This window comes from Microbacterium sp. NPDC077184 (genome assembly GCF_040687055.1).
Classification (GTDB): domain Bacteria; phylum Actinomycetota; class Actinomycetes; order Actinomycetales; family Microbacteriaceae; genus Microbacterium.
In genome coordinates this window covers 851,692-963,884 of the sequence record NZ_JBFBMM010000001.1, presented here as the reverse complement: position 1 = coordinate 963,884, position 112,193 = coordinate 851,692, and the positions used below count along the sequence as shown (strand labels likewise).

Below are 112,193 nucleotides of genomic sequence, written 5' to 3'. Positions count from 1 at the left end.
GCCCTGCCGCCGAACATGCTCATCGCTCCATCCTCCCACGGGCCCGGGGCTACGCTGGGACGTGTGAGCACGCAAAGGGTCTTCGTCGCGCGTCTCGCGGGCTGCGCGGTCTTCGATCCCGCCGGAGACCGTCTCGGGAAGGTCCGCGACGTCGTCGTCATCTACCGCAAGGACGATCCCCCGCGCGTGGTCGGGCTCGTGGTGGAGATCCCCGGTCGACGGCACGTGTTCGTCTCGATCGGCCGCGTGACCTCGATCGCCACCGGTCAGGTCATCACGACCGGTCTCATCAACGTCCGTCGCTTCCAGCAGCGCGGCGGAGAGGTCCGGGTGATGGCGGAGATGCTCGGCCGCACGGTGTACCTCCGAGACGGATCGAGTCGCGCCGTCATCGAAGACGTCGCCATCGAGCGCAGTCGCCTGGGCGAGTGGGATGTCGGCCAGCTCTTCCTGCGCCGTCCGCGCACGAGCGCCTCCCCCTTCGCCAAGGGGCCCACCACGTTCGCGTCCTGGGCAGAAGTCCGTGAAGAGCAGACCCCGGGGCAGGCGCAGTCGGCGGAACAGCTCGTCGCCACGTTCTCCGACCTCAAGGCGGCGGATCTGGCGAACACGCTGCTCGACCTCCCCGAGGAGCGGCTGCTCGAAGTCGCCGAAGAGCTGCCCGACGATCGACTCGCCGACGCGCTCGAGGAGATGCCGGAGGATGAGCAGGTGCACATCCTCGAAGCCCTCGGCGACGAACGCGCCGCCGACATCCTGGATCAGATGGAGCCGGATGACGCCGCCGACCTTCTCGGGCAGCTCCCCGAGGCGCGCTCCGAGGAGCTCCTCGACCTGATGGAACCCGAGGAGGCGGAGGACGTGCGCGCCCTGCTGAAGTACGGCCCCGACACGGCCGGGGGCCTGATGACGAGCGAGCCAATCGTCCTCTCCGCCGACGCGACGGTCGCGGAAGCGCTCGCACTCATCCGCCGACACGAGCTGCATCCGGCGCTGGCCGCTGCGGTCTTCGTCACCCTGCCGCCGTACGAGACGCCGACCGGACGCTTCCTGGGCACCGTCCACTTCCAACGGATGCTGAGATATCCCCCGCACGAACGGCTCGGCGCGATCATCGACGACACGCTGGAGCCGATCTCGGCCATCGCCAGCGCCGCCGAGGTCGCACGCATGCTCGCCAGCTACAACCTCGTCTCCGTACCGGTGATCGATCAGGCCCGACGCCTGGTCGGAGCGGTGAGCATCGACGACGTGCTGGATCACCTGCTTCCCGATGACTGGCGCTCCAGCGACATCCCCGAGCCTGCGCGCGCCCCGTCGACGGCGGCCGTGCCGATCACTCCGAGGCGGCGATGATGGCCCGTTCCACGAAGCGACCGTCCCTGGACGCCCCTCGCGGTCGCGGAGGGATGCTCGCGCGCACCCCGCAGCCTTCCCGGGATCGATTCGGTCGGTTCACCGAGTGGATCGCGCGGAACATGGGGACGCCGGTCTTCCTCCTGGCCCTCACGCTCTTCTGCGTGGGATGGATCCTGTGGAACACCACGATGCCGGAGCCGTGGCGTTTCGACGACGCGGCGCTCGGCTTCACCGCCCTCACCCTCGTCCTCTCGCTCCAGGCGTCGTACGCCGCACCGTTGATCCTGCTGGCGCAGAACCGACAGGACGACCGCGATCGGGTGCAGATCGAGCAGGACCGCCAGAGGGCCGAGCGCAACCTCGCCGATACGGAGTACCTCGCTCGGGAGATCGTCGCGCTGCGGATGGCGCTGACCGACATCTCCGGAGACGTCGTGACCCGCGACGTCCTGCGCGCCGAGCTTCGAGCGATCCTCGACCGTCTCGACGGTGTGGCCCCCGACTCCGAGGAAGAGCGTCGATGACCTCGAGCACCGTCGCCGCGGTCACCGCCGCCGTCGGCGCCGTGATGGATCCCGAACTGCGGCGCCCGCTCTCCGAGCTCGACATGCTCCGCACCATCAGCGTCGACGACGGCATCGCCCACGTCGAGATCGCCCTCACCATCGTCGGATGTCCGGCATCCGACCGCATCAGAGCGGATGTCGAGCACGCTGCGTCAACCGTGGCCGGCGTCTCGGGCACCGACGTCTCGCTCACGGTCATGACGCCCGACGAACGCCGCGCCCTCACGGATCGGCTTCGCGGTGGACGCGCCGCCCGCACGATGCCCTTCGGCGCCGACTCCCTGACCAGGGTCGTCGCGGTGACCAGCGGCAAGGGCGGCGTCGGGAAGTCCACGCTCACGGCGAACCTCGCCGTCGCCCTCGCCCAGCGCGGGTTGTCCGTGGGCCTCATCGACGCGGACGTGCACGGCTTCTCCATCCCCGCTCTGCTGGGACTCGTCGACGAACGCGGCCGAGCGCCCTCCCCCACCCGGATCGACGACGTGATGCTGCCGCCGGTGGCGCACGGCGTGAAGGTGATCTCGATCGGGATGTTCCTGCGCCGCGAGGGCGAGGAGGGCGCGCTCCCCGCCGTCGCCTGGCGTGGCCCGATGTTGCACCGCACGGTGTCGCAGTTCCTGACCGATGTCCACTTCGGCGACCTCGACGTGCTCCTGCTCGACATGCCACCGGGAACGGGCGACGTGGCCATCTCCGTCGGCCAGCTGCTCCCCCACGCCGAGGTGCTGGTCGTGACGACGCCGCAGACGAGCGCCTCCGATGTGGCGGTCCGCAGCGGACTCGTCGCCCGGCAGACCGGCCAACGGGTGATCGGTGTCGTGGAGAACATGGCGGCGATGACGCTGCCGGACGGCTCGGTCATGGAGGTCTTCGGCTCCGGCGGCGGCGACGCCGTGGCCGCGGCGCTGTCGGTCGATCAGACCTCCGACGTTCCCCTTCTGGCGTCGGTGCCGCTCAGTCCCGCGCTCCGCGCGACCTCGGACGCCGGTTCCCCCGTCGTGCTCGCCGCCCCGGACGAGCCCGCCGCCCGGGCGATCGCGGCGCTCGCGGACGAGCTCGCCGGCGCTCGGCGCGGTCTGGCCGGTCGTTCCCTCCCGCTGCGGACGCGCTGACGCGGGGCCATCCGGGAGCCGCTCAGGTGGCCTCGTCGTCGAAAGGCGCCGTCTCACCCGCCAGCAGCCGCGACGGTGCGGCGCGTTCCTCGCGATGCGCCTCGCCGGCAGCCCCCATGGCGGCGACCGCTCCGGCTGCCGCGGCCGCCTTCACCGTCGGGACCGGGGTGTCATCCAGCAGAGCCTCGCGGATGATGCGACGAGGGTCGTACTGACGCGGATCGAGCGTCCGCCAGTCGACGTCCTGGAAATCCTCACCCATCTCGTCGCGCACGCGCGTCTTGGCCGTGTTCATCCAGTTCTTCACCTGCCGGGTCAGGCGCCCGAGACCCTCCGCGTAGCGGGGAAGCCGTTCGGGACCGATGACGAAGGCCGCGATCACACCGATCAGCAGAAGCTTCTCGATCGTGAGCCCGAAGAACATGCCTTCACATTACCGTCGCGCCTGCAGGCTGACGCCCGGGAGCGCCCCTAGGGTTGAACCGGAGGAACACCCATGGCAGGTCATGACGCGAACCAGAGGTTCGCCGACGAATCGACGCTCGAACCCGAGCACATCGCGCGTGCCCGCGCACACGCCCTCGAACTCGGGGCCGCGCCGATCAGCGCCCCCGTCGGGGCTCAGTGCGCCGTGATCGCGGCGGCGTCGCAGGCGCTGAACATCGTCGAGATCGGAACGGGCGCCGGTGTATCCGGACTGTGGCTTCTCCACGGTTCTCCTCGAGCGACACTGACCACCATCGACAAAGAGCCGGAGCACCTCGGCGCCGCACGTCAGGCATTCTCCGAGGCCCGCATCCCAGCCGCGCGTGCACGGTTCATCACGGGTCGCGCGGCGGAAGTGCTTCCCCGCATGAACGAGGCGTCTTATGACATCGTCCTCGTCGACGCGGACCCGGACGGCGTCATCGAGTACGTCGAGCACGGGCTCCGCCTCGTCCGCGCGGGCGGCACGGTCCTGGTGCCGCGCGTGCTCGGCCACGGTGCGGTCGCGGATCCGGTGCGTCGCGACCCCGTCACGAGCGCCTACCGCTCGCTGATCCAGGAGACGCAGAGCTCCCCCGCCGTCATCGGGGCGCTCTCCATCGTCGGCGAGGGTCTCCTTCAGCTCACCACGGTTCCCACAGCCTGATCAGCAGGAAAGATGAACGGCCGGTCCCATGACCGGCCGTTCATCTTTCCTGCTGATCAGGCTGCGCTGACGACGCCCCCCAGGACGTCATGAAGCTCCTTGGCCTCAGCGTCGTTCACGGAGACGACGAGTCGCCCACCCCCCTCGAGCGGCACGCGCACGATGATGAGGCGACCCTCCTTCACGGCCTCCATCGGCCCGTCTCCGGTTCTCGGCTTCATGGCTGCCATTGCGGCTCCTTTTCATCGATGTTCTGCGAAGCCAAGTTTATCCCTGAGCGGAGCCCGTGCCCGAACCCCGTCCACAGAACGTGACATCGCGTGCCAGTCACGGGACCTGCCAGGTCATGTTCCCGAGGCCGTACATGTTGTAGATCCACCACCACTGCCCGACGAGACAGGCGGCCAGGACGCTCCAGCGCCACGTGCGCGATCGCGGAACAGCGAACGCTCCCCACAGGGGCGAGAGCGGAACGAGAAGGCGGAAGATGCTGGACTGTGGGAAGAAGACGAGCAGCAGGTACACGATGTAGCCGACCGACCACAGCCGGACCTCGACCCCGAGTGCGCGCACCGGCTTCGCCCACAGCAGCACCGCGGCGATGGCGGCCACGAGCGCGACGAGGAGGACGTATCCCACGAGGGGATCGACCCGCCACATCCGGCCGAACCAGAACTCCACCGCCTCGAGGAAGCCGTGGAGAGGGACGAAGTCCGCTTCCCCCGGCATCCAGATCCTGCGCCATGCGAGTTCTGTGGCGAGGTACGCGTCCGATCGTCCCGTCACGACGGCGGCGACGACCTGCCAAGCGAACCCGACGGCGGCTGCCAGGAGGCCCGTGGCGATGATGTGGACGATCTCGCGAACCGAGAGCGGGTCCCTCTCGCGCTGCACCCACCGCCAGACCCCGTAGAGGGCGAGCATCAGCGAGAAGGCGAGGATGCCGGGTCGTGTGAAGCCCATGAGAGGGATGAGGGCGTACAGCCATCCCCACCGCCGGCGGATGAGCGCCCAGAGCGCGAGGAACAGCCACAGGAGGTTCAGTGTCTCGGCGTACCCGACCTGGAACAGCGCGGCGAGCGGTCCGCAGGCGAAGAAGGCCACCCCCCAGGTGGCGGCGATGACGCTCAGGCGGGTGCGCAGCAGGCGATAGAGGACGTAGCACGCCGCGTAGCCGGCGATCAACGAGACGAGCAACGCCCCCGCGACCCAGGGACCGAACGGCAGGCTCACCGCCCGCGCCAGGAAGGGGTACACGGGCAGGAACGCCCACGCATTCTCCGCCACCAGCCCGTCCTCCGTCAGCGGCAACGTGGTCGGGTACCCGACGACGGCGATGATCCAGTACCACCGCGCGTCCCACCCCAGGACGAGATCGCCGAGCGCAGGAGCGTCGCCGAAGCGCGATGACGGGGTCGACAGGGACGCCGCGAGGATGAGGAAGACGGTCGTGACCGCTCGCGCCGCGAGATAGAGGACGCCGATCCACAGCGCCGGCTGCACCGCGACGCGCGCGGCAAGAGCCCCCGGGCGCACCGTCAGCCGGCGCTCAGCCAGGCGCGCAGTCCGCGTTCGACCGACTCGATCTGCGCGATGGGCACCCGCTCCTCGTCGTGATGAGCCAGGTGCGGGTCCCCCGGACCGTAGTTGACCGCCGGCACGCCGAGAGCGCTGAACCGCGCGACGTCCGTCCAGCCGTACTTCGGGCGCGGTTCGGCGCCGACGGCTCGGACGAAGTCCTGGGCCAGCTCGGCGTCGAGTCCCGGGCGCGCCCCTTCGGCGAGATCGACGATCTCGACGTCGAACCCGGAGAAGACATCCCGCACCACGCGTTCCGCCTCCGCGGCGTCGCGGCTCGGGGCGAAGCGAAAGTTGACCTCGACGCGACACTCGTCCGGGATCACGTTGCCGGCGATCCCGCCGGAGATCCGCACGGCGTTGAGCCCCTCGCGGTACACTAGCCCGTCGACGGTCACCTCCCGCGCACGGTGCTCAGCGAGCCGGGTGAGGATGGGCGCGGCCGCATGGATCGCGTTCTCTCCGACCCAGGACCGGGCGCTGTGCGCGCGCACACCCTTCGTGGTCACGAGCGCCCGCAGGTTTCCGTTGCACCCGCCCTCCACCTCGCCGTTGGAGGGCTCGCCCAAGATCGCGAAGTCCGCTGCGAAGAGATCGGGGCGCGTCCGGGAGAGCCGGGTCAACCCGTTGAGCTCGGCATCCACCTCTTCGTGGTCGTACCACATCCAGGTGATGTCCACCGTCGGATCGGTCAGTTCGGCCGCGAGCACCAGCTGGACGGCGACGCCGGCCTTCATGTCGACCGTCCCCCGCCCCCAGAGGACCTGCTGGCCGTCCACGACGCGATCCTGCGTCGGCACGTTGTCGTTGATCGGAACGGTGTCGATGTGCCCGGCGATCGCGACGCGCCGGTCCCGCCCGAGGTGGGTGCGGGCGACGATGGTGTCGCCGTCGCGATACACCTCCAGGTGCTCGAGCGCCGACACGGCCTCATGGATGAGATCGGCGAGCGTGGTCTCCTCACCGGACACGCTGGGGATGTCGCAGATGACGCGCGTGAGGTCGACGGAGGATTGCGTGAGATCGAGCGCGGGCATTGTCGAAGTCTACCGAGGGCGCGACGGGGATCTCCGAGGACCGGTCCCGACCGCTACCGTGGAGGCATGAGCGATGCGCGGTACATCTGGGGATGCGGTCTGGTCACGACGTCCGAGGACGGGACCGTCCTCGACACGTGGTACCCGCAGCCCGCGCAGGGCCGCATGCCCCGCGGCGGGCAGCCCGGACTCGCCTCGGGCGACCTCGAGCGGCACGCCGTTCCGGACCCGCGACGCGCAGTGGAGCTTGACGTGCGTGTCGTCGAGATCGATCTGGACGCGCCCCCTGCCTCGACGCCGGACGCCTACCTGCGCCTGCATGCCCTCTCGCATCGCCTGGTGGCTCCGAACGCGCTGAACCTCGACGGAATCTTCGCCCACCTGCCGATCGTGGCGTGGACGACGGCGGGTCCCATGCACCCCGATGACGCCACGCGCCTGCGCCCCTTCCTCCTCCGCGAAGGCATCCAGGTGCAGAGCCTGGACAAGTTCCCCCGCCTGCTCGACTACGTCACCCCGGTGGGCGTCCGCATCGCCGACGCGTCGCGGGTGCGACTGGGGGCCTACCTCTCCCCCGGAACCACGGTGATGCACGAGGGCTTCGTGAACTTCAACGCCGGAACGCTCGGGGCCAGCATGGTCGAGGGCCGCATCTCCCAGGGTGTGGTCGTGGGCGACGGCAGCGACATCGGTGGCGGCGCCTCCATCATGGGCACCCTCTCCGGCGGCGGCGCGCACGTCGTCTCCGTCGGTGCGCGCACGCTCCTCGGCGCCAACGCAGGCATCGGCATCTCCCTCGGCGACGACTGCGTCGTCGAAGCCGGACTGTATGTGACCGCGGGATCCAAGATCGTCCTCGCGGACGAGGCCCCCGACGAGGACGGTCGCCGTCCGAGCGTCAAGGGTGCCGCGCTGTCCGGCCGGAACGGGATCCTCTTCCGACGCAACTCCCTCACGGGTGCGGTCGAGGCCGTCCGGCGCGCCGGCGCCGGGGTGACGCTGAACGAAGCCCTCCACGCCTGATCGGCGTCCGATCGAAGGAGATCCCATGTCGGCGCGACTGTCGAAGAAGACGTACGAAGCCGAACTCGCGCGACTGCAGGCGCGCCTCGTCGACATGCAGGCCTGGGTGCAGCACACCGGCGCCCGGATCGTGGTCATCTTCGAGGGACGGGACGCCGCAGGCAAGGGCTCGACGATCAAGCGCGTGGCCGAGTACCTCAACCCGCGCGTGACGCGGGTCGTGGCCCTGCCGACGCCGAGCGAGCGCGACCGGACGCGGTGGTACTTCCAGCGGTACGTGCCGCACCTGCCCGCCGCCGGTGAGATCGTGCTGATGGACCGCTCCTGGTACAACCGTGCCGGGGTCGAGCACGTCATGGGCTACTGCACGCAGGCCGAGTATCACCGGTTCCTCCACCAGGCGCCCATCTTCGAGCGGATGCTGGTGGAAGACGGCATCGTGCTGCTGAAGTACTGGTTCAGCGTGTCGGATGTCGAGCAGGAGGCCAGATTCCGTTCGCGCGCGGAGGACCCGATGCGCCGGTGGAAGCTCAGTCCCAACGACGTCCTGTCCATCACCAAGTGGGAGGACTACTCCCGCGCGAAGGACACGATGTTCATCCACACGGACATCCCCGAGGCACCCTGGTTCGAGGTCGACAACGAGGACAAGAGGCGCGGACGGATCAACATGATCCACCACCTGCTGTCACGGATCCCCTACCGGGAGGTCGAGCGGCCGGCGATCGAGATCCCGCCACGACCGGCATCCGGCGGGTACGAGCGGCCGCCGCGCGACGACGCCGGACAGGTGCCCGACTACGCCGCGACCCTCGGCTGACACCGCCGGAACGCGGGATCAGCCCAGGCCGGGGTAGTTCCGGGCCGGTGAGCCGGTGTACAGCTGCTGAGGGCGGCCGATCTTGGTCTGCGGGTCGGTGACCGCCTCGCGCCACTGCGCCAGCCATCCGGGCAGCCGGCCGATGGCGAACAGCACCGTGAACATGCGCGTGGGGAATCCCATGGCCTTGTAGATCACGCCCGTGTAGAAGTCCACGTTCGGATACAGTCGGCGCTCGCGGAAGTAGTCGTCGCTCAGGGCGATCTCCTCGAGCTGCTTCGCGAGGTCCAGGAGCGGGTCGTTCACGCCCAGGGCCTCGAGGACCTCGTCCGCGGACTCCTTGACGAGCTTCGCCCTCGGGTCGTAATTCTTGTACACCCGGTGCCCGAAACCCATGAGCTTCACGCCGTCTTCCTTGTTCTTCACCCGCTCGACGAACCGCTCGACGCTTTCGCCCGAGTCGCGGATACGGCCGAGCATCTCCAGGACGGCTTCGTTCGCGCCGCCGTGAAGAGGTCCGTAGAGGGCGTTGATCCCGGCCGAGATCGACGAGAACTGATTGGCGCCGGTGGAGCCGACCAGCCGGACCGTCGAGGTCGACGCGTTCTGTTCGTGGTCCTCGTGGAGGATGAGCAGCCGCTCGAGGGCCCGCGACATCACCGGGTTGATCTCGTAGATCTCGCTCAGCACGCCGAAGTTCAACTTGAGGAAGTTGTCGACGAACCCGAGGGAGTTGTCCGGGTAGAGGAAGGCTTGACCGATGCTCTTCTTGTGCGCGTAGGCCGCGATCACCGGAAGCTTCGCCAGCATCCGGATGGTGTTCAGCTCGACGTGCTCGGGGTTGTGGGGGTCGGACTCGCCCTCGTAGTACGTCGAGAGCGCCGCCGTCGCCGCCGACAGCACCGACATCGGGTGCGCGTTGTGCGGAAGCGCAGAGAAGAAGCGCTTCAGGTCTTCGTGCAGAAGCGTGTGACGACGGATCCGACCGTCGAACTCCGCCAGCTGGTCTTCGGTCGGCAACTCGCCGTAGATCAGCAGCCACGCGACTTCGAGGTACGTGCTGTTCTTCGCCAGCTGCTCGATCGGATACCCGCGATAACGCAGGATGCCCTCGTCGCCGTCGATGTAGGTGATCGCCGACTTCGTCGCCGCCGTGTTGACGAATCCGTAGTCGAGCGTCGTGTGGCCGGTCTGACGGGTGAACGTGGAGATGTCCACGCTGGGGATGCCGTCGGTACCGTGCAGGACGGGGAATTCCGCCGTGCGGTCGCCAATCGTGAGAGTGGCCTTGTCCTGTGTGGTGCCCGCTTCGCTCACGGCGCCTCCTCGCGATTGGTGATCGTGCCGGGGGTTCGCATACAGCCTAGTAGCCACGCGCGCCTACTCCGGACATCGCCAACGCGCCGCCGGATCCGATGGAGGAACCCTCACAGATCGGCGTGCGCCACGTGGCGAAGCCGTTCCGCCGCCGCCGCGATGCGCTCGTCGGAGGCTGTCAGGGACACGCGGACGTGCTCAGGGAAGTGCGATCCGTAGAAGTGCCCCGGCCCGGCGAGGATGCCGAGTTCGGCCAGCCGCGCCAGCGAGTCCCATGCATCGCGTCCCTCGGTCGCCCACAGATACAGACCCGCCTCGCTCCGATCCACGCGGAATCCGGCGCCCTGCAGTGCTGGCAGGAGCAACGCACGGCGCCGTCCGTACAGGTCCTTCTGGATCCGCACATGCTCGTCGTCCCCGAGCGCTGCGGTCATCGCCGCCTGCACGGGCGCGGGCACCATGAGGCCGAGGTGCTTGCGCGCCGCGGTCAGACGCGACACGACCGTCCGGTCGCCCGCGAGGAACGCCGCCCGGTACCCCGCGAGATTGGACTGCTTGCTGAGGGAATACACCGACAGCAGTCCCGAGAACGAGCCGTCGCGCACCCGGTCATCCAGCACGGACGGGATCGGCGCGCGATCCCAGGGCGCCTCCCACCCGAGTTCGGCGTAGCACTCGTCGGCGACGAGGAGCGCGCCGAGCTCGCGCGCCCGCGCGACCGCCGCGCGGAGCTCGGGGACGTCCCAGACCCGGCCGTCGGGATTGCCCGGGGAGTTGATCCAGATGATCGCCGCATTCTCGGGCCACGCGGCCGGATCGTCGACGGCCATCGCCGTCGCGCCGCACACCGTCGCGCCGACCTCGTAGGTCGGGTATGCCGCGCGGGGATGGACGACGATCTCACCCGGCCCGACGCCGAGAAGCAGAGGCAGAAGGGCCACCAGCTCCTTCGAGCCGATCGTCGGCAGAACATCCTCGGCTGCGAGCCCGGACACGCCGCGCCGCCGCCGATACCACTCCGCGACGGCCTCCCGCAGCACAGGGGTGCCGATCGTCTGCGGGTAGGCATGGGCGTCCGTCGCACGCTTCAGAGCCGCGGCGACCACGTCCGGCGTCGGATCCACCGGCGACCCGATGGAGAGGTCGACCATGCCGCCGGGGTGCTCCTTCGCGCGCCGAGCGTACGGCGCGACGGCATCCCACGGGTAGTCCGCGAGCTCGGTGACTCCCATCAGCGGCTCCGTCGTCGGATCAGTGGTCCTGCGGCGGCAGCGCCGAGATCACGGGGTGATCCTTGGCGATGACGCCCACCTTCGCCGCACCCCCGGGAGAACCGATGTCATCGAAGAACTCGACGTTCGCCTTGTAGTAGTCCTGCCACTCGCCCGGCAGATCGTCCTCGTAGTAGATCGCCTCGACCGGGCACACCGGCTCACAGGCGCCGCAGTCCACGCATTCGTCGGGGTGGATGTAGAGCGAGCGCTCCCCCTCGTAGATGCAGTCGACGGGGCACTCGTCGATGCACGCGCGGTCTTTGACATCCACACAGGGCAGGGCGATCACGTACGTCACGGGTCGAGTCTAGTCCGGGCGGGCTCGACCGGGATCCGCTCCGAAGCGCGCCGGCCACCCGATGACCACCGCGACCATGAGCGGGAGCGCGAGAGTCCAGACGGTACCGAGGATGCTCTGCGGAACGATCACCGACCCGCCAGGGCCCGCGCCGGAGAAGACCAGTGCCGCCGTCATCATCCCGAGCCCCGCCGCCAGGGCGGCCCATCGGTCTCCCGTCAGCAACCGGATCGAGGCGAGCAGGGCCGCGCACCCCAGAAGGGCGAGGACGAGTCCGAGCGGGACGGGGCCGAGCACGAACGCGTGCGCGATAGTCCCCGCCGAGCCGTAGACCATCCCGACGGCGGCCGCGATGAGCCAGCTGCCGAGGCGCGACCACGAGAATTCCACCGGGCAAGTGTACGGGCGTCAGGCCATCAGTCCCGCCCACCGCAGAAGGGCCGCCGTCGCCGCCGCCGCCACGACCACCACGAGGAACGGCGCGCGGAGCAGGAGGAGCGCGGCGGCGACCAGCAGCGCGGGGATGCGCGCGTCGACGACGATCGCCTGACCTGCCCCGACGGCCTGGACGCCGACGAGGGCGGCGAGGAGGGCCACGGTCAGGAGATCCGCCGTCCGCGAGGCGCGGGGTCCCTCCATCCACGATGTCGGAACGAGGTACCCCAGGAGTTTCAGGAGGACGCAGCCGATCGCGGCGAGAAGGATCGCATTCCACAGGGTCACGGGAGCCCCTCCCGTTCGGGGACGTCCTCAGGTTCCGTGTCGAGGGCCGCACGTTCGCCGAGAAGATTCGTGAGTCCGACGACGACGGCGACCGACGCCGCGACGAGCACCGGAATGCCCGGCATCAGGACGGGGGTCAGCACGGTGGCGACGATCGCCGCCGCGCACCCCACCGCGATCGCCTGCCGCCGTCGCAGTCGCGGCCACAGCAGCGCGAGGAACGCCGCCGCCGCGGCGGCATCCAATCCGTAGGCGCGGGGGTCCCCGAGGACATCGCCCAGGAGCGCGCCGGCCAGGGTCGACACGTTCCATCCGATCCAGATCCCCACCCCGGTCACCCAGAACGCCACGCGACGAGCGCGTGGGTCGTCCTGCGCGAGGGCGACCGCGGTCGATTCGTCGATGGTGAACTGCGCGGCGGCGGCTCGGCGCAACGCACCCCCACCCACGACCGGCGCCATCCGCACGCCGTACGCGACGTTTCGGACCCCGAGGAGGACGGACGACGCGATCGCCGCAGGCGCCGCAGCGATCCCTCCCGCGCCTACGACGCCCACGAACGCGAACTGGGAGCCTCCGGTGAACATCACCAGACTCAGGATGCAGGTCTGCCAGACGTCCAGGCCCGCCGCCACGGCCAGGGCGCCGAAAGAGACCCCGTAGGCGCTGGTCGCCAGGGCGACGCCGAGCGCCTCTCGCCACGCGCGACGGACAGCATGCCCCTCGACCGACTCATCGGAGGATCGCGACAGTGAACGCACGTTCACTATTCTGAACGCATGGATCAAGGGGGTCAAGGCGGCGACGTTTGCCAGAATGAACGGGTGAGCACCATGGGGGGACGCATCGCTGAAGCCGTCCGTCGGGAACGGGCACGTGCGGGCCTTTCGGCCGCGGAGGTCGCGCGGCGTGCCGGCGTGTCGAAGGCGACGCTCTCGCAACTGGAGTCGGGCTCGTCCAACCCGGGCGTCGAGACGTTGTGGGCGGTCGCCACCGCCCTCGGCGTCTCCTTCGCCACCCTCGTCGACGCGCCCGCGACCGGCCCGACCCTCATCCGCGCGCGGCAGGAGGGCGGCATCCGCGCGGCGGAAGCGCCCTACGAGGCACTGCTCCTCTCCGCGGCGGGGCCCGGGACGCGACGGGACCTCTACATCATCCGCGCCGAGCCCGGCAGCCCGCGGCTGTCCGACCCCCACCCGTCCGGCACCACCGAGCATCTGGTGCTCCTCGCCGGGCGGGCGCGCGTAGGCCCGCCCGATGCGCCGTACGATCTCGCACCCGGCGACTATCTCCGCTACCCCGGGGACGCGCCCCATGTGTTCGAAGCACTGGAGCCGGCGACATCCGCCGTCCTCGTCTCGGAGATGCGCTGACGGGTCAGACCGCGGCGTCCTGGCGCTTCATCCGCGAAGCCGCGCGCCCGCGCTCGGTGGCGTCGAGGACCACTTTGCGGATGCGCACCTTCTCGGGGGTGACCTCGACGCATTCGTCGTCCCGTGCGAACTCGAGGCTCTCCTCGAGCGTCAGGGTGCGCGGGGGCGTCATCGACTCGAAGGAGTCCGAGGTCGACGAGCGCATGTTCGTCAGCTTCTTCTCCTTGGTGATGTTGACGTCCATGTCGTCGGCGCGCGAGTTCTCACCGATGACCATGCCCTCGTAGACCTCTTCGGTCGGCTGGACGAAGAAGCTCATGCGTTCCTGCAGGGCGATCATCGCGAACGGAGTCACCACACCCATGCGGTCGGCGACGATCGATCCGTTCTGACGGGTCGTGATGGACCCCGCCCAGTCGTCGTAGCCGTGCGAGATCGCGTTGGCGATGCCGGTGCCGCGCGTGATGGTGAGGAACTCACTGCGGAAGCCGATGAGGCCTCGCGACGGCACGATGAACTCCATGCGCACCCAGCCGGTGCCGTGGTTGGTCATGCTGTCCATACGCCCCTTGCGGGCGGCCATCAGCTGCGTGATCGCACCGAGGTACTCCTCGGGGGCATCCACCGTCAGGTGCTCGAACGGCTCCTTGAGCTTGCCGTCCTCGCCGCGCCGGGTCACGACCTGCGGCTTTCCGACGGTCAGCTCGAAGCCCTCCCGCCGCATGTTCTCGACCAGGATCGCCAGAGCCAGCTCACCGCGGCCCTGGACCTCCCACGCGTCGGGACGCCCGATGTCGACCACCTTGAGCGAGACGTTGCCGATCAGCTCGCGGTCGAGGCGGTCCTTCACCATCCGCGCGGTCAGCTTGTGGCCCTTGACCTTCCCCATGAGGGGCGAGGTGTTGGTGCCGATCGTCATGGAGATGGCGGGGTCGTCGACCGTGATCGCCGGCAGCGGGCGCACGTCGTCCGGGTCGGCGATCGTCTCGCCGATGGTGATGTCGGGGAATCCGGCGATGGCGACGATGTCGCCGGGGCCGGCGTCGTCCGCCGGGTAGCGCTCCAGCGCCCGGGTCTTCAGTAGCTCGGTGATGCGGGCGTTGCTCGTGGTGCCGTCCGCGCGCACCCAGGCCACCGTCTGCCCCTTCTTCAGGGTGCCGTTGAAGACGCGCAGGAGCGCGAGCCGACCGAGGAACGGGCTGGAGTCGAGGTTGGTCACCCACGCCTGCAGCGGCGCCTCGTCGTCGTAGGCCGGCGCCGGAACGTGCTCGAGGATCGCGCCGAAGAGCGGCTCGAGGTCATCGTTGTCCGGCAGCGCGCCGTTCTCGGGCCGCGTGAGGGATGCCGCGCCGGCGCGGCCGGAGGCGTAAACGACCGGCACGTCGAGGAGGGCGTCGACATCGAGGTCGGGGACGTCGTCGACGAGATCGGACGCGAGACCCAGGAGGAGATCATGCGCCTCTTCCTCGACCTCGGCGATCCGGGCATCCGGACGGTCGGTCTTGTTCACCAGCAGGATCACGGGGAGCTTGGCCTCGAGCGCCTTGCGGAGGACGAAGCGGGTCTGCGGCAGCGGGCCTTCGCTCGCGTCGACGAGCAGCACGACACCGTCGACCATCGACAGGCCGCGCTCGACCTCGCCACCGAAGTCGGCGTGGCCCGGGGTGTCGATGACGTTGATCGTCACGGGCACGTCGGTGTGGGTGCCGTTGTACGTGATCGCGGTGTTCTTCGCGAGGATCGTGATCCCCTTCTCACGCTCGAGGTCGTTCGAGTCCATCGCGCGCTCTTCGACGTGCGCGTGCTCACCGAAGGACCCCGTCTGACGCAGCATCGCGTCGACGAGGGTCGTCTTCCCGTGATCGACGTGCGCGACGATCGCGACGTTTCGGAGATCGGGACGGAGGGCGCGCGCCATGAGGGAATCCTTGATGAGTGAGGGGTGCACCCGGAACCGGGTGCACCCCATTCTACGCTCAGGCTGCGCGAAGCACGTTTCCGCCCTCCGGCGGCTCGGATCAGCTCGCTTCGCGGGAGGCCATCGCCGCGCGCGCTTCCCGGCGCAGGCGCTGCTCCTCCGGGTCCGGGACCGGCACGGCGGAGATCAGACGCTGCGTGTACGGATCCTTCGCCCCGCGCAGGATCTGATCGCGCGTCCCGGTCTCGACGATCTTCCCGTGGTGCATCACGCTGATGCGGTGCGCGAGGATGTCGACGACGGCGAGGTCGTGGCTGACGAACAGGCACGCGAACTGCAGCTGCTGCTGCAGCTCCTGCAGGAGATCGAGGAAACGGGCCTGGACCGACACATCCAACGCGGAGGTCGGCTCGTCGGCGACGAGGAGCTCCGGCGCGAGCGCGAGCGCACGCGCGATGCCGACGCGCTGGCGCTGACCTCCGGAGAGCTCGTGCGGGAAACGGTTGCGGTAGGAGGCGGGGAGCTCCACCTGGCTGAGGAGCTCCTCGACGCGACGATCGAGATCCTTCCCCTTCGCGACCCCCGCGAGGAGGATCGGCTCGCCGATGGACTGGCCGATCGGCATTCGGGGATTGAGGGAGGACGCCGGGTCCTGGAACACGATGCCGGTCCGACGGCGGATCGCGAACAGGTCCTTCTGCGTGGCATCCGAGATGTCGGTGCCGACGGTTGTCAGACGCCCCTCCGCGATCGGGATCAGGCCGATGGCGGCCCGTCCGATGGTGGTCTTGCCCGAGCCGGACTCGCCGACGAGCCCCATGATCTCGCCGGGGTAGATCTCCAGATCGATGTGCTCCGCAGCGCGGAACGCCGGGATGCGGCCCCGCTTCGGGTACTCGATCGCGACGTCCTCGAACGACAGCACCGGTGTGCGGGTCTCGGCAAGACCGCCCGCGTCGCTCGCGCGTTCACGGATCGCCGAGATGGTCGGAACGGCGGACGTGTCGGAGACGACCTCTTCGGGCGCGTCGGCGTCGACGGGCTCGAGCACGCCGAGACCGAGATGCGGGACCGACGCCAGCAGCTGCTGCGTGTAGGGGTGCTTCGGCGCATGGAAGATCTCCTCCACACCGCCGGCCTCCACGACGACGCCGTTCTTCATCACCATGATGCGGTCTGCCAGGTCGGCCACGACACCCATGTCGTGCGTGATCAGGATGATCGCCGAATCGAGCCGCTTGTGCAGGTTGCGCAGCAGATCGAGGATCTCGGCCTGCACCGTGACATCGAGCGCGGTGGTCGGTTCGTCGGCGATGAGCAGCAGCGGGTCGCACGAGATCGACTGGGCGATCATCGCGCGCTGCCGCTGCCCGCCCGAGAGCTGATGGGGGTACTTGTGGAACGACTGCTCGGGGTTGGGCATCTCCACGAGACGCAGCAGCTCGATCGCGCGCTCCTTGGCGGCCGACGGAGCGAGCGCGCGGTCGTGTGATCGCAGCGCCTCGGTGATCTGGAATCCGATCGTGTAGACCGGGTTCAGCGCCGTCATCGGCTCCTGGAAGATCACCGCGATCTCACCGCCGCGCAGCGCCCGGATCGTCGCGGGGTCCGCACCGCGGAGCTCACGGTCGAGGAGCTTCACCGAACCGGTGACGCGTGCGTTCTCGGGCAGCAGGCCGAGGAGGGACATCGAGCTCGTGCTCTTACCCGACCCGGACTCGCCGACGATCGCGAGGACCTCGCCGCGGCGAACGGTGTAGTTCATGTCGACGGCGGCGGGGTAGAACTCGCCCTCGACCCAGAAGTCGACGTTCAAACCCTTGACCTCGAGGATCGTCTCGGGGAGGGCCTCGTGCGAAGGGCGACCGCCGGTGGCGGCATCCGTGGTGTCAGTCATGCGTGTGCATCCGATCTGGAAAGCTGGAGGTCATGTCGTTCCAAGAGGTCCACTATCGTCCGGCCTTCGGCCGTGTCCTCTCCGTCGTGACCGTGGTGTTGTGTGCCGCGGCGATCGGCGCCCTCATCTGGGACGATCCGCTCAGCGCGCTGCGATACGCGTGGCCGCTGGTGTTCGTGGCGATCCTGGCGTGGGCGCTCTTCTGGCGTCCGGAGCTGCACGTCGAACCGCACGGTGTGACGGTCGTGAACGTGCTGCGCACCCACTTCCTGCCCTGGCCCGCGGTGCAGTCGATCGACACGCGGTTCGCGCTGACCCTGCAGACGCGGACGCAGCGCGTCCCCGTCTGGGCGACGCCCGCACCCGGTCGCCACCGCGCCCTCGGCCTTGCGAGCAAGGACTTCGACGGCGTCGGCGCCTCCGCGCGCGGACCGCTCGGAGAACTGCGTCCGAGCGACGCGGTGTCGACGCCGAGCGGGAACCTCGCCCAGACCATCCGCGGCCAGTGGGAAGAGCTCCGCGACGCCGGCCTTCTCGCCGCCGGGGAGGAACCCGGCGGCGAAAAGACGACGTGGCATGTCGGCACGATCATCGCCCTGGTACTCACCGCGGCGGCCACGGGGCTGGGCCTCGCGCTCTGAAGGACTCATCCTCAGCGCTCCGGATCGAGCCGTCCGTGCCCGGCGTCACCGGGCTCTTCGGGACGCGGGTCGTGGTAGTTCTCCACGTCGCCGGTGTAGACCGCCTCACCGGCGACGGTCACGGATGCCGGCGCGTCGGCACCGGCTCCGGAGACCGGACCGGCCGGTGTCGGGGAGGAACCCGCCCGCGCCATCGCGCGCTCGCTCGGCATCTTCTTCTGGCGGGGATCGAACGCATCGCGCAGACCGTCGCCGATGAAGTTGACGCACAGGGCGATCGTGATGATGAAGATGCCGGGCCACCAGAACAGCCACGGGCGGGTGGAGAACGCCGCCTGGTTGTCGGAGACGATCTTCCCCAGTGACGTGTCCGGCGACACCACGCCGAAGCCGAGGAAGCTCAGGGCCGACTCGAGGAGGATCGCGCCCGCCATGAGCAGCGTCGCGTTCACGACGATCACGCCGACGGCGTTGGGCAGGATGTGGCGGAAGATGATCCGCCGGTCCCGAGCACCCGAGACGCGTGCGGCATCCACGAACTCCCGCTCGCGGAGGGTCAGGAACTCCCCCCGCACGAGACGCGCGAGGGTCGTCCAGGCGAACAGTCCGATCACCACGCCCAAGACGGCGGCGCCGAGGTTGCCGAGCGCGCTTCCGAGCACCGCGCCGATCACGATGAGCGGGATGGTGATGATGATGTCGGTGAAGCGCATCAGGACGGCGTCGGCCGCTTTGCGGTAGTACCCGGCGACGGCACCGACGACGACCCCGATGGCCGTGGCGACGACACCGGCGATGACCATGACCATGAGCGACTGCTGGGCGCCGCGCATGACGACCGCGAACGTGTCCCGGCCGACCTCGTCTTGACCGAACGGGTGGTTCCCGAACGCCAGGCCCGCACCGCCGAGGAACTCGGGGATGAGAGACAGGGTGGGCACCCCGCGGTTCTCGATCGGCGGGATCTGCCGCCAGTCGTACTGCCACCACCCGGGGATCCGGATCCCCCACAGGTCGATGCCGACCGAGGTGAAGGACAAGACGACGATGAAGGCGAGCACGATCATCGACACGACCGCGCCGCGGTGCCGGAAGAAGCGGCGTCGGACGATCTGCCCCTGACTGAGGCCCTCCGTCTCGCGCTGCTCGATGGAGATCTCGGCCGTTGCCGAGGCCTCCCGGTTGTCGGTTTCTTCGGGAGCGTTATTCACTCAGCTCACCTTGATTCTCGGGTCGAGGGCGGCGTAGATGAGGTCCGCGATGAGGTTGAACAGGACGGCGAGCGTGCCGGTGACGACGAAGAACGCCATGATCGGGTTCGGGTCCGCCACGCGCAGCGCATCGACGAAGAGCCGGCCCATGCCGGTCCAGCCGAAGACCGTCTCGGTGACCACCGCCCCGCCGACGACGGCACCCACGTCGAACGCGATGATGGTCGTGATCGGGATGAGGGCGTTGCGGAAGGCATGGCGCACGACCACGGTGCGCTCCGTCAGCCCCTTCGCCCGTGCCGTGCGGATGTAGTCCTGGTTCATGACCTCCAGCAGGCTCGCACGCGAGTACCGCGTGTACGACGCGAAGGAGATCAGGATGATGGCGATGGTCGGAAGGAGGAGGTGGGTGTAGAGGTCGATGCCCTGCACCCAGAAGTTCCCGCCGAGGCCCGGCGTGGACGCGCCGACGGTCGCGATCGGCCGGCCACGGATGCGGCTGGAGTTGGCGTAGACCTCCCAGTACGACATGTACTTGTCGAGGGCGATCAGACCTGCCGTCAGGATGCCGGTCAGGATGGCGGTGCGGATCACGGGGCCGCGGTCGGGCTTGCCGAAGAACCAGCCGATGACGCCCGTGACGACGATCGTGAGGACGATGAGGAGGACGAAGAGTCCGAGAGTCATCCCGTTGAGGATGGAGTTCATCATCGGGAAGTACAGCGCGATGCCGAGGACCGCCACCGTCAGCGCCGCGTACAGCGACTTGCGGTTCCGCAGGCCTGTGGACACGGCCGTCACACCGAAGGCGATGCCGATGGCGAGGGCGGCGTAGACGACGATCCCGATGCTCGGGTCGGCGAACCACTCGGTGATCGACAGGTAGGTCAGCACCGCTGCCGTCGCCACGGCCGCAACCGCGAGGACGAGGAGTCGCCGCTTCCATCTGCCGCCGATGAGCGACATCCACAGGACTCCCGCGATGAGGGAGATCGCGATGATCGCCGGGACCGCGATCGTCGGATTCGCCAGCCAGCTGTTGAGCTGGATGGCGCCGTACTGCTTCAGCAGCACCGCGACCCAGAAGATCGGGAGGGAGAAGAAGAGGAAGGAGATGAGGGTGACGGTGTAGTCGAAGCCGCTGTACTGACGCAGTGCGGAGACGATACCCACCGAGATGCCCAGCACGATCGCCACGACCGTCGCCGTCGTCACCAGCGTCAGCGTCGACGTCAGTGCGTTGGCCAGGAGGGCGTTGACCGGCTGGTTCTGGATGCTGATGCCGAAGTCTCCGCGGAAGAGTCCGCCGAGCCAGAGGAAGTACCGCAGCGGTGCGGGGACATCCAGGTTCAGAAGCCGCGTACGGGCTTCCATGAGCTCCGCCTTGTTCGGAGCGTTGGACTGTGCCAGCTCTTCCAGGGGGTCACCTGAGAGCGAGACCAGGATGTACATCAAGAAGGTCGCGGCGAAGAGCACGAACACAGACGCGATCAGTCGCCGGATGATGAATGAAGCCATGGTGTGGCTGCCTGCCAATCGATGAATCGGCCGGGCGCGCGGGAGCCGTTCGGTTCCGGCTCCGTCGCGCGGCCGCCGCGGAGTGAAGTCTAACGTGCGAGGGGTGCAGGTCCCCGTAAGGGACCTGCACCCCTTTGACCGTGGCGCGTGTCGGGATCAGACCCGACTCAGGCTGTGGTCGAGACGATCACTCAGCGGCGGCGTCCGTCACTTCCCAGTCCCACGCGTTCCAGAAGATGGTCGGCGCGAGGATCGACGGGTCGATGTTGGTCACACGGTCGCTGAACGCGGTGACCTCGGGGAACTGGTAGATGGTGACGCCGTAGAAGTCCTCCCACAGCAGACGGTCCATCTCCACCTGGAGCTCGATCTGAGCATCTGCGTCGAACGTGGTGTTCAGCTCGGAGATGATCGAGTCGACCTCCGGGTTCGAGTAGAAGTTCAGGTTGTTGATGCCACCCGTGACGAACGTCGGCAGCGAGTTGGTCACACCGAGGCTCGTGGACTGCCAGCCGAACAGCGAGGCGTCGTACGCGCCGGGTGTGCCGAGCAGGCCGCCCCACTCTTCCGAGCCGCAGTCGGTGACGTTGAAGCCGGCCTCGTTCGCCGACTGCTGGATGAGGGCGAACTCGTTGACGCGACGCGGGTTGTTCGACGCGTACAGGACGCAGACCTCGGTGTTGGTGACACCCGACTCCTCCAGGAGCGCCGCGGCGCCCTCGATGTCGACCGATGCGTAGTCGGCGGAGGTGTTGCTGGCCGCGGACTCGTCGTATCCGGCGGCGCCGGGGACGAAGAGCTGCGAGTCACGGAGGATCGCGTCGTCACCGATGATCGGCTTGATCAGGGTGTCGACGATCTCCTGGCGCGGGATGGTCTTCATGAACGCCTCACGGACGAGGGGGTTCGAGAAGATGTTCTCCGGGTTGCGCCCGTTGTCGAACTGCAGGTCGACGTGCTCGTAGGTGCCGCCGAGACCGGTGGTCACCGTGATGCCGTCGATGCCCTCGAGCGCCGTGGTGATGTCGGCGGTGGCCTGCGGCTGGATGATGTCGACCTCACCGTTCTCCAGAGCCTGGACCGCGGCGAGCGGGTCCGGGATGAAGCGGATGGTGATCTCCTCGATGTTCGCGGTGTTGTCACCGGCGTACTCGGGGTTGGCCGTCAGGGTGATGAACTGGTCAGCCTGGAAGTCGCTGATCATGTACGGTCCGCTGGCGGTGACGAGCTCGAGGTCGTCGGGCATCGAGGTGAAGTTGAACCCCGAGTTCCAGAACGACGCCATCGGCGCCAGGGCAGCGGCGTCGTTGCCCTCGATCGCGTCGAGGACGGCCTGCTTGGCCTCGGCGTTGTCCTCGATGCCGAGGGCCTTCTTGGCCACGATGTGGGCGGGCAGCGGCGCGGCGAACACGAGGTCCCAGTCCACGAAGGGCTCGTCGAAGGTCATGGTGATCGATCGACCGTCTTCGCCGATCTCGGGCGTCTCGGAGACGAGACCCATGCCCGACTCGGGGGTCGCACCGGAGTCGAAGTAGACGACGTCCGTGGGGAACGCGTCGGTGAACTCACCGGTCTCGGGGTCGGTGAAGTCGGCCGGGTCGAAGTCCGGGGTGTCCAGCGCGCGCGAGAGCGCTGCCCAGTTGAGCATGAGGTCGGCGGCGTCGATGGGCTCGCCGTCGGACCACACCGCGTTCTCGTTGACCGTGTAGGTCACCGTGAGCGGGTCCTCGTTGACGAGCTCGTACGTGCCGAACGAGGTGTTCTCCACCAGCTCCGGGACGTTGTTGTAGTAGTTGAAGCCGTCGAGCACCAAGTAGTTGATGTTGTTGTTCGCGGTGGCGTTACCGAACGACGTGTTGCCGTTCATCGAGTAGAACGCCTGGTTCCACGCGGCCGTGATCGAGGAGCCTTCGACGAGACCGGAGTCGTCGCCGCCGTCCTCTGCCGGGGTGCACCCCGAAATCACGAGTGCGCCGACAGCGGCGAGTCCCACCGCGGTCGAGATGCGCTTCATTCTCACTGTTCCTCCTGTGCAGGTCGTGCGTGCACGCCCAGCAGAGCAGGACGGCGCGCGGATACCGAAACCCTAAGCGGGGGGTCTGGGATGGTCAAAACAGTGGCCCAAAACGTTACAGAGCCTTAACTCAAGGTCGCCGGGATGTGACAATCTGACAAGGTGACCTCAAGAGAGCACCCGATCGATGAGAGGAATCCCACGGGCATTCCACGCGCTCGCCTGTGGTGGGAGATCGGGATCGTCCTCGCTCTCTCGGTCGGCCAGTCGGCGCTCTACAGCGTCCTGTCCTTCGTGCGCACCGTGCAGCGCGCCCTCGCCGAGAACGCCGCGATCGGTGATCAGAGCACGCAGTTGAATCCCTCGCGCGACTCCGCCGCCCTGTGGGATCTCACGTATCAGCTGCTGGGCATCTTCTTTTCGCTCTGCCTCGTGGCGCTCGTGGTGTACCTCCTGTGGGAACCCGGTTCGAATGCGCTGCGGCGGATCGGCCTGGACTTCCGTCGCTTCGGCGGAGACCTGGGTCGCGGCATCCTGCTCGTGATCGTGATCGGTGTGCCGGGTCTGGCGCTGTATCTCGTCGGACGCGCCCTCGGGATCACGGTGGAGGTCGTGCCCTCGCCGCTCGACGCCGCATGGTTCACCGTGCCGGTGCTGCTGTTGGCTGCGGTGCGGGCGGGGCTCCTCGAGGAGGTGATCCTCCTCGGGTACCTCTTCGACCGTCTCCGTCGGCTCGGCTGGTCGTGGTGGAGCATCATCGTCGCCACCGCCCTCCTGCGTGCGGCGTACCACGCCTACCAGGGCGTCGGTGCGATCATCGGGAACTTCGTCATGGGCCTGGTGTTCGGGTGGTGCTACCGCCGGTGGGGCCGGGTCATGCCGCTCGTGATCGCGCACACCCTGATCGACGTCGTCGCCTTCGTCGGCTACCCCCTCGCCGTCGGCCTCTGGCCCGCCCTCTTCGGCGCCTCCTGACCCCCTCCCCTGACCGCGAGACTGCATCCTCCGGTCGAGACTGCGTGCGACGCGTGCAGTCTCGACCGGAAGATGCAGTCTCGGCGTCAGAGAGCGGACGAGACGAGGGTCCTCCACAGGGGGCGGAGGGTAGGGCCGGGCGCGGAGATGTCCACAGGATGCCGAGGGGGCGGCATCCGCGCGGCACGAGGGGGCCACGCTCGGGCGATGGAACCCGTCCTCGCCCTCCCCTCACCTCCGATCGCGTTGCACCGAGCCGCCGACCTGCACCGGCCGGCGGACGGGGCCGCGCGCGGGCGACTCCACCGCGTGCGGGAGGGCGTCTACGCGGATGCCGAGGAGTGGGCGGCACTTCCCCCCTGGCTCCGCTATCTCGCCCGCGTGCACGCGGTCGCGATGACCCGTCCCGACGCGGTGTTCTGCCTCGAGTCCGCCAGCGCTCTCCTCGGCCTTCCGGTCTTCGCCGACCCCGTCACCGTGCACACCCTCGGCGGCACGGCAGCCACGGGACGGGAGTGCGGAGGCGTCCGCGTCCACGCGGGGTGCGGCGACCGGCGGCTCGTCTCCGCCGGTGGGCTCAGCGTGACGTCCATCGCCGACACCGCGGTCGACCTCGCACGCCATCGGCATCCCGCCGTGGGCGTCGCCACCGCGGATGCCGCGCTCCGGCTCGACGCGACGCTGAGTACCGACATCCTGACCGCGATCAACGAGCAGCGCGTGAGCAGCCGCGGACGCCGACGCGCTCGGGAGCCGCTGCGGGAGGCTGATGCGGCGGCGGAGTCGCCGCTCGAGTCAGTGAGCCGCTGCGTGATCCGCTGGCTGGGTTTCGCGGCGCCGATCCTCCAGAAGGTGTTCCGCACCGACGACGTCCTCGACCGCGGCGACTTCTGGTGGCCGGAGGCGTCGGTGCTCGGAGAGGCGGACGGCGACCTGAAGTACGACGGGACGTTCGGGGATCCGCTGTCCGCTCTTCGATCGCGTCGGGAACGCGACATCCGGCTCTCCGGTCATGTCCGCGCCGTCACCCACTGGGGGTGGACGGAGACGACGGCCGTCACCCCGCTGCGCGGCATCCTCCTCGGGCAGGGGATCCCCCTGGTCGCGGGCGAGGACACCGCCACTCTGCTCACTCTGCGCCGCGCGCTCGCCTCCCACTGACATCGCGCGGCCCCTCCCCTCACTCACCGAGACTGCATCCTCCGGTCGAAACTGCGCGCGGCACGTGCAGTCTCGACCGGAGGATGCAGTCTCGCGGTCAGGAGGGGGGACGGGGTCAGGCGAAGGCCTCCAGGGGAGGGCAGGCGCAGACGAGGTTCCGGTCGCCGTAGGCCTGGTCGATCCGGCGCACCGGAGGCCAGTACTTCGTGCGCACCAGGTCGCGCACGGGATACACCGCCACCTCGCGCGGGTACGCGTGGGTCCACTCCCCCTCGATGACGGATGCCGCGGTGTGGGGCGCGTTCACCAGCGGGTTGTCCTCCGCCGGCCACTCCCCCGCGGCGACCCGTTCCGCTTCCGCGCGGATCGCGATCATCGCGTCGACGAATCGCTCGATCTCCGCCAGATCTTCGCTCTCGGTGGGCTCGACCATGAGCGTCCCGGCGACCGGGAACGACATCGTCGGTGCGTGGAAGCCGTAGTCGATCAGCCGCTTGGCGACATCGTCGACGGTGACGCCGGTCTGCTCACGAAGCGGCCGGAGGTCGAGGATGCACTCGTGGGCGACCAGCCCGCCGTCCCCCGCGTAGAGGACGGGATAGTGGTCCTTCAGCCGCGTCGCGACGTAGTTCGCCGCGAGCACCGCCGCCCCCGTCGCCCGACGGAGACCCTGGGCGCCCATCATCCGCACGTACGCCCACGAGATCGGCAGGATGCCGGCCGACCCGGAGGGCGCCGCCGACACCGGACCGCCCGCGAAGACGGCTCCTCCCGCATGAACCTCCGCCTGCGCGAACGGATGCCCGGGGAGGAAGGACGCGAGATGCGCCTTCGCCGCGACCGGCCCCACCCCGGGTCCGCCGCCCCCGTGCGGGATCGCGAAGGTCTTGTGCAGGTTGAGGTGCGACACGTCGCCGCCCAGGTCGCCGAAGCGCGCGTAGCCGAGGAGCGCGTTGAGGTTCGCTCCGTCGACGTAGACCTGGCCTCCGGCGGCGTGGACGGCATCCGTGATCTCCACCACGTCGTGCTCGTACACACCGTGCGTGGAGGGGTAGGTGATCATGAGCGCGGCGAGGTCATCGGCGTGCGCGGCGGTCTTCGCGCGCAGATCGTCGAGATCGACGTTGCCGGCCTCGTCGCACGCCACGACGACCACGCGCATGCCCGCCAGCACCGCCGAAGCGGCGTTCGTGCCGTGCGCGGACGAGGGGATGAGGCAGACGGTGCGCCCCTCGTCCCCGCGCGAGCGGTGGTAGCCGCGGATCGCCAGAAGCCCGGCGAGCTCGCCCTGCGAGCCGGCGTTCGGCTGCAGCGAGACCGCGTCGTAGCCGGTCATCTCCGCCAGCCACTCCTCGAGCTGGTCGATCAGGTCGAGGTAGCCGCGGACATCGTCGGCGGGTGCGAAGGGATGGACGCGCGCGAACTCGGGCCACGACACCGCGGCCATCTCGGTCGCCGCATTGAGCTTCATCGTGCAGGACCCGAGCGGGATCATGCCGCGATCGAGGGCGTAGTCGCGGTCCGCAAGCCGTTTGAGGAAGCGCATCATCGCCGTCTCGGAATGGTGGGAGCGGAAGACGGGGTGCGTGAGGATCTCGTCGTCCCGATGCATCCCGGCCGCCACGCCCGCGAGCGCCGGGGCCTCCTCCCAGGCCAGGCCGACCCCGAGTCCGTCGCCGTCCATGCGACCCGCGATCGCCGCCGCGACCGCCGCCAGATCCCGTGCGTCCGTGGTCTCGTCGACGGAGACCGCGACCGTCACCGCATCCGCCGCCCAGAGCTGGTAGCCCCGTACGCGGGCACGCTCGACGACCGCCGCCGCGTCGTCCACCCGGACACGCACCGTGTCGAAGAAGGCATCCCCCACCACGTCGACGCCGGCGTCCCGGAGCGCCGACGCAAGCGTCTCGGCCTTCCGCGCCACCGCCGATGCGATCCCGCGGAGACCGTCCGGACCGTGGTAGACCGCGTACATCGCCGACATGACGGCCAGGAGCACCTGGGCGGTGCAGATGTTCGACGTCGCCTTCTCGCGTCGGATGTGCTGCTCGCGGGTCTGCAGCGACAGGCGGTACGCGGGCTGCCCGGCGGCATCCTGCGAGACGCCGACGAGGCGTCCCGGAAGCTGGCGTTCGAGCCCTGCCCGCACGGCCATGTATCCGGCGTGCGGACCGCCGAAACCGAGCGGCACCCCGAAGCGCTGCGTCGTGCCGACGGCGATGTCGGCGCCGAGCGACCCCGGCGAACGCAGCAGAGTCAGCGCGAGCAGATCCGCGGCGACGACACCGAGCCCGCCGGCCAGATGAGCAGCCTCGAGCACACCGGACGGATCCCACACCCGCCCGGAGCCGCCCGGGTACTGGATGAACACCCCGAAGAGCTCGTCGGGCAGCGTCTCACCCGCCGCGAAGGCGCGCTCGAGGATGCGGATGCCGAGGGGCTCGGCACGCGCCTCGAGGAGCGCCCGCGTCTGCGGGAGGGCGTCGGCGTCGACGACGAAGACGTCACTGGGGACACGGGAGGCCCGTCGGGCGACCAGCATCCCCTCGACGACGGCCGTGGACTCGTCGAGCATCGACGCGTTCGCCGTCGTGAGCCCGGTGAGGTCGGCGACCATCGTCTGGAAGGTGATCAGCGCCTCCAGGCGCCCCTGGGAGATCTCCGGCTGGTACGGGGTGTACGCGGTGTACCAGGACGGGTTCTCCAGCACGTTCCGCGAGATGACCGACGGCGTGATCGTGTCGTAGTAGCCCAGGCCGATCATCGGCCGCGCAGACCGGTTGCGTCCGGCGAGCGCGCGCAGTTCGGCGAGGGCCTCGCTTTCGGATGCCGCCGACGGAATGCCCGAGTCCGCGGTAGCGCGCTGTCGGATGGCGGCGGGCACCGCGCGGTCGACGAGCGCGTCGATGCTGTCGTAGCCGACCGCGTCGAGCATCGCACGCTGAGCGGCGGCATCCGTTCCGATGTGACGGTCGACGAAGGATGCCGGTGCCAACGACGCGGAACGGTCGCTCACGCGTCACCACCGGTCAGGGCGACGTAGGCGTCCCGGTCCATCAGGTCCGCCACGGTCGCGGGTTCCACGCGAAGCCGCAGCAGCCACCCCTCCCCGAACGGGGCGGAGTTCACCAGCGACGGATCGTCCACCACCGCGTCGTTCACCTCGAGCACCTCCCCGTCGAGGGGCGCGTAGAGCTCGCCGACGGACTTCGTCGATTCGATTTCGCCGCAGACCGCGCCCGCGGTCACGGGCGACGCGACGGCGGGGAGCTCGACGAAGACCACATCGCCGAGCTTGTCGGCGGCGTAGTCGGTGATGCCGATCGTGGCGACGTCGCCCTCGAGGGCGACCCACTCGTGCTCGGCGGTGTACATGAGGGCGGCGATGTCGGTCATTTCTTCCTCCGGTAGAAGGGCAGGGCGGTCACAGTCGCGGGGATGCGCGTCCCACGGACGTCGATGGTCAGGGGCGTGCCGGGCGCACTCCGCTCCGGCGAGACGTAGGCCATCGCGATCGGATGCCCGAGGGTCGGGCTGAGGGCGCCGCTGGTGATCTCACCGACGCGCTCCTCGCCGTCGAAGACGGCGTACCCGGCGCGACCGGCTCGGCGTCCCGCCGACACGAGGGCGACCAGGACGGGCAGATCGTCGGATGCCGCCTCCAGCGCTTCGCGACCGACGAAGTGGTCCTTGTCCGTCGCGACGGTGCGCCGGAGCCCTGCCTGAGTGGGGAGGATGTCCTCGGTGAGCTCGTGTCCGTGCAGGGGCATCCCCGCTTCGAGGCGCAAGGTGTCCCGCGCCGCGAGGCCGGCAGGAACGAGCCCGAACGGTGCACCGGCGAGCGCCAGCGCGTCCCACAGGCCCCCGGCATCCTCGTTCGCCACGAGGAGTTCGAATCCATCCTCACCCGTGTATCCCGTGCGGGCGACGAAGAGGGGGCTTCCCTGGAACGCCGCCGTGGAGAAGGCGTAGGACGGAACATCCGCGAGCGCAGGACTCATCTGCTCGATCCCCCGCGTCGCCCCGACGATCTCCGCGGCAGCGGGCCCTTGCACCGCGATGAGGCTCACCGTGTCGCTGATGTCGTCGATGAAGACCTCCGAGGACGACGGCACACGCGCGGGGAGCGCCTCCGCGACGGCCGCGCGGTTCCCGGCATTGGAGATCACCAGGAAGTGATCCTCCGCCAGGCGGTACACGATCACGTCGTCGACGATCCCTCCCCGTGGGTTCAGCAGGAGCGAATACTTCGCCTTCCCGATAGGCATCGTTGAGAGTCGACCCGCGAACGCGACGTCGAGGAATGCGCCGGCATCCGCTCCGGTGATGCGGGACTCGGCCATGTGCGAGATGTCGAACAGGCCCGCGGCGGTGCGGACGGCGTGGTGCTCGGCGAGGTCGGAGCTGTAGCGAACGGGCATCGACCAGCCGCCGAAGTCGGTGAAGGTCGCGCCGAGCGCGACGTGGCGGTCGTAGAGGGCGGTGCGCAGATCGGACATGAGTTCTCCCGGCGTCGGGCGGGCCGACGTCGGATGACGTCGTCGAACTCCCCCTCTGTCATGAACCTGAGAGTTTCGCGCGACCCGCTCGAGGCGGGACCGTGCTTTCACCGTCGGCGGGCCCCGCATGCGGGGTCGCTTTTCAGAGTCGGCCGACCGGGACGGTACGCGTACCTGAGAGATTGGCGGGGAGGCTTGCTCCTTCGGTGCCTGGCCGAAGCCAGGGCTCTCCCGTCCGGGTCGTGGGCCGGATGTGCAGTTGTGCGGCCAGCATAGCGCTCAGGTCGTGCAGCGTCCGGACGAAACGGCATCCGCGAGCCCCGGCGCCGCGTCGATCACGGGCGCGAGCTCGGTCATGGTCACCGCGTATCCGCGTTCGGCGTCGTCCTCTCCGCGGGCGAACACCACACCGGCGACCTGTCCCTGCGCGTCGAGGAGCGGCCCGCCCGAGTTCCCGGGACGCACCGCCGACTGCAGCGAGTAGATGTCCCGGGGCGCGGAGCTGTCGCCGTAGATGTCGGGCACCGGGACGGTTCCCACCGACAGGACACCCGCGCTGATCATGGTGAAGGGCCCGCCGAGCGGGTAGCCCTGCACGACCGCCGCCGTTCCCGGGCTCAACGTGTCGACCGTCGGCAGCGGCGCCACCCCGAGGTCTTCGACGGCGATGACGGCGAGATCGTCGACGGGGTCGAACCACACGACACGTCCCTCCCGCGCGGCGATGCCGGGAAGCTCCACCACCGGCGCGTCGACGCCGGCCACGACATGCGCGTTCGTGATGACCCGATCGGGCGCGATGACGAACCCGGTGCCGGTCGAGCTCGTGCCGCAGGCGTACGCGGTGCCCGATACCCGCGCGACGGATGCCGCGGCCCGGGCGAGCTCGGGATCGTCGAGGTCCACCGGGGGCACGCTCGGCGGCGCCGTGACCTCCAGGAGTTCACCGAGCCGCGGGAGGCCCTCGTCCACGACGAGTCCGCGGATCTCCGCCATCGCCGCCGACACGGGCTGCGGAGTGAGGCGGTCGATGGTCCGCAGCACGGCGGAGGACGAGACGGCGGAGGAGACCACCGGCATGCCCGTGGCCGCGATCGTTCCGCCCGCGAGGGACAGCGCGAGCGCACCCACGAGCACGCCGGTGGCGGCGCCGAGGAGCCGATCGATCGCTCGCAGCGGGGTCCGGTCGACGCCGCGTCGGACGAAGGCGCCGAGGGCGCCGCCGATGCTCGCGCCGAGGACCAGCACGAGCACGGTGCTCACGATGACGACGAGCGAGCGCCACTCCTGCCAGGGCCAGATGTCGTTGACCAGCGGGACCAGCCAGTACGCGCCCACTCCTCCGGCGGTGAGTCCGAGAAGCACGCCGACGCTGCCGGAGAGGCCGCGGGCCGCGCCGCCGACCAGGGCGGCGATCAGCAGCGCGATGAGGACGACGTCGACGACGATCATGGTCTCCTCCTGCACGCCGACGGAGAGCCCAGGGTACGCACGGAACCTGGGACGTTGCCGCACCGTCGCCCGCGTTTGTCCTTCTGGTCACGACGACACTAAGATGATCGAGAAGATAGGGTCAACATGACAAGAACTACAGTCGAAGACACGCCCGCTGTGGATGCCACCGCGAGCGATGCGACGCGCGTCGCCGTGTCGACGGTCATCTTCGCACTGCGCCCGGTCGAGCCCGACGGCCCGCTGACCGTCGCGCTCCCCCTCGTCCGGCGGACCCGCGATCCGCACGAGGGGCAGTGGGCGCTCCCCGGCGGATGGCTCGACATCCGCGAGAGCCTCGGCGCCGCCGCGTCGCGCACCCTCGCCGAGACCACGGGCCTCGCCCCGAGCTACCTGGAACAGCTCTACGCCTTCGGCGCCGTCGACCGGTCCCCCACCCGTGTCGTGTCCATCGTCTACTGGGCCCTCATCCGCCCCGACGAGATCGTCGAGGACGGAATCGAGAACGTCGGCTGGTTCGGCGCGGAGGACCTGCCGCCGCTCGCCTTCGACCACAACGAGATCGTCGACTACGCGCTGTGGCGGCTGCGGAACAAGGTCGGCTACAGCCGCATCGCGCACGGCCTGCTCGGTGATGAGTTCACCCTCGCCGAACTGCGCGAGGTCTACCAGACGATCCTCGACCGCAAGCTCGACCCCGCGAACTTCCGACGCCAGGTGGAGAACTCCGGAACCCTCATCCCGACCGACCGCTACCGCACGGGGAGCCACCGCCCCGCACGGCTCTACCGCTACAACCAGGACGTCGAACTGGCCGATCGCGGCCCCCTGTCGACCCCGCACTGAAAAGAGCACGACATGCCCGCCGTCAACATCGCCCTGACGCCCCCGCCCACCCCGCAACCCTCCGTCGATCACCTCATCCAGGCGATCGTGTCGGGGGAATCCCTCGATCAGACGTGCACCACCGATCTGGCCGCCGCACCGTGGGATTTCGACGCGCGACCCGGCTACGGCCCGGGCTCGTCGATGGGGGACGTCGTCCCCACGGGTGCACCGCGCCAGGGAGAGCTCCCGGTCTCCTACCGCGAGGCGTCCGAGGAGGAACTCGACGAGCGGATCCGCGCCGCCAAGGAGACCCTCGGCGACCGGGTCGTCGTGCTCGGGCACTTCTACCAGCGCCAGGAGGTCGTGCGGCACGCGGATTACGTGGGCGATTCCTTCCAGCTCGCCAACGCCGCTCTGGAGCACCCGGACGCCGAGGCGATCGTCTTCTGCGGCGTGCACTTCATGGCCGAGACGGCGGACCTCCTCTCCCGACCCGACCAAGCGGTGATCCTCCCGAACCTCGCCGCGGGCTGCTCGATGGCCGACATGGCCGACATCGACCAGGTCGAGGAGTGCTGGGAGCAGCTGGAAGAGGTCTACGGCGGCCTCGAGGCCGTCGACGCGACCGGACGCGTCCCGGTGATCCCCGTGACCTACATGAACTCCTCCGCCGCCATCAAGGGGTTCGTCGGTCGGCACGGCGGCATCGTGTGCACCTCCTCCAACGCGCGCACGGTCCTGGAGTGGGCCTTCGCCCGCGGCCGGCGCGTGCTGTTCTTCCCCGACCAGCACCTCGGCCGCAACACCGCGAAGGCGATGGGCGTGCCCCTTGAGCAGATGCCGCTGTGGAACCCGCGCCGTCCGTTCGGCGGGTCCGACGCACAGACCCTGGAGGATGCCCGCGTGATCCTCTGGCACGGGTTCTGCTCGGTGCACCGTCGATTCTCGGTCGAACAGATCGCCGCGGCGCGGCGCGACCACCCGGGCGTGCGCGTCATCGTCCACCCGGAATGCCCGATGGATGTCGTCGACGCCGCCGACGAGGCCGGCTCCACCGATCACATCCGCCGCGCCATCGCCGCCGCCACGGAGCCGACGACCTTCGCCATCGGCACCGAGGTCAACCTGGTCCAGCGCCTGGCCGCCGACCACCCCCAGCACACGATCTTCTGCCTGGACCCCGTCGTCTGCCCGTGCTCGACGATGTACCGCATCCACCCGGGTTACCTCGCGTGGGTGCTCGAGGGCCTCGTCGCCGGGGAGGTGCGCAATCGGATCACCGTGACCGGCGAGGTGGCCGAGCCCGCACGGGTCGCCCTCGAGCGGATGCTCGCCGCCAAGCCCGCGACGGCGTCGCCGGAGGTCGCCGCGGGGTGGGAGAACGCGTCGTGACCTCCGGACGGGCTCCGGTGCGCGTGGTCGTCGTCGGGTCCGGAATCGCGGGGCTGACGGTGGCCCTCCACGCCGCCGACGCCGGATGCCGGGTGACCCTTGTGACCAAGGACGTGCTCGAGCACGCCAACACCCGCTACGCCCAGGGCGGGATCGCCGGGGTGATGTTCCCCGACGACCGCGCCGATGCGCACCTGCAGGACACTCTGACCGCCGCAGCCGGCCTCGGGGACCCGGCGGCCGTGCGCGTCCTCGTCGAGGAGGGGCCTGCGCGCATCCGTGAGCTCATCGCGCTCGGGGTCGCCTTCGATCGCGCCGCCGACGGGACGCTCGTCAAAGGCCTCGAGGCGGCGCACTCGTACCCGCGGATCCTGCACGCGGGTGGCGACGCCACCGGTACCGCGATCGAGCGGGCGTTGGTCGCAGCCCTCCGCGCGGCCGACGTCGACGTCCTCGAGCACGCCTTCCTCGTCGACCTGGTCTGCGACGGTGCCCGCGCGGTCGGCATCGATCTCCTGCTCGGGGAGACGGATGCCGCCGAGGGTCGACGTGTGCGGCTCGACGCCGACGCCGTCGTCCTCGCGACCGGCGGGGCGGGTGAGCTCTACGCCCACTCGACCAACCCCGACGTGGCGACCGCCGACGGGATCGCAGCGGCTCTCCGCGCCGGCGCCGCCGTCGCGGACCTGGAATTCGTCCAGTTCCACCCGACGACCATCGCGGTCGGCACCCCGTTCCTGGTCTCCGAGGCGGTCCGCGGCGAGGGCGCGACCCTGATCGACGACGACGGCCGCCGGTTCGTCTTCGACGCGCACCCGGACGGCGAGCTCGCCCCGCGCGATGTCGTCGCCCGCGCGATCGCTCGCCGGATGGCGGAACAGGACGGCAGGCCCGTCCGCCTCGACGCCACCCCGGTGCATCCCGGCGACGCCGCCGTTCGCGCGGCGCACCTCGCACGGCGCTTCCCCACGATCGACGCGGCGATCCGCGAGCGCGGACTCGACTGGGCGCGGGAGCCGATCCCGGTCACCCCGGCGGCGCACTACCTGATGGGGGGTGTCGCAACCGATCTCCACGGCCGCACGAGCGTGCCGGGGCTCTACGCCGTCGGGGAGACCGCGCGCACCGGCGTCCACGGAGCCAACCGGCTCGCGTCCAACTCGCTCCTCGAGGGTGCCGTCTTCGGCGCCCGCGCCGGCGACGTGATCCGCACCGATGCCGTCACCGGCACGTGGGTCGGACCCGCCGTCGAGGCGGGGATCTCCGCAGCCGCGACCGCCGACGTCCCCGTGCCCACGCCGCGGGACCCCGTCCCGGTCTTCTCCCGCCGGCGACTCCAGGAGACGATGTGGCAGGGTGCGGGACTCATCCGCGACGAGGACGGCCTCTCACAGGCGGCGGCCCTCATCGCCGCGTGGCGCGCCCAGCCGAGGACGCCCCGCCGCGAGAAGGAGCACGAGGACGAGAACCTGCTCCTCGTCGCCGCGCACCTCGTCGCGGCGGCGGACGCGCGCACCATCTCGGTCGGCGCGCACTATCGTCGCGACACCGCGCCCGCCGCTCGACCGTCCGCACCGGACCTCGTCGCGAAAGGAGCCAGCTGATGCTCACCCGATCGGTCATCGACCGCGCCGTCGCCCTCGCCCTGGAGGAGGACGCCCCCTGGGGCGACATCACGAGTACGTCCCTGATCCCCGCCGACGCGACGGCGACAGCCGAGCTCGTCGCACGGGAAGCGGGCGTCTTCTCCGGTGGAGAGGTCTTCCGTGCCGCCTTCGCCCTGACCGATCCGCTCGTGACGGTCGATCTCCACGCCGCGGACGGCGAGGCGTTCGACGCCGGCGCGCGTGTGGCGACCGTGACCGGTCCCGCGCGCGGGATCCTCACCGCCGAGCGCGTCGCGCTCAACTTCACCCAGCGGATGAGCGGCATCGCCACCCTCACCGCGCAGTACGTCACCGAGACGGCGTTCACCGGCGCACGGATCGCCGACACCCGCAAGACCACGCCGGGCCTGCGGGCGTTCGAACGCCACGCGGTATCGTGCGGCGGCGGCCACAATCACCGGAGGACGCTCTCGGACGCGGTGATGGCCAAGGACAACCATCTCGCCGTCCTCCTCGCGGAGGGCCTGTCGGTCACCCAAGCGCTGCAGCAGATGATCGCGCGCCTGCCGCACACCACCCACGTGGAGGTGGAAGTGGACAGCCTGGATCAGATCGAGGCGGTGCTCGCCGCCGGGATCGGCACGATCATGCTCGACAACTTCTCCCTGGACGACCTCCGTCGCGGGGTCGAGATCGTCGGAGGGCGCGCGATCGTCGATGCGAGCGGCGGCGTGACCCTGGAGACGGTGCGGGCGATCGCCGAGACGGGCGTCGACGTGATCTCCGTGGGGGCGCTCACGCATTCCGCCCGCGCCCTCGACCTCGGGCTGGACATCCGGGTCGACCGCGCCGCGGAACCGGTCTGAGATGCTCTACCTCGACAACGCCGCGACGGCTCCCGTCCGCCGTGAGGTGCTCGAGGCGATGCTCCCCCACCTCGTCCACGGATTCGGGAACCCGTCCAGCCATCACACCGTCGGCGAGCGCGCCGCCGGTGTCCTCTCCGATGCCCGCGCGCGGGTCGCGGGGGTGCTGGGCGTGCGCGCCGGCGACATCGTGTTCAGCTCCGGCGGCACCGAGGCGAACAACCTCGCCGTGAAAGGGATCTCGCTCGCGGCCCTCGCCCACCGCGAGCGCCGCCACCTGATCACCACCGCGATCGAGCACGAGTCGGTGCTCGCCTCCGCGGACCATCTGCGACGCTTCCACGGATTCGACGTCACGTTCATCCCCGTGGACGCCGACGGTCGCGTGGATCCGGATGCCGTTCTCGCGGCCGTCCGCGCAGACACGGCGCTGGTGACCCTCGGGTACGCCAACAACGAGATTGGCACCGTGCAGGACATCCCGTCCGTGGCGTCGGCGTTGGCGGCGCACGGCATCCCCGTCCACGTGGACGCCGTGCAGGCTGCCGGATGGCTGCCGATCGACCGCCCGACGACCGGCGCGGACGCCCTGTCGCTGTCGGGCCACAAGATCGGCGCCCCCCAGGGGACCGGGGTCCTGGCGGTCCGCGGACGGATCCCGCTCGAGCCGGTGCTGCACGGCGGAGGCCAGGAGCGCGGACGCCGGAGCGGAACCGAGAACGTCGCCGGCGCCGTGGCGATCGCGACCGCCCTGGAGCTCGCCGAACGCGAGAGGGCGACGGATGCCGCGCGGGTGGGTGCGGCTCGCGACGCGCTCATCGCCGGCGTCCTCGACGCCGTACCGGGCGCGCTCCTCACCGGACACCCGCACCACCGTCTGCCGGGCACGGTGAGCTTCGTGTTCCCGGGGACGAGCGGGGAGGCGGTCCTCCTCGAACTGGAACGGCGCGGCATCGTCTCATCGAGCGGCTCGGCGTGCGCGGCCGGCAGCGACGAGCCTTCTCATGTCCTCACCGCGATCGGTGTGGACGCCGATGTCGCCCGCACGGCCGTCCGCATCACCCTGCCGCACGGCTTCGATGGCGCGATCCCCCCGATCGTGGCTGCCGTGGCGTTGTCGGTGGCAGCCGTACAATCGGGCGCGTGAGCGCCCCTCTCGTCACCGTCGTCGTCCCCGGATTCGACGTCGCCGACTTCGCCGCGGAGGCGGTGGCCTCCCTCGAAACCCAAGACATGACCGCCTGGCGTGCGATCCTGGTCGACGATGCCTCCCGCGACGCGACCGGGGCGATCTTCGATGAGGCCGCCGCGCGCGATGAACGGTTCACCGTGATCCGCCACGCGACGCGGCGGGGCCTGGGCGCCGCGCGCAACGCCGGGATCGATGCGGTGCGCACGCCCTTCCTCGCCTTCCTCGACGCCGACGACCGGATGACCCCGTCCGCCCTGCGCCGGTGGATCGAGACGCTCGAGCGCACCGGCAGCGATCTCGTCGCGGGAGCCTACGTGCGCCTGCGCCCCACCGCGGACGGCGGGTACGCGCCGGGCGAGGTGCAGCCGTGGGTCGCACGCTCGACCTCTCCCGCGCGCGAGGGCGTCAGCCTGCGCGAGCACCCGGACGTCTCGGGCAACATCGTCGCCTGGTCCAAAGCGACCCGCACGGAACTGTGGCACCGCACCGGCATCCGTTTCCCCGTCGGACGGGCGTATGAGGACCAGGTGGTCGCCCAGCAGCTCTACACCCGCGCGCGGGCGATCGATGCGATCCCCGACGTCGTGGTGGAGTGGCGCGAGCGCGCCGACGGGAGTTCCATCACTCAACGCAAGGACACCCTGCCGATCCTGCGCGACTACCTCGACGCCCTCGCAGGCGGACTCGACGTCCTCGGGTCCGCGGGACACACGGCGGCGATCCGCGCCCGCGTCGACCTGATCCGGGAGCTCGATCTGCCCCCGTTGATCGAGATCGCCCGCACCCACCCCGATGACGCCTATCGACGGCACCTCGGAGCGTTCGTCCGCGCGCTCGATGACCGGATGGCGGTCCCGCGGAGCACGGATGCCGCACACGAGCGCGCCCTCGACGCGGCGCGACTGTGGTGAGACGCCGACGCCGACGCCGACGGGACGCTCAGGCGCCGGGAACCGCCGGCGGAACCCACGCCGGCTCGGGAGCGTCCGCGGCGACCGCTTCCGTCGCCGGGCTCTCATCGGTCCGCCCCTCCGGAGGGCGGTCCGCACGACGGTCCGGATGATCCGCCGGGGCCTCCGCCTCCTCCGCTGCGAGGATGCGGGATGCGGCGAGCTGCTCCGCGGCGAGCTCGGCGTAGAGCCCTCCCGCCGCGATGAGCGATGCGTGCGTTCCCGACTCGACGATCCGGCCCGCCTCGACCACGTGGATCACGTCGGCACCGATCACGGTGGACAGCCGATGCGCGATCGACAGCGTCGTCCGACCGCGGGCGGCGGCGTCCAGCGCCTCCTGGACGACCCGCTCGCTCACCGTGTCCAGCGCCGAGGTGGCCTCGTCGAGAAGCAGCACCGGCGGATCCTTCAGCAGCACGCGCGCGATCGCGATCCGCTGCTTCTCGCCACCGGACAGCCGGTATCCGCGCTCGCCGACCACCGTGTCGTACCCGTCGGCGAAGCCCGAGATGACGTGATCGATGTTGGCCGCACGGCAGGCGCGGACAAGTTCGTCGTCGGTGGCGTCGGGCTTGGCGTACCGGAGGTTCTCGCGGATCGTGGCGTGGAAGAGGTACGTCTCCTGCGAGACGATGCCGACGCTGTCGATGATCGACTCCTGTCGCAGTGCACGCACGTCCGTCCCTGCGAAGAGGACCGCGCCCTCGGACGCCTCGTACATGCGCGGCGTGAGGTAGAGGATCGTGGTCTTGCCTGCGCCCGACGGGCCGACGAAGGCGACGTGCTGCCCCGGTTCGGCGACGAAGTCGATGCCCTGGAGGGTGGGGCGCGCGTCGGGAGCGGCATCCGGATAGCGGAAGACGACGTCGCGGAACTCGATGCGCCCCACCGGCCCCGGCGCCGCGACGACGTCACGGGCCCCCGGGGTGTCCCGGATCGCGGGGACGAGGTCGAGGTACTCGAAGATCCGGGCGAAGAGCGCGGCGGAGGTCTGCAGGTCCAGCGCCACCCGCATGAGGCCCATCAACGGCTGGAGCAGGCGGGCCTGCACGGTCGTGAAGGCCACGATCGTGCCCGCGGTGATCGTGTCGTCGGCGGAACCGGTGACGAGGTACCCGGCCACCAGGTAGACCACGGCCGGGACGCTCGCCATCAGCACCTGCACGACCGCGAAGAAGCCCTGACCGCTCATGGCGCGCCGCACCTGCAGGCGCACCTGGTTGCGGTTCTCCTCGGCGTAGCGCGCCGACTCGGTGCGCTGACGGTTGAAGGACTTCGAAAGCAGGATGCCGGACACGCTCAGCGTCTCCTGCGTGATCGCGGTCAGCTCCGACAGCGATTCCTGCGTCTCGGCGGCGATCCGTGCCCGCACCTGTCCGACACGACGCTGGACGATCACGAGGAAGGGCATCAGCACGACGGCGATGATCGTGAGTCGCCAGTCGATGATGAGCATCGCCACGAGGGAGGCGATCACGGTGACGACGTTGCCGAGGATGCTGGTGACGGTGTTGGTGAGGACGCCGGAGACTCCGCCGACGTCGTTCTGCAGGCGCGACTGGATCACCCCGGTCTTGGTGCGGGTGAAGAAGCCGAGCTCCATCGCCTGGAGATGCTCGAACAGCCGCACCCGCAAGTCACCGGTCACCCGGTTGCCCACGGTCGAGGTCAGCCAGGTCTGCAGGACGCCGAGCGCCGCCGACAGCAGGAACGTCCCGACCATGATCAGGACCAGTCGCCACAGCAGCGGCACATCCGGTCCGCCGCCGGCGACCGGGAAGAGGGCGTCGTCGAAGATCCGCTGCACGATGAGCGGCGGGACGACGGCGATCGCCGCGCCCACGATGACCAGCACGCCGGTGAACAGGATGCTCCACCGGTACGGGCGGAAGAGGGCCACCACGCGCCGTCCGAGGTCGGGAATCTTCGGCGCCTGCGCGTTCGCCCTGCGCTGCGCGTCCGTGTCGACCGGCCGGAATCCCGGCCCGCCGCCCCGCATACCCATACTCACGGCGTCAGCCTAGTCACCGCGGATTCACCCGAGGTCGAGGACGAGATTCACCACCGTTCCGATGATGACCGCGCCGAACATGTACGCCAGAAGCGCCTGCGGGATGACCAGTCGCCGGATCTCGTTCGTCCGGACACTCGTGTCCCCCACCTGGTAGCCCATCCCCACCCCCAGCGAGAAATAGGCGAAGTCCGAGTACGCGGGATCCTCGCTCTGGTTGAAGTCGATGCCACCCACCGGATCCGAGTAGTAGAGGTGGGCGACGCGGAGCATGTAGTCCGTCTGGATCAGCAGCCACGACGCCGCCACGCTCAGCAGCGCGATGGCCGCGAGGATCCATGAGGTCATCTCTCCCGCGCGATCGGTCTGCACCAGCACGACGGCGACCGCACCGAGACTGGCCACACTTCCCACAAGGGCGGCGACCCGGGCCACCGACCGACCGGGATCCTCGGTCGTCGCATGCGCGCGCGTCGCCGCGGCGTCCATCGGCCACACGACCAGCACGACCCAGACCACGGCGGTGGTCGCCAGCGCCGCCCACCCGGCGAGGAGAGCGGCGGCGATCCCCAGCACGGGGAGGAGGGCGAGCGTGATCAGGACGCCGATTGCCGCGGCGATCGACAGCCGGAGCACCACGGTGTAATGCAGGCGCAGATCGCTCATGGTTCGCATCGTTCCACGGATCCGGGAATGCCGTGTCCGAGCACGCCGTTATCCTGGGGGCTTGCCATCTCCGGGTGGCCCCACGACCGCGAGGAGTTCCGCGATGGCCGCACCGGCGACCGCCCCTGTCGTCACGCCCGCGTCGGGCGGGACGATCACCCGCGAAGAGTCGCGCGTCATCTGGCTTCTGCTGGCCGCGGCGTTCGTCGCGATCCTCAACGAGACCACGATGGGGGTGGCGATCCCCCACCTGATCGACGATTTCGGGATCACCGCCGTCGCCGCGCAGTGGCTCACGACCGCGTTCATGCTGACGATGGCGGTGATCATCCCCATCACGGGCTTCCTGCTGCGGCGTTTCCCCACCCGGGTGATGTTCATCGCGGCGATGAGCCTCTTCTCCCTCGGCACCCTCATCGCCTTCCTCGCGCCCGGCTTCCCGCTCCTGCTCATCGCGCGCGTCGTTCAGGCCTCGGGCACCGCGATCATGATGCCGCTGCTCATGACGACGATCATGAACGTCGTTCCCGCGCACTCCCGCGGCCGGATGATGGGGCGGGTCAGCATCGTGATCTCGCTGGCGCCCGCCATCGGTCCGACCATGGCGGGGCTCGTCCTCGACACCGTCGGATGGCGCTGGATCTTCGGCATCGTCCTGCCGATCGCCCTCGTGGCGCTGGCGGCCGGAGCGATGTGGATCCGGAACCTGGGCGAGACCACGCGCGTCGCCATCGACATCCCCTCCGTCATCCTCTCCGGCTTCGGCTTCGGCGGTCTCGTCTACGGCCTCAGCCTGCTCGGAGGAGGCGGACACGGCGGGGCGGAAACCGCCGAGAGCACCGCCGCAGACGCCACGACCGCGTCACTCACCCTCGCCGCCGCCCTCGGGATCGGCATCCTCTCGCTGGCCGCGTTCGCCTGGCGGCAGATCCGCCTGCAGCGGACCGACGATGCCCTGCTCGATCTACGGGTGTTCCGCTCGCTCAACTTCTCCCTGTCGATCACGCAGATGGCCATTATGTCCCTGGCCTTCTTCGGGGCGATCACCGTTCTGCCCCTCTACCTCCAGCGGGTCGTCGGCATCTCCGCCCTCGAGACCGGGCTCGTCGTGCTTCCCGGTGCCCTCGCCATGGGCCTCGCCGGGCCGATCATCGGGCGGATCTACGACCGCTTCGGCACGCGGATCCTGCTCGTGCCGGGGGCCGTCATCACGAGCGCCATGCTGTGGACCTACACGACCTACACCGAGGGCACCCCGGTGTGGTTCATCGCGGTCGCCCAGACGGTGCTGTCGCTGGGCCTCGCACTGTCGTTCACGCCGCTGTTCACCGCGTCTCTCGGCTCGCTGCCGCGACGGTTCTACTCCTACGGCTCGGCGGTCGTCGGCACCATCCAGCAGGTGGCGGGAGCCGCCGGAATCGCCCTCCTCATCGGGATCATGTCCGCCGTCACCGCCACCGGCGTGTCCGCCGGACTCGAGGAGGCGGCCGCAGGGGCCGCGGGAACGCGCGCGGCGTTCCTCGTGGCGGCGGTGCTCTCGCTTCCGCTTCTCGTCGGCGCCTTCCTCATCCGCAAGCCCGCGGACGAGATCGCCGAGGACGCCCCCGTCATCGCCACGCACTGAGCCGGTCGTCACCGGCCGAGCGGATCGCGCCGGCCGGTGCTCAATGGTGGATGATCGCCTTCAAGAGGATGATCACGCCGCCGAAGCCCGCTGTGATGGTCGCGCTCAGCAGACGCGTGTACCAGTGGTGGGTCCATATGGCCACGGCGAGCCATCCCAGGATGCCGAGGATCACGGCGCACATCACGAGTGCCGTCCAGATGGCGAAGGTGTCGTCGATCACTTCGGTGACGCCCAGCAGGAGCACCACGAGCGGTCCCGCGGATGCGACCAACATCCCCGCTGACTGTCGCGCCGCGGCTCGAAGGCTCCGACGCATGCCGGAACGTCCGTCGGTTACGGCGAGCCGTCCGAGCGTCCCCGCGTACACGTGCGCGATATAGAAGACGACGACCGTCACGGCGACGGTGAGAAAGGCGTTCACCGATGTCCCGATCACCGATCCGCTGACGACGATCATCCCGGAGACGAGGATCAGGCCATAGATGGCCTCCTCGGACATCAGAACGCGCGCGAGGCGCGGAGTGATCTGCAGCTGCGCGTCGGTCATCGCCGGAAGGCGCAGAAGATCAGTCGCCGCTGGTGCCGCAGGCGCTTCCGCCGCAGCATCCGCCGCCACCGGAGATGACGGCGAGGGGGGACTTCTCATCCGCGTCGGTCGACGGGACGGAGGCGGTGGGGGTGGTGTCAGCACGCATCCCGCCATGCTACCCGCGGTCCCTGCGGCGCGCATCGGGAGCATCGAGCGACGCGGCTCCCGATACGCGGAAGGTGTCAGCCCTGCCGCCCCTTGAACCGGGGATTCAGCTTGTTGATGACGAAGACGCGACCCCGGCGGCGCACGACCTGCGCCCCGGGCTGAGCCTTCAACGATTTCAAAGATGCGCGAACCTTCATGACACTCCTGCTCTCCACCGTCGGACTTATTGAGAAGGCTTCTCAGTAGCAAGGTAGGGTGGAATGCAAGGCGTCGTCAAACGGACGGCCCGACACGGGAGGCACGACGTATGTCACGGCAGACGATCACGGTGATCGGGGTGTGTGCTGCGCAGCGGCGCGCCTACGCGAGCGAGCTGGCCGCCGCGACGGCTCGACGAGCCGTGACGATCGAGACGCACGACGAAGCCGAGATCACACGCGCCGTCGACCGCGGCGAGGCGCTGGTCCTCGACCTCGAGACCGACGTGGACCCCGCACCGTTCCTCGACATCGCGGGCGACCGCGTGGTGTGCGTGGTCGACGCCCGTCACATGTTCGACGATCTCCGCGACCTCGCGCCCCTGTGCGAGGGCGCACTCCCCGGCGACCCTCGCGGGGACATCGGAGCGCGAGCCCGCCGCGCGGTGCACGCGCTCGAGTGCGCGCACGTGATCATCCTGGTCGAGTGGCAGCGATCCTCGACGACGGAGCTGTCGATGATGATGGCCCTGGCCTCGCACCTCAATCCCGGCGCTCGTATACGACTCTCGCGCGGAGCCCTGGCGGATCTCCGGGCGAGCGGCGTCGACGAACCCGTCGGACCGTGGCGCGATCGCGCCGGATGGGCGCTCGCCCTCAACGGCGAACACGATCCCTACATGACCGACCCGCGCGTGCGCACTCTGCGCTACGAGCAGCTGCGTCCGTTCCATCCGACGCGTCTCGTACACGCCCTGGACGATCTCGAGAGCGGCCGGCACGGCGTCCTCCTGCGATCCGCCGGGCTGTGCCGTCTCGCGACACGGCCAGGCGTCCTCGCACGCTGGGAGCAGGTCGGGTCGGCGATGTGGATCGACCCTCTCGATCAGGACGAGGGCTGGGTGACGACCGGACAGGAGCTCGCCCTCATCGGCGTCGACCTGCACGGCCCACGGATCTTCTCCGCACTGGATGACGCCGCACTCAGCGACGACGAACTGGCGGCAGGTCCGCGCGCGTGGGCGGGCTACGACGACCCGCTGCCGGTGTGGCCGGCCCGCATCGACGAGCGGTGATCCGACATGAGCCCAGGCCGCCGGGGAGACTCTAGGCTGAAGCCGGGCGCCGCCGGACGGGTGGCGCACGTTCCGATGACGGGAGAACGACGATGCGCGCAACGATGAACGGTGTCGTCCTGGCGGACGCACCCCAGGACCGGCTCCTCAAGATCGAGGGCAACTGGTACTTCCCGCCGGACACCGTGGATTTCTCCCTCCTCGCCGAGAGTCCGACGCCCTACACGTGCGCGTGGAAGGGCGAGTGTCAGTACTACTCGATCGTCCACGGCGACGACGTCCTCGCCGACAAGGCCTGGGCCTACCCGCATCCGTACCCGAGCGCGTTCGATCGCGTCGGAACCGACTTCTCCGGCTACGTCGCCTTCGACCGGAGCGTGTCCGTCTCCGAGTGAGTCATCCCGACGCGTCGTCGGCGGTGCCCGAGCGCACCTCGCCGTCGAGGTAGTACCAGCGGCCGGCCTCACGGACGAACCGCGAGCGCTCGTGGAGGACGCCGAGGCGCCCGGCCTCGAGATAGGTGGCGCGGAACTCCACAATGCCCTCGTGGTCGACCGCGCGCCCGCCGACCGTGTCGACGATCTGCAGGCCGCGCCACCGCGGATTGCCGTCGAGGTCGAGGGACGCGGGCCGCGTGGAGCGATGCCAGGTTTGCAGCAGCCAGGACGCATCGCCGGCGCGGAACGCGGCGAAGCGCGAGCGCATCAGCGCCTCCGCCGTTGCGGGCTCCTCCTCATCCACACTGCCACTCTCGCACGTTCGCCTTACACGTTCTGCCGCTCGGGCGCATCCCGTTGACCCTGCCGGATCAGGGTGGTGGTCTGGTCGAGACAGAGGCGTCCACGCGTGCGACGTCCGGAGAAGGAGCTTCCATGCCAGACCTGCCCCGCCCCGCGGACGACGAGACCGTGGCGACCGCCCCGTCCGCCGAAGCCGCCCTGGGTTCCACGACCGACACCGGTGCACCGGCGCCGAGTGACCGCAACAGCCTCACCGTCGGACCCGACGGCCCGATCGTCCTGCACGACGTCCACTTCCTCAACCAGATGGCGCACTTCAACCGCGAGCGCATCCCCGAGCGGAACGTCCACGCGAAGGGATCCGGCGCCTTCGGCACGTTCGAGACGACCGAGGACGTCAGCGCCTACACGAAGGCGGGGCTGTTCCAGCCGGGCGTGTCGACGGACATGCTCGCGCGCTTCTCCACCGTCGCCGGGGAGCAGGGCTCCCCCGACACCTGGCGCGACCCCCGGGGCTTCGCCCTGAAGTTCTACACCGACGAGGGCAACTACGACCTCGTCGGGAACAACACCCCGGTGTTCTTCATCCGCGACACGATGAAGTTCCCGCACTTCATCCGCTCGCAGAAGCGGCGCGGGGGCAGCGGCCTCCGCGACAACAACATGCAGTGGGATTTCTGGAGCCTCAACCCCGAGTCCGCACACCAGGTCACGTATCTGATGGGTGACCGCGGCATCCCCGCCTCCTACCGGCACATGAACGGGTACGGGTCGCACACCTACATGTGGGTGAACGCCTCGGGAGAGCGGTTCTGGGTCAAGTACCACTTCCACACCGCGCAGGGGGTGAAGGGGCTGACGGATGCCGATGCCACGAAGATCGCCGGAGAGGACGCCGACTTCCATCGCCGCGACCTGTTCGAGGCGATCGAACGGGGAGACTTCCCCTCCTGGCGTCTGTCCGTGCAGGTCATGCCGTACGAGGAGGCCGCCGGATACCGCATCAATCCCTTCGATCTGACCAAGGTCTGGCCGCACGCGGACTATCCCCTCATCCCCGTCGGCACGATGACGCTGAACCGCAACCCGGAGAACTTCTTCGCCCAGATCGAGCAGGCCGCCTTCGAGCCCTCGGCGCTCGTTCCGGGCATCGGCTTCTCCCCCGACAAGATGCTTCTCGGGCGCGCCTTCGCCTATGCCGACACCCACCGCCATCGCATCGGCGCGAACTATCTGCAGCTGCCTGTGAACCGGCCGCGCGTGGAGCTGAACTCCTACACGCAGGACGGCCCCATGGCCTACGCGCATCGCGGAGACGACCCGGTGTACGCGCCGAACTCGTTCGGCCGCGGGTACGCCGACAATGTCGGCGTGGTGGATCCGGGGTGGGAGTCCGACGGCCCGATGGTCCGGGCCGCGTACACGCCCCGCTCCGACGACGACGACTTCTCCCAGGCCGGCGCCCTCGTCCGCGACGTGTGGGACGACGCGCAGCGACAGATGTTCGTCCGGACGGTCGCGGGGCACCTCCTCGGCGGCGTGAAAGGCGACGTCCTCGAGCGGGCGTTCGCGTACTGGAAGGCCGTCGACGAGACGACGGGCGCCGAGATCGAACGCCTCGTGCGGGCGGATGCGGATCTGGGGGGTCCCGGCGGCCAGGACGACGCCGCGAAGGCGGATGCCTCGACCCCCGTTGTCGAGCACAAGACGTACGCGCGCGACTGACCGGAACGCGGCACTGCGCGCGGATCCGCCGTGAACGGTCCCCGGCGGGTCCGCGCGCGCCTACCATCGGGCTGTGGGCATCGACGCGCGGGACGAACTCGCGGCGCTCCGCGCGCGGGCGTACGGGCCGGATGCGGACATCGCAGACGACCCGGAGGCGCTCGCCCGGCTCCGCGAGCTCGAAGACTGTCGCATCGGCCCTGCGGCGCGATCGACCTCACCCGAGGACACATCCTCCGACCGGGAGCCCTCTCCGGATGCGGACACCCCGTGGCCGGAGGGGACGACCGACCACGACGACCTCCCCGAGCTCGCCCCGGGTGACCGTGCGATCCCCGAGGACGAACCCTCTACGGAGGAGCGTCACCCGCGCACGCGTCGGCGCCGCGTCGCCCTCATGTGGACGGCATCCGTCGTCGTGGCGGCGATGGTCTCCGCGGCCGTCGCCGTCTTCGCCACGAAGCAGTTCCAAGACGACACCGGCGGCGTCGCGACCCTCGGCGCGGACACCGAGTTCGTCTGGCCACGGGCGTTCGGCGGCCCCGAACGCGCCGGCGATGCGTACGAGGTGTTCCACGGCATCCGTCCGCTCACCACGGACGACGCACGTCGCACCGGCGCGAGCGACGAGTGCCTCTTCCTGCTGAGCGACGATCTGATCGACGACTCCGATTACTACTCCGGATCGATCTGGGGCTCGGGGTGCGGTGCGGGGGCCTTCCCCGCCGTCGTGGCCATGAAGGTCACCGCCGGCATGCCCGAGGAACTCCGAGCTCGATTCCCCATCGGCACGTCCCTGCAGTTCACCCTCGCCGACGGGGAGATCTCGGTGCAGCGGGCCTGGGGTCCGGTGTCCTACTTCGGCGACCCGGATCCCGCCGAGACGCGCTGAGCGGTCACCCGTTGCCCGACGACCCCGAGGAGGTGTCGGGCAGGTACGGCTCGATCGCCGCGGCGAGCTTCGCCGGCGTCATGGACTGCAACCACACGTGACCGGGACCGTGCAGCTGCGCGAGGAAGAGCGAGTCGCCGAAGAACTTGTTCTTGATCCCCTTCACCGAGGCGAACTCGAGGTTCATGTCGGCGCGGAAGAGGGCGAGATGTCCGGGGTGGATGAGGAGGGACTGCCCGGCCGCAAGCTCGTACTCGACGATCTCGCCGGCCAGCTGCACCCACGCGGTGCCGCCGCCGGACAGCTTCTGGAACACCACTCCGGCGCCCCCGAAGATCCCCGCGCCGAGCTTCTTCTGCAGACCGACCGACACCTCGACGTCCGGTGTGCTGGCGATGTAGGAGCCGGACTGCACCATGAACTGGTCCGCGGCGTCGACCCGGAGCTCGCGGATCGTGCCGGGCAGCTGTGCGGCGAATGCGACGAACCCGCCGCCCGCACCGGCGGTGTACTGCGTGAGGAAGAGCTGACCGCCGCCGACCATGCGCTTGAGCCCGCTCATGAATCCGCCTCGCCCCCCGGATCCGAATCCCGTCGAGGTCTCGATGTCGAGGCCGGGGGTGAGCCAGGCGACGTCGCCTCCCTCGGCGATGATGCGCTCCCCCGCATCCAGCGTGATCTCCAGCACCGGCATGGTCGTTCCCGCGATGACCGTCTTCATGCGGTCAGAGGAGAGGGTCGATCGTCCGCGCGTCCATGCCGGTCTGCGGACGAGATCATGACGGGTCCGGATCATCCCCTCGCGACCAGGCGATCGCGATCAGCCCGCGGAGGACGTCGAGGTCGATGTCGTCGAGTCGCCGGACGTACACGCACCCGACGCCCTCGGTGTATTCACCGAGGGACGGCAGGAGCCGCTCACCGTCCGGCAGATCCTTCAGCCCGTAGAGGGAGAGACTCGCCTTTCGGGGCGAGAACGCGACTTTCGGCCAGACTCCACGGGTGCGCGGGTTGACGGGCGAGCGATAGGCGAAACTCCCGAACCCGATCATCGACGGTCCCCACATCACCGGAGCGACGCCGGTCACCTCCGTGAAGACCTCCACGAGCTTCTCGCCGTCCTCGCGTCTGCGCACGGGGGTGACACGGCGGAGGAAGTCATCGACGGGTTCGTCGGTCGGTTGCGTCGGCATGCCTCGACAGTAGAGGCTCCGGCCGACACGCACCCTCCCTTCCGACTAGCCTGGGAGAGCCCGCCCGGGCGACCACGACGACGGCAGGACGGCATCCGTGAAGCTCACCGACCTTCGACGATTCGTCGCTGTCGCCGAGACGCTGCACTTCCCGCGGGCGGCCGAGAGTATCGGTGTCGGACTCCCCGCGGTCTACTCGGCCGTGGACCGGCTGGAGGAGGAGATCGGGCATCCGCTCTTCGATCGGAATGTCACGCCGACGCGGATGACGGCAGCCGGGGAAGCGCTGCTCCCGGAGGCGCGCGCCCGGATCGCCGCCGCGCCGACGGCTCCATCGACGCCCGCTCCCGCAGGCGGGAAGGCGAAAGCCTCGAAGGGCAAGGGGCGTGCGCCGATCGTCAAGGGCCAGCCGAAGCCCTACAAGAAGCGCCAGGGCCGCTGACGGATCGCTGCCTCGCGGAGCTCACTCAGTCCCAGTCGAGGTACTCCTCGATGATGACCGCCGTCTCGACGGGCTCCATCATCGGGAAGAGGTGTCCAGCACCCGGCAACGTCTTCACGCTGGCCCGCTCCGGCGCCGTGGCCTGCAGGGATTCGCCCGACGAGGGCGGCGTCACATCGTCGTCGGCACCCTGGATGATGAGGACCGGGATGACCGGCGCCAGCGCGACGTCGACGTCTTCGACGCCGAGGAGGAGGAGACCGTTGAGGCGATCGGAGTGCGCCGCCGCAATCCGGCGAGCCAGCGTCCCACCCGCCCCGTGACCGCCGATCCACGTGCGCTCCAGCCCCACGTGGTCGACGACCGCGAGGGTCGACGCCACGGCGTCGGGCGCTGCGGGGTCCACGCCGATGCGGACGATGTGGAAGCCCGCCTCCTCGGCGAGGTAGTGCGAGACCACACCGAGCGGGTTCCCGTCGAGTCCGCGCTCGGGGATGAGGACGAGCGAGACGGGGCCGTCGCCCTCGACGGCGAACGGGATCGCACGCCCCTCGGGATCGAAGATCTGGGTGTCGCTCACGGATGGTCCTCTCGGTGGGTGTGGATCTGGGCGGGAGAAGGCCGCGTCAGTTGTTGAAGCGGAACTCGACCACGTCGCCGTCCTGCATGACGTAGTCCTTGCCCTCGAGGCGCGCCTTGCCCTTCGCCCGGGCCTCGGCGACCGACCCCAGGGCAACGAGGTCGTCGAAGGAGATCACCTCGGCCTTGATGAAGCCCTTCTCGAAGTCGGTGTGGATGACGCCCGCCGCCTGCGGAGCCTTCCAGCCCTTGCCGATCGTCCACGCGCGGGATTCCTTCGGACCGGCCGTGAGGTAGGTCTGGAGGCCCAGCGTGTCGAAGCCGATGCGCGCGAGCTGGTCGATGCCCGACTCGGTCTGCCCGGTCGAGGCCAGCAGCTCCGCGGCGTCCTCGGGGTCGAGGCCGATCAGCTCGGATTCGATCTTGGCGTCGAGGAAGACGGCGCGGGCCGGCGCGACGAGGGCTTCCAGCTCGGCGAGGCGCGCAGCATCCGTCAGCACCGCTTCGTCGACGTTGAAGACGTAGATGTAGGGCTTCGCGGTCATGAGACCGAGCTCCTTGATGGGTGCCAGGTCGAGACCGGCCTGCGAGAGCAGGACGCCGCGCTCCAGCGCGCCCTTGGCCGCACCCGCGGCCTCGAGGACGGCCGGATCGGCCTTCTTCGTCTTGACCTCCTTCTCCAGGCGCGGGATCGCCTTCTCGAGGGTCTGGAGATCCGCGAGCATCAGTTCGGCGTTGATCGTCTCGAGGTCGTTCTTCGGGTTGACCGCGCCGTCGACGTGCACGACGTCGTCGTCGGAGAACCCTCGGACGACCTGCGCGATCGCGTCCGCCTCGCGGATGTTGGCGAGGAACTGATTCCCGAGCCCCTCCCCCTCGCTCGCGCCCCGGACGATGCCGGCGATGTCGACGAACGAGACGGTGGCCGGCAGGATGCGCTCGCTGCCGAAGATCTCGGCGAGCGTCGTCAGCCGCGGATCGGGCAGGCTCACGACCCCGACGTTCGGCTCGATCGTCGCGAACGGGTAGTTCGCCGCGAGCACGTCGTTCTTGGTCAGGGCGTTGAAGAGGGTGGACTTGCCGACGTTGGGCAGGCCGACGATGCCGATAGTGAGAGCCACGGGCGTCAAGTCTACGTGCGAGTGACGCTCGCCCCCGTGTCGGTCACGCGCGGATGCCGCGGAACGCCTCCGTCCGGTAAGGGAGGTCCACGACCTCGGTCCCCGCTTCGCGGCGGCACTGGGCGTCGAACAGGTCGCTGACGCGATCGAGGATCGCCGTGCGCTCCTCCACGGATGCCGCGACCACGCGGCTCCGGGAAGCGACCATGTCGAGGAGCGTCTCACGGGTGAGCGTGCGCTCCCACCGCCACGTGCGCCGCTCCCACGGGCCGATGGGCGCACCGGCGCGGACGTCGCCGGTCGCCAGCATCTCCTCCGCGTGACTCCCGCCCATCGCCGCGGTGAGGGCGGCGACCCAGGCCACGGCATCCTCTCGGATGTTCCAGACCAGCCCCAGGACCCCGCCGCTCCGCAGGACCCGTCCTACCTCCGCGGCGGCCGCCGCCGGATCGACCCAGTGCCATGCCTGGGCCATCACCACCGCGTCGACGGATGCGTCGGGCAGCGGCATCCGCTCGGCGGCGCCCTGGAACGTGGGGACCCCGGGCACGCGGACACGCAGCTCGGCGAGCATCGCCGCGTCCGGGTCGACCGCCACGACATCGGCGCCCGCCTCGCGCAGCACGCGGGTGAGCTTGCCCGTGCCGGCACCGAGATCGACCACCCGCGTCGTCCGCATCGCGCTCGCGACCGGCTCCAACAGCCACTGCGCGACCTCGAGCGGGTAGCCCGGGCGACCGGACTCGTAGACGCCCGCGACCGCGCCGAAGGAACGGGCGAGCGCATCGTCGGTCATGAGCCGAGCCTACGGGTGGTCCCCGGGACGGTTCGGCCCAGCACGGCGCGCCTGTCGGGGACGGGCCGTCCCTCCGGAGAGGGTGAGGATGTGCCCCTGGACTTCACCGCGATCGACTTCGAGACGGCGAACTCTTCGAATGCGTCCGCGTGCGCCGTCGGCCTCGTCCGCGTGCGGGACGGCGAGGTGGTCGCGCAGACGGGATGGCTGATCCAGCCCCCGCCGGGACATGAGCGGTTCTTCGAGCTGAACATCCGCATCCACGGAATCACTTCGGAAGACGTCGTCGACGCTCCGACGTGGAGCGCGCAGCTGCCGGCGCTCGCGTCCTTCATCGGCGACGACGTCGTCGTGGCCCACAACGCCGGATTCGACATGGCCGTCCTCCGCCGCGCGTGCGAGGCGACCGGAGACGACTGCCCGCCCCTGCGCTATGCGTGCAGCCTCCAAGTCGCCCGCAAGGTCTACCGGCTGGATTCCTACCGCCTGCCGTTCGTCGCCGCGGAGGCGGGATTCGCGGAGTTCGCGCACCACAACGCCACCGCCGACGCCCTCGCCTGCGCGCACGTCATGATCGATGTCGCCCGTCGCCTGGGAGCCGACGACGTCGAGGGACTCGCCGTCGGTGCCGGCGTGTCGTTCGGTCGGATCGACCCGGCCCCGCGCACTCCCGTTCTCGCCCCGGTCTGACCCGCGGATGTCGGACCCCCCGGCCACCCTGGAACCATGGATGCACTCCTGATCTCCGCGGCGATCCTGATCGCCGTCCTCGTCGGGGCCGCCGTGGGATGGGCGGCCGGCGCCGCGCGCGCCCGAGACACGCTGCGCACGCGCGTCGCGACGGCGGAGGCGGAAGGATCCGCCACCCGCGCACAGCTCGAGCATCAGACCCGGCTCTACCGGGACCTCCTCGCACAGGCCCGGACGGACCACGCGGCACGCGAGGAGCGCGAACGGCGCGAGCAGTCGGTCCTGCGGGCCCTCGCCCCCGTCCAGGACACCCTCACCAGCATGCAGGCCAAGGTCGACACGCTCGAACGCGACCGCCAGGAGCAGTTCGGTGCTCTCGCTGAGCAGCTGCGGCGCGCCCATGAGTCCGATGAGGCCCTGCGAGCCACGACGGAGTCGCTCGCCGGAGCGCTCCGCTCGGGCGCGACGCGCGGTGTCTGGGGCGAGACGCAGCTGCGGCGCGTGGTGGAGGCGGCGGGACTGACCAGGCACGTCGACTTCGATCTGCAGGCCGCGACGGACACGGATGCCGGAGCGGGACGTCCCGACATGATCATCCGGCTCCCGGGCGACAAGGCGATCACGGTGGACGCGAAGGTCCCGCTCGATGCGTTCCTCGAGGCCACCGCCCTCCCGGTGACCGCGACCGGCGAGCAGGCGGCACAGCGACGGCGCCTCATCGCCGCCCACGTACGCGCCGTCCGCGCGCACGTCGACGCGCTTTCGAAGAAGACGTACTGGGCGGGGGTGTCCTCCAGCCCGGAGTTCGTCGTGTGCTTCCTTCCCAGCGAGTCGCTTCTCGCCACCGCGCTGGACGAAGATCCGACCCTGCTGGAGTACGCCTTCCGCCGACGGGTCGCCCTGGCCTCCCCTGTGAACCTGTGGGCCGTGCTGAAGACCGTCGCCTATACGTGGACGCAACAGGATGTCTCGACCGAAGCGCGTGCGCTGTTCGATCTCGGCACCCAACTGCACGAGCGACTGGGTGCACTCGCCGGCCACAGCAACGACCTGCGCCGCGCCATCGAACGCACCGTCGACAGTTACAACCGATTCGTCGGTTCACTCGAATCGCGGGTGCTGGTGACCGCTCGGAAATTCCCCGGCATCGACGAGACCAGACTCGAGGCACTCCAGCCGCCGCACGTCGTCGATGCGTCACCGCGGCGCTTCACCGCGCCGGAGATGCTCGATGACGTGCCCTCTGCCGAGTCGACAGCGGCCGTCGCCGACCTCGGAGACCTCCGCAGCCGACTGGCCGTCGACGGGGAGTGATCCGGCGATCACGCCCCGGACGATGTCCTCAGGCGCCGCCGGGGACGAAGCTCAGGAGAGCGACGACGGCGAGCGAGACGCCGACGAAGGCACCCACCATCCACCACGGGCTGATTTCATGCCCCTCGTCGCGACGCACCCGCAGCAGGACATCAGGGCGACGCGCCGGATCGACGGCGTCGGCGATGACCGCGTGAGCGCCGGTCTGCGGCGCAGAACTCCCGGTCTGGATCGACATCGGCAACTCCCTCTGGGCTGTGAAAGATCGTTGCGTCCCCTTTGACACCGATCCCCATTGTTCCAGACGAGTCTGTGCGTCGCCGTCACGAAACAGTCACGACTGCGAGATCGCGATCAGAGCCACTTCGACACGAGGTGCTCCGACGAGATGCGGCGGAGGGTCCCGGAGGTCCCCCGCAGCACGACGCTCTCGGTGTAGACGTATCCGCCCTCGCGGCGGACGCCCTTGACCAGCTCGCCGTTGGTGACCCCGGTGGCCACGAAGATGGTGTTGTTGCCGGTGACGAGCTCGTCGGCTTCGTAGACGTGGTCGTCGAGCTTCAACCCGGCATCCCGCCCCTTCTGCTTCTCCTCGTCGTCGCGCGCCCAGAGGCGTCCCTGCATGTGACCGCCGAGGGCCTTGATCGCGCACGCGGTCACGATCCCCTCCGGGCTGCCGCCGATCCCGACGCACATGTCGGTCCGCGCGTTGTGGCGAGCGGCGTTGATGCCGCCCGCGACGTCGCCGTCGCTCATGAGTCGCGTCCCGGCGCCCGCGTCGCGGATGTCCTGGATGAGCTGTGCGTGGCGGGGGCGGTTCAGCACCGAGACGACGAGTTCGTCCACGGGCTTGCCGAGCGCCGCGGCCAGAAGACGGATGTTCTCTCCGATGGGAAGTCGGATGTCCACGACCCCCACGCCGGCCGGGCCGGTCACGAGCTTGTCCATGTAGAACACCGTGGAGGCGTCGAGCATCGTTCCGTGCTCCGAGACGGCGATGACCGACAGCGCGTTGTTGCGGCCCTCCGCGGTGAGGGTGGTGCCGTCGATCGGATCCACGGCGACATCCGCTCGGGGACCCGTGCCGTTGCCGACGCGCTCTCCGTTGTAGAGCATCGGAGCCTCGTCCTTCTCACCCTCGCCGATGACGATCCGTCCGTCGAAGTTGACGGTGGTGAAGAACGCGCGCATGGCGTCGACGGCGGCCTCGTCGGCGGACTCCTTCGCGCCGCGCCCGATGAACGGCACCGCGCGGATGGCGGCGGCCTCCGTCGCGCGCACGAGCTCCAGCGCGAGGTTGCGGTCGGGGTGCAGCGGGCTCATGTCAGCGGTCAGACTCACCATGGGTTCACCTTAGTCAGCGACATCCCCACGACATGGAGGATCGGCGCGTCGCGGGACGAAGGATTCGCGATTCTTCCGGCGACCGTAATTCGACGACCCTGACCAGCCGCACGCCTCGGCCTCGCGGTGGGGATCGCTACACTCGGGACCGTACCCTCACCCAGCCGCACCCTCGAAGGAGCCGCCATGCCCGTCGCCACCCCGGAGCAGTACGCCGAGATGCTCGATCGCGCGAAGTCCGGTGGCTTCGCCTACCCGGCCATCAACGCCGCGAGCTCCCAGTCCGTCAACGCCGTCCTCCAGGGCCTGACCGAAGCGGGCTCCGACGGCATCCTGCAGGTAACCACCGGCGGTGCCGACTACTTCGCAGGCCACACCGTCAAGGCCCGCGCCACCGGTGCGCTCGCCTTCGCCGCGTACGTCCACGAGGTCGCCAAGAGCTACCCGATCACCGTGGCCCTCCACACCGATCACTGCCCCAAGCCCGCCCTCGAGGACTTCGTCCTGCCGCTCATCAAGGCCTCCGAGTCGGTCGTCGCGGATGGGGGGAACCCGATCTTCCAGTCCCACATGTGGGACGGCTCGGCCGTGCCGCTGGATGAGAACATCGACATCGCCAAGGAGCTGCTGCCGCGCCTCAAGGCCATCAACGCCATCCTCGAGGTCGAGATCGGCGTCGTCGGCGGCGAAGAGGACGGCGTGAAGCACGAGGGCTCCAACGACGCCCTTTACACCACCACGGCCGACGTCGAGAAGGCGGTCGACGCCCTCGGCCTCGGCGACCAGGGCCGATGGATCGCCGCGCTCACCTTCGGCAACGTCCACGGCGTGTACAAGCCCGGCAACGTCAAGCTCCGCCCGGAGCTGCTCGGCGAGATCCAGGAGGGCATCGCCGCGAAATTCGGAACCGGCCCCAAGCCGCTCGACCTCGTCTTCCACGGCGGATCCGGCTCGACCGATGAGGAGATCGCCCTCGCCGTCTCCAACGGCGTCGTCAAGATGAACATCGACACCGACACGCAGTACGCCTTCACCCGCTCGGTCGCCGGTTTCATGTTCCAGAACTACGACGGCGTCCTCAAGGTCGACGGAGAGGTCGGGAACAAGAAGGCCTACGACCCCCGCGCGTGGGGCAAGATCGCGGAGTCCGCGATGGCCGCGCGCGTCGTCGAGGCCACCCAGCAGCTCGGCTCGGCCGGCAAGAGCCTCGCCGCCTGACCGTTTCCGACGACTGATCGACCCGCGGTGCGCTTCAGCGCCGCGGGTCGATCATCGTCAGCCCCGCGGGCCGCGCATCCGGCATCCGCGGAAGGAGCTGTGCCGCCTCCTCGAGACCGACTGTCCGCTCGATGAGGTCCTGCGGGCGCAGCCGACCGTCGCGGATGAGGGCGAGCATGCCCGGGTAGTCCGCAGCCGCCATCCCGTGGCTGCCCAACAGGTCGAGCTCCCAGGCGATCGCGCGCGCCATCGGCACCGCGGAAAGCCCGGATTCCGAAGGGAGCAGCCCGATCTGCACGTGCCGTCCGCGCCGGCGGAGACTGAGCACGGCGTCCGCGCACGTCCTCTCGCTCCCCACCGCGTCGATCGACACGTCCGCACCCTCGGGCACGAGGGCGCGCACCGCATCCGGGATGCTCCGCCCGTCGGCTCGCACCGTGTGTCGGGCCCCGAAGCGCGCGGCGGCGTCGAGCGCCTCCTCCGTGCGGTCCACGGCGATCACGTGCGCCCCGAGGGCTCGCGCGATCATCACCGCGCTGAGTCCGACGCCCCCGGCGCCGACCACGACCACCCACTCCCCCTCCGCGACGCACGCGCGTGCGGTGAGCGCGCGGTACGCGGTGGCGAAGCGGCATCCGAGCGCTGCGGCGGCCGCCATCGAGACATCCTCGGGCACCGCCACCAGGTTCGTGTCCGCGGCGTGCAGCACCACGCGCTCGGCGAAGGATCCCGCGTGGGTGAATCCCGGCTGCTCCTGATCGGGGCAGACCTGCGCCTCACCCGCCCGGCACCAGCGGCACCGACCGCACCCGCAGACGAACGGGACCGTCACCCGATGCCCCACGCGCCACATCCGCACCCCACCACCGACCGCGCTGATGACGCCGGCCAGCTCGTGACCGGGGACATGCGGGAACCGGATATCGTCGTGGCCCGCCCACGCATGCCAATCGCTGCGGCAGAGACCCGTCGCGTGCACGTCGACGACGACGCCGCCGATCGGCGGTGCGGGCTCTTCGATATCGCGCACGGCGGGGGCGACACGGACGTCGTCGACGACGACCGCCCTCACGGCGCGCGGTAGATGTCGAGCACCGTCGGCGCGCCCGCGGGCCGATCCAGGACGACGACCTCGTCGCCCGCTGTGATCGATCCCGTCCGTCGCACCCGAAGGTAGACGCCGAGTCGACGCTCGTCGGAGAAGCGTCGGACCCAGCCCCGCTCGTCGGCACCGCCCACCCAGCGGGCGAACGTCTGACACGGCGTGCGCGGCGACGTGACCTCCACCTCGACCCGGTCGCCGATGCGCCACCGCTCCCCCACGACACTGGCATTCACGTCGATCCCGCCGGTGCGGAGGTTCTCCCCGAAGAATCCGGGCGGGAGGTCCCGGCCCAGCGCATCCGCCCAGTAGGCGGCGTCCTCATCGGCGTACGCGTACAGCGCCTGGTCGAGGCCACCGTGATGCTTGCGGTCCACCTGCACATCCCCGCGCACCCCGTAGGAGCCGATCTTCACCGGACCGGGCTGAGCGGTCTTGTCGATGGCGGTGACCCCCATCGAGCCGGCATCGCGGCGGAGTTCACGGACGGCACAGACGGCGAGCAGACGCGGCATGCGCCCAGCCTACGATCAGGGACCGCCTGCGCCCACCAACGAGGACCAGAGGGCGGCGTCCGACAGGAGCGGGACCATGACGAGAGCACCGGCGGTGAGACTGAACACGACGCCGCCGACGAGCGGAATCCACCACGACAGGCGTCCTCGCCGCATGGTCGCCCACGTGACGGCCGCCGTCAGCAGCCATCCGCCGATGAGGACGACCGCCGCGGCGATCCCCCAGGGCCGACCGGCATCCGCGTCACCGATTTGGGCGCCCACTCCCATCAACTCGAACACCGACGTCATGTACGCGGCGTAGTCGACGAGGGCCGGTGCGGCCGAGATCACGTTGACGAGGCCGTAGGCCAGCAGCGCGAACGTCACGATCCGGTCGACGAGGCGTCCTCGCCCCGGCGGCGTCGCCGTCGCGCCGGCGATCGAGGCCGCCGGAGCGGCTGCATACGACTCGTCGCCCGCGGGAGCCACTCCCGCGTCGAGACGTTCGGTCACGTCGGGCTGGCGGATGCGCGCGCGCTGCTCCTCGGCGGACGCGTATTCGCCGAACTGCGGTCGGGGACGCTCGTCCGTCACGCGCGCGCCCGACCACCCAGGGCGCGCGGGTCGCGTTCGCCCTTCAGCGGGGTCCGGAGCTCCTTGGGAAGGGAGAACATGAGGTCCTCCTCCGCGGTGCGCACCTCCTCCACGTCGCCGTAGCCGGCCAGGGCCAGATCGCGCAGGACCTCCTGGACGAGCACCTCGGGGACCGAGGCGCCACTGGTCACTCCGACGGTCTCGACCCCGTCCAGCCACGCCTGCTCGATCTCGTCGGCGTAGTCGATGCGATAGGCCGCCTTCGCGCCGTACTCGAGGGCGACCTCGACCAGCCGGACGCTGTTGGAGGAGTTCGCAGAACCGACGACGATGACGAGGTCGGCATCCTTGGCGACCTTCTTGATCGCGACCTGACGGTTCTGGGTCGCATAGCAGATGTCGTCCGACGGCGGATCCTGCAGCTCGGGGAAACGCTCGCGGAGCCGGCGCACCGTCTCCATCGTCTCGTCGACCGAGAGTGTGGTCTGCGACAGCCACACCACCCGGGACGGGTCGCGCACCTCGACGGTGTCGGCTTCCTCAGGCGAGTTGACGACGGTGACGTGATCGGGCGCCTCACCGGCCGTCCCCTCGACCTCTTCGTGGCCCTCGTGGCCGACGAGGAGGATCTCGAAGTCGTCGCGGGCGAAGCGCACCGCCTCGCGGTGGACCTTGGTCACGAGGGGGCAGGTGGCATCGATCGCCTGCAGGTTCCGATCGGCCGCCCCCTGCACCACCGCGGGCGAGACGCCGTGGGCGCTGAAGACGACGTGCGCACCCTCGGGGACTTCGTCGACCTCCTCGACGAAGATCGCCCCCGCCTGCTCGAGCTCGGTCACCACGTGGATGTTGTGGACGATCTGCTTGCGGACGTACACCGGAGCCCCGTACCGCTCCAGCGCCTTCTCCACAGCGATGACCGCGCGGTCGACCCCGGCGCAGTATCCCCGAGGAGCGGCCAGGACGACACGTTTACGCCCGGGCACGGCGATATCCTGGAGCGGTTCCCGCCTCCGCGGTACGCGTGGGACGGGCATGCTCACAGGGCTGCGGCCGACGGTGCTGGTGCTCACCCCATGATTCTACGGGGACCGCGTCTGCACGGACCCCGAACGGATGCCGCACACCGGCGGAAGGACCCCATGACGAGCTTCCAGGCAGCCGACGCGGTGCGACCCCGCGACTCCTCGGCGGACACGCCCACTTCCGTCGCCCGCCTGAACGAGACGATCCGCGACTTCATCGCATCCTGGGGCTCGGTGTGGGTCGAAGGGGAGATCACGGCCTGGAACGTCCGTGGTGGCGCGGTGTTCGGTCGCCTGAAGGACCTCTCCGGCGACGCGCAGATCTCCTTCCGCATCTGGTCGTCCACGCGCGCCCGCCTGCCCGCGGATCTGAAGGTCGGCGATCACGTGGTGGCGTGCGTCAAGGCCGATTACTACCCCAAGGGCGGCGACCTCTCGTTCGGGGTGTCGGCCATGAGGCACATGGGGCTCGGCGATCAGCTCGAACGGCTGGAGCGCCTGCGCGCCACCCTGCGCGCGGAGGGACTGTTCGATGGCGCTCGCAAGCGGCCCCTTCCCTTCCTCCCGCATGTCGTGGGCCTCATCACCGGTGAGCGGTCGGATGCCGAGAAGGACGTGCACCGCAATGCCGAGCTCCGCTGGCCCCAGGTCCGCTTCCGCACGCGCCACGTGGCCGTCCAGGGAGATCGCTGCGTCCCCGAGACCATCGCAGCACTGGCGGCGCTGGATGCCGACCCGGAGGTGGATGTCATCATCATCGCGCGCGGCGGCGGTGACCCGCAGACGCTGCTCGGATTCAGTGACGAGCGTCTCGTGCGCGCGGTCGCCGCCGCGACGACCCCGGTGGTCAGCGCCATCGGACACGAGAACGACCGACCGCTCCTCGACGATGTCGCCGACCTCCGCGCCTCGACACCCACCGATGCGGCCAAGCGGGTGGTTCCCGATGTCACCGAACAGCGCGCTCTGGTCGGCCAGTTGCGCAGCCGCCTGACGTCGCGCCTCACCCAGCGCATCGGGCACGACATCGCCCAGCTGGAGCAGCTGCGCTCCCGTCCGGTGCTGCGCGATCCGGCGGGCATGCTCGCCGGACGGGCACACGACGTGGAACTCCAGGTCGCGCGCGGGCGCGAGCGGGTGCAGCGCGGCATCGACGTGCACGCACGGCGGATCGCGGAACTGCGGGCCACGTTGCGGGCCCTCTCGCCCGCGGCCACCCTGGCGCGCGGCTACGCCATCGCACATCGCGACGACGGCGTGATCATCCGCGACGCGGCGCAGGCTCCGAGCGGATCGACCATGGCCGTCACCGTCGCCCGCGGCACCCTTCGGGTGCGCTCGGAGGGGGAGGTCCCGGAGGCGTCGTCGGCGGACATGAGCGACCGGGAGCGGATTTAGGATGGACCCCATGACCGAGACCACCGTCGCCGACGTGGCCGAGCTCTCCTTCGAACAGGCTCGGGACGAGCTGGTCCGCGTGGTCGCAGAGCTCGAGCAGGGCGCGCCGACGCTCGAGAAGTCCCTCGCGCTGTGGGAGCGGGGCGAAGCCCTCGCGGCGCGCTGCGAAGAATGGCTGATCGGCGCGAAGCGCCGCCTGGACGCGGCGCGCGACGGCGCGGACGCGGAACGGACCGCGTGATGGCCGGACGCTCCAATCGCGTGGTCGCCGAGATCGGCCGCCCCGAGACCCCGCAGGAGACCGCGGACCGCAAAGCGGCGGCGTCGCGCACCTACCGCGCCAGTCAGACCACCCGGAATCTGATCGCCGCACTGCTGGTCACCCTGGCGGTGGTGGCGGTGATCATCTTCATCGTCCCCCGCGGGCAGGTCCCCGAGCGACCGCCGATCGACGTCTCCGCCGCCGCCGCGAGCGCGTCGGCGGCAGAGGAGCGGCCCGTGATCGCTCCCGTCACGCCGCAGGGCTGGCGGGTCAACGTCGCCGCCGTCGAGGGGAACCTCCCGCGCGCGTGGACGATCGTCTACGCCACCGAGACCGGCTTCGTCCGCGTCGAGCAGGGGTTCGACGCGGATCCGGCCTGGCCGTCCCGCGAGCTCGCCGGTTCCGCCGTGGACGGCACGGTCGACATCGGCGGCATCACGTGGGATCGCTACGTCATCCGCAACCCCGAGCGCGCGGGGAACATCACCTCCGCGATCTCGACCTCGGTGGGCGACGACGTCGTGATGGTGTTCGGCGCCGCCGACGACGAGACGATCCGCGTCGCGGCCGAGGCGGTCGCCCCCGAAATCCTCACCCTTGCCGAGGAGGCGCAGTGACCCAGATCGACCCGTCCCCCACCCCCCGGCAGGTGTGGCGGGAGATGACACGCGGAAACGCCCGGTTCGTCGCGGGCGAACCGCGGCACCCGCGACAGGACGTCGACCGCCGGCATGAGCTCGAAGGCGGACAGCGGCCGCGCGCAGCCCTGTTCGGCTGCTCCGACTCGCGCCTCGCCGCGGAGATCATCTTCGACAAGGGTCTCGGCGACCTGTTCGTCGTCCGCAACGCCGGTCAGGTGATCTCCGACTCGGTCGTGGGAAGCCTCGAGTACGCCGTGGCGGTCCTCGAGGTTCCGTTGATCGTCGTGCTCGGCCACGACGCGTGCGGCGCGGTGAACGCCGCGATCGAATCCACCGCAGCCGACGCGCCCGCGCTCCCCGCGCACATCTGGCGGCAGATCGCCCCGATCGTCCCCGCGGTGCGTCGCGTCATCCGCAGCAGCGCCGGCGATGCGCATCAACCGATCGCGATCGACGCGGAAGAGGTCGGACGCGAACACCTGAAGGACACGATCGGCGAGCTCCTGCACTCCTCCGAGTTGATCAGCCTCGCCGTGGCCGACGGTCGACTGGCCATCGTCGGCGCCAACTACCGACTCGGGGAAGGCACCGCCGTCCCCTCCGTCATCGTCGGCGATGCCGGCGACGACGAGTGACCCATCGACCATCGACCGACGACGACAGGAACAATGACGTGACCGACCTCGAGTACCGCATCGAGCACGACACCATGGGCGAGGTGCGCGTGCCCAAGAACGCGCTCTACGCCGCGCAGACCCAGCGCGCGGTGGAGAACTTCCCGATCTCCGGCGACAGCCTGGATCCCGCGCAGATCGGCGCGCTGGCCCGCATCAAGAAGGCCGCCGCGCTGGCGAACAAGGAGCTCGGAACCCTGGATGCCCCGATCGCCGATGCGATCGCCGCGGCCGCCGACGAGGTCATCAGCGGAGTCCACGCCGATCAGTTCCCGATCGACGTCTATCAGACCGGCTCGGGCACGTCCTCGAACATGAACATGAACGAGGTGCTCGCGACGCTCGCGTCGGCGCGCCTGGGGGCGCGCGTGCACCCCAACGACCACGTCAACGCCTCGCAGTCCTCCAACGACGTCTTCCCGACCTCGGTCCACGTCGCCGTCACGCAGGAGCTCATCGACGATCTCATCCCGTCGCTCGACCACCTCGCCGTCGCGCTCGAGGAGAAGGCGGAGCTGTGGAAGGGCGCGGTCAAGGCGGGTCGTACGCACCTCATGGATGCCACGCCCGTCACGCTCGGCCAGGAATTCGGCGGGTACGCCCGCCAGATCCGTCTCGGCATCGAGCGGGTGCAGTCGGTGATCCCTCGGGTCGCCGAGGTGCCGCTCGGCGGCACGGCCGTGGGCACGGGCATCAACACTCCGCCCGGGTTCCCGCAGAAGGTGCTGGAGATCCTGGTCGCCGAGACCGAGCTGCCGATCACCGAGGCGAGAGACCACTTCGAGGCTCAGGCGAACCGCGACGCCCTGGTCGAGGCATCCGGCGCCCTGCGCACGATCGCGGTGTCCTTGACGAAGATCAACAACGACCTGCGCTGGATGGGCTCCGGCCCCAACACGGGCCTCGGCGAGCTGCACATCCCCGACCTGCAGCCCGGGTCGTCGATCATGCCCGGCAAGGTGAACCCGGTCGTCCCCGAAGCGACACTCATGGTGTGCGCGCGCGTCATCGGGAACGACGCCACCATCGCCTGGTCCGGCGCCTCGGGAGCGTTCGAGCTGAACGTCGCCATCCCGGTCATGGGGACGGCGCTGCTGGAGTCCATTCGTCTGCTGTCCAACTCGATGCGCGTCCTCGCGGACAAGACCATCCGCGGCCTGGAGGCGAACCTCGAGCGCGCCGCCGCGTTCGCGGGGATGTCGCCGTCGATCGTCACCCCGTTGAACAAGCTGATCGGCTACGAGGCGGCTGCGGCGATCGCGAAGCACGCGGTCGCGCGCGGGATCACCGTACGCGAGGCCGTGATCGACCTCGGATACGTCGAGCGCGGTGAGCTCACGCTGGAGCAGCTGGACGAGAAGCTCGATCTGCTGTCGATGACGCATCCCGGGTGAGCCGCCCATAATCGGGACATGCGCCGCTCACGACGCCCGGTATCGGCCCGTGTCAGAATCCTCACCGCGATCCTGACCGTGGCCGGTGTCGGCCTCGCCCTCGTCGGCGGGGTGACCTTCGTCGTTCAGCGGCAGCAGGTCCTCGCCGAGGTCGACGACCGCCTCGGGAATCAGGTGGAACGGCTGCACACGATCGCCGACGACGGTGATCCGGACGCTCCCTCGGGCGCCGTATCGCTCACCGTCGACCGATATGCCGACGTCGATGCCTACCTGCAGGAGGTCGTCGCGCGTCTGGTTCCGGCCCGGAACGAGGCCTCGTTCGCCGTGGTGGCCGGAAGCGCACCGATCACATCATCCACGCTCTCCGGATTCGACGCCTCCGATGACGCCGCGTTCGTCGACCGTGTGCGGGAGGAGGCCGCGGACGGAGGTGTCCGACGTGGTACCGCCCGCACGGATGCGGGGACCCTGCGCTACATCGCCATCCCGGTCTCCGTCGAGGGGGAGACAGCCACGGGCGTCTATGTGCGCGCCGTCGACCTCGATGCATCCTTGGCGCCCGTCACCGCCGCCATGACGACCTACGTCGTGGCGGGCATCGTCGTCCTGGGAGCCATCGGGATCGTGGGCTGGTTCGTCACGAGCCGACTCCTCTCCCCCATCCGTCACCTCCGGGAGACGGCGGCGGCGATCTCCCTGGAGGACCTCTCCGCGCGCCTGCCCACCGCAGGCAACGACGACATCTCCGATCTGTCGCGCACCGTGAACTCGATGCTCGATCGCCTCGAGGGATCCGTCGACACCCAACGGCAGCTCCTGGACGACGTCCGCCACGAGCTGAAGACGCCGATCACCATCGTTCGCGGCCACCTCGAGCTCATGGATCCGCGGGATGAGGCCGACGCCGCCGCCGCCCGCGAGATCGGCATCGCCGAGCTCGACCGTCTCGCCCGGCTCGTGGAGGACATCGACCTCCTCGCCGCCGCGGAGGGGGAACAGTATGCGATGACAACCGTGAGGTTGGACCAACTGACCGCGCGGCTCGGCGAACTGATCGCCGTCATCCCCGATCACCGCTGGAGCCTCGCGCACGTGTCGCGGGGACGGATCATCGGGGACGCGGACCGTCTCCTGCAGGCGTGGCTGCAGTTGGCCGACAACGCCGCGAAGTACACGCCGCCCGGCTCGCCGATCGAGGTGGGCAGTGTCCTGGACGAGCGGGGCGCGCGCCTGTGGGTGCGTGACCATGGTCCCGGCATCCCCCGCGCCGCTCGGCATCGCATCTTCCGACGCTTCGATCGCGCCGACACCAAGCGCGCCGTGGGAGGCTCGGGGCTGGGCCTGGCGATCGTGGATGCGATCGCCAAGGGTCACGGGGGCTCGTGCAGCGTCGACGACACCCCCGGCGGCGGGGCGACGTTCACCATCCATCTGCCGCAGACAAGCGTCGACCTGCCCGCACCGGTGCGGGCAGGAGACGTCGTGATGCAGCGAGAGGCCACCGCATGACGAGGATCCTGATCATCGAGGACGAACCCCGTATCGCGGCGTTCGTCAGCCGTGGGCTCGCGAACGCCGGATACGAGACCACCATCATCGACGACGGCGTGGAGGGACTCGCGGCCGCACTCCGAGGCGACGGGGATCTGGTGCTCCTGGACGTCGGCCTCCCCGGCATCGACGGCTTCGAGGTGCTCCGCGAACTGCGCACGCGAGGCTCGCTCGTCCCCGTCATCATGCTCACGGCGCGCTCCAGCACCAGGGACACCGTCGACGGCCTCGACGCCGGCGCGAACGACTATGTCGCCAAACCCTTCACGTTCGAGGAGCTCCTCGCGCGCGTCCGCTCCCGCCTCCGCGAGGCCGCACCCACGACGGGGGTGTCCGTCGGACACGGCGACGTCCACCTCGACATCCTCGCCCGCCGAGCCACGGTCGCCGGACGGGAGATCGATCTCTCCGCCCGCGAGTTCGCCCTCGCGGAGCAGTTCCTGCGCAACCCGGGCCGCGTCCTCACGCGGGAGCACCTTCTCCGCAGCGTCTGGGCTCTGGACTTCGATCCGGGCTCGAACGTCGTCGACGTGTACGTCCGGTACCTCCGCGGCAAGCTCGGCAGCGCGCGCATCGTGACCGTGCGCGGCGCGGGCTACCGCTGGGAGTGAGCGCGCGCGCGAGCCGACGGGCGGGGGCGCGCCGGAGCGCGACCCCGCCCGTCCGGCCTCAGGCGAGCTCTCCCGCTTCGAGCAGGTCGGTGACGAGCGCGGCGATCGCCGAGCGCTCGGACCGGGTGAGGGTGACATGGCCGAACAGCGCGTGCCCCTTGAGCGTCTCGATGACCGACGCGATTCCGTCGTGGCGACCGACGCGCAGGTTGTCCCGCTGACCGACGTCATGCGTCAGCACCACGCGGGAGTTCTGGCCGATCCGGCTGAGCACCGTGAGGAGGACGTTGCGTTCCAGCGACTGTGCTTCGTCCACGATCACGAACGCATCGTGCAGCGAACGCCCACGGATATGGGTCAGCGGCATCACCTCGAGCAGGCCCCGCTCCACCACCTCTTCGAGGACGTTGGAGGACACCACCGAGCCGAGGGTGTCGAAGACCGCCTGCCCCCACGGGTTCATCTTCTCCTGCGCGTCACCGGGAAGATATCCGAGTTCCTGACCGCCGACGGCGTACAACGGCCGGAAGACGATGATCTTCCGCTGCTGCTGCCGCTCGAGCACCGCCTCCAGGCCGGCGCACAGGGCCAAGGCGGACTTACCCGTCCCCGCGCGGCCCCCGAGCGAGACGATCCCCACATCGGGGTCGAGCAGAAGATCGATCGCGATGCGCTGCTCCGCCGAGCGTCCGTGGAGGCCGAACACCTCGCGGTCGCCGCGCACGAGCCGGTACTCCCCCGGGCCGCTCACCCGACCGAGGGCCGAGCCACGCTCCGAATGGATGATGAGACCGGTGTTCACCGGGAGCCCGCGCACGTCGTCTCCCGTCGCCACCTCGCTCTCGTAGAGGTCGCTGATCTCGTCGCCGGACACGTCGACGGTCGCGATGCCGGTCCACCCGGAGTCGACCGCCTGCTCGGCGAGGTACTCCTCGGCGCTGATCCCGAGGGATGCGGCCTTCACGCGCATCGGGAGGTCCTTCGAGACGACCGTCACCTCCTGGCCGTCCGCGGCCAGGTGCAGTGCCACGGCGAGGATCCGCGAGTCGTTGTCCCCCAGCCGCATGCCGGCGGGGAGGACGGTGGGATCGGTGTTCCCCAGCTCGACGCGGAGCGTGCCGTCCTCGCCGACGGGGACGGGGAAATCGAGGCGTCCGTGCTCGACGCGCAGCTCGTCGAGGTGGCGCAGAGCCTGCCGGGCGAAGTACCCGATCTCTGGATCATGCCGCTTCCCCTCCAGCTCGGTGATCACGACGACGGGGATGACGACGCTGTGCTCGGCGAAGCGGAAGAACGCCCGCGGATCGCTCAGCAACACGGAGGTGTCCAGGACGTAGGTGCGCAGATCCTGCGCCTCGTCGATCTCGTGTGCGCTCTCGTGCTGCCTGTGTGGTGCTCGTGTGGTCACAACCGACTCCCGCCCCGGGTGGGTTCCCACCCGATTCTTCACGAGTCGACCGGAGGTCACGAGTCGCGATCCGAGAGGCCGACCCGATCGGGCGCCTTGCCCGATGCGATGAACGTACGACCTGCGGCCGCGTCCCTCCGCATCCGACACGCGGACGAATCGTTACGCGCAGATGAACTTCGTCGCGCCGGCCGCGTGGCGCCTCAGCTGCCGTAGCGGCGGTCGCGGCTCGCGTAGTCGCGGATGGCCCGCAGGAAGTCGACCTCTCGGAGGTCCGGTCCGAGCGCCTCGACGAAGTAGAACTCCGAGTGGGCGCTCTGCCACAGGAGGAAATCGCTCAGACGCTGCTCCCCCGAGGTGCGGATGACGAGATCCGGGTCGGGCTGCCCGCCGGTGTACAGATGCTCGCCGATCTGCTCCGGCGTAAGGCTCTCCGCGAGGTCCTCGAGGGAACCCCCGGAGGTGCCGTGCTGGGCGATGATGCTGCGGACCGCGTCGACGATCTCGCCCCGTCCACCGTACCCCACGGCGAGGTTGACGTGCAGACCCGCGTGGCCGCGGGTGCGCGCGGACGCGTCGGCCAGGACGCGGGCGAGATCGGGCGGGAGCCCATCGGCTCGTCCGACGTGCTGCACGCGCCAGTCACGCTCGAGCGAGAGCTCCTCGGCGAGCTCGGCGATGATGTCGATGAGGTCGGAAAGCTCGCCGGAGTCGCGTTTGCGCAGATTATCGGTGGAAAGAAGGTACAGCGAGACCACGCGGATGCCGACGTCGTCGCACCACCCGAGGAACTCCCGCATCTTCGCGGCGCCTGCCCGGTGTCCGTGGGCCGCCGAGTCATACCCCAGCTGCCGAGCCCACCGACGATTGCCGTCGATCATCATCGCGAGGTGATGCGGAACAGTCTCGGGATCCAACCGCCGTCTCAGACGGTTGATGTACAGCCGGTAGAGGGGACCTCTGCCCTCGTTCGACGGAGTACGCGTCACCCCCCTACGCTACCCCGAGCAGGCGGGCTCCGCCGAGTGGTACTCGATGCCACCGGCCCCGGAACCGCGTATGTACCGCCGGAGGAATGCGGGTGCGCCGTACCCTGTTCCCATGAGTCGTCGACCGCGCATTCCCGCCGCGCCCGAGGTTCCCGTCCTCCCCCTCATGGATGCCGCTGCCGTCGACGCGTGGTCGGAGGCGAAGCCCAGCTGGCGCGGCTGGATCCACGCCGGGACGTTCCCCGTCGCGATCGCCGCGGGGATCGTGCTGATCGCGCTCGCGCAGGGCCCTGCGGCCAAGTGGTCCTCGGCGGTGTTCATGGCCACCTCGCTCCTGCTCTTCGGCAACTCGGCTCTCTATCACCGCTTCTCGTGGGGTCCGAGGACCCGCGCGACCCTGAAGCGCATCGACCACGCCAACATCCTCCTGCTGATCGCAGGAACCTACACGCCCATCGCCGTGCTCGCGCTCCCCCCGGAGCAGGGGGTTCTGCTGCTCTCGCTCGTCTGGGGCGGCGCTCTGCTCGGAATCCTCTTCCGCGTCTTCTGGCTCCACGCCCCGCGCTGGCTGTACGTCGCGCTGTATCTGCTCCTCGGATGGGCCGCGGTGATGTACCTCGGAGATCTCTTCCGCGCCAATCCCGCGATGATGGTCCTCGTCGCCGTCGGGGGTCTCCTCTACACCGCAGGGGCCGTCGTGTACGCGCTCAAGCGTCCCAATCCGTGGCCGGGCCACTTCGGCTTCCACGAGATCTTCCACGTGTGCACCGTCCTGGCGTTCCTGTGCCATTGGACGGCATGCCTGCTGATCGCGCTGCAGCCGGCCTACAACACCTGATCGTCGCGATCTTCGCGCTCCCGCGCGCGCGCGTCCCGCTCTGCTTCCTCGGCGTCCAGTTCCTCCTGGATGTCGGCGCGCACGCGGCCGCGGCGAATCCGTCGGGTCATGTCCGCCGCGAGGAGGACGACCGCGACGGTGACGAACACGATGATGCCGAATCCCCAGGGACCGGGTGTGACCAGCTCCGGGTCGACGGTCGGCACGGGGATGGGGGTGACGGAGGTGCCCGCGAGGAGGGCGAGCGGGAGATGCATGAGAGTCCGTTTCCGTCCGGGCAGATGCTGTGCCGCGGACCCGGGTGCGCGGGAGCGCCTAATCTGGAAGTCCCAGCCTATTCTTCCGACGGACACCCATGACCACTCAGGAACAGCTTGATCGGCGCTACGGACGCCGACGCACGACGTCGGCTCGATGGGCGATCGGCGGTGCCGCCGCCGTCGGCGCGATCCTCGCGGGTCTGCTCGGATGGACGGTGGTGTCCGGCAGCATCGACGCGATCGACGTGCGCTCCACCGGCTTCGTCGTCGAGGACGACGGCCGGGTCACCATCGACTTCCAGCTCACCTCGCCCCCCGGCCGCTCGATCGCGTGCGCCCTGGAAGCGCAGGACGAGGAGCACGGCGTGGTCGGCTGGCGCATCGTGGAGTACGCCGCCGCCGCGGACCATGCGCGGGCTTTCCGTGAGAGTGTCCGGACGGTATCGGAGGCGACCACGGGTTTTGTCAACGACTGCTGGGTGACGTAGTCTGGCGGCGTTGTGCTCCACCCACGCCCCGGCCGGTCCGGGGCGTTTGACATATCGCACAGCCACCGCCTACCGAAGGAGTCAGACGTGTCCAGCGATGCCCCCGTGACCTTCCTCACGCAGGACGCCTACGACCGTCTCGTCGCCGAGCTCGAACACCTGTCGACGACCGGCCGCGAAGAGATCGCCAAGCGCATCGAGGCCGCCCGCGAGGAGGGCGACCTCAAGGAGAACGGCGGGTACCACGCCGCCAAGGACGAGCAGGGCAAGCAGGAGGCGCGCATCCGCACCCTCCAGTGGCTTCTGAAGAACGCCACGGTCGGCGATGCGCCGGAGAGCACCGGCACCGTCGAGCCCGGCACCGTGGTGACGGCCACGGTCGCGGGTGGCGAAGAGGTCTTCCTCCTCGGCAACCGCGAGATCGCCTCCGGGTCGGATCTCGACGTGTACAGCGAGGCGTCCCCGCTCGGGACCGCGATCCTCGGACTGAAGGAGGGCGACACGACCTCCTACACCGCGCCCAACGGCCGCGAGATCGCCGTCGAGATCGTCAAGGTGGAGACCTACACCGGCCAGTGAGCGGCAGGGCGGGGCGGGATCGTGCCGTCCGCGCTCAGTCCGGGACGACGATCGGATCGAAGCCGGCCTGACGCAACGTGTCCATGACGTGCGCCCGGTGCTCCTCGCCTCGTGTCTCCACGCTCAGCTGCAGGATGACCTCGCTGATCTGAAGCCCCTGACCGTGGCGCGTATGCAGCACCTCCGTCACGTTGGCGCCCGCGAGGGCGAGGAGCTCCGAAACCCGGGCGAGCTGTCCGGGGCGATCGGGCAGAGGGATGCGCAGGGTCATGTAGCGTCCGGAGGCCGCGAGCCCGTGGGCCACGACGCGCTGGAGGAGGAGCGGATCGATGTTCCCGCCCGAGAGCACGACGGCGGTGGGACCTGCGGCGCGGATCTTGCCCGCGAGGATCGCCGCGACCCCGGCCGCCCCGGCAGGCTCCACCACCTGCTTCGCCCGCTCCAGCAGCACGAGGAGAGCACGGGCGATGTCATCCTCCGAGACCGTGACCACCTCGTCGACGTGATCGCGGATGATCGAGAACGGCAGATCACCGGGACGGGCCACGGCGATCCCGTCGGCGATCGTCGGGCGGGTCTCCACATCGACCGGGTGGCCGGCGGCGAGTGAGGTCGGGTAGGCGGCCGAATTCTCGGCCTGCACACCGATGATGCGGATGCTGCGCCCCTCCGCCGCGGCACGCGCCTTCACTGCGGCGGCGACGCCGGCCACGAGGCCGCCTCCGCCGATGCTCATCACGATGGTGTCGAGATCGGGGAGGTCGTCCATGAGTTCCAGCCCGAGAGTCCCCTGCCCTGCGATGACGTCCGGGTGGTCGAAGGGGTGGATGAACACCGCGCCGGTGCGCTCGGCGAAGTCCGCGGCGAGCCGGAGCGGCGTCTCGACCGTCGCCCCCTCCAGGATGACGTCGGCGCCGTAGCCGCGAGTCGCCAGCAGCTTCGGCACCGGCACGCCGAGCGGCATGAAGATCGTGGCCGGGATGCCGAGAGCCTTGGCGGCGAGGGCGACGCCCTGAGCGTGGTTCCCCGCCGATGCGGCGACGACACCGCGGGCGCGCTCCTCGGCCGTGAGGCGTGACAGGCGATAGGTCGCTCCGCGGATCTTGAACGACCCGGTGCGCTGGAGGTTCTCGAGCTTCAGATGGACGGGCACGCCCAGGAGGTCGCTCAGGTGGAGGGACTCGTCGAGGGGGGTGCGGCTGATGACGCCGTCGAGGACGCGCGCGGCATCCGCGAAGTCGGCGAGCGACGGGATCGTGGCGTTCACGAACGGCCCTTCTTGGTTCGGGGGACGGTGCTCCAGATGAGATCACCCTGGGGCGCGTTCCCGGACTCCCAGGCGCGGGAGCCGAGATACACGGCCACGACGTTGACGAACGCGGCGAGGGGGACGGCGAACAGCGCGCCGGGGATGCCGGCGATCATCGCGCCGCCGGCGACCACGAGGACGACGGCCAGGGGGTGGACCTTCACGGCGGCACCCATGAGGATCGGCTGGAGGATGTGACTCTCCACCTGCTGCACGACCAGGACGACGACGAGCATCCACAGCGCGATCCACGGACCGTTGTAGACGAGGGCGATGAACACCGCGATCGCACCCGTGACGATCGCACCCACGAACGGGACGAACGCGCCGAGGAACACCAGGACCGCGATCGGGATCGCCAGCGGCACCCCGAGCAGGAACGCTCCGAGACCGATGCCGACCGCGTCGATCGTGGCCACCAGAAGCTGCGTACGCGCGTACATCACCACGGTCCGCCACCCCGCGCGTCCGGCACCGTCCACGGGACGGCGCGCGCGGCGCGGGAACAGGCGGAGCGTCCACTTCCAGATGCCGCCGCCGTCCGCGAGGAGAGTGATGAGGATGAACAGGGCCAGGAGCGCTCCGGCACCGACGTGCCCGATGGTCGTTCCGAATGCGAGCGCCCCCGACCAGACGACGGACGCCTGATCCTGCAGGAACTGCCATCCCTCTCCGAGGAGGTCGTCGATCTGCTGCGAGGTGAGGTGGAGAGGACCGTCGATCAGGTACTGCCGGAACCGCTCGAAGGCCTCCACGGTGCGCGTCTGAACCCGGGGAAGCTCTCGGCTGATCTGCCACACCACGAGCCACACCAGCGCGGAGACGACGGCCATGGTCGTCAGGAGCGAGATCACGATCGCGAGCCAGCGCGGGAAGCGGTGACGGAGCATGAGCGTGAAGAACGGCCACAGGAGCGCGCTCAACAGGATCGCGACGAGGAGGGGGATCACCAGAAGCTTCAACTGGATGACGAGCCAGATGCCGACGCCGATGGCGGCGGCGATCAGCAGGAAACGCCAGGCGTAGGCGGTCGCGATGCGGAGACCTCGCGGAATCGAATCGGTCAGATCCGTGGAGACCACCCGACGTCGATCCCGGAGGGCGTCGAACAGCGAACCGCGTCGCGGGTCCTCGGAGCCGTCCATCCGGCCAGTCTAGGCGCGCCGCATACCGGATCAGACATGCGCTCGTCCCTCGCGGTCGGTTGCTAGCGTGAAGCCGTGCCACGCAGATCCGTCGTCGCGCTCCTCGTGAGCGGCACCATCGCGCTCGCGATCATCGGAGCGATCCTCCTCGCCGTCCTGCCGCCGCGCGCGGACACGGCGGAGGACGCCGCGCAGTCGTTCGCGGAGGCGCTGACGGCCGCAGACGGAACCGCGGCCGTCGCGCTCCTCGCCGACCCCTCGGCGGCCGCCGTCGTCGCCGCCGAGGCGCTCGACGACGCCTCTGCCGTGGAGTCGGCCGAGGTCGTGCTCACCGAGCAGATGGCCGAACGGGCGATGTTCGACCTCACTGTCACCGTGGCCGGAGAGACCGCGACGTCCCGCTTGGTCCTCGTCGACGTCGGCGACGGGTGGCGGGTCGCCGACGGGATGTGGGGCACGCTCCGCGTGGAGACGACGCACGGAGACGCCGTGCGCGTGGGAGGAACGCGCGTCCCCGCCCCCGGTGAGGTGCTGCTCCTTCCCGGCCGATACCCGGTGACGGCGGACCCCGCCGACCTCTTGGACGGTGCGACCGAGACCACGGTGTTCCCGGGGACGGATCAGGACGTCACGATCGGGGCGATCCCGAACGAGGCTGCCCTCGAAGCCGCCCAGGGGGCGATCGCGGACTATGCGGCGGCGTGCACGGTCCCCGCCACGAGCACCCCCGCGAACTGCGGGATGCGCATCCCGTGGCCCGCCGACCTCGTCGCGCTCGAGGAGCTGCGGTTCCGCATCGACCGGATGCCGCGCGTGGAGGAGCTCGACGCCGACACGTTCGTCGCGTCGGGCGGGGTGCTCGTCGTCACCGCACGCGGGACGGATCGTGAGGGTGCTCCGCGGGACGTCACCTACCGCTCGGACACCTGGACACTCCGCGGCTCCTTCGCCGTCGGCCCGGACGGCATCACCCTCACCGTGTGGTGAGGCGCCGCCGACGGGTCGAGGTCTCGCCGACGGCTCAGAACTGCACGCGAGGCGGCTCGGAGATCGCCGCCCCGTCGACCACCTCGAAGAACTCCCGCTCGTGGAAGCCCAGGTTGCGGGCGAAGAGATTGTTCGGGAACACCTTGATCTTCGTGTTCAGTTCGCGCACGCCGCCGTTGTAGAAACGGCGCGACGCCTGGATCTTGTCTTCGGTGTCCACGATCGCCTGCTGGAGCTGGAGGAAGTTCTGGCTCGCCTGGAGTTGCGGATAGGCCTCCGCGACCGCGAACAGCGACTTCAGCGCCTGCTGCATATGCCCCTCGGCGACACCGGCATCCGCCGGCCCCGACGCGGACAGTGTCTCGGCGCGCGCTCGCGTGACGTTCTCGAAGACCGCCTTCTCGTGGGCGGCGTACCCCTTCACCGCCTCGATCAGATTCGGGAGGAGGTCGGCGCGGCGCTTCAGCTGGACCGTGATGTCACTCCACGCCTCGTCGACGCGCACGTTGAGCTGGACCAGCGAGTTGTAGGTCGCCCACAGGTAGATGCCGGCGATGACGACGAGCGCCACCACGATCAGCACGGGGATCAGCCATTCCCACATAGCGCGAGACTCCGTTCGAGGTTTCCCTTCATCCTAGCCAGGCGCTTCTCGGGGCCGAAGTGCGCGGCGCGCGACTCCCAGCCGTTACCCACCGAGGACGCGGTCGAGGTAGGGGTTGGCGAACACCCGGTGAGGATCCCACTGATCGCGCAGCGCGACGAAGTCGGCGAACCGCCGATACCGCGATGCCAGCACCGCCGCATCCTGCGCGTGCATCTTCCCCCAGTGCGGACGCCCACCCTCGGCGAGGAGGATCTCCTCGACCGCATCGAAGTAGGCGCCGGGATCCTCGCGCCAATACCGATGCACGGCGATATAGCCGCTCTCGCGCCCGTGCGAGGTGGACATCCACGCCAGATCCGCGGCGGCCGTGCGCACCTCGATGGGGAAGGAGATCCGCCATCCACGCCGCCGGATCAGATCGCGCACCGCTTCGAACGCGGGCACGAGCCGCTCGATCGGGACGGCGTATTCCATTTCCGCGAAGCGCACCGACCGACGGGTCGCGAACACCGCCGCGGAGGCGTCGGAGAAGTCCCTGCCGCCCCACACCCGCGTCGACACACGGTTGAGGGCGGGGACACTGGCGGGAAGCAGCGCTCCCGTCGCGCACGCCACCCGATGGAGCACCCCGCCGACCACGACGTCCTCGAGGAACCGTGCTCCGGCCGACAACGGGCGGGTGGGCGTGTCAGCGGGGTGCCGCTGCTGGGCCTTCGTCAGCGCGAGGTCGGTTCCCGGAAACCAGTAGAACTCGAAATGGTCGTCCCGCTCGGCGCGTGCGGCGAGGTCGTCGCAGACCTCCTGCAGGGGCTCGGGACGCTCGCGCGCGGCCAGCACGAATGCGGGGACGCATCGCAGCGTCACCTCGACGATGACACCGAGGGCGCCCAGCGAGACGGCGACCGCATCGAGCAGTTCGCCGTCCTCCTCCGTGACCGTGACCCGTTCCCCGTCGGCCGTGACGAGGGACATCCCGGCGACCTGGCTCCCCAGGCCGCCGAGTCGGATGCCGGTGCCGTGGGTGCCGGTGCTGATGGCGCCGGCGAGGCTCTGCCGATCGATGTCGCCGAGGTTCTCCATCGCGAGACCGTACGGCGCGAGGAGCGCCGGGATCCGGTGGAGGCGCGTGCCCGCGGCGAAGGTCGCCAGGCCCCGTTCTCGGTCCACATCGACGAGCCCCGAGAGCTCGTCGAGATCCAGCAGAATGTCGGGGGCGAGGGCGATCGCCGAGAAGCTGTGACCGGCGCCCACCGCCTTCACGCGCAGTCCGCGCCGGGCCGCGGCATCGACCGCGCGACGCACCGCGTCGACCGACGGTGGACGCTCGACGCGACGGGGGCGCACCTGCTCGGTGCGACCCCAGTTCTGCCATCGGCCGCCGGGACGCGTCATGCGAACGACCGTCCCTCTCCGCGGTAGGTCGGTACCTCGCCGACGACCCGGCCCTCCGAGACGACCTGCAGTCGTTCCGCGTGCTCGCACAGCTCTCCGCTCTTGGCGTGCCGGAACCACACGCGCGACCCGACGCGCAGGGATGCGGTCCCCCGCCCGGCGACGGGGGTCTGGACCTCCCCCGCGCCCTCCCGCGGGAGGAGATGGAGGCCGTGGGGCCACACCGGCGTCGGGAGCCGCGAGGCTCCCGCGGGCCCGGACGCCACCCATCCGCCACCGGACGCCGTGACGACGCCCGGCGTCGGCACCCGCACGACGTCGACGGCGAAGGCAGCGGCGGGCGCGGGACGGAAGCGGCGGTAGCCGTCGAAGAGGTGACCGGCGAGCAGTCCGCTGCCCGCGGTCACTTCGGTCACAGCGGTGTCGGCTGCCGAGGTCTCCAGCGATCCGGTGCCGCCGGCGTTGACGAACTCCAGCGGCACCCGCTCCGCGACCGCGGAGACCACCGCCGCGCGACGTTCCCGGAGCTCTGCGACGCTTCGACGCTGCATCCACCGGATCGCCGCCGAACCGGCATCCGCGACACCTGCCACCTGCGCCTCGTACATCATCACGCCGACGAGCCGGAACCCGGGCCGCGCGGCCACGGCCCGCGCCAACCGCGCCGCCTCGGCCGGCTCGTGGACGGGCGAGCGCCGCACGCCCACGTGGCCGAGCGCGGGCGCGCGCCACGAGGCGTCCACGTCGATCGAGAGACGGATCTCCGGGCGCGCAGTCGGTGACACCACCGCGTCGATCAGGTCGAGCTGTGCCTCGTCGTCGATCATCAGCGTGATCTTCGCCGCGGCGTCGGGGTCGCCCGCGAGCCGGGCGAGAGCCGTGCGATCCGCCGTCGGATACCCCAGCACGATGTCGTCGTGGGATTCGGCGAGCCACAGCGCTTCGGCCAGCGAGTACGCGAGGAGCCCGCGATACCCGGGGAGCGCGAGGACGGCGTCGAGGATGTCGCGGGAGCGGACCGACTTCGTCGCGACACGGACGGGCACCCCCGCCGCACGCACGACGAGGTCCAGCGCGTTGTGCCGGAGGGCGCCCAGGTGCACCGCCGCAACGGGGGCGGGAAGCGCCTCCACCGCACGGGTGAGGTCCGCCCAGTAGCGCGGGGCGTCCTCCCACACCGCACCGGCGGATGCCGCGGCGTCGAGGTCGAGTCTCATCGGACCCACCCTAGAGCCGCAGGCCTCCCGAGTGTGCCCCCGGTGGGACTCGAACCCACACTGCAGCGATTTTAAGTCGCCCGCCTCTGCCGATTGGGCTACGGGGGCGCCGGCACACCGACGCCGTCACGCTTTCCTCAGCGGCCCGCGGCGGCGGCCTTGTCGGCCTCGACCTTCTCCGGCTGGTCCGCGACCTTGCCGTGGTCGCGCGGCTCGGCCGGCGGCGTCACCGCGGGCTGGGCCGGACGGGGGCGGGCGGCGAACTCCTCGAAGACCTCGCGGGGGTTCTGCACCGCGGAGAGGTTGACGATGTCACGGCCGAGCCAGAAGTTATTCCACCAGCCCCAGAGCACGCGGAACTTCCGCTCCCAGGACGGCATCGCCAGGCCGTGGTAGCCGCGGTGCGCGAACCATGCCGGAAGGCCCTTGATCGCGATCTTGCCGGACTGGAACACGCCGATGCCGATGCCGAGGCCCGCCACCGCGCCGAGGTTCTTGTGCACGTATTCCTTCGGCTCCTCGCCACGCAGAACCGCGACCAGGTTCTTCGCGAGCAGCTTCGCCTGGCGGACCGCGTGCTGGGCGTTGGGGACGCAGAAGCCTCCCACCCCGCCGCCCGAGAGATCGGGGACGGCGGCGACGTCACCGGCGGCCCAGGCTCCCTCGACGGGCGCTTCGGCGGTGCCCACCCGCAGGTCGGCGCGGGCGCTGATGCGACCGCGCTCTTCGACGGGCAGGTCTCCGCCGCGGACGACGGTAGGGTTCGCCATCACGCCCGCGGTCCAGATGATCAGGTCGCTCGGGATCGTCTCCCCGGTGGAGAGCTCGACGTTGCCGTCGACGGCTCCCTTCACCTGGGTGTCGAGGTGGACCAGGGCACCGCGCTCGGCGAGGTTCTTCAGCACCCACTCGCTGGTCTTCAGCGACACCTCGGGCATGATGCGCCCCATCGCCTCGACGAGGTGGAAGTGCGTGTCCTCGAAGCGCAGCTCGGGGTACTTCTTCAGGAGAGCAGAGGCGTAGGACCGCAGCTCGGCGAAGACCTCGATTCCGGCGAAGCCTCCTCCGACCACCACGACGGTGAGGAGTCGATCGCGCTCCGGACCGGCGGGGACGAGCGCGGCCTTGTCGAAGTTCTCCGTCAGGCGATCGCGGATGGCGACGGCCTCCTCGATCGTCTTCAGCCCGATCGCGTTGTCGGCGATTCCCGGGATCGGGAACGTCCGCGAGACCGCACCGGCCGTCACGACGATCTGGTCGTACCGGACCTGGTACGGCTCCCCGACGGAGGGGGTGATCGTGGCGGCCTTGTCGGCGTGGGTGATGCCGGTCACCTTGCCCGCGATGACCTTCGTCCTCGACAGGTGGCGACGCAGCGACACGACCGAGTGCCGCGCCTCGATGGACCCGGCCGCCACCTCGGGGAGGAACGGCTGATAGGTCATGTAGGGCAGCGGGTCGACGATGGTGACCTCGGCTTCGCCCTTGCGCAGATGCTTCTCGAGCTTCCACGCCGTGTAGAAGCCCGCATATCCGCCGCCGACGATCAGGATCTTGGGCACGGTGTTCGTCACGGTGGGAAGTACTCCTCGGGTGTCAGCGGCTCGGCGTCCGGGACGCCAATCGGATGCGTCGGACAGCTGCAGTGACGCCGAGCGTGAACAGTATAGCGGTGGTGGTGAGAAGCGTCAGCGGGAGCGTTCCGTAGAGCACCGTCTCGCCGGTCGGCAGGAGCGGGGAAACCGCACGCTCCGCGGCATCCGCCGGGGGCAGCGGCTCGATCTCCACCGGCTCGCTGGGCACGCTCGGGGCCGGCCCGCTGTCGGCGCGTCGGTAGAGCCGGATCCACTCCGACAGGCTCCCCATCGGGTTCGCCGTCACCGCGGGGACGTCGGCCCGCACGGCGGCGGCGGCATCCACCAGACCTCGACCGTAGAGCGGGTCGACCGGCTGCTCGGCGCCGGCGACGGGACGGGCGGTCGAGACGATCCGGTTGATGACGTTCGCGGCGTCGAGGTCGGGGTGGGCGGCGCGGACGAGGGCCGCGACACCCGCCACGATCGGCGCGGCACCGCTGGTGCCGTCCCAGACGACCACGCGTCCGTCCGCGGAGACCCCGAGCAACCGTTCGCTGGGCGCCGCCACTCCGATCGTGATGCCCTGCGTCGATGCCTCCACGCTCGCCCGGCCCCGCGGGTCGACACCCCCGACGGTCAGCACGCCGGGGATGGTCGCGGGGGCGCCGACGGCCGTGGTGCCGCTCCCGCGGTTGCCGGCGGCCACGACGACCACGACGTCGTTCTCGAAGGCGTAGAGGAAGGCGTCGTCCCAACTCGGATCCCAGTCGGGGGTGTTCGTGGTGAGGGACATGTTGATCACGTCGGCCCCGTTGTCCACCGACCACCGGATCGCCTCGGCGATCTGCTCCACGAAGGGCACCGTCGCCGCCGACCCGAAGCCGACCGAGACCGCCATGAGCTCGGCCTCGGGGGCGACACCGATCATGCCTGTTCCGGGACCCGTGCCTCGCGCAGCCGCCAGGGAGGCCACCCAGCTGCCGTGGTTGCCGTCCACGGCGCCGATCGGCGTGCGCCCGTCGGCGGAGCCGATTCCGGACACATCCGTCCCGGCCACCACCGCCCCCTGGAACTCCACCGGTCCGCGACCGATGCCGGTGTCGATGACGGCGATGCGCACGCCGGCGCCGCGCGTCGTCCGCCACGCGTCCTCGATGCCGTAGTCGGCGAGCCAGTACTGCGCGTCGCGGACGGGGTCCACGGACGACGGAACGGGCGACGGGGAGGGATCGGTCGCTGCCGACGCCGGCGCGACGCCGAGCGTGACGGCGAGCGTGACCGCGGCCAGCCCGACGCCGATCCACCGCCCGAGCGCGATCATCCGCCCGGCCCCGGCTCTGCGCATACGCACACGTCCGGCGACCACGTGGACCGATCCAGGGCGAGATCGCCGATGGGGTTCACACCGGGGCCTGCGGCAAGCGCGTGGCCGGCGAGGGCATGCAGGCACTTCACCCGCGTGGGCATCCCTCCGGCGGACACGCCCTCGATCTCGGGGACGTCGCCGAAGAGGGTCCGGTCCTCCAGGTACGCGCGGTGCGCGGCCCGATAGGCCTCGGAGACGCTGTCGTCGCGGAGCATCTCGGCGAACTCCGGCATCACCTGGGTCGCCTCGAGGGTCGACATCGCAGCCGTCGCCGCGGGGTGGGTCAGATAGTAGAAGGTCGGGAAGGGCGTCCCGTCCGGGAGTCGGGGCGAGGTGGCCACGACCGTGGGATTCCCGCAGACGCAGCGCGCGGCGACGCCGACGACGCCGCGCGCCGGGCGTCCGAGCTGCGCGCGGAGGACGACGAGATCGCGGTCGCTCAGGGGTGCGAAGGGAGGCGTGGTCACGCCTTCGAGGGTAGCCGGGGGCGCCGGTGTCGACGAACCCCGACGCGTGTCACGGCCCGGTCGTCCCGGTCACCGTGCGCGAAAGACCCGCTTCTGTGATCGACCGCACCATCTGGCCCATCCAGTCGGTCCGGGTCGTCTGCACCTCGTCGCTGACGGCGGCGGGCTCCTGCGGCACGTCCTGCGGCGGGAGATCGTTGTCGATGAGGTAGACCACCTCGCCCGGCGCCACGAAATACAGCCGTTCCCGCGCCTGGGTGGTGATGTACGCCGGGTCGCTCCAGCGCTCCCGCTGCGCCTCGAGGTCCGCGACGCGCTCCTCGCCCACCTCGACGGCCGCCTCCAACGCCGCCACGCGCTGACGCTGATCGAGGTAGGTCCCGATGGTCGGGACCAGGACGAAGGCGGCGAGCACGACGAGTCCGAGCATGATGGCGGCGAAACCGGACGACCGGATGCCGGTGAGCCACGCCCGCACGTCCGGCGCCGATCGTCCCTCTCGCCGCGGACGTCGGGGAGAACGGGAAGGGGGAGCCGTCGTGTCCACCACGGCTCCCCCTCTCCTACGCTGTCCGGCGCGTATCAGCCCTTGAACCGGGGGAACGCTCCGCGCCCGGCGAAGACCGCCGCGTCGCCGAGTTCCTCTTCGATACGCAGAAGCTGATTGTATTTCGCCACGCGCTCGCTGCGTGCAGGCGCACCGGTCTTGATCTGTCCGCAGTTGACCGCGACGGCGAGGTCGGCGATCGTGGTGTCCTCGGTCTCGCCGGAACGGTGCGACAGCATGGAGCGGTACCCGTTCTGGGTCGCCACCGCGATCGCGTCGAGCGTCTCGGACAGGGTTCCGATCTGGTTGACCTTCACCAGCAGCGCGTTCGCGACCCCGAGGTCGATGCCGCGCTGCAGACGCTGCGGGTTGGTGACGAAGAGGTCGTCGCCGACGAGCTGGACCTTCGATCCGATCGCGTCGGTCAGGCCCTTCCACGCGTCCCAGTCGTCCTCGGCCAGGGCGTCCTCGATCGTGACGATCGGGTAGTTGGCGACGAGGTCGGCGAAGTAGTCGGTGAGCTTGTCGGCCGACCAGGCCTTGCCCTCGACGGTGTAGACACCCTCCGAGAAGAACTCGGTGGCGGCGACGTCGAGGCCGACGGCGATGTCGGTGCCCGGGGCGAACCCGGCCTTCTCGATCGCCTTCATGAGGAAGTCCAGGCCCTCGCGGTTGCTGGGCAGGTCCGGCGCGAAACCGCCCTCGTCGCCCAGCGCCGTGTTGAAGCCGGCCGCCTTCAGCTCGCTCTTGAGCACGTGGTAGATCTCCGTGCCCCACCGCAGGGACTCGGAGTAGGTCTCCGCGCCGATGGGGGCGAGGAAGTACTCCTGGAAGTCGATGCCGTTGTCGGCGTGCTCGCCGCCGTTGATGACGTTGAACAGCGGAACGGGGAGGACGTGGGCGTTGGGGCCGCCGAGGTAGCGGAACAACGGCAGGTCCGCGGCGTCCGCGGCGGCCTTGGCGACGGCGAGGGAGACGCCGAGGATGGCGTTGGCCCCGCAGCGCGACTTGTTCTCGGTGCCGTCGGTCTCGATGAGGATCTCGTCGACGACGCGCTGCTCGCTCGCCTCGACGCCCTCGATGGCGGGGCCGAGCTCGTCGATGACGGCCGCGACGGCCTTCAGCACGCCCTTGCCCGAGTACCGGCTCTTGTCGCCGTCCCGCAGCTCGTACGCCTCGAAGGCACCCGTGGATGCGCCCGAGGGCACCGCGGCACGCTGGACGACGCCGTCATCGAGGAGCACCTCCACTTCGACGGTCGGGTTTCCGCGCGAGTCGAGGATCTCGCGTGCGCCTACAGCCTCGATCAATGCCACTGGGTGACTCCTTGTGTCGTGGAGGGGTGATGTCCGGGGATGAGTGGATATCGGGAGCGTCGTCGGTCCGAGACCACTCTAGAGGCGCGGGGCCGTCGCCGCAGGAGGGTCACACCACCACGGCGACGGCGAAGCCGTCGTAGCCCTTCGCGTCGAGCGTCTGGAGGGCGGTGGCCTCGAAGCGCGGATCGCGGGCGAGGACTTCCAGGCCCTGCCGGGTCCCCACCACGTCGGGTCGGGAGTTCGTCGGATCGGCGACCGCGCCGCCGCGACCGATGTTGTCGACGATCACCACGGTGCCCGGGCGGCCCAGTCGCGCGGCCCAGTCCAGATAGGCGGCGTTGGACTCCTTGTCGGCGTCGATGAAGACGAGGTCGAACGGAGCCTCACCGGACAGGGTGGGGAGGACGTCGAGGGCGCGCCCCTCGCGGATCTCCACGCGCGCACCGACGCCGGCGCGATCGAGATTCGCCCGGGCGAGTCGCGCATTCGCGGGCTCGGCCTCGATCGAGATCACGAGACCGTCCGCGGGGAGCGCGCGGGCGAGCCAGATCGCCGAGTACCCCCCGAGCGTGCCGATCTCGAGGATCCGTCGGGCTCCGCAGATCCGCGCGATCAGATGCAGGAACTTCCCGTTGACCGGCGCGACCTCGATCGCGGGCAGGCCCGCCGCCCGCTGCGCCGCGACGGCGGCGTCGAGAGCCGGGTCCTCCCCCACGAGCAGCGCCGACAGGTAGGCGTCGACGCGGCGCCAGGTCGCGGAGTCGATATCGGATGCCATCGCCTCAGCCAACCGGCACCGGACGGTCCTCGTCAACCCGCCCGTCGTGGAGGGCTTCGATGACCGCCGGGATGAACGCCTCCGCGGTGCGCCGGTACCCCGCAGCCGAGGGGTGGAAGCGGTCCATCGCGAACATCTCCTCCGGGCGGGAGAGGAAGACGGGCCCGACCGTCGCGCGCAGGGACACCACCACGCCCCCGGCGCGGGCCGCCTCCCGCGCTTGGGCGGACGCCAGGCGACGCGACAACCGGCCCGCGAGCGTGCGGAGCGGCTGCGGGACGGGGCGCAGCGCCGCGAGATCAAGGCACGTGCCCACGATCACAGGGATGCCGCGCTCCCGCAGCGCCCGCACCGCCTCGGCGAGATGCGCCGCGGAGCGGGCGACCGGCCGTCGATGGGTGACGTCGTTGCCGCCGACGACGATCACCGCGGCATCCGGGCGGAGCCCGCGCGGCAGCCGGGCGAGCTGATCGGCGAGCGCGGAGGACTCCGACCCGACCTGCGCGAGGGTGTGCAGGTGAACCGGCCGATCCAGCGCGCGGGAGATGCCCTTCGCCAGACGACCGCCGAGAGTCTCCTTGGGCCGAGAGGCGCCCAGTCCCGCCGCGATCGAGTCTCCGAGCAGCACAAGATGCAGCGGCGCACCGCGGCGCCGTGCGCCCCAGACGCGGTCCGCATCGAGCGCGTCCTCCCCGAGAGGCTTCCCGATGCGTCGGCGGGCGACGGCCGCCTGGCGGGCGAGCATCGAGCGCGCGAGGAGGGTGAGGATCACCGCTCCCCCGGAGACCCGGATGAGCGTGCGGGTGCCCTGCATCCCCGAAGTGGACCCCATGCAGACGTCGCGCGGGTGAACGGCAGGCGACCACACGTGGGCGCCTGCCGGGGCTCAGCTCAGCGGCCGCTGCTCCACTGCGTCGACATCCTGATCCACCGAGAGGGTGACGAACGACCGATAGCCGTCGGCGGCGGCGCGCTCGAGAAGCGCCTTGAGGTTCTTCGGGCGCTGCTCCACCCGCACGCGCGCCCCGCCGTCGAGCAGTCGCGTCTTCGCCGCGAGGAGCTGCGCCAGCGGCACGTCGCGGTCGTGGATGAGCACGACCGCGGGCGCGTTGCTCCCCCCGTGTTCTTCGAGCAGGTCCACGATGCGTTCGAATCCGATCGAGAAGCCCACGGCCGGGACGTCCTGACCGAGGAACCGCCCGATCATGCCGTCGTACCGGCCGCCGCCGCCCAGCGAGTACGGGACGGCGGGATGGGCGAGCTCGAAGATCGTGCCGGTGTAGTAGCCCATCCCTCGCACGAGGAAGGGGTCGAAGACGACGGGGACCGTCTCGGTCCCGCGGGCGGCGGCGACGGCCGCGCCGATCCCGGCCACGTGCCGGATGATCTCGTCGTCGATGCCCTCGGGGAGCGCCGCCCGGATGCGCTCCTCGCCGAACGGGAGCTCCGTGGCGGGCGCCGGGTGGGTGAGGAAGGCGGCGAAGGCGGTCACCGCGTCCGCTCCCGCACCGCGCTCGAGGAGCTCGCGCTCGACGCCGTCGGGCCCGATCTTGTCGAGCTTGTCGATCGTGATCAGGACGCCGGGACGCTCGGCCTCGGCGAATCCGAAACGCTCGAGCATGGCGTCCAGGATGCGTCGATCGTTGATCCGGATCTCCGCCCCGGCGAGCCCCAGCGCGTCGAGGGTGTCCAGGGTCGCGACGGCGAGCTCCGCCTCGGCCCGCGCGGAGGGATCGCCGATGATGTCGATGTCGCACTGCACGAACTGGCGGTATCGCCCCTTCTGCGGACGTTCGGCCCGCCAGACCGGAGCGATCTGCACGGCCCGGAACACCGCGGGGAGCACGCCGCGGTGGGTGGCGTAGAAGCGGGCCAGCGGAACGGTCAGGTCGTAGCGCAGCCCGAGGTCGGTCAGCGACGCGGGATCCTCGGCCGCGGCACGCACCGCGTCGGCGTCGAGTCCGCGACGGAGGACGTTGTACGCGAGCTTCTCGTTGTCGCCGCCGATCCCCGCGTGCAGGCGTCCGTACTCCTCCATCACGGGAGTCTCGATCTCGTCGAAACCGTGTGCGCGATAGCGGTCGCGGATCGTGGCGAGCACGCGCTCGCGGCGGGCCTTGTCGGCGGGGAGGAAGTCGCGCATGCCGCGCGGGGCGTTCACGGAGGGCACCGGTCCATCTTCCCAGGTCGCGGCGCGCGACGCGCATCAGTCGATGTCCGCGTGGCCTTCCCGCGCGCGGATGTCATCCGTGAGGGACCGCAGACGGGTGCGGAGGGCGCGCTCGGCGTCCCAGCCCTCCGCGCGCGCGACGGCGACCAGGGCGAGAAGGGCCTCACCCAGCTCGTCCTCGCTCGCCGGAGCGCCCGTGTCGGTCGAGGGTACCGGGGTGCCGGGCACGGCGGCCGCCTTGCCGAGAAGCTTCTGCGCCAGCGAGAGCGACGGCATCCGCGCGCTGACGCCGTCCAGGACGCTCGTGCGCTCACTCTTCTCCGCGGCCTTCGCGGCGTTCCAGTGGACGAGCACCTCTTCGGGCGTCGTGGCGACCGCGTCGCCGAACACGTGGGGGTGACGCCGGATCATCTTCTCGGACAGCCCCCGCGCGACGTCGTCGATGTCGAATGCCTCACCCCGCTCGCCCGCGGCGATCTCGGCGTGGAAGAGCACCTGCCACAGCAGGTCGCCGAGCTCTTCGCGCATCTCGGCGGCATCCCCCGTCTCGATCGCCTCGATGAGCTCCGCGCTCTCCTCGATCAGATACGGCACGAGGTCCCGATGGGTGATGCGCCGGCTCCATGCGCACCGTTCCCGCACCAGGTGCATCGTCTCCACAGCCGCGCGCACGGCATCCGTCGGCTCGATCACCCGGGCACCTCGATCGCCTGACGACGGTGGTGCCGCGCGCGGAGGGAGACGAGCACTCCGGCCAGCAGGAGGGAGATCATCGACCCGCCGAGCACGCCGAGCGTCGCCTCATCGCGCAGGAGCGGCTCATCCGAGAACGCCAGCTCGGACAGCAGCAGCGAGACCGTGAAGCCGATCCCGCCGAGCGTGCCCGCCGCGAGGAGGTCGGCGAAGGACAGGTGCGGCGCGACGCCGCGGGTGCCGATCCGCAGAGACAGCCATCCGGCGACGCTGATCCCGACGATCTTGCCCGCGGGAAGGGCCAGGAGGACGCCCCAGAACGCCGGCGAGAGCTGCGTCGGCGTCACCTGCGGGATGACCACGAGCGCGGCCGAGAACGCGAACAGCGGCAGGATGAGGCCGTTCACCCACGGCTCGAGCGCGTGCCGGGCCCGGAGCGCCGGCTGCTGGGCCATCGCAAGGCCCAGAGCGACGCCGGCGAGGGTCGCGTGCACACCGGAGAGATACGTCAGGACCCAGGTCAGGATGCCGAGGGCGACCAGGACGCCGATGAGCAGCGGGCGTGCCGGGGTGTCCATCCGCCTGCTGAGCACACCGAAGATCACCACGGTCAGCGCCGCGAGGGCCAGCAGCCCCAGGTTCAGGTCGCTGGTGAAGAGCACGGCGATGAACACGATGCCCACGATGTCGTCGAGGATCGCCAGGGCGAGGAGGAAGATGCGGATGCCGGAGGGAAGCCCCCGACCGAACACGGCCAGTACGCCGAGGGCGAAGGCGATGTCTGTCGCGGTCGGGATCGGCCATCCCGGAGACGCGTCCGAGGATCCGGCCACGAGCAGGAACACCGCGATCGGTGTCACGACGCCTCCCGCCGCGGCGATCGCCGGCTGCAGCGCCTTGCGCGCGGAGTTCAGCTCCCCTGCGGTGAGCTCGAACTGCAGCTCGACGGCGACGACGAAGAAGAACACGGCCAGGAGCCCGTCCTGAACCCAGTGGCCGAGCGACATCTCGAAGACGCCGGGGATGCCGAAGGAGGTGTGTTCCGCGGCGTCGACGGCGGGCCCGACCGGCGAATTGGCCACGATCAGACCCAGGGCGGCTGCGGAGAGCAGCATGACGGCGGGAAAACGCGCCGAGCGCAGGAGCGACATCGCAAGCGAGTGTAGCCCCGTCGTCACACAGCGCCCGCCGTGACGAACGCGTCGCGCGGCGGCGCTAGCGTGGAACCCATGCGTGAACTGACCAACACCGAGGCGATCGATCTCGTGGGGCGCTTCGAAGCCGGTCAGGAGACACCCGAACGTATGCGCGCAGATGTGCGGATGCTGGGATCGCTCCTGGGCAAGGTGCTTCGCGAGAGCGGCTCCCCCGGCCTGTTCGAGGACGTGGAGCGCCTCCGCGCCGCGACGATCCAGGCGTACACCGACGAGACCCCGGAGGCGTTCGCGCGGGCCGCCGCGATCGCGGACTCGTTCAGCGTCGCGCGTGCCGACGAGGTGGCCCGTGCCTTCACCTGCTACTTCCACCTCGTCAACCTCGCCGAGGAGCACCAGCGCGTGCGCGTCCTGCGGGAGCGCGACGGCCGCCCCGAACGCGAGAACGCGTCCGACTCCGTCGCGGCGGCGTTCGTCCGCCTGTCCGCGGAGGTCGGCGACGAGACGGCACTCGAGCGGCTGCAGGCTCTGCGCTTCCACCCGGTCTTCACCGCGCACCCCACCGAGGCCCGTCGCCGGGCGGTGTCCTCCAGCATCCGGCGTCTGGCGACCCTGCTCGACGAGCACGAGACCTCCCGGCGCAACGGCGCCGACGAGCGTCGCGCCGAGCGGCGGATGCTGGAGGAGGTGGACACGCTGTGGCGTACGGCGCCGCTCCGCCCGGAGAAGCCGTCCCCGACCGACGAAGTGCGCGCGGTGATGGCGGTCTTCGACGAGACCCTGTACACGGCGATCCCGCACGTCTACCGCCGCGTCGACGACGCTTTGCAGGGTCCCGGCGCGGGAAACCGCGCGCCGGTCGTGAAGCCCTTCGTCCGCATCGGCTCCTGGGTCGGCGGCGATCGCGACGGGAATCCCTTCGTGACGGCGTCGGTCACCCGCAAGGCCGCGAAGATCGCGAGCGAGCACGTCCTCATCGGTCTCGAGCGGACCGCGGAGCGGATCGGGCGGGGCCTGACGCTGGATGCCGCCTCGACTCCGCCGAGCGAGGCGCTGCTCGCGCTCGGACGCCGTCTCGCCGCCGCGGACGAGGAGGCCGCCGGCGAGATCGCCCAGCGCTCGCCCAACGAGCCCTTCCGCCGCATCCTCCTCCTCATCGCCCGCAAGCTCGCCGCGACCCGGGCCCGCGATGCGGATCTCGCCTACCGCGATCCCGAGCAGCTGGTCGCCGATCTCCGGGTCATCCAAGACTCCCTGGTCCAGGCCGGCGCCGCGCGTCAGGCCTACGGACACCTGCAGCAGCTGCTGTGGCAGGTGGAGACGTATGGTTTCCACCTCGCCGAGCTGGAGGTCCGTCAGCACTCGGCGGTCCACGCCCGGGTCCTCGCGGAGCTCGAGGCGGGGAGCGAGCGCAGCGAGCTCGCCGACGAGGTCCTCGACGTCTTCCGCTCCGTGGCGTTCCTCCAGGAGCGCTACGGACCCCGCGCGGCCGGACGCTACATCGTGTCGTTCACGCAATCGGCCGAAGACCTCGCCGCCGTGCACCGCCTCGCGCGTTTCGCCGTCGGGCCCGAGGGGACACCCCCGGTGCTGGACGTCATCCCCCTGTTCGAGACGTTCGCCGACCTTCAGGCGGCTCCGGGGATCCTCGCCGAGATCGTCGAGCACCCCGAGTTCGCCTCCCGCCTGGAGGCGACGGGACGACGGCTGGAAGTCATGCTGGGGTACTCCGACTCCTCGAAGGACGTCGGCCCGGTCGCGGCGAATCTCGCGCTCTATCAAGCGCAGGCCGCGATCTCCGCGTGGGCGCGGGAGAGCGGCATCGAACTCACCCTCTTCCACGGCCGCGGTGGCGCGCTCGGACGCGGCGGCGGTCCCGCCAACTCCGCGATCCTCGCCCAGCCTCCGCATTCCGTGGACGGGCGGTTCAAGCTCACCGAGCAGGGCGAGGTCATCTTCGCCCGGTACGGCGACCCCGCGATCGCGATGCGGCACATCGACCAGGTCGCCGCGGCGATCCTGACCGCGTCCGCGCCGTCGAACGAGGAGCGCAACCGCGCCGCGGCCGACAAGTACGCCGAGGTCGCGGCGACCATGGACGTCGCCTCGCGCGAGCGCTTCTTCTCGCTTGTCAAGGCCCCGGGTTTCGCCCCGTGGTTCGCGCGCGTCACCCCCATGGAGGAGATCGGCCTGCTGGCCCTCGGCTCGCGCCCGGCCCGTCGCGGTCTGTCGGTGGAATCTCTCGCCGATCTGCGCGCCATCCCGTGGGTCTTCGCGTGGACGCAGGCGCGCATCAACCTGGCCGGATGGTTCGGGCTGGGCTCCGCCCTGGCCGCCGTGGGAGACGAGGGTCTTCTGCAGCGCGCCTATGCGGAGTGGCCCCTGTTCCGCACGATGGTCGACAACGTCGCGATGAGCCTGGCGAAGACGGATGACCGCATCGCGCGGCAGTATCTGGATCTCGGAGACCGCGACGATCTCGCCGAGCTCGTGCGCTCGGAGATGGCGCTGACGCGGGAATGGGTGATCCGGGTCACCGGCGGGACGGAGCTGCTGGCGGGTAAGCCCGTCCTTCAGCGCGCCGTGAAGATGCGCAGCCCCTACGTCGACGCCCTCTCGCTCCTCCAGCTGCGGGCCCTGCGGGCGCTGCGCGCCGCGGACGAGGAAGCTCCGGTGGATCCGGAGCAGCAGCGTCTGCTGCTCCTGTCCGTCTCCGGCGTCGCGGCGGGTCTGCAGAACACCGGCTGAGCCGGTCGCCCGTTCCGCGCCGGGTCAGCCGACCGGTCGGTCGTCGGCGTGGCGGGCGAGGCTCCGTCCGTAACGCTCGGTCAGCTGCACCATCAGATCCGGCGTCTGGCGATCCAGCCCGAACACGTAGCCCGGAAAGTCGAGCTCACGCTGAGCCGCCTCGATCTCCTCGTGACGCTCGGCGGGGAGGATCCGCATCGGCGCGCCGACGGCCACCCAGCCGATCGGCACCACGGTCTCGGGCGGGAGCGTGGTGCGCAGGTGCACGATCCCGCCGATGCGCACGTCACTGCGCGCCCCGATGTGCGCACCGTTGAAGACCCGCGTCCCGGTCGCGAGGAACACCTCGTCCTCGATCGTCGCCCCCGACACGCTCGCGAGCGGTCCGATCAGGACGTGGTCGCCGATGTGGACGGGGTTGGTCGCCGTGGAGCGGATCAGCGCGTTCTCCATCACGATCACGTGCGAGCCGAGGGTGAGCGCGCCGCCCTCCGCGGTGATGACCGCGCCGTGCAGGATCTGGCAGTCGGGTCCGATCACGACGTCGCCGCTGATGACGGCGGACGGTGCCACGACCGCGTCGGGATGGATGCGGGGCTCGGCCCCGAGGTGTGCGAACTGCATCGTCCCCTCCTCGTTCCCCGCCAGCGTACGCCTAGCCGGCGGTCTGCTCCGGCTCCGGCCACAGCTGATCGAGGAGCTGCGCCACCCATGCCACGAGCGCCGCGTCCGTGAGGATGGCGCCGTCCGCGGTCGGCAGGGGCACCACGAGCGCGTCTCCGCCGGCGAGGAGCTTCGCCTTCGGGTACAGGCGCTGCAGGCGCACGCGCATCGAATCGGGGAGGTTCGCGGGCGCGATCCGGAGGTTCGGCCCCATGGCCACGACGTCGGCGAGCTGGGCGCGCGCGGCCCGCCGACGCAGGTGGGCGATCGAGAAGAGCCCCTCGACTTCCTCCGGCGGTGCGCCGTACCGGTCGGCGAGCTCTTCGCGGACGAGGGCGATCGCGCCCTCCTTCGCGGTGACCGACGCCGCGGCCGAGAGCTTCTGGTACGCCTCGAGACGGAGCCGCTCGCTGTCGATGTACGAGTCGGGGATGCGCGCCTCGACGGGGAGCTCCAGGCGCAGCTCCGCGGGCCCCTCGGTCTCCTCGCCGCGGAAGGTGGCCACGGCTTCGCCGATCATGCGCAGGTAGAGGTCGAAGCCGACCCCCGCGATGTGGCCGGCCTGCTCGGCGCCGAGGAGGTTTCCCGCGCCGCGGATCTCGAGGTCCTTGAGCGCGACCTGCATTCCGGAACCGAGGTCGTTGTTGACGGCGATCGTCTCCAGCCGATCGGCCGCCGTTTCGGACAGCGGCTTCTGATCGTCGTAGAGGAAGTAGGCGTAGGCCCGTTCGCGCGCGCGCCCGACGCGGCCTCGGAGCTGGTGGAGCTGGCTGAGTCCGTACTTGTCGGCGCGGTCGATGATGATCGTGTTGGCGTTGGCGATGTCCAGACCCGTTTCGATGATGGTCGTCGAGACGAGGACGTCGGCCTTGCGCTCCCAGAAGTCGTCCACGACCTGCTCGAGCTGATGCTCGCCCATCTGCCCGTGCGCGACCGCGATGCGCGCCTCCGGCACGAGCTCGGCGAGGTCGGCGGCCACCCGCTGGATCGACTGGACGCGGTTGTGCACGTAGAACACCTGCCCTTCGCGCAGGAGCTCGCGGCGGATCGCCGCGGCGATCTGCTTGTCGTTGCGGGCCCCGACGTAGGACAGGATCGGATGCCGGTCCTCCGGAGGGGTTGCCAGCGTGGACATCTCCCGGATGCCGGTGACGGCCATCTCCAGGGTCCGGGGAATCGGCGTCGCGCTCATCGCGAGGATGTCGACGTTGGTCTTCAGCTTCTTCAAGGCGTCCTTGTGCTCGACGCCGAACCGCTGCTCCTCGTCGATGATCATCAGCCCGAGATCTTTGAAGACCACCTGCTCGGTGAGGATGCGGTGAGTGCCGATGACCATGTCGATCGTGCCGTCGGCCAGGCCCGCGACGATCTCGGCGGCCTGCTTGTCGGTCTGGAAGCGCGACAGCGCCCGGACCCTCACGGGGAATCCGGCGAAGCGCTCGGTGAAGGTCTCGGTGTGCTGCTTGACCAGGAGCGTGGTGGGCACGAGCATCGCGACCTGTTTGCCGTCCTGGATGGCCTTGAAGGCCGCGCGCACGGCCACCTCGGTCTTCCCGAACCCGACGTCGCCGGAGAGCAGACGGTCCATCGGGACCGGCTTCTCCATATCGGCCTTGATCTCGTCGATCGTCTGAAGCTGATCGGGGGTCTCGGCGAAGGGGAAGGCCTCCTCCAGCTCCCGCTGCCACGGCGTGTCGGGACCGAAGGCATGGCCCTTGGCCGACATCCGCGCGGAGTACAGCTTCACCAGCTCGACCGCGATGTCGCGGACGGCCCGGCGCGCCTTGCCCTTCGCGGCGGCCCAATCGCTGCCGCCCATCTTCGACAGGGTCGGCGTCTCGCCGCCGACGTAGCGCGAGAGGAGGTCCAGCTGGTCGGTGGGGACGAAGAGACGGTCTCCCGGATAGCCGCGCTTGGACGGCGCGTACTCCAGCACGAGGTACTCGCGCGTCGTCTTGACCGCATTGCGTCCTCCGGAGGAGACCTCGCGCTGGGTGAGCTCGATGAAGCGGCCGATGCCGTGCGTGGCGTGGACGACGATGTCGCCGGGCTTCAGCTGGAGCGGGTCGACGACGTTCTTCCGCCGCGATGCCAGCTTCTTCACCACCCGCTGGTCGCCGCCGATGGTCCGCCCGTAGAACTCCGACTCGGTGAGGACCGCCAGGCGCGCGTCGGCGACTTCGAAGCCGCGCTCGAGCTCGGTCACGACCGCGTGGACGACGCCCGGCTCCGGGAGCTCGGCGAGGTCGGACACCACGCGCGCGGCCGTGCCGTGCTCCGCGAGGACATCGCGGGCGCGCTCGACGAGCCCCGCGCCGGAGGCGGCCACCACGACCCGCCAGCCGTCGGCGAGGAGCCCCGCGACGTGCTCGATCGCACCGTCGACGTTGCCGTGGAACGACGGAACCGGAGCACCGGGCACACGGAGGGTCGCCGACCGCTCCAGCGCGACGTCGATGTCGATCAGGCCTTCCGCGAGGGCGTCCGCCGCACCGGAGTCGAAGGTGCTGAGCGTCCACCAGACGTCCCCGCGCTCCGCGGCGGCCGCACGGAGAGCGGGGAGGGAGAGGAAATCGCCCGCCCCGAGATCGACCGGCGTCTTGGCCCCTGCCGTCGCCGCGCTCCATGCCGCATCGAGGAACTCTCGGTTCGTGTCGCTGAGCGTGATCGCCCGGGTGATGGCGCGCTCCGGCTCGACCAGCACGACCGCGGCCCGCTCGGGCAGATAGTCCGCGAGGCTCACCAGTCGATCGGCGACTGCGGGCAGGAGCGATTCCATGCCCTCCACGGGAATGCCCTCGGACATCTTCTCCAGCATCGACCGCAGCCCCGGGAAGGACTCCGTCAGACCCGCCGCGCGCTCCCGCACGGCATCGGTGAGCAGCAACTCGCGGCTGGCGATGAGCGCGACCTCCGCGATCTCCCCGGGGAGGGAGCGCTGATCTGCCACGGAGAACGCGCGGATCTGATCAACCTCGTCGCCGAAGAACTCCACACGGAAGGGGTGGGCCGCCGTCGGCGGGAAGACGTCGAGGATTCCACCGCGCACGGCGAACTCGCCCCGGCGGGACACCATGTCCACGCGATGGTAGGCGAGGGTCACCAGCTCGCGCGCCACGTCGGCGAGATCCTGGGCGCGGCGCCCCGCCGTCAGCACGACGGGGCGGGTGTCGGTGAGCCCGGCGGCCAGCGGCTGGACCGCGGCCCGCACGGAGGCGGTGATCACCAGCGGAGTGGTCCCGGACCACTCCGCGATCCGCCCGAGGGTCTCCAGGCGCCGGCCCACGATCTCGGCACTCGGGCTCAGCCGCTCGTGCGGGAGGGTTTCCCACGCGGGGAAGTGGAGCATCTCCGCGCCGGGGGCGAGGGAGCGCAGCGCCGGACCGAAGGATTCCGCGCGGCGCCCGGTGGGCGCGATGACGAGGACGACGGGCGGGTGTCCCGCCGCACGTCGTCGTTCGAGGAGAGCGGCCACGAGGGGGGCGTCCAGACCTTCGACGAGCGAGAAATCGGCGTCGACGGATGCCGCGGCGACGGCATCCCGAAACGATTCGGCCTGTTCGAGGGCGCGGAGGATCCCGGGAACTGTCACCGCAGAAGTCTACGGGGCCGCGCCTAGGATGAGAGCCGTGAGCGACCAGATCCCCTCTCCCCCGCCCGGCCCGACGCCCGCCCCCTCGGGCTCGGACGCGGGGGGCGGGCGGTACGCACCGCCCCCCGGGTACGCGCTCGCCCCAGCACCGGTCGCGCCCTACGGAAATCCGCTGCGTCCGTCCGACTCCGCGTACGGCGTCCCCGCGTCCGCCGGCCCGTCGCCGGCGGCCTCCGCGACGTTCGGCATCATCGCCTTCGCGCTCTCCCTCGTCGCCGCCGTCGGGACCTCGATCGTGGCGGCCGTGGCCGCGTACCGGGTCGGACTCGGCACCGGACGCCGCCTCTTCGACGACGCGATGGTCGGCTCCTTCGACTGGTCTTTCCTGACCCCCGTGCGCGGGGACGTGCTGTGGGCGGAGATCGCCTTCTGGACCGGCACGGCGCTGGGCATCTGGGCCCTCGTGCAGGGCATCATCGCCATCGCGAAGCGGCGGGGACGGGGCTTCGGCATCGCCGCCGTCGTCATCGCCTGCCTCGGCCCCGTCGTCTTCGGAGTCGTCGTGCAGATCCTCCTCGCCGCGGGGCTGACCGCGGGCGCGGGTCTGACCAGCTGATCGGACCGCGGCGCGGCGTCGTCAGGGCCTCGGGGCGTGGTGCTTCTGCTGCGCGGCCACGAGACCGGCATCCACGATGTCCTCGACGGCGTCGGCGGCTTCGGAGATGTGCAGCGGCAGGTGCGCGCGCTCGGCGGCGGCGAACGGGTCCAACACCCAGTCGGCGGGATCCTGGCGTCCCGGCGGCCGGCCGATTCCGACGCGCACGCGGACGAAGTCGGGGCTGCTGAGCGCCTTCGCCACATCACGCACGCCGTTGTGTCCGCCGTGTCCGCCTCCGGTCTTGAGCTTGAGCGTGTCGAACGGGATGTCGAGCTCGTCGTGGACGACGATGGTCCGCGCCGGGTCCACGCCGTAGAAGCGGGCCAGCCCGGCGACGGGTCCACCCGAGACGTTCATGAAGCTGTTGGGCTTGCCGAGGATGAGCTTCGCCGCACCGGGACGCAGCCAGGTCTCCGCGACCCGGGCACCGGCCTTGTGCGCGCGGAACGCCACGCTGCGTCGCGCGGCGAGTTCATCGAGGACCATCTGACCCACGTTGTGCCGGGTCGCCTCGTACCGCGGACCGGGATTGCCCAGTCCGATGACCAGCCAGGTCTCCGCCATCACCCACTCCCTCTACGCGACGACCCGCCCGCGACGATGTCGGGGGCGGGTCGCTGCGTGATGAAAAGTCCTTACTCGGACGCGTCCTCGGCGTCTGCCTCTTCGGCCTGCTCGGCGGCGACCTCGGCGTCAGCCTCGGCGATCTCCTCTTCGGCGGCGAGGGTGTCGACCGGGATCGCGACGGCGACGATGAGCGTCTCGCCCTCGACGGCCAGGCTCGCGCCCTTCGGGAGCGTGAGGTCGGCCGCGGTGATGTGCGTGCCGTCCTCGAGACCCTCGACGTCGACCTCGACGTTCTGCGGGATGTGGGTGGCCTCGACCTCGAGCGCGATCGTGGCGGCGTCGAGGTTCGCGATGGTGCCGGGGAAGGGCTCGCCCACGACGACGACGGGGACGTCGACCTCGACCTTCTCGCCCTTCTTGACCACGAGCAGGTCGATGTGCTCGATGATCTGGTGCACGGGGTCCTTCTGCACGTCCTTGACGAGCGTGAGGTGCTGCGTGCCGTTGACGTCGAGCTCCAACAGGGCGTTCGCGCGACGGATCAGCAGCGACACCTGGTGCCCGGGGAGGGCCACGTGCACGGGGTCGGTGCCGTGACCGTAGATGACGGCGGGGATCTTGCCGGCGGCGCGGAGGCGGCGGGCGAAACCCTTTCCGAAGTTCTCGCGAAGCTCGGCGTGGACCTTGGGGTCGGTCTCAGTCGACATGTTCTCTCCTCACGGGCATGGCCCGTCTTGATCGAGGGCCCGCGCGTGCGGCCGGCCCAGGGGTCTGCGGGGATCTCTCGTCACTCGCACACGTGAGGCACGCCGACAGCCTGCGCCACCCGCGTCGATCACGGTGACCGCACCCGCACACGCGGGCACCGGTCTCCCTCGCCGAGGATCCAAGGGTCTACTCTACCAGCGCCGCCGGTAGCATGGAGGACGCCCCCTATCCTCCGGAGGAACACCCATGGAATACGGATTCGCCTCGCACCTCGTCCTGTGGTCGATCGTCACGCTCACCGCGGTGGGACTCGTGGCCACGCTGGGAGCAACGTGGGCGATGGTGAAGGGCGCGGCCTACAAGGACTGAGCGTCTGCGGCCGGGGTGCCCTCAGGCCAGACGGCGACGACGACCTTCCCCGAGCGCTCGGAATCGCGCGCGACGGCGAACGCACGCTCTGCGTCGTCGGCGGGGACGACGTGCGTGATCACCCGCTCGATCTCCGGACGCCGAGCGAGCAGGTCCACCGCCGCATCGATCTCCCCCGCGAAGCGGAACGTCCCGACGAACGTCGCCTCCTTCGAGATGAAGGGGGCGAGATTGACCGGTCGCGCCTCGTCGGGAACCATGCCGACCTGCACCACGACCCCGCGCGGACGCACCGCGGCGAGGGCGGCCGAGATGGACGGCGCGACGCCGGAGCATTCGAGCACCACGTCGTAGGAACCGGAATCCAACGGTTCGGCCGAGACGTCCACGACCCGGTCGGCGCCGAGGGCCGATGCCCGCGCAAGAGGCCCCGGGAGCACGTCGGTCGCGGTCACCGAGCCCGCACCCGCGTCGATCGCGGCGGCGACGGCCAGCAGGCCGATCGGGCCGGAGCCGGTGACGAGGACGCGCGCGCCCGAGACGTCCCCCGCACGGGACAGGGCGTGCAACGCCACCGCGAGCGGTTCCGCGAGGACCGCACGACGCACCGGCAGCGACCCCGGGAGGACGCGGATCATCGCGCGATCGACGACGAGGTGCTCGGCGAGACCGCCCTGGGTGTGCGGCCACGTGGACGCGCTCCCCAGGTAGGCCCCGTTGGGCCACAGGTGCGGGGCGTCCGGCAGGGACGGCGCCGGATCGCCGAAGGTCGCCGGGTGAACGGTGACGGGCGTTCCGGCGGGCCAACGACCGGAGGGATCCAGGTCGATGCGCCCCGACACCTCGTGACCGGGGATGAGGGGTTCCCGCACGACGTACGCGCCGTTCGCGCCCTCGAAGTAGTAGTGCAGGTCGGACCCGCAGATCCCGACGTAGTCGATCCGGACGCGCACCTGGTCGGGGGCGGGTTCGGGGGTGTCGACCTCGCGGACGACGAGGGTCTGCCGGGCGTCGATGAATGCGGCGCGCATGAGATTCCTTTCGGGATCAGACGACGGCGGTCATCCCGCCGTCGACGAAGAGGTTCTGCCCCGAGACGAAGCTGGAGGCGTCGGAGACGAGGAAGAGGAGGGCGCCGTCGAGTTCGGCGAAGTCGCCCCAGCGACGCGCGGGCGTCCGCTCGGTGAGCCACGCGGTGAACGCCTCGTCCTCGACGAGGGCCGCGTTCATCTCCGTGGCGAAGTAGCCCGGCGAAAGGGCGTTGACCTGGATGCCGTGGCGGGCGAGGTCCGCGGCCATGCCCTTCGTGAGCTGAGCCACGCCGCCCTTGGACGCGGAGTACGGGGCGATGGTCTGCCGGGCGAGGTGCGACTGGACGGACGCGACGTTGACGATCTTCCCCGAGCCGCGGGCGATCATCGCCGGAGCGACGAACCGGGAGACGTAGAACACTCCGGAGAGGTTGGCGGCGATCACATCGTCCCAGTCCGAGACGGCGAAGTCCTGGATGGGCGCGCGGCGCTGGACGCCGGCGTTGTTGACGAGGATGTCGGGGGTGCCGACCTCTTCGAGGAGCGCGGCGACGCCGCGCTCGACCGCCGCGGCATCCGTCACATCGAACGCCACCGCGTGCGCCGGCCGACCGGACAGCGCCTCCGCCTCGGCGCGCATGCGCTCGACCGCGGCCGCGTCGCGACCGTGGACGATCACGCGGGCTCCGGCGCGGGCGAGCGCGAGCGCGAGGGAACGGCCGAGACCCCGGGAGGATCCGGTGACCAGCGCGAGCCGGTCGGAGACATCGAAGAGCGAGGACATGGATTCTCCCGGGGTCGGAGGCGGTGGGTGCGGCGGCGCCGGATCAGAGCATCGAGCCGACGGCGAAGACGATGAGCACCAGCCCGAATGCGAAGACCGATTCGATCGCCTGCTGCACGGTCCAGGTCTTCAGGGTGGTCTTGACGTCCATCCCCATGAGGCGGCCGACCAGCCAGAAGCCGGAGTCGTTGACGTGACCGGCGAACACGGAACCGGCGGCGGTCGCAAGGGTGATCGCGGCGATCTGGACCGGGTTGAAGTCGCCGGCGATGACCGCCGGAGCCGCCAGTCCCGCAGCCGTCACGAGGGCGACGGTGGCGGAGCCCTGGGCGAGACGGATGACGACGGCGATGATGTAGGCCGCGACGATGATCGGCAGGCCGAGGTCCGCGAGCGAGTCGGCGAGCGCGTCGCCGATGCCGGACGCGCGGAGCACCGCACCGAACATGCCACCGGCTCCGGTGATGAGGATGACCGAGGCCACGGGGCCGAGGGCGGAGTCGACGATCTTCTCGAGCGCCGTGCCGTTCTCACCGCGGCGACGGCCGAGGACCACGATCGCCACGAGGACGGTGATGAGGAGGGCCACGGCGGAGTTGCCGAGCAGGACCAGCACCTGCACCCACGTGCTGTCGATGGAGACGAAGCCCGCCGAGGCGAGGGTCGTGAGGCCCGTGTTGAGGAAGATCAGGAACATCGGCAGCAGGAGCAGCAGGATGATCGTCCGCGGCTTGGGCGGGTTGGTCGGCTGGTCCTCGTCGAGCTCTCCGAAGAGGTTCGGCACGGGAAGCGGAATGCGCGTGGCGATGAACTTCCCCCACAGGTATCCCGAGACGTACCAGACCGGGAAGGCGATGACGAGGCCGACGAGCAGGACGATGCCGAGGTTCGCTCCGTAGAGCTCGGACGCCGTGACGGGCCCCGGGTGGGGCGGCAGGAAGACGTGCATCACCGAGAACGCGGCGGCAGCGGGGATGCCGAACAGCAGGACGTTGTTCTTCGACACCCGCCGGGCGATCGCGAAGATGATCGGCAGCATCATGACCAGGCCCGCGTCGAAGAACATCGGGAAACCGAGGATCAGCGAGGCGATGCCGAGGGCGAACGGCGCCCGCTTCTCGCCGAAGACCTCGACGAACTTGTCCGCGAGTGCCTTGGCCCCGCCGGAGTGCTCGATCAGCCTCCCGAGCATCGCGCCGAGCGCCACGAGGAGTGCCACAGTGCCGAGCGTGGCGCCGAACCCTCCGGTCAGGGTCGTCGCGATCGCACCGATCGGCACACCCGCGACGAGCGCGGTGAGCAGCGACACGATGATCAGCGTCAAGAAGGCGTGCACCTTGAAGACGATGATCATCACGAGGATGAGCGCGATCGCGCCGGCAGCGATGCCGAGCAGCGGCAGGGTCCCCAGGGTCTGGGTCCAATCTTCCATCGAGATCTCCGTTGATGAGAGGAATGGGAGCGCCCCAGGGGGGGGTCCGTGCTCCCGCGTTAGGATGCGAGCGGTGTCGGCGCGAACCGCGGGGCACGACGACGACCGTGAGCATCCTCACACAAAGATCGTATCTTTGGCAACATGTCGTCATACCTTTCGGAAGGAGCGGCGTGGCCCAGGCATCCCACGGACCGGTGCTCGACGCACTCGGCGTCCGCATCGCATCCGGCGCCCTCGCGCCGGGGTCCGTCCTGACCCTGGCGGGCCTCGAGACGGAGTACGGCGTGTCGCGCACCGTGATCCGCGAGGCCGTGCGCGTGCTCGAGGCGATGGGGATGCTCTCCTCCCGGCGCCGCGTGGGGATCACGGTGCGCCCCGTCGCGGAGTGGAGCGCGCTGGACACGCGGCTGATCGACTGGCAGCTGCGCGGACCCCGTCGGGATCAGCAGCTCATCGTCGTCACGGAGCTGCGGGCGGCGATCGAGCCCATCGCCGCCCGGCTGAGCGCGCAGCGCGCGTCCGACGTCCAGCGCGCCGAGATCGTGCGCCTCGCCGCGCGCCTGGAGGAGCTCGGCCACGCCGGCGAGGGGGCGTCGGAGGAGTATCTCGACGTCGACGTGGCCTTCCACGATCTCATCCTCGACGCCAGCGGCAACCTGATGCTCGCCGCGACGAAGGCGCCCATCGCCGCGGTCATCGCCGGGCGCTCGCACCTGGGCCTCACCCCCGGCGTTCCATACTCCGAAGCGCTGCACAACCACGTGGCGACCGCCGACGCGATCGCCCGAGGCGACGCCGACGGCGCCGAGCTGCACACACGTCGCTACGTCGAAGCGGTCCTCAGCGAGGTGCGCGGCGTGCGCTGACCAGCCCCTCCGGCTCGTCGCCTCGGACGAGTGCCATCACCGCCGCGACCGTTCCCTCGGCCATGCGGGTGACGGCCTCGGCGGTGTGCCCCGCACTGTGGGGAGTGGAGACGACCCGCGGATGCCCGATGAGAGGGGACGCCGAGGGCGGTTCGCTCTCGTAGACGTCCACGGCGACCGCGTGCAGCCGTCCGGCGTCGAGGGCGGCGCGAGCCGCCTCCTCGTCGAGGATCCCGCCGCGCGCGGTGTTGATCACGATGGCCCCCGGCGGGAGCATCGCGAGCCTCGTCGCGTCGAGGAGGTGCCGCGTCGTGGGGACCAGCGGCACGTGCACGCTGACGACGTCGCTGGTCGCGCACAGGTCGTCCAGGGCCCGCGGGGCGACACCGGCGGCGGCCATCTCCGCATCGGGCAGGAGCGGGTCCCACGCCGAGACGCGCATGCCGAGCCCTCGCGCGAGCGCCGCGACGTGACGGCCGATCGCCCCGAACCCCAGGACGCCGAACGACCGGCCGCCCAGCTCGATCCCGCGCCCCCGGGGCCACTCCCCCGCGCGCACACCGGCATCGAGGATCGGGATGCCGCGCGCCGCGGCGAAGGCGAGGGCGATCGCCATCTCGGCCACCGCGGCCGCGTTGGCACCGGCGGTGCGCGTCACCGCGACACCGCGGGCCTGCGCCGCGTCCAGGTCGACGTTGTCGACGCCCGCCCCGTAGCGCGCGATGAGGCGGAGGCGATCCGCGCCCGCGAGGGCGGCGGCGTCGAAGTCGTCGAGGCCCGCGATCACCGCATCCACGCCGATAAGGGCGCGCGCGACCTCGTCGGAGGTGAGGGGACGCCCGGCGTCGTTGAAGACCAGCTCGGCATCCAGATCGCGAAGCGGTGCCAGTGCCGGGTGGTCGCGGTCCGCGCTCAGCGAGGTCGGCGTCACCAGGACCCTCACGCCCGATCCTCCGCCCCGGGGAGGCTCCGGGTGTACTGCTCGAGGTAGCGGGCGAATCCGGCGTCGTACTGCGCGCGCCGCGCGGGATCGGGGTGGAGGATCTCCGGCTCGGCGCCGTCCAGCGCCGGGTGCGTCTGCGCGAGCCCCGACGCCCGAAGGCCCATCCGGACGGCGCCGGTGATGGAGCTGTGCTGGCGCGGGGAGACCTCCATCGGCACCCCGAAGACATCCACGGTCAGTCGTGTCCAGAACGGGGACGACAGCACCCCGCCCGACAGCACGATCCGGCGCGGAGCCCCGTTGAGCGCGGTGAGCTCCTTGAAGCAGTGGTGGAGCGAGAAGACGATCCCCTCCAGAACCCCCTGGTACATGTCCACCCGCGAATGCTGAGGGCGCAGCTCCACCAGTCCGCCGCGGCGCTGGTCCTGCCAGCCGGGGCTGCGTTCGCCGAACAGGAACGGGAGGAAGACGGGGAGATCCTCGCGGTCCGCGGAGAGCTGCGGCTCGATCTCCGCGTAGTCGGTCGATGCGCCGAAGAGACGCTCGCGCGCCCAGTCGACGCAGTTCCCGCAACCGGAGGTGGCCGCACCGCTGAGCGCACCGAGCGGTGAGCGGTACGACCAGGTGCTGAGGGTCGGCGACATCGACGGATGCCGCGTGGAGAAGCGCAGCGCCCCGCTCGTCCCCATCGAGAAGGTCATGTCCCCCGGCTCGGTGGCGAGGTCGCCGATCTGGCTGAGACCGCCGTCCGGCCCCGGGGTGAGGACGGGGATCCCGGGGCGGAGCCCCAACAGCACCGCCGCTTCCGCGGTGAGCGGGAAGGCCTCGTCCGGGGCGCAGAGCGGGGGAAGCTCCACGCCCGCGAGACCGAGGCGGTCGATGACCTCGCGATCCCAGTCGACGGTGTGGGCGTTCAGCAGCCCGGTGCCCGAGGCGAGGGAGGCGTTCATCCGCACCTCGCCGGTCAGTCGCGCGAACACGAGCGTGGGCTGGTCCAGCATCCGTCGGCCGGCGAGCGCCACTCCCGTCTCCGCGAGGTGGCGGAGCTTGAACGCGGGATAGACGGCGTTGACCATGCACCCGGTGCGCTCGTGGAACCACCAGGTGAAATCGGCATCCGCGCGGAGGCGCGCACAGAGGTCCTGCGCGCCCGTGTAGGGCCATTCCATCACCGGAGTGACCGGCGACAGATCCGCCTCGCGGAGCGTCAGGCCGTGCCAGGTGCCGCTGAGGACGATGAGATCGACGGGACGTCCGGATGCCGCCTGCCGACCGAGCGCCATGAGCTGCGTGTAGATCGCGTCGCCGTCGCGGACCGCGCTGTCGGGGCCGTCCACCTCGAACCGGCGGCTGCGGACGGAGGTCTCGCCGCTCTCGGTGTCGAAGAGCATCGTCTTGGCCGAGGTGGTGCTGGCCTCGAGGGCGAGAATGAGCATGGTGTCCTGATCCGTCGTCGGGAGGGCAAGGGCGGCGCATCGTCGCCGTGCGGCCAATGATATGATCATTTCGCCCTCCGCGCGAGACCTCTCGAGCGGACGAAGGAGATGATGTTGTCCCCCGTGTTCGCCGACCTCGCCCGTCACCGCGTCGTCCCCGTGGTCACCGCCCGCACCGCCGAGGAGGGGCTCCGCATCGCCGACGCCCTCGCCGCGGGAGGGCTTCCGGTCGCGGAGATCACGTTCCGCACCGCCGCCGCGGCGGACGCGATCGCCGCGGTCGCCCGGGAGGGCGGCGTCCTCGTCGGCGCAGGCACGGTGCTGCGCGCCGCCCAGGTCGATGAGGCCGTCGACGCCGGCGCCCGTTTCGTCGTGTCGCCGGGAACGAGCGCCGCGGTCATCGAGCGCTGCCGACATCACGGGATCCCGGTCCTCCCCGGAGCGGTCACCGCCACCGAGGTCCAGGCGGCGCTCGCCCTCGGCGTCGAAGCCGTGAAGTTCTTCCCCGCCGCGACCTCCGGCGGCGCCCCCGCCCTCCGCGCCCTCGGCGCTCCCTTCTCCGGCCTCGGATTCGTCCCCACCGGCGGCATCGACGACGCGACCGCCCCCGAGTACCTCGCGGTGCCCTCGGTCCTCGCCGTCGGCGGATCGTGGATGCTGCCCGCCGACGCGATCGACGCCGGCGACTGGGACCGCATCGCAGACCTCACCCGCCGGGCCGTCACACGCATCCGGCGCTCCGAGGACACCCCACTACGCTAGGACCGGTCCCGGGAGCAGCCCCTGACGCTGCGGATGCCCGGTCGGCACGCACGAGGAGAGGTATGAACACCACCAGCACGAGCAACGACCACGACGAGGCGCCGGGTTCGGCCGATCTCCACGAGGGCGCGCCGGCGCCGGAGGACGTCCCCCGTTCCGCGCCCGAGCCGACCGGAACCGATCACCCCGCCGAGGCGCGCGCGAACATCGGCGTGGTGGGTCTTGCGGTCATGGGATCCAACCTAGCCCGGAACCTCGCGTCGCGCGAGGGGAACGTCGTGGCGGTCTACAACCGTTCCCGCGCGAAGACCGACGAGCTCGTCGGCGATCACCCGGAGGCCGGGTTCGTCCCCGCCTTCTCGTACGACGAGTTCGCCGCGAACCTGGTCAAGCCCCGTACCGCCGTGATCATGGTCAAGGCCGGCGGTGCCACCGACGCGGTCATCGACGCGCTCGTGGAGGTCTTCGAGCCGGGCGACATCATCGTCGACGGCGGCAACGCCCTGTTCAGCGACACCATCCGTCGCGAGAAGGCGGTCCGCGAGACCGGCATCAACTTCGTCGGCATGGGCGTTTCCGGCGGCGAGGAGGGCGCGCTGCTCGGCCCGTCCCTCATGCCCGGCGGGTCGGACGAGTCCTGGGTCACGCTCGGGCCGATCCTGCGCTCCATCGCCGCCGTCGCCGAGGGCGAGCCGTGCGTGACCCACATCGGGCACGACGGCGCCGGCCACTTCGTGAAGATGGTGCACAACGGCATCGAGTACGCCGACATGCAGCTGATCGCCGAGGCCTACGACCTCATCCGCCGCGGCACCGGCAAGAGCCCGTCCGAGATCGCGGACGTCTTCGCCGAGTGGAACCGCGGCGAGCTGGAGTCCTACCTGATCGAGATCACCGCCGAGGTCCTCCGCCAGGTCGACGCCGAGACGCAGAAGCCGCTCGTGGACGTCATCCTCGACCAGGCGGGCGCCAAGGGCACCGGCGCGTGGACCGTGCAGACCGCGCTCTCGCTCGGCGTTCCGGTCTCCGGCATCGCCGAGGCCACCTTCGCCCGCTCCCTCTCCAGCCACCCCGAGCAGCGCTCCGTCTCGCGCGATCTCCCCGGCCCGGCCGACGCGCTCGACGTCGCCGACGCGGACGCGTTCATCGAGGAGGTCCGCCTGGCCCTCTACGCCTCGAAGATCGTCGCGTACTCCCAGGGGTTCGACGAGATCCGCGCGGGAGCTGCGGAATACGGCTGGGACATCGACCTCGGTGCGGTGTCGAAGATCTGGCGCGGCGGATGCATCATCCGCGCGCAGTTCCTCAACCGCATCGCCGACGCCTACGCCGCAACCCCGGACCTGCCGGTGCTGCTGACCGCGCCGTACTTCGTCGAGGCCCTCGGCCGCGGCCAGGACGCGTGGCGCCGCATCGTGCAGACCGCCGCCGGGGCCGGCATCCCCGCGCCCGCGTTCTCGTCCTCGCTGGCGTACTACGACGGGCTCCGCGCCGAGCGACTGCCGGCCGCACTGATCCAGGGTCAGCGCGACTTCTTCGGCGCGCACACCTACAAGCGCATCGACAAGGAGGGCACCTTCCACACCCTGTGGTCCGGTGACCGCACCGAGATCGAGGCCGAAGACACCCACTGAGCCGTCCCCCGGCTTCCTCGACGCCCGCCTCCGCCCCGCGCGAGGCGGGCGTCGCGTTAGGGTCGGACGATGGCGAGCATCCTCTTCATCGGCGGGACCGGGATCATCAGTGCGGCGTGCGTGCGGGCCGCAGTGTCCGCGGGACACCGCGTGAGCGTCCTCAATCGCGGGCTCGGCAGCCGCACCATCCCGGCGGACGTCGAGCGCCTGGACGCCGACGTCCGTGACCGCGACGCCGTCCGCGCGGCCGTGGCGGGGCGTCGTTTCGACGTCGTCGCCCAATTCCTTGCCTTCACCCCGGACCAGGTGCGCGCCGACGTGGAGCTGTTCGAGGGTCGGTGCGACCAGTACCTCTTCGTCAGCTCCGCCTCGGCCTATCAGACGCCGCCCTCGCGGCTTCCGGTCACCGAGTCCACTCCGCTGCGGAACCCCTTCTGGCAGTACTCCCGCGACAAGATCGCCTGCGAGGACCTGCTGGTGGCGGCGTACCGCGAGCGCGGGTTCCCGGTGACGATCATCCGCCCGTCTCACACGTACGACGAGCGCGCACTGCCGACCCTCGGCGGCTGGACCGACATCGCGCGGATGCGCGAAGGGCGACCCGTCCTCGTCCACGGGGACGGCACGAGCCTGTGGACGATCACCCACAGCGACGACGTCGCGGTCGCCGTCACCGGCCTGCTCCACCATCCCGCCGCGCTCGGCGAGGCGTTCACGGTCACCGGCACCCACGCCCCGACCTGGAACGCGATCTACGGCTGGCTCGCCGACGCGGCCGGTGTCTCGCATCCGGACCTCGTCCATGTCGCGTCCGAGACGATCGCCGCGGCGGCACCCGACATCGGTCCGACGCTCCTCGGCGACAAGGCGCTCTCGATGGTGTTCGACGTGTCGAAGGTGCAGGCGCTCGTACCCGCGTTCCAGACGACCGTCACCTTCGACGAGGGCGCGCGCCGCATCCTCGCCTACGTCGACGCGCATCCCGAAGCACAGGAGAGGGATGCCGCTCACGATGCGCTGTCGGACCGCCTCGCCGCCCACGCCCGCGCAGCGCTCTGACGGTTCGGGCCCGCGGCCCCGGCCCGGCGCCCGACTCACAGCAGAGGCATAGGTGCGCCCATAGGAATCCCATAGATGAGGCGGAACACTGGGATCCATGACCGCACCCGCACCCGCCCTCACTCGCCCCGACGGAACCGCGCTGCGCATCCTCGTCGTCGACGACGAGCAGATGCTCACCGATCTGCTGTCGATGGCACTGCGGATGGAGGGGTGGGACGTGCGGACGGCCGCCAGCGGCTTCGAAGCACTGCAGGGCGCGCGCGACTTCCACCCCGATGCCATGGTGCTCGATGTGATGATGCCGGATCTCGACGGGATGGCGGTCCTGCAGCGGCTGCGCCAGTCGGGAGACGACGTGCCGGTCCTGTTTCTGACCGCCAAGGACGGGGTCGGCGACCGCATCGCCGGTCTCACCGCGGGCGGCGACGACTACGTGACCAAGCCCTTCAGCCTGGAAGAGGTGGTTGCGCGCCTGCGGGCGCTCATGCGGCGGTCGGGCACCGCGCTCACCAGCGGAGCGGAACCGATCCTCCGTGTCGCGGACCTGACCCTCAACGAGGACAGCCACGAGGTCGAACGCGGCGGCGTGGAGATCGAACTGACGGCGACGGAGTTCGAGCTCCTGCGGTATCTCATGCGCAATCCGCGCCGTGTCGTGTCGAAGGCCCAGATCCTCGATCGCGTGTGGAACTACGACTTCGGCGGACGCTCGAGCGTCGTGGAGCTGTACATCTCGTATCTGCGGAAGAAGATCGACGCGGGGCGCGAACCGCTCATCCACACGGTGCGCGGGGTGGGGTACATGATCAAGGCGCCGCAGTGACGGTCCCCGCCGCCCGGAAACGGCCGAGGGTGCGCGGGAGCCTGCAGACGCGCCTGATGGTGACGGTCATCGGGATGGTCGCCCTGATCCTCACCCTCGTCGGCATCGCCACCGGTGCGATCCTGGGGCGCATCCTCGACGCGAATCTGAACGCGCAGCTGGCCAACGCCGTCAGCAGTGTGACGGTGCGCCTGGACCCCGGCGCGACGGCCGCCGACATCCTCGCCAGCGGCCGTCAGCCCGAGGGCTTCGTGTTCGTCCTGCAGGGTCCGTCCGGACTGTCGGGCGCGTACGTGTCGGGCCCGCAGCAGGTCACCGAGCTGAGCACGGACGACATCGACGAGATCCTCGCCCAGCTCGACCGCTCAGGCATCTCCACGGTCGAGATCCCCGGGGAAGGCGATCATCGGGTCTTCCTGAGCGCTCAGCCCGGCGGGCTGTTCTTCCTCGCCGGTCTCCCCGTCGCCCCCGTCACCGCGACCCTCGGTCAGATCTTCACCACCGTCGCCCTGGTGACCACGGGCGGACTGCTCCTGCTCGGCGTGGCGATCGCCGTCGTCATCCGCGCGGGCCTGCGTCCCCTCCGTACCGTCGCCGACACCGCGTCCCGTGTGGCGGCCATGCCGCTGTCCGAGGGGGAGGTGAGTCTCACCGCCCGCGTCCCCGCGGACCAGGTGGACGAGGATACCGAGGTCGGCCGCGTAGGTCACGCCCTCAACACCCTCCTCGAACACGTCTCGCGCTCGCTCAGCGCGCGACAGCGCAACGAAGAGCGGATGCGGGCCTTCGTCGCCGACGCCAGCCACGAGCTGAGGACGCCCCTCGCCTCCATCCGCGGCTACTCGGAGCTGTCGCTGCGCGCGATCAGCCAGCATCCGGATGCCGCGAGTGAGACCACTCAGGCCTCCCTGGAGCGCATCCAGGCGCAGTCGCTGCGCATGACGGCCCTGGTCGAGGATCTCCTGCTCCTCGCCCGTCTCGACGAGGGTCAGGAGCTGGTCTTCGGCTCGGTCGATCTCACCCGACTCGCCCTCGAGGCGGTCGAAGACGCCCGTCCCACCGGGCCCGATCACCGGTGGATCCTCGACACCGAACCGAAACCCGTCGTCGTCGCCGGAGACGCCGGCCGCCTCCATCAGGTCGCGGCGAACCTCCTCGCCAACGCGCGCACCCACACACCGGCGGGGACGACCGTCACCGTCGGCGTGACGCGCGACGGCGGCGATGCGGTCCTCAGCGTCCACGACGACGGGCCGGGAATTGATCCGGCCCTCGCCGAGGAGCTCTTCGAACGATTCTCCCGCGCCGACCGGTCCCGAGCCCGCCAGACGGGTGGGACGGGCCTCGGCCTCTCCATCGCGCGCGCGATCGCCGAGGCGCACGGCGGCAGCCTCTCGGTCCGGAGCGCACCGGGCGACACGACCTTCGAGCTGCGCCTGCCCGCGCGGCCCGAGGATCCCACGTCCTAGCGGTGGAACGCACGGGTGATCAGTATCCGCTGAACGCGTCGGTGGTGAGCGACCGGGCGCGCTCCAGCGCCGGCGTGAGGTCGGCGATGAGCCCCGCCGGCCCCGAGACGTACGCGTGCCGTCCCGCGATGTCGGGCACGACCGAGAGGAGTCCGTCGGCGTCCAGACGCACGCCGCGGGCCCAGGTCCAGTGGGCGGGCAGATCGGCCGGGCGATCGCGCGTGAACACGACGACGGGGATGCCGGCGGCCTCGATCTCGTCCCGGTAGGCGAGTTCGGCGGCATCCGATGCGACGTACACGAGGACGAGGTCGCGCTCCTCCCCCGCCAGCCGAAGGTGGCGCAGCTGCGAGACGAACGGGGTGACGCCGATCCCCGCCGCGACGAGAAGGAGAGGCGCCGCCGGCCGACGGGGCAGGACGAAATCACCCCAGACTCCGGTGATCGCCAGAACGGAGCCGGGCTCGACCTCCGCGAGTGCCTTCTTGAACGAGCTCATGGGCGCGCCCGTCTGCGGCTCCCTGTAGGCCACGCGCAGCACGGGCAGATCCTCCGGGGCGGAGGCGATGCTGAACTCGCGACGCGTGCCGCGGGCGTCGGGGCGCCGATGCGGCACGTCGAGCTCCAGATACTGGCCGGGCACGAACGACACCCGGTCGGTGGCGCGGAATGTGAGTTCCCGCACCGTCGGCGTCCGCGGCACCCGGGCCTGGAGCGTCAGACGCACGGCGGTGCGGAAGGCCAGGACGAAGGCGAGCGCGTTGCCGATGAGGAGGGCCCGCTCCTGCCCGAGACTGATCGCTCCGACGTCGATCGGCCACCCGGCGAGCAGCCCCACGACGCCGGCGACCAGGAACTGCTGCCCGCGCCGCGGCGGTGTCGTGAGGGGTTCGGAGAGCATGAACGCGCCCAGGAACAGGAACGGCGAAGACCATAGGATCGGCCAGAAGACGTCGGCGACCTCGACGGCCTGGCCCACCGCCTGGTAGGCCGCCGACGTACGAACCAGGGCCACGGAGACCGCGACCACGAGGAAGACCGCGACGACGCGGACCTTCTCCGTCCGCCACAGGACCGCCAACCCGAGAACGATCACCGGGGCTGCGAGGGCCGGGGTTCCCACCCACCACGACGATGCGCCGAGCTCCGGCCACGCGACGGCGAGGAGCGTGATCGCCGTCGCCCCGACGGCGGCGGGATTGAAGACGTGCCGCCCCCGCCAGGCCAGGACGTACTTCGACGCCGAGGCGATCGCCGCGGCGATCGCGAGGCCCCCGAGCGCCGCAGGATCCAGGGTCGGTCGGAGCACGAAGAGGAGGATCAACGCGGTGATCAGCGACGACTCCACGCGCCACGCTCGACCGAGGAGCCGCTGGGCGGCGGCGTCGACCGCGGCGCAGACGACGGAGAGCACCAGCGCCGCCACCACGATCTCCACTGCGGTCGGCGAGACGAGTCCCCACAGCGACAGCGCGAGCGAGACGAGCGCGAGTGTCGCAAGGCCGAAGAAGACCGTCCGGTACATCGATATGCGTCCGAGGACGGCGAAGACCCGATTCCCGGCGGAGGTCAGTGCGGTGAGCATGGTGCGGAACTCCCTCGTGTCATGTGTCCACGCTCCTGCGGCGTGTGAAGAGCTCGGCCGGGCATCCGGGCGAGAACTCCGCCCGCCCGTCGGTGAACATGCGGACCCAGGCGACACCCCAGTGCGCCGCCAGCTCCGCGCCCCCGTCGAAGAACAGGGCGGTGCTGGCCGCGTCCGCGCGCATTGCGCTGTCGGAGACCGCCCACGTCGCCGCGACGCTGTCGACCGGCTCGCCGGTGCGGGCGTCCAGGACGTGGTGGAGCCCTTCGCCCCAGGCGCGCCGGTTGGTCGCGGAGGCGCACAGCGCGGCATCCGTGACCTCCCAGACCCCGATGACGCGCGTGGCGTCGTACGGATGCTCGAGGCCGATGCGCTCCGTCGACGACCACACGCGGATGTCGCCGCCCGCGTCGACGGTGGCCGATGCTCCCGTCTCCGCGGTGATGATCTCCCCCACGATGTCGACCAGGCGTCCCTTGCCCAGCGCGCCGACGTCGAGCAGCGCTCCGGGGGCCACGACGAGCTCCTCCTCCGCAAGGGCGACGGCGGCCGTCCACGCGGGCGTGGCCGGGACTGCTGCGCCCGCGGGGGTGAGCCGGTAGGCGGGGTCGTATCCGAGCGCCGACAGCGACGCCGAGACGAGGGGGTTCACCGCCCCCGCCGTCGCGTCGGAGAGCTCCTCGTACAGCGCGAGCATGGGTGCGGCATCCGCCGGGGCCGGGGTCGACCCGCCCGCGGCGGCCAGGGCGGACACCAGGGAATCCGATCGGAAGCGCGACCATGTCCGGTCGAAGGCGTCCACCATCTCCCCGACGCGCGCGCGGAGAGCGGCGGGGAGGGGTTGCGGGGTCTCGATCTGCCATCGGGTGCCGATGGCGTCGAACCGCCAGACCTCGCTCACACGCGGCTCAGCCCGCAGCCTCGGACTTGATGGTCTCGAGTGCCTGGTTGAAGCCCCCGCTGGTCAGGGACGAGCCCGCGACACGCGAGACCTGCACGTCGTCGATGTTCTGACCGACCACCTCGTCGGCGATGCCGCCGATGAACTGGTCCTGGTAGCGCTGGGACTCCGCCTTCTGCGGGTCGCCGGTGACCTCGACGGCCGTGATGACATCGCCCGCGAGGGTCACGGTCACGTCGATCGACTCGACCGATTCCGGCGTCGCGTACGAACCCTCCGCCGTGTAGGTGCCGTCGGCATAAGGGCCGGAGGCCGATCCCGCTCCACCCTCCACCGAGGTCCCGCCGTCGGTGCCGGCGTCCGTGGTCGCGGGCGCGCATCCCGACAGGAGAGCGGCACCCGCGACGGCGACGAGGGCGGTCGAGACGCGTACGGGACGGGGGGCGAGGGCGGTGCGGATCATCGTGCGGTCCTTCCACGGCGGGGCCTCCGTCGGACGACGGAGGCGCAGGCTTCCATCCTCACATCGGACGCTATGGGCGGGCTCGGAGCGCCCGGTCTCGCGGCGTCGTCTCAGGCGGCGCCGTCGAACATGCTCGTGACGGATCCGTCCTCGAACACCTCGTGGATCGCCCGGGCCAGGAGCGGGGCGATCGGGAGGATGGTCAGGCTCGGGAAGCGCTTGGCGTCGGGGATCGGGACGGTGTCGGTCACGACGACCTCGTCGATCGCGGGGCTCTGCAGACGCTCGGCGGCCGGATCGCTGAAGATCGCGTGGGTCGCCGCGACGATCACGCGCGTCGCGCCGTTGGCCTTGAGCGCCTCCGCGGCCTTCACGATCGTGCCGCCGGTGTCGATCATGTCGTCCACGAGGAGGCAGACACGTCCGGAGACATCGCCGACGATCTCGTTGACGGTCACCTGGTTCGCGACGTTCGGGTCGCGCCGCTTGTGGATGATGGCCAGCGGCGCGCCGAGGCTGTCCGACCAGGTGTCGGCCACGCGCACACGTCCCGTGTCGGGCGAGACCACCGTCAGCTGCGCGCGATCC

Annotated in this window: 113 protein-coding genes, 1 tRNA gene and 1 riboswitch (2 of these 115 only partly in view); of the genes, 45 read left to right on the top strand and 69 right to left on the bottom strand. The window is 70.4% G+C overall.

The genetic code is table 11. The features are described 5' to 3' along the window. A protein-coding gene (locus AB0O93_RS04635) for a general stress protein (protein WP_363340946.1) crosses the window boundary here: on the bottom strand, positions 1-23 show its start. It extends 565 nt beyond the left edge of the window; 23 of the gene's 588 nt are visible here — the first part of the coding sequence; the start codon lies at positions 21-23; its stop codon lies off the left edge, out of view. 40 nt (positions 24-63) lie between these two features. Here AB0O93_RS04635 and AB0O93_RS04630 point away from each other — a divergent pair, with 40 nt between their 5' ends. From AB0O93_RS04630 to AB0O93_RS04620, 3 genes are read left to right on the top strand one after another with little or no spacing between them, the layout of a single operon-like run. Continuing rightward, entirely contained in the window at positions 64-1,356 is a 1,293-nt protein-coding gene (locus AB0O93_RS04630; RefSeq protein WP_363340944.1) for a CBS domain-containing protein, read from the top strand. Next, positions 1,356-1,883, top strand: a complete 528-nt coding sequence (locus tag AB0O93_RS04625; protein ID WP_363340942.1) for a DUF1003 domain-containing protein — start codon at positions 1,356-1,358, stop codon at positions 1,881-1,883. The genes AB0O93_RS04630 and AB0O93_RS04625 overlap by 1 nt, the downstream gene beginning before the upstream one ends. Next, positions 1,880-3,037 carry an Mrp/NBP35 family ATP-binding protein gene (locus tag AB0O93_RS04620; RefSeq protein WP_363340940.1) on the top strand — a complete coding sequence of 386 codons (1,158 nt, stop codon included), beginning with the start codon at positions 1,880-1,882 and terminating at the stop codon, positions 3,035-3,037. The genes AB0O93_RS04625 and AB0O93_RS04620 overlap by 4 nt, the downstream gene beginning before the upstream one ends. Positions 3,038-3,059: 22 nt before the next feature. On the opposite strand, the gene AB0O93_RS04615 is transcribed toward AB0O93_RS04620, so the two are convergent. Next, positions 3,060-3,461, bottom strand: a complete 402-nt coding sequence (locus AB0O93_RS04615) for a Sec-independent protein translocase TatB (protein ID WP_363340938.1) — start codon at positions 3,459-3,461, stop codon at positions 3,060-3,062. 72 nt (positions 3,462-3,533) lie between these two features. Between AB0O93_RS04615 and AB0O93_RS04610 the strand changes: the two genes are divergently transcribed. Beyond that, positions 3,534-4,169, top strand: coding sequence for a class I SAM-dependent methyltransferase (locus AB0O93_RS04610; RefSeq protein ID WP_363340936.1), 636 nt, complete (start codon positions 3,534-3,536; stop codon positions 4,167-4,169). A gap of 56 nt (positions 4,170-4,225) precedes the next feature. On the opposite strand, the gene AB0O93_RS04605 is transcribed toward AB0O93_RS04610, so the two are convergent. From AB0O93_RS04605 to dapE, 3 genes are all read right to left on the bottom strand, one after another. Continuing rightward, complete coding sequence (locus tag AB0O93_RS04605) at positions 4,226-4,399, bottom strand: DUF3117 domain-containing protein (protein ID WP_064485917.1); 174 nt, start codon at positions 4,397-4,399, stop codon at positions 4,226-4,228. A gap of 97 nt (positions 4,400-4,496) precedes the next feature. Beyond that, entirely contained in the window at positions 4,497-5,705 is a 1,209-nt protein-coding gene (locus tag AB0O93_RS04600) for a hypothetical protein (RefSeq protein ID WP_363340934.1), read from the bottom strand. 2 nt (positions 5,706-5,707) lie between these two features. Then, the gene (dapE, locus tag AB0O93_RS04595; RefSeq protein WP_363340932.1) at positions 5,708-6,784 is read right to left on the bottom strand and encodes a succinyl-diaminopimelate desuccinylase; all 1,077 of its coding nucleotides are present in this window, start codon (positions 6,782-6,784) and stop codon (positions 5,708-5,710) included. 66 nt (positions 6,785-6,850) lie between these two features. On the opposite strand from dapE, the gene dapD reads away from it, so the two are divergent. Next, complete coding sequence (gene dapD / locus AB0O93_RS04590; RefSeq protein WP_363340930.1) at positions 6,851-7,807, top strand: 2,3,4,5-tetrahydropyridine-2,6-dicarboxylate N-succinyltransferase; 957 nt, start codon at positions 6,851-6,853, stop codon at positions 7,805-7,807. Between the two features lie 25 nt (positions 7,808-7,832). After that, positions 7,833-8,627 (top strand): polyphosphate kinase 2, encoded by a 795-nt coding sequence (gene ppk2, locus AB0O93_RS04585; RefSeq protein WP_363340928.1) that lies wholly within the window; start codon positions 7,833-7,835, stop codon positions 8,625-8,627. Positions 8,628-8,645: 18 nt separating this feature from the next. Here the strand turns inward: ppk2 and AB0O93_RS04580 are convergent, their stop codons facing one another. The 6 genes from AB0O93_RS04580 to AB0O93_RS04555 form a co-directional block, all read right to left on the bottom strand. Continuing rightward, on the bottom strand, positions 8,646-9,944 hold the full coding sequence (locus tag AB0O93_RS04580) for a citrate synthase (protein WP_363340926.1): 1,299 nt from the start codon (positions 9,942-9,944) through the stop codon (positions 8,646-8,648). A gap of 110 nt (positions 9,945-10,054) precedes the next feature. Next, entirely contained in the window at positions 10,055-11,176 is a 1,122-nt protein-coding gene (gene dapC / locus AB0O93_RS04575; RefSeq protein WP_363340924.1) for a succinyldiaminopimelate transaminase, read from the bottom strand. A 19-nt stretch (positions 11,177-11,195) separates the two neighbouring features. Further along, positions 11,196-11,516 carry a ferredoxin gene (fdxA, locus tag AB0O93_RS04570; RefSeq protein ID WP_053547188.1) on the bottom strand — a complete coding sequence of 107 codons (321 nt, stop codon included), beginning with the start codon at positions 11,514-11,516 and terminating at the stop codon, positions 11,196-11,198. 9 nt (positions 11,517-11,525) lie between these two features. After that, positions 11,526-11,906: a histidinol dehydrogenase gene (locus AB0O93_RS04565; RefSeq protein WP_363340921.1), complete on the bottom strand. Its 381-nt coding sequence runs from the start codon at positions 11,904-11,906 to the stop codon at positions 11,526-11,528. A gap of 18 nt (positions 11,907-11,924) precedes the next feature. Beyond that, positions 11,925-12,239, bottom strand: a complete 315-nt coding sequence (locus tag AB0O93_RS04560) for an AzlD domain-containing protein (protein WP_363340919.1) — start codon at positions 12,237-12,239, stop codon at positions 11,925-11,927. After that, entirely contained in the window at positions 12,236-12,991 is a 756-nt protein-coding gene (locus AB0O93_RS04555; RefSeq protein ID WP_363341020.1) for an AzlC family ABC transporter permease, read from the bottom strand. The genes AB0O93_RS04560 and AB0O93_RS04555 overlap by 4 nt, the downstream gene beginning before the upstream one ends. 81 nt (positions 12,992-13,072) lie before the next feature. Here AB0O93_RS04555 and AB0O93_RS04550 point away from each other — a divergent pair, with 81 nt between their 5' ends. Beyond that, on the top strand, positions 13,073-13,612 hold the full coding sequence (locus tag AB0O93_RS04550; protein ID WP_363341018.1) for an XRE family transcriptional regulator: 540 nt from the start codon (positions 13,073-13,075) through the stop codon (positions 13,610-13,612). 4 nt (positions 13,613-13,616) lie between these two features. On the opposite strand, the gene typA is transcribed toward AB0O93_RS04550, so the two are convergent. Further along, entirely contained in the window at positions 13,617-15,530 is a 1,914-nt protein-coding gene (typA, locus tag AB0O93_RS04545; protein WP_363340917.1) for a translational GTPase TypA, read from the bottom strand. 100 nt (positions 15,531-15,630) lie between these two features. Continuing rightward, complete coding sequence (locus AB0O93_RS04540) at positions 15,631-17,427, bottom strand: ABC transporter ATP-binding protein (RefSeq protein ID WP_363340915.1); 1,797 nt, start codon at positions 17,425-17,427, stop codon at positions 15,631-15,633. A gap of 32 nt (positions 17,428-17,459) precedes the next feature. Between AB0O93_RS04540 and AB0O93_RS04535 the strand changes: the two genes are divergently transcribed. Continuing rightward, positions 17,460-18,068, top strand: coding sequence for a PH domain-containing protein (locus AB0O93_RS04535; protein WP_363340913.1), 609 nt, complete (start codon positions 17,460-17,462; stop codon positions 18,066-18,068). An 11-nt stretch (positions 18,069-18,079) separates the two neighbouring features. On the opposite strand, the gene AB0O93_RS04530 is transcribed toward AB0O93_RS04535, so the two are convergent. From AB0O93_RS04530 to AB0O93_RS04520, 3 genes are all read right to left on the bottom strand, one after another. Then, a complete protein-coding gene (locus tag AB0O93_RS04530) occupies positions 18,080-19,279 on the bottom strand; it encodes an ABC transporter permease (RefSeq protein ID WP_363340912.1) in 1,200 nt (399 codons plus the stop codon). Continuing rightward, entirely contained in the window at positions 19,280-20,797 is a 1,518-nt protein-coding gene (locus AB0O93_RS04525) for an ABC transporter permease (protein WP_363340910.1), read from the bottom strand. Between the two features lie 187 nt (positions 20,798-20,984). After that, positions 20,985-22,811 carry an ABC transporter family substrate-binding protein gene (locus tag AB0O93_RS04520; protein ID WP_363340908.1) on the bottom strand — a complete coding sequence of 609 codons (1,827 nt, stop codon included), beginning with the start codon at positions 22,809-22,811 and terminating at the stop codon, positions 20,985-20,987. 162 nt (positions 22,812-22,973) lie between these two features. On the opposite strand from AB0O93_RS04520, the gene AB0O93_RS04515 reads away from it, so the two are divergent. Both AB0O93_RS04515 and AB0O93_RS04510 read left to right on the top strand, forming a co-directional pair. Then, the gene (locus AB0O93_RS04515) at positions 22,974-23,786 is read left to right on the top strand and encodes a CPBP family intramembrane glutamic endopeptidase (protein WP_363340906.1); all 813 of its coding nucleotides are present in this window, start codon (positions 22,974-22,976) and stop codon (positions 23,784-23,786) included. Positions 23,787-23,993: 207 nt separating this feature from the next. Beyond that, positions 23,994-24,947: a hypothetical protein gene (locus tag AB0O93_RS04510; protein ID WP_363340904.1), complete on the top strand. Its 954-nt coding sequence runs from the start codon at positions 23,994-23,996 to the stop codon at positions 24,945-24,947. A 115-nt stretch (positions 24,948-25,062) separates the two neighbouring features. Here the strand turns inward: AB0O93_RS04510 and gcvP are convergent, their stop codons facing one another. The 4 genes from gcvP to AB0O93_RS04490 form a co-directional block, all read right to left on the bottom strand. Then, on the bottom strand, positions 25,063-27,963 hold the full coding sequence (gcvP, locus tag AB0O93_RS04505; RefSeq protein WP_363340902.1) for an aminomethyl-transferring glycine dehydrogenase: 2,901 nt from the start codon (positions 27,961-27,963) through the stop codon (positions 25,063-25,065). Next, positions 27,960-28,343 (bottom strand): glycine cleavage system protein GcvH, encoded by a 384-nt coding sequence (gcvH, locus tag AB0O93_RS04500; RefSeq protein ID WP_363340900.1) that lies wholly within the window; start codon positions 28,341-28,343, stop codon positions 27,960-27,962. The genes gcvP and gcvH overlap by 4 nt, the downstream gene beginning before the upstream one ends. Continuing rightward, complete coding sequence (gene gcvT / locus AB0O93_RS04495) at positions 28,340-29,446, bottom strand: glycine cleavage system aminomethyltransferase GcvT (RefSeq protein ID WP_363340898.1); 1,107 nt, start codon at positions 29,444-29,446, stop codon at positions 28,340-28,342. Before gcvT ends, gcvH begins: the two co-directional genes overlap by 4 nt. 152 nt (positions 29,447-29,598) lie before the next feature. Beyond that, positions 29,599-29,690: riboswitch (glycine riboswitch) on the bottom strand. Between the two features lie 35 nt (positions 29,691-29,725). Beyond that, positions 29,726-30,898, bottom strand: a complete 1,173-nt coding sequence (locus tag AB0O93_RS04490) for a MarP family serine protease (protein WP_363340896.1) — start codon at positions 30,896-30,898, stop codon at positions 29,726-29,728. A 126-nt stretch (positions 30,899-31,024) separates the two neighbouring features. Between AB0O93_RS04490 and AB0O93_RS04485 the strand changes: the two genes are divergently transcribed. From AB0O93_RS04485 to AB0O93_RS04460, 6 genes are read left to right on the top strand one after another with little or no spacing between them, the layout of a single operon-like run. Beyond that, positions 31,025-31,744: an NUDIX domain-containing protein gene (locus AB0O93_RS04485; RefSeq protein ID WP_363340894.1), complete on the top strand. Its 720-nt coding sequence runs from the start codon at positions 31,025-31,027 to the stop codon at positions 31,742-31,744. A gap of 12 nt (positions 31,745-31,756) precedes the next feature. Next, the gene (gene nadA / locus AB0O93_RS04480; RefSeq protein WP_363340892.1) at positions 31,757-33,118 is read left to right on the top strand and encodes a quinolinate synthase NadA; all 1,362 of its coding nucleotides are present in this window, start codon (positions 31,757-31,759) and stop codon (positions 33,116-33,118) included. Next, positions 33,115-34,722, top strand: coding sequence for an L-aspartate oxidase (gene nadB / locus AB0O93_RS04475; protein WP_363340890.1), 1,608 nt, complete (start codon positions 33,115-33,117; stop codon positions 34,720-34,722). The genes nadA and nadB overlap by 4 nt, the downstream gene beginning before the upstream one ends. Then, a complete protein-coding gene (gene nadC, locus AB0O93_RS04470; RefSeq protein WP_363340888.1) occupies positions 34,722-35,591 on the top strand; it encodes a carboxylating nicotinate-nucleotide diphosphorylase in 870 nt (289 codons plus the stop codon). The genes nadB and nadC overlap by 1 nt, the downstream gene beginning before the upstream one ends. 1 nt (position 35,592) lies before the next feature. Then, positions 35,593-36,738, top strand: coding sequence for a cysteine desulfurase family protein (locus AB0O93_RS04465; RefSeq protein ID WP_363340886.1), 1,146 nt, complete (start codon positions 35,593-35,595; stop codon positions 36,736-36,738). Continuing rightward, positions 36,735-37,694 (top strand): glycosyltransferase family 2 protein, encoded by a 960-nt coding sequence (locus tag AB0O93_RS04460; protein WP_363340884.1) that lies wholly within the window; start codon positions 36,735-36,737, stop codon positions 37,692-37,694. Before AB0O93_RS04465 ends, AB0O93_RS04460 begins: the two co-directional genes overlap by 4 nt. A 28-nt stretch (positions 37,695-37,722) precedes the next feature. Here AB0O93_RS04460 and AB0O93_RS04455 read toward each other — a convergent pair whose 3' ends face one another. Both AB0O93_RS04455 and AB0O93_RS04450 read right to left on the bottom strand, forming a co-directional pair. Then, positions 37,723-39,741 (bottom strand): ABC transporter ATP-binding protein, encoded by a 2,019-nt coding sequence (locus AB0O93_RS04455; protein ID WP_363341016.1) that lies wholly within the window; start codon positions 39,739-39,741, stop codon positions 37,723-37,725. Positions 39,742-39,771: 30 nt separating this feature from the next. Continuing rightward, positions 39,772-40,413: a DUF1345 domain-containing protein gene (locus AB0O93_RS04450; RefSeq protein WP_363340882.1), complete on the bottom strand. Its 642-nt coding sequence runs from the start codon at positions 40,411-40,413 to the stop codon at positions 39,772-39,774. Between the two features lie 103 nt (positions 40,414-40,516). Between AB0O93_RS04450 and AB0O93_RS04445 the strand changes: the two genes are divergently transcribed. Beyond that, the gene (locus AB0O93_RS04445; protein WP_363340880.1) at positions 40,517-42,037 is read left to right on the top strand and encodes an MDR family MFS transporter; all 1,521 of its coding nucleotides are present in this window, start codon (positions 40,517-40,519) and stop codon (positions 42,035-42,037) included. A gap of 40 nt (positions 42,038-42,077) precedes the next feature. On the opposite strand, the gene AB0O93_RS04440 is transcribed toward AB0O93_RS04445, so the two are convergent. From AB0O93_RS04440 to ykgO, 3 genes are all read right to left on the bottom strand, one after another. Beyond that, positions 42,078-42,587: a hypothetical protein gene (locus AB0O93_RS04440; protein ID WP_363340878.1), complete on the bottom strand. Its 510-nt coding sequence runs from the start codon at positions 42,585-42,587 to the stop codon at positions 42,078-42,080. Between the two features lie 19 nt (positions 42,588-42,606). After that, on the bottom strand, positions 42,607-42,735 hold the full coding sequence (locus tag AB0O93_RS04435; protein ID WP_363340876.1) for a hypothetical protein: 129 nt from the start codon (positions 42,733-42,735) through the stop codon (positions 42,607-42,609). A gap of 76 nt (positions 42,736-42,811) precedes the next feature. After that, a complete protein-coding gene (gene ykgO / locus AB0O93_RS04430) occupies positions 42,812-42,934 on the bottom strand; it encodes a type B 50S ribosomal protein L36 (RefSeq protein ID WP_301133481.1) in 123 nt (40 codons plus the stop codon). A 110-nt stretch (positions 42,935-43,044) separates the two neighbouring features. Here ykgO and AB0O93_RS04425 point away from each other — a divergent pair, with 110 nt between their 5' ends. Both AB0O93_RS04425 and AB0O93_RS04420 read left to right on the top strand, forming a co-directional pair. Next, a complete protein-coding gene (locus AB0O93_RS04425; protein WP_363340874.1) occupies positions 43,045-44,010 on the top strand; it encodes a GTP-binding protein in 966 nt (321 codons plus the stop codon). Positions 44,011-44,102: 92 nt separating this feature from the next. Further along, positions 44,103-44,405: a DUF427 domain-containing protein gene (locus AB0O93_RS04420; protein ID WP_363340872.1), complete on the top strand. Its 303-nt coding sequence runs from the start codon at positions 44,103-44,105 to the stop codon at positions 44,403-44,405. A 1-nt stretch (position 44,406) separates the two neighbouring features. On the opposite strand, the gene AB0O93_RS04415 is transcribed toward AB0O93_RS04420, so the two are convergent. Further along, a complete protein-coding gene (locus AB0O93_RS04415; protein WP_363340870.1) occupies positions 44,407-44,751 on the bottom strand; it encodes a YchJ family metal-binding protein in 345 nt (114 codons plus the stop codon). 131 nt (positions 44,752-44,882) lie between these two features. Here AB0O93_RS04415 and AB0O93_RS04410 point away from each other — a divergent pair, with 131 nt between their 5' ends. Together AB0O93_RS04410 and AB0O93_RS04405 are read left to right on the top strand one after the other, a co-directional pair. Beyond that, on the top strand, positions 44,883-46,475 hold the full coding sequence (locus AB0O93_RS04410) for a catalase (protein ID WP_363340868.1): 1,593 nt from the start codon (positions 44,883-44,885) through the stop codon (positions 46,473-46,475). Positions 46,476-46,548: 73 nt separating this feature from the next. Then, positions 46,549-47,367, top strand: a complete 819-nt coding sequence (locus AB0O93_RS04405) for a hypothetical protein (RefSeq protein WP_363340866.1) — start codon at positions 46,549-46,551, stop codon at positions 47,365-47,367. Positions 47,368-47,371: 4 nt separating this feature from the next. On the opposite strand, the gene AB0O93_RS04400 is transcribed toward AB0O93_RS04405, so the two are convergent. Together AB0O93_RS04400 and AB0O93_RS04395 are read right to left on the bottom strand one after the other, a co-directional pair. Then, positions 47,372-48,088, bottom strand: coding sequence for an AIM24 family protein (locus tag AB0O93_RS04400; RefSeq protein WP_363340864.1), 717 nt, complete (start codon positions 48,086-48,088; stop codon positions 47,372-47,374). Positions 48,089-48,143: 55 nt separating this feature from the next. Next, positions 48,144-48,560: a DUF1801 domain-containing protein gene (locus AB0O93_RS04395; RefSeq protein ID WP_363340862.1), complete on the bottom strand. Its 417-nt coding sequence runs from the start codon at positions 48,558-48,560 to the stop codon at positions 48,144-48,146. A gap of 97 nt (positions 48,561-48,657) precedes the next feature. Between AB0O93_RS04395 and AB0O93_RS04390 the strand changes: the two genes are divergently transcribed. Further along, positions 48,658-49,002 (top strand): LysR family transcriptional regulator, encoded by a 345-nt coding sequence (locus AB0O93_RS04390; protein ID WP_363340860.1) that lies wholly within the window; start codon positions 48,658-48,660, stop codon positions 49,000-49,002. Between the two features lie 25 nt (positions 49,003-49,027). Here AB0O93_RS04390 and AB0O93_RS04385 read toward each other — a convergent pair whose 3' ends face one another. Genes AB0O93_RS04385 through AB0O93_RS04375 form a run of 3 tightly spaced genes read right to left on the bottom strand, consistent with a single transcriptional unit; the run spans position 49,028 to position 51,498 of the window. Next, the gene (locus AB0O93_RS04385; RefSeq protein WP_363340858.1) at positions 49,028-49,582 is read right to left on the bottom strand and encodes an alpha/beta hydrolase; all 555 of its coding nucleotides are present in this window, start codon (positions 49,580-49,582) and stop codon (positions 49,028-49,030) included. Positions 49,583-49,628: 46 nt separating this feature from the next. Then, positions 49,629-50,702 carry a redox-regulated ATPase YchF gene (gene ychF / locus AB0O93_RS04380; RefSeq protein ID WP_363340855.1) on the bottom strand — a complete coding sequence of 358 codons (1,074 nt, stop codon included), beginning with the start codon at positions 50,700-50,702 and terminating at the stop codon, positions 49,629-49,631. Positions 50,703-50,745: 43 nt separating this feature from the next. Beyond that, positions 50,746-51,498: a class I SAM-dependent methyltransferase gene (locus AB0O93_RS04375; RefSeq protein WP_363340853.1), complete on the bottom strand. Its 753-nt coding sequence runs from the start codon at positions 51,496-51,498 to the stop codon at positions 50,746-50,748. Positions 51,499-51,588: 90 nt separating this feature from the next. Here AB0O93_RS04375 and AB0O93_RS04370 point away from each other — a divergent pair, with 90 nt between their 5' ends. Then, positions 51,589-52,188 (top strand): 3'-5' exonuclease, encoded by a 600-nt coding sequence (locus tag AB0O93_RS04370; protein ID WP_363340851.1) that lies wholly within the window; start codon positions 51,589-51,591, stop codon positions 52,186-52,188. A 36-nt stretch (positions 52,189-52,224) separates the two neighbouring features. Continuing rightward, positions 52,225-53,502 carry a DNA recombination protein RmuC gene (locus AB0O93_RS04365; protein WP_363340849.1) on the top strand — a complete coding sequence of 426 codons (1,278 nt, stop codon included), beginning with the start codon at positions 52,225-52,227 and terminating at the stop codon, positions 53,500-53,502. 28 nt (positions 53,503-53,530) lie between these two features. Here AB0O93_RS04365 and AB0O93_RS04360 read toward each other — a convergent pair whose 3' ends face one another. Together AB0O93_RS04360 and glpX are read right to left on the bottom strand one after the other, a co-directional pair. Further along, on the bottom strand, positions 53,531-53,740 hold the full coding sequence (locus tag AB0O93_RS04360) for a UDP-N-acetylmuramyl pentapeptide phosphotransferase (RefSeq protein WP_363340847.1): 210 nt from the start codon (positions 53,738-53,740) through the stop codon (positions 53,531-53,533). Between the two features lie 116 nt (positions 53,741-53,856). Beyond that, positions 53,857-54,846: a class II fructose-bisphosphatase gene (gene glpX / locus AB0O93_RS04355; protein ID WP_363340845.1), complete on the bottom strand. Its 990-nt coding sequence runs from the start codon at positions 54,844-54,846 to the stop codon at positions 53,857-53,859. Between the two features lie 186 nt (positions 54,847-55,032). On the opposite strand from glpX, the gene fbaA reads away from it, so the two are divergent. Further along, entirely contained in the window at positions 55,033-56,064 is a 1,032-nt protein-coding gene (fbaA, locus tag AB0O93_RS04350; RefSeq protein ID WP_363340843.1) for a class II fructose-bisphosphate aldolase, read from the top strand. Between the two features lie 34 nt (positions 56,065-56,098). Here the strand turns inward: fbaA and AB0O93_RS04345 are convergent, their stop codons facing one another. From AB0O93_RS04345 to AB0O93_RS04330, 4 genes are read right to left on the bottom strand one after another with little or no spacing between them, the layout of a single operon-like run. Further along, a complete protein-coding gene (locus AB0O93_RS04345) occupies positions 56,099-57,136 on the bottom strand; it encodes a zinc-binding dehydrogenase (protein WP_363340841.1) in 1,038 nt (345 codons plus the stop codon). Next, positions 57,133-57,681 (bottom strand): MOSC domain-containing protein, encoded by a 549-nt coding sequence (locus AB0O93_RS04340; protein WP_363340839.1) that lies wholly within the window; start codon positions 57,679-57,681, stop codon positions 57,133-57,135. The genes AB0O93_RS04345 and AB0O93_RS04340 overlap by 4 nt, the downstream gene beginning before the upstream one ends. 15 nt (positions 57,682-57,696) lie before the next feature. Then, positions 57,697-58,257, bottom strand: a complete 561-nt coding sequence (locus AB0O93_RS04335; RefSeq protein ID WP_363340837.1) for a DUF6264 family protein — start codon at positions 58,255-58,257, stop codon at positions 57,697-57,699. After that, positions 58,254-59,294 carry a 4-hydroxy-3-methylbut-2-enyl diphosphate reductase gene (locus AB0O93_RS04330; protein ID WP_363341014.1) on the bottom strand — a complete coding sequence of 347 codons (1,041 nt, stop codon included), beginning with the start codon at positions 59,292-59,294 and terminating at the stop codon, positions 58,254-58,256. Before AB0O93_RS04330 ends, AB0O93_RS04335 begins: the two co-directional genes overlap by 4 nt. A 105-nt stretch (positions 59,295-59,399) precedes the next feature. Between AB0O93_RS04330 and xseA the strand changes: the two genes are divergently transcribed. From xseA to AB0O93_RS04295, 7 genes are read left to right on the top strand one after another with little or no spacing between them, the layout of a single operon-like run. Next, the gene (gene xseA, locus AB0O93_RS04325; RefSeq protein WP_363340835.1) at positions 59,400-60,680 is read left to right on the top strand and encodes an exodeoxyribonuclease VII large subunit; all 1,281 of its coding nucleotides are present in this window, start codon (positions 59,400-59,402) and stop codon (positions 60,678-60,680) included. 10 nt (positions 60,681-60,690) lie between these two features. Next, positions 60,691-60,921: an exodeoxyribonuclease VII small subunit gene (locus AB0O93_RS04320; protein ID WP_363340833.1), complete on the top strand. Its 231-nt coding sequence runs from the start codon at positions 60,691-60,693 to the stop codon at positions 60,919-60,921. Further along, the gene (locus AB0O93_RS04315; protein ID WP_363340831.1) at positions 60,921-61,559 is read left to right on the top strand and encodes a DUF4245 family protein; all 639 of its coding nucleotides are present in this window, start codon (positions 60,921-60,923) and stop codon (positions 61,557-61,559) included. Before AB0O93_RS04320 ends, AB0O93_RS04315 begins: the two co-directional genes overlap by 1 nt. Before the next feature lie 44 nt (positions 61,560-61,603). Then, entirely contained in the window at positions 61,604-62,218 is a 615-nt protein-coding gene (locus AB0O93_RS04310) for a carbonic anhydrase (protein WP_363341012.1), read from the top strand. Between the two features lie 38 nt (positions 62,219-62,256). Then, positions 62,257-63,651: a class II fumarate hydratase gene (locus AB0O93_RS04305; protein WP_363340829.1), complete on the top strand. Its 1,395-nt coding sequence runs from the start codon at positions 62,257-62,259 to the stop codon at positions 63,649-63,651. 18 nt (positions 63,652-63,669) lie between these two features. Continuing rightward, entirely contained in the window at positions 63,670-65,163 is a 1,494-nt protein-coding gene (locus AB0O93_RS04300; RefSeq protein WP_363340827.1) for a HAMP domain-containing sensor histidine kinase, read from the top strand. Then, positions 65,160-65,816: a response regulator transcription factor gene (locus AB0O93_RS04295; RefSeq protein ID WP_363340825.1), complete on the top strand. Its 657-nt coding sequence runs from the start codon at positions 65,160-65,162 to the stop codon at positions 65,814-65,816. Before AB0O93_RS04300 ends, AB0O93_RS04295 begins: the two co-directional genes overlap by 4 nt. Before the next feature lie 58 nt (positions 65,817-65,874). Here the strand turns inward: AB0O93_RS04295 and AB0O93_RS04290 are convergent, their stop codons facing one another. Both AB0O93_RS04290 and AB0O93_RS04285 read right to left on the bottom strand, forming a co-directional pair. Next, on the bottom strand, positions 65,875-67,224 hold the full coding sequence (locus AB0O93_RS04290) for a PhoH family protein (protein ID WP_363340823.1): 1,350 nt from the start codon (positions 67,222-67,224) through the stop codon (positions 65,875-65,877). Between the two features lie 203 nt (positions 67,225-67,427). Further along, a complete protein-coding gene (locus AB0O93_RS04285) occupies positions 67,428-68,213 on the bottom strand; it encodes an isoprenyl transferase (RefSeq protein ID WP_363340820.1) in 786 nt (261 codons plus the stop codon). A 112-nt stretch (positions 68,214-68,325) separates the two neighbouring features. Here AB0O93_RS04285 and AB0O93_RS04280 point away from each other — a divergent pair, with 112 nt between their 5' ends. Further along, the gene (locus tag AB0O93_RS04280; RefSeq protein ID WP_363340818.1) at positions 68,326-69,051 is read left to right on the top strand and encodes a hemolysin III family protein; all 726 of its coding nucleotides are present in this window, start codon (positions 68,326-68,328) and stop codon (positions 69,049-69,051) included. On the opposite strand, the gene AB0O93_RS04275 is transcribed toward AB0O93_RS04280, so the two are convergent. Beyond that, complete coding sequence (locus tag AB0O93_RS04275) at positions 69,039-69,308, bottom strand: hypothetical protein (RefSeq protein WP_363340816.1); 270 nt, start codon at positions 69,306-69,308, stop codon at positions 69,039-69,041. The two genes, AB0O93_RS04280 and AB0O93_RS04275, sit on opposite strands and share 13 nt — an antisense overlap. 98 nt (positions 69,309-69,406) lie before the next feature. Here AB0O93_RS04275 and AB0O93_RS04270 point away from each other — a divergent pair, with 98 nt between their 5' ends. Both AB0O93_RS04270 and greA read left to right on the top strand, forming a co-directional pair. Then, entirely contained in the window at positions 69,407-69,799 is a 393-nt protein-coding gene (locus AB0O93_RS04270; RefSeq protein WP_363340814.1) for a DUF4307 domain-containing protein, read from the top strand. An 87-nt stretch (positions 69,800-69,886) separates the two neighbouring features. After that, complete coding sequence (greA, locus tag AB0O93_RS04265) at positions 69,887-70,378, top strand: transcription elongation factor GreA (protein ID WP_363340811.1); 492 nt, start codon at positions 69,887-69,889, stop codon at positions 70,376-70,378. Positions 70,379-70,412: 34 nt separating this feature from the next. Here greA and ilvA read toward each other — a convergent pair whose 3' ends face one another. Continuing rightward, a complete protein-coding gene (gene ilvA / locus AB0O93_RS04260) occupies positions 70,413-71,645 on the bottom strand; it encodes a threonine ammonia-lyase (RefSeq protein WP_363340809.1) in 1,233 nt (410 codons plus the stop codon). Continuing rightward, the gene (locus AB0O93_RS04255) at positions 71,642-72,832 is read right to left on the bottom strand and encodes an AI-2E family transporter (protein WP_363340807.1); all 1,191 of its coding nucleotides are present in this window, start codon (positions 72,830-72,832) and stop codon (positions 71,642-71,644) included. Before AB0O93_RS04255 ends, ilvA begins: the two co-directional genes overlap by 4 nt. A 75-nt stretch (positions 72,833-72,907) precedes the next feature. Between AB0O93_RS04255 and AB0O93_RS04250 the strand changes: the two genes are divergently transcribed. Continuing rightward, positions 72,908-73,819 carry a hypothetical protein gene (locus AB0O93_RS04250; RefSeq protein ID WP_363340806.1) on the top strand — a complete coding sequence of 304 codons (912 nt, stop codon included), beginning with the start codon at positions 72,908-72,910 and terminating at the stop codon, positions 73,817-73,819. Positions 73,820-73,853: 34 nt separating this feature from the next. On the opposite strand, the gene AB0O93_RS04245 is transcribed toward AB0O93_RS04250, so the two are convergent. The 14 genes from AB0O93_RS04245 to AB0O93_RS04180 form a co-directional block, all read right to left on the bottom strand. Then, positions 73,854-74,423: a LemA family protein gene (locus AB0O93_RS04245; protein WP_053548714.1), complete on the bottom strand. Its 570-nt coding sequence runs from the start codon at positions 74,421-74,423 to the stop codon at positions 73,854-73,856. 84 nt (positions 74,424-74,507) lie between these two features. Further along, the gene (locus tag AB0O93_RS04240; protein ID WP_363340804.1) at positions 74,508-75,818 is read right to left on the bottom strand and encodes a D-arabinono-1,4-lactone oxidase; all 1,311 of its coding nucleotides are present in this window, start codon (positions 75,816-75,818) and stop codon (positions 74,508-74,510) included. Then, positions 75,815-77,035: an alanine racemase gene (locus tag AB0O93_RS04235; RefSeq protein ID WP_363340802.1), complete on the bottom strand. Its 1,221-nt coding sequence runs from the start codon at positions 77,033-77,035 to the stop codon at positions 75,815-75,817. The genes AB0O93_RS04240 and AB0O93_RS04235 overlap by 4 nt, the downstream gene beginning before the upstream one ends. Before the next feature lie 34 nt (positions 77,036-77,069). Beyond that, positions 77,070-77,143: transfer RNA gene (locus AB0O93_RS04230), tRNA-Leu, on the bottom strand. A gap of 29 nt (positions 77,144-77,172) precedes the next feature. After that, positions 77,173-78,597 carry an FAD-dependent oxidoreductase gene (locus AB0O93_RS04225; protein WP_363341010.1) on the bottom strand — a complete coding sequence of 475 codons (1,425 nt, stop codon included), beginning with the start codon at positions 78,595-78,597 and terminating at the stop codon, positions 77,173-77,175. Positions 78,598-78,631: 34 nt separating this feature from the next. Then, on the bottom strand, positions 78,632-79,957 hold the full coding sequence (locus AB0O93_RS04220; RefSeq protein WP_363340800.1) for a S8 family serine peptidase: 1,326 nt from the start codon (positions 79,955-79,957) through the stop codon (positions 78,632-78,634). After that, positions 79,930-80,445: a DUF501 domain-containing protein gene (locus tag AB0O93_RS04215; protein ID WP_363340798.1), complete on the bottom strand. Its 516-nt coding sequence runs from the start codon at positions 80,443-80,445 to the stop codon at positions 79,930-79,932. Before AB0O93_RS04215 ends, AB0O93_RS04220 begins: the two co-directional genes overlap by 28 nt. Before the next feature lie 49 nt (positions 80,446-80,494). Continuing rightward, complete coding sequence (locus tag AB0O93_RS04210) at positions 80,495-80,923, bottom strand: septum formation initiator family protein (RefSeq protein WP_363340796.1); 429 nt, start codon at positions 80,921-80,923, stop codon at positions 80,495-80,497. A gap of 104 nt (positions 80,924-81,027) precedes the next feature. Then, entirely contained in the window at positions 81,028-82,308 is a 1,281-nt protein-coding gene (gene eno / locus AB0O93_RS04205) for a phosphopyruvate hydratase (protein WP_053548718.1), read from the bottom strand. Between the two features lie 109 nt (positions 82,309-82,417). Then, a complete protein-coding gene (locus tag AB0O93_RS04200) occupies positions 82,418-83,089 on the bottom strand; it encodes an O-methyltransferase (protein ID WP_363340794.1) in 672 nt (223 codons plus the stop codon). 4 nt (positions 83,090-83,093) lie between these two features. Further along, on the bottom strand, positions 83,094-83,903 hold the full coding sequence (locus tag AB0O93_RS04195) for an SGNH/GDSL hydrolase family protein (RefSeq protein WP_363340792.1): 810 nt from the start codon (positions 83,901-83,903) through the stop codon (positions 83,094-83,096). Between the two features lie 72 nt (positions 83,904-83,975). Next, positions 83,976-85,232, bottom strand: a complete 1,257-nt coding sequence (hisS, locus tag AB0O93_RS04190; RefSeq protein WP_363341008.1) for a histidine--tRNA ligase — start codon at positions 85,230-85,232, stop codon at positions 83,976-83,978. 63 nt (positions 85,233-85,295) lie between these two features. Beyond that, positions 85,296-85,910 carry a MazG family protein gene (locus AB0O93_RS04185; RefSeq protein ID WP_363341006.1) on the bottom strand — a complete coding sequence of 205 codons (615 nt, stop codon included), beginning with the start codon at positions 85,908-85,910 and terminating at the stop codon, positions 85,296-85,298. A gap of 38 nt (positions 85,911-85,948) precedes the next feature. Continuing rightward, a complete protein-coding gene (locus AB0O93_RS04180) occupies positions 85,949-87,103 on the bottom strand; it encodes a Na+/H+ antiporter NhaA (protein WP_363340790.1) in 1,155 nt (384 codons plus the stop codon). A gap of 78 nt (positions 87,104-87,181) precedes the next feature. On the opposite strand from AB0O93_RS04180, the gene AB0O93_RS04175 reads away from it, so the two are divergent. Then, on the top strand, positions 87,182-89,854 hold the full coding sequence (locus AB0O93_RS04175; RefSeq protein ID WP_363340788.1) for a phosphoenolpyruvate carboxylase: 2,673 nt from the start codon (positions 87,182-87,184) through the stop codon (positions 89,852-89,854). Positions 89,855-89,878: 24 nt separating this feature from the next. On the opposite strand, the gene AB0O93_RS04170 is transcribed toward AB0O93_RS04175, so the two are convergent. Both AB0O93_RS04170 and mfd read right to left on the bottom strand, forming a co-directional pair. Then, on the bottom strand, positions 89,879-90,478 hold the full coding sequence (locus AB0O93_RS04170; RefSeq protein ID WP_363340786.1) for a gamma carbonic anhydrase family protein: 600 nt from the start codon (positions 90,476-90,478) through the stop codon (positions 89,879-89,881). 31 nt (positions 90,479-90,509) lie between these two features. Next, positions 90,510-94,109: a transcription-repair coupling factor gene (gene mfd / locus AB0O93_RS04165; RefSeq protein WP_363340784.1), complete on the bottom strand. Its 3,600-nt coding sequence runs from the start codon at positions 94,107-94,109 to the stop codon at positions 90,510-90,512. 37 nt (positions 94,110-94,146) lie between these two features. Here mfd and AB0O93_RS04160 point away from each other — a divergent pair, with 37 nt between their 5' ends. Beyond that, the gene (locus AB0O93_RS04160; RefSeq protein WP_363340782.1) at positions 94,147-94,725 is read left to right on the top strand and encodes a hypothetical protein; all 579 of its coding nucleotides are present in this window, start codon (positions 94,147-94,149) and stop codon (positions 94,723-94,725) included. Positions 94,726-94,746: 21 nt separating this feature from the next. Here AB0O93_RS04160 and pth read toward each other — a convergent pair whose 3' ends face one another. Then, positions 94,747-95,331, bottom strand: coding sequence for an aminoacyl-tRNA hydrolase (pth, locus tag AB0O93_RS04155; protein ID WP_363340780.1), 585 nt, complete (start codon positions 95,329-95,331; stop codon positions 94,747-94,749). A 71-nt stretch (positions 95,332-95,402) separates the two neighbouring features. Beyond that, positions 95,403-96,041 (bottom strand): 50S ribosomal protein L25/general stress protein Ctc, encoded by a 639-nt coding sequence (locus AB0O93_RS04150; protein ID WP_363340778.1) that lies wholly within the window; start codon positions 96,039-96,041, stop codon positions 95,403-95,405. Positions 96,042-96,288: 247 nt separating this feature from the next. On the opposite strand from AB0O93_RS04150, the gene AB0O93_RS04145 reads away from it, so the two are divergent. Beyond that, positions 96,289-96,411: a hypothetical protein gene (locus AB0O93_RS04145; RefSeq protein WP_363340776.1), complete on the top strand. Its 123-nt coding sequence runs from the start codon at positions 96,289-96,291 to the stop codon at positions 96,409-96,411. Here AB0O93_RS04145 and AB0O93_RS04140 read toward each other — a convergent pair. Genes AB0O93_RS04140 through AB0O93_RS04130 form a run of 3 tightly spaced genes read right to left on the bottom strand, consistent with a single transcriptional unit; the run spans position 96,399 to position 99,658 of the window. Then, the gene (locus AB0O93_RS04140) at positions 96,399-97,442 is read right to left on the bottom strand and encodes an L-idonate 5-dehydrogenase (RefSeq protein ID WP_363340774.1); all 1,044 of its coding nucleotides are present in this window, start codon (positions 97,440-97,442) and stop codon (positions 96,399-96,401) included. The genes AB0O93_RS04145 and AB0O93_RS04140 overlap by 13 nt on opposite strands. Positions 97,443-97,458: 16 nt before the next feature. Further along, positions 97,459-98,226: an SDR family oxidoreductase gene (locus AB0O93_RS04135; RefSeq protein ID WP_363340772.1), complete on the bottom strand. Its 768-nt coding sequence runs from the start codon at positions 98,224-98,226 to the stop codon at positions 97,459-97,461. Between the two features lie 43 nt (positions 98,227-98,269). Beyond that, a complete protein-coding gene (locus AB0O93_RS04130; protein ID WP_363340770.1) occupies positions 98,270-99,658 on the bottom strand; it encodes a gluconate:H+ symporter in 1,389 nt (462 codons plus the stop codon). Positions 99,659-99,831: 173 nt separating this feature from the next. Here AB0O93_RS04130 and AB0O93_RS04125 point away from each other — a divergent pair, with 173 nt between their 5' ends. Then, complete coding sequence (locus tag AB0O93_RS04125) at positions 99,832-100,527, top strand: FCD domain-containing protein (protein ID WP_363340768.1); 696 nt, start codon at positions 99,832-99,834, stop codon at positions 100,525-100,527. Here the strand turns inward: AB0O93_RS04125 and AB0O93_RS04120 are convergent. Beyond that, on the bottom strand, positions 100,502-101,470 hold the full coding sequence (locus AB0O93_RS04120) for an NAD(P)-dependent oxidoreductase (RefSeq protein WP_363340766.1): 969 nt from the start codon (positions 101,468-101,470) through the stop codon (positions 100,502-100,504). The genes AB0O93_RS04125 and AB0O93_RS04120 overlap by 26 nt on opposite strands. Next, positions 101,467-102,906, bottom strand: coding sequence for an FGGY-family carbohydrate kinase (locus tag AB0O93_RS04115; protein WP_363340764.1), 1,440 nt, complete (start codon positions 102,904-102,906; stop codon positions 101,467-101,469). The genes AB0O93_RS04120 and AB0O93_RS04115 overlap by 4 nt, the downstream gene beginning before the upstream one ends. 123 nt (positions 102,907-103,029) lie before the next feature. Here AB0O93_RS04115 and eda point away from each other — a divergent pair, with 123 nt between their 5' ends. The 5 genes from eda (at position 103,030) to AB0O93_RS04090 (ending at position 108,656) form a co-directional block, all read left to right on the top strand. After that, entirely contained in the window at positions 103,030-103,668 is a 639-nt protein-coding gene (gene eda, locus AB0O93_RS04110) for a bifunctional 4-hydroxy-2-oxoglutarate aldolase/2-dehydro-3-deoxy-phosphogluconate aldolase (protein ID WP_363341004.1), read from the top strand. 62 nt (positions 103,669-103,730) lie between these two features. Continuing rightward, the gene (gndA, locus tag AB0O93_RS04105) at positions 103,731-105,302 is read left to right on the top strand and encodes an NADP-dependent phosphogluconate dehydrogenase (protein WP_363340762.1); all 1,572 of its coding nucleotides are present in this window, start codon (positions 103,731-103,733) and stop codon (positions 105,300-105,302) included. A gap of 69 nt (positions 105,303-105,371) precedes the next feature. Next, positions 105,372-106,361: an NAD-dependent epimerase/dehydratase family protein gene (locus AB0O93_RS04100; protein WP_363340760.1), complete on the top strand. Its 990-nt coding sequence runs from the start codon at positions 105,372-105,374 to the stop codon at positions 106,359-106,361. Positions 106,362-106,458: 97 nt separating this feature from the next. Next, entirely contained in the window at positions 106,459-107,187 is a 729-nt protein-coding gene (locus AB0O93_RS04095; RefSeq protein ID WP_363340758.1) for a response regulator transcription factor, read from the top strand. Continuing rightward, a complete protein-coding gene (locus AB0O93_RS04090) occupies positions 107,184-108,656 on the top strand; it encodes an ATP-binding protein (protein WP_363340756.1) in 1,473 nt (490 codons plus the stop codon). Before AB0O93_RS04095 ends, AB0O93_RS04090 begins: the two co-directional genes overlap by 4 nt. Positions 108,657-108,675: 19 nt before the next feature. On the opposite strand, the gene AB0O93_RS04085 is transcribed toward AB0O93_RS04090, so the two are convergent. From AB0O93_RS04085 to AB0O93_RS04070, 4 genes are all read right to left on the bottom strand, one after another. Beyond that, positions 108,676-110,241 carry an FAD-dependent oxidoreductase gene (locus AB0O93_RS04085; RefSeq protein WP_363340754.1) on the bottom strand — a complete coding sequence of 522 codons (1,566 nt, stop codon included), beginning with the start codon at positions 110,239-110,241 and terminating at the stop codon, positions 108,676-108,678. Between the two features lie 19 nt (positions 110,242-110,260). Next, complete coding sequence (locus tag AB0O93_RS04080; RefSeq protein ID WP_363340752.1) at positions 110,261-111,142, bottom strand: FAD:protein FMN transferase; 882 nt, start codon at positions 111,140-111,142, stop codon at positions 110,261-110,263. Between the two features lie 7 nt (positions 111,143-111,149). After that, positions 111,150-111,605 (bottom strand): hypothetical protein, encoded by a 456-nt coding sequence (locus AB0O93_RS04075; RefSeq protein WP_363340750.1) that lies wholly within the window; start codon positions 111,603-111,605, stop codon positions 111,150-111,152. Positions 111,606-111,715: 110 nt separating this feature from the next. After that, positions 111,716-112,193, bottom strand: partial view of a ribose-phosphate diphosphokinase gene (locus AB0O93_RS04070; RefSeq protein ID WP_363340748.1) — the end only. Its footprint extends 557 nt past the window's final position; the window shows 478 of its 1,035 coding nt (coding positions 558-1,035); its start codon lies beyond the right edge, outside the window; its stop codon occupies positions 111,716-111,718.

Coding starts and splice junctions, on each gene's coding strand:
- AB0O93_RS04625 (WP_363340942.1), top strand. CDS start 1,356: ATGGCCCGTTCCACGAAGCGACCGTCCCTGGACGCCCCTCGCGGTCGC.
- AB0O93_RS04620 (WP_363340940.1), top strand. CDS start 1,880: ATGACCTCGAGCACCGTCGCCGCGGTCACCGCCGCCGTCGGCGCCGTG.
- AB0O93_RS04615 (WP_363340938.1), bottom strand. CDS start 3,461: ATGTTCTTCGGGCTCACGATCGAGAAGCTTCTGCTGATCGGTGTGATC.
- AB0O93_RS04610 (WP_363340936.1), top strand. CDS start 3,534: ATGGCAGGTCATGACGCGAACCAGAGGTTCGCCGACGAATCGACGCTC.
- AB0O93_RS04605 (WP_064485917.1), bottom strand. CDS start 4,399: ATGGCAGCCATGAAGCCGAGAACCGGAGACGGGCCGATGGAGGCCGTG.
- dapE (WP_363340932.1), bottom strand. CDS start 6,784: ATGCCCGCGCTCGATCTCACGCAATCCTCCGTCGACCTCACGCGCGTC.
- dapD (WP_363340930.1), top strand. CDS start 6,851: ATGAGCGATGCGCGGTACATCTGGGGATGCGGTCTGGTCACGACGTCC.
- ppk2 (WP_363340928.1), top strand. CDS start 7,833: ATGTCGGCGCGACTGTCGAAGAAGACGTACGAAGCCGAACTCGCGCGA.
- dapC (WP_363340924.1), bottom strand. CDS start 11,176: ATGGGAGTCACCGAGCTCGCGGACTACCCGTGGGATGCCGTCGCGCCG.
- AB0O93_RS04550 (WP_363341018.1), top strand. CDS start 13,073: ATGGGGGGACGCATCGCTGAAGCCGTCCGTCGGGAACGGGCACGTGCG.
- typA (WP_363340917.1), bottom strand. CDS start 15,530: ATGGCGCGCGCCCTCCGTCCCGATCTCCGAAACGTCGCGATCGTCGCG.
- AB0O93_RS04540 (WP_363340915.1), bottom strand. CDS start 17,427: ATGACTGACACCACGGATGCCGCCACCGGCGGTCGCCCTTCGCACGAG.
- AB0O93_RS04535 (WP_363340913.1), top strand. CDS start 17,460: ATGTCGTTCCAAGAGGTCCACTATCGTCCGGCCTTCGGCCGTGTCCTC.
- AB0O93_RS04525 (WP_363340910.1), bottom strand. CDS start 20,797: ATGGCTTCATTCATCATCCGGCGACTGATCGCGTCTGTGTTCGTGCTC.
- AB0O93_RS04520 (WP_363340908.1), bottom strand. CDS start 22,811: ATGAAGCGCATCTCGACCGCGGTGGGACTCGCCGCTGTCGGCGCACTC.
- AB0O93_RS04510 (WP_363340904.1), top strand. CDS start 23,994: ATGGAACCCGTCCTCGCCCTCCCCTCACCTCCGATCGCGTTGCACCGA.
- gcvH (WP_363340900.1), bottom strand. CDS start 28,343: ATGACCGACATCGCCGCCCTCATGTACACCGCCGAGCACGAGTGGGTC.
- gcvT (WP_363340898.1), bottom strand. CDS start 29,446: ATGTCCGATCTGCGCACCGCCCTCTACGACCGCCACGTCGCGCTCGGC.
- AB0O93_RS04490 (WP_363340896.1), bottom strand. CDS start 30,898: ATGATCGTCGTCGACGTCGTCCTCATCGCGCTGCTGATCGCCGCCCTG.
- AB0O93_RS04485 (WP_363340894.1), top strand. CDS start 31,025: ATGACAAGAACTACAGTCGAAGACACGCCCGCTGTGGATGCCACCGCG.
- nadA (WP_363340892.1), top strand. CDS start 31,757: ATGCCCGCCGTCAACATCGCCCTGACGCCCCCGCCCACCCCGCAACCC.
- nadC (WP_363340888.1), top strand. CDS start 34,722: ATGCTCACCCGATCGGTCATCGACCGCGCCGTCGCCCTCGCCCTGGAG.
- AB0O93_RS04465 (WP_363340886.1), top strand. CDS start 35,593: ATGCTCTACCTCGACAACGCCGCGACGGCTCCCGTCCGCCGTGAGGTG.
- AB0O93_RS04455 (WP_363341016.1), bottom strand. CDS start 39,741: ATGGGTATGCGGGGCGGCGGGCCGGGATTCCGGCCGGTCGACACGGAC.
- AB0O93_RS04450 (WP_363340882.1), bottom strand. CDS start 40,413: ATGAGCGATCTGCGCCTGCATTACACCGTGGTGCTCCGGCTGTCGATC.
- AB0O93_RS04445 (WP_363340880.1), top strand. CDS start 40,517: ATGGCCGCACCGGCGACCGCCCCTGTCGTCACGCCCGCGTCGGGCGGG.
- AB0O93_RS04440 (WP_363340878.1), bottom strand. CDS start 42,587: ATGACCGACGCGCAGCTGCAGATCACTCCGCGCCTCGCGCGCGTTCTG.
- AB0O93_RS04435 (WP_363340876.1), bottom strand. CDS start 42,735: ATGCGTGCTGACACCACCCCCACCGCCTCCGTCCCGTCGACCGACGCG.
- ykgO (WP_301133481.1), bottom strand. CDS start 42,934: ATGAAGGTTCGCGCATCTTTGAAATCGTTGAAGGCTCAGCCCGGGGCG.
- AB0O93_RS04425 (WP_363340874.1), top strand. CDS start 43,045: ATGTCACGGCAGACGATCACGGTGATCGGGGTGTGTGCTGCGCAGCGG.
- AB0O93_RS04420 (WP_363340872.1), top strand. CDS start 44,103: ATGCGCGCAACGATGAACGGTGTCGTCCTGGCGGACGCACCCCAGGAC.
- AB0O93_RS04410 (WP_363340868.1), top strand. CDS start 44,883: ATGCCAGACCTGCCCCGCCCCGCGGACGACGAGACCGTGGCGACCGCC.
- AB0O93_RS04400 (WP_363340864.1), bottom strand. CDS start 48,088: ATGAAGACGGTCATCGCGGGAACGACCATGCCGGTGCTGGAGATCACG.
- AB0O93_RS04395 (WP_363340862.1), bottom strand. CDS start 48,560: ATGCCGACGCAACCGACCGACGAACCCGTCGATGACTTCCTCCGCCGT.
- AB0O93_RS04375 (WP_363340853.1), bottom strand. CDS start 51,498: ATGACCGACGATGCGCTCGCCCGTTCCTTCGGCGCGGTCGCGGGCGTC.
- AB0O93_RS04365 (WP_363340849.1), top strand. CDS start 52,225: ATGGATGCACTCCTGATCTCCGCGGCGATCCTGATCGCCGTCCTCGTC.
- AB0O93_RS04360 (WP_363340847.1), bottom strand. CDS start 53,740: ATGTCGATCCAGACCGGGAGTTCTGCGCCGCAGACCGGCGCTCACGCG.
- glpX (WP_363340845.1), bottom strand. CDS start 54,846: ATGGTGAGTCTGACCGCTGACATGAGCCCGCTGCACCCCGACCGCAAC.
- fbaA (WP_363340843.1), top strand. CDS start 55,033: ATGCCCGTCGCCACCCCGGAGCAGTACGCCGAGATGCTCGATCGCGCG.
- AB0O93_RS04340 (WP_363340839.1), bottom strand. CDS start 57,681: ATGCCGCGTCTGCTCGCCGTCTGTGCCGTCCGTGAACTCCGCCGCGAT.
- AB0O93_RS04330 (WP_363341014.1), bottom strand. CDS start 59,294: ATGCCCGTCCCACGCGTACCGCGGAGGCGGGAACCGCTCCAGGATATC.
- xseA (WP_363340835.1), top strand. CDS start 59,400: ATGACGAGCTTCCAGGCAGCCGACGCGGTGCGACCCCGCGACTCCTCG.
- AB0O93_RS04320 (WP_363340833.1), top strand. CDS start 60,691: ATGACCGAGACCACCGTCGCCGACGTGGCCGAGCTCTCCTTCGAACAG.
- AB0O93_RS04315 (WP_363340831.1), top strand. CDS start 60,921: ATGGCCGGACGCTCCAATCGCGTGGTCGCCGAGATCGGCCGCCCCGAG.
- AB0O93_RS04310 (WP_363341012.1), top strand. CDS start 61,604: ATGACACGCGGAAACGCCCGGTTCGTCGCGGGCGAACCGCGGCACCCG.
- AB0O93_RS04300 (WP_363340827.1), top strand. CDS start 63,670: ATGCGCCGCTCACGACGCCCGGTATCGGCCCGTGTCAGAATCCTCACC.
- AB0O93_RS04295 (WP_363340825.1), top strand. CDS start 65,160: ATGACGAGGATCCTGATCATCGAGGACGAACCCCGTATCGCGGCGTTC.
- AB0O93_RS04280 (WP_363340818.1), top strand. CDS start 68,326: ATGAGTCGTCGACCGCGCATTCCCGCCGCGCCCGAGGTTCCCGTCCTC.
- AB0O93_RS04275 (WP_363340816.1), bottom strand. CDS start 69,308: ATGCATCTCCCGCTCGCCCTCCTCGCGGGCACCTCCGTCACCCCCATC.
- AB0O93_RS04270 (WP_363340814.1), top strand. CDS start 69,407: ATGACCACTCAGGAACAGCTTGATCGGCGCTACGGACGCCGACGCACG.
- AB0O93_RS04255 (WP_363340807.1), bottom strand. CDS start 72,832: ATGGACGGCTCCGAGGACCCGCGACGCGGTTCGCTGTTCGACGCCCTC.
- AB0O93_RS04245 (WP_053548714.1), bottom strand. CDS start 74,423: ATGTGGGAATGGCTGATCCCCGTGCTGATCGTGGTGGCGCTCGTCGTC.
- AB0O93_RS04240 (WP_363340804.1), bottom strand. CDS start 75,818: ATGACGCGTCCCGGCGGCCGATGGCAGAACTGGGGTCGCACCGAGCAG.
- AB0O93_RS04235 (WP_363340802.1), bottom strand. CDS start 77,035: ATGAGACTCGACCTCGACGCCGCGGCATCCGCCGGTGCGGTGTGGGAG.
- AB0O93_RS04220 (WP_363340800.1), bottom strand. CDS start 79,957: ATGCGCAGAGCCGGGGCCGGGCGGATGATCGCGCTCGGGCGGTGGATC.
- AB0O93_RS04200 (WP_363340794.1), bottom strand. CDS start 83,089: ATGGCATCCGATATCGACTCCGCGACCTGGCGCCGCGTCGACGCCTAC.
- AB0O93_RS04195 (WP_363340792.1), bottom strand. CDS start 83,903: ATGCAGGGCACCCGCACGCTCATCCGGGTCTCCGGGGGAGCGGTGATC.
- hisS (WP_363341008.1), bottom strand. CDS start 85,232: ATGCGCGACTTCCTCCCCGCCGACAAGGCCCGCCGCGAGCGCGTGCTC.
- AB0O93_RS04185 (WP_363341006.1), bottom strand. CDS start 85,910: ATGCACCTGGTGCGGGAACGGTGCGCATGGAGCCGGCGCATCACCCAT.
- AB0O93_RS04180 (WP_363340790.1), bottom strand. CDS start 87,103: ATGTCGCTCCTGCGCTCGGCGCGTTTTCCCGCCGTCATGCTGCTCTCC.
- AB0O93_RS04175 (WP_363340788.1), top strand. CDS start 87,182: ATGCGTGAACTGACCAACACCGAGGCGATCGATCTCGTGGGGCGCTTC.
- AB0O93_RS04170 (WP_363340786.1), bottom strand. CDS start 90,478: ATGCAGTTCGCACACCTCGGGGCCGAGCCCCGCATCCATCCCGACGCG.
- pth (WP_363340780.1), bottom strand. CDS start 95,331: ATGGCGGAGACCTGGCTGGTCATCGGACTGGGCAATCCCGGTCCGCGG.
- AB0O93_RS04150 (WP_363340778.1), bottom strand. CDS start 96,041: ATGTCGACTGAGACCGACCCCAAGGTCCACGCCGAGCTTCGCGAGAAC.
- AB0O93_RS04145 (WP_363340776.1), top strand. CDS start 96,289: ATGGAATACGGATTCGCCTCGCACCTCGTCCTGTGGTCGATCGTCACG.
- AB0O93_RS04140 (WP_363340774.1), bottom strand. CDS start 97,442: ATGCGCGCCGCATTCATCGACGCCCGGCAGACCCTCGTCGTCCGCGAG.
- AB0O93_RS04135 (WP_363340772.1), bottom strand. CDS start 98,226: ATGTCCTCGCTCTTCGATGTCTCCGACCGGCTCGCGCTGGTCACCGGA.
- AB0O93_RS04130 (WP_363340770.1), bottom strand. CDS start 99,658: ATGGAAGATTGGACCCAGACCCTGGGGACCCTGCCGCTGCTCGGCATC.
- AB0O93_RS04115 (WP_363340764.1), bottom strand. CDS start 102,906: ATGCTCATTCTCGCCCTCGAGGCCAGCACCACCTCGGCCAAGACGATG.
- gndA (WP_363340762.1), top strand. CDS start 103,731: ATGAACACCACCAGCACGAGCAACGACCACGACGAGGCGCCGGGTTCG.
- AB0O93_RS04100 (WP_363340760.1), top strand. CDS start 105,372: ATGGCGAGCATCCTCTTCATCGGCGGGACCGGGATCATCAGTGCGGCG.
- AB0O93_RS04095 (WP_363340758.1), top strand. CDS start 106,459: ATGACCGCACCCGCACCCGCCCTCACTCGCCCCGACGGAACCGCGCTG.
- AB0O93_RS04085 (WP_363340754.1), bottom strand. CDS start 110,241: ATGCTCACCGCACTGACCTCCGCCGGGAATCGGGTCTTCGCCGTCCTC.
- AB0O93_RS04075 (WP_363340750.1), bottom strand. CDS start 111,605: ATGATCCGCACCGCCCTCGCCCCCCGTCCCGTACGCGTCTCGACCGCC.